This is a genomic window from Rhodococcus sp. KRD197, from assembly GCF_017168235.1.
GTDB lineage: Bacteria > Actinomycetota > Actinomycetes > Mycobacteriales > Mycobacteriaceae > Rhodococcoides.
On the sequence record NZ_JABFAO010000006.1, the window covers coordinates 1 to 115343 of the forward strand.

At 63.8% G+C, this 115343-nt stretch carries 105 protein-coding genes and 1 tRNA gene (1 of these 106 running past the window's edge); 62 read left to right on the top strand and 44 right to left on the bottom strand.

The window, feature by feature from the left end; genetic code table 11:
• The 3 genes from J1M86_RS12400 to J1M86_RS12410 all read right to left on the bottom strand — a co-directional run.
• Positions 1 to 749 (bottom strand): DUF222 domain-containing protein (locus tag J1M86_RS12400; protein WP_307786623.1); only part of this gene is annotated, 749 nt, incomplete at its 3' end.
• A gap of 93 nt (positions 750 to 842) precedes the next feature.
• Positions 843 to 1244 (bottom strand): hypothetical protein, encoded by a 402-nt coding sequence (locus J1M86_RS12405; protein ID WP_075837314.1) that lies wholly within the window; start codon positions 1242 to 1244, stop codon positions 843 to 845.
• Complete coding sequence (locus J1M86_RS12410; RefSeq protein ID WP_206510113.1) at positions 1241 to 2362, bottom strand: AI-2E family transporter; 1122 nt, start codon at positions 2360 to 2362, stop codon at positions 1241 to 1243. The genes J1M86_RS12405 and J1M86_RS12410 overlap by 4 nt, the downstream gene beginning before the upstream one ends.
• Positions 2363 to 2570: 208 nt before the next feature.
• Here J1M86_RS12410 and J1M86_RS12415 point away from each other — a divergent pair, with 208 nt between their 5' ends.
• Positions 2571 to 3545 carry a DUF389 domain-containing protein gene (locus J1M86_RS12415; protein WP_075837312.1) on the top strand — a complete coding sequence of 325 codons (975 nt, stop codon included), beginning with the start codon at positions 2571 to 2573 and terminating at the stop codon, positions 3543 to 3545.
• A gap of 28 nt (positions 3546 to 3573) precedes the next feature.
• Here J1M86_RS12415 and J1M86_RS12420 read toward each other — a convergent pair whose 3' ends face one another.
• Together J1M86_RS12420 and J1M86_RS12425 are read right to left on the bottom strand one after the other, a co-directional pair.
• Complete coding sequence (locus J1M86_RS12420) at positions 3574 to 3882, bottom strand: SHOCT domain-containing protein (protein WP_075837311.1); 309 nt, start codon at positions 3880 to 3882, stop codon at positions 3574 to 3576.
• 12 nt (positions 3883 to 3894) lie between these two features.
• The gene (locus J1M86_RS12425) at positions 3895 to 4326 is read right to left on the bottom strand and encodes a DUF6325 family protein (RefSeq protein WP_075837310.1); all 432 of its coding nucleotides are present in this window, start codon (positions 4324 to 4326) and stop codon (positions 3895 to 3897) included.
• 86 nt (positions 4327 to 4412) lie between these two features.
• Between J1M86_RS12425 and J1M86_RS12430 the strand changes: the two genes are divergently transcribed.
• Positions 4413 to 5075, top strand: a complete 663-nt coding sequence (locus tag J1M86_RS12430) for a GAP family protein (RefSeq protein ID WP_075837309.1) — start codon at positions 4413 to 4415, stop codon at positions 5073 to 5075.
• A 183-nt stretch (positions 5076 to 5258) separates the two neighbouring features.
• Complete coding sequence (locus J1M86_RS12435) at positions 5259 to 7625, top strand: arylsulfatase (RefSeq protein ID WP_075837308.1); 2367 nt, start codon at positions 5259 to 5261, stop codon at positions 7623 to 7625.
• 24 nt (positions 7626 to 7649) lie between these two features.
• Here J1M86_RS12435 and J1M86_RS12440 read toward each other — a convergent pair whose 3' ends face one another.
• From J1M86_RS12440 to J1M86_RS12460, 5 genes are all read right to left on the bottom strand, one after another.
• Positions 7650 to 8942 (bottom strand): sodium:proton antiporter, encoded by a 1293-nt coding sequence (locus J1M86_RS12440; protein ID WP_206510114.1) that lies wholly within the window; start codon positions 8940 to 8942, stop codon positions 7650 to 7652.
• A gap of 493 nt (positions 8943 to 9435) precedes the next feature.
• Positions 9436 to 9508, bottom strand: a tRNA-Arg gene (locus J1M86_RS12445).
• Positions 9509 to 9542: 34 nt separating this feature from the next.
• A complete protein-coding gene (locus tag J1M86_RS12450) occupies positions 9543 to 12005 on the bottom strand; it encodes an FtsX-like permease family protein (protein WP_206510115.1) in 2463 nt (820 codons plus the stop codon).
• A complete protein-coding gene (locus tag J1M86_RS12455; RefSeq protein WP_206510239.1) occupies positions 12002 to 12700 on the bottom strand; it encodes an ABC transporter ATP-binding protein in 699 nt (232 codons plus the stop codon). Before J1M86_RS12455 ends, J1M86_RS12450 begins: the two co-directional genes overlap by 4 nt.
• 208 nt (positions 12701 to 12908) lie before the next feature.
• A complete protein-coding gene (locus tag J1M86_RS12460; RefSeq protein ID WP_075837306.1) occupies positions 12909 to 14138 on the bottom strand; it encodes a CdaR family transcriptional regulator in 1230 nt (409 codons plus the stop codon).
• Positions 14139 to 14467: 329 nt separating this feature from the next.
• On the opposite strand from J1M86_RS12460, the gene J1M86_RS12465 reads away from it, so the two are divergent.
• Both J1M86_RS12465 and J1M86_RS12470 read left to right on the top strand, forming a co-directional pair.
• Positions 14468 to 15373 carry an acyl-ACP desaturase gene (locus tag J1M86_RS12465; RefSeq protein WP_075837305.1) on the top strand — a complete coding sequence of 302 codons (906 nt, stop codon included), beginning with the start codon at positions 14468 to 14470 and terminating at the stop codon, positions 15371 to 15373.
• A 205-nt stretch (positions 15374 to 15578) separates the two neighbouring features.
• A complete protein-coding gene (locus tag J1M86_RS12470; protein ID WP_206510116.1) occupies positions 15579 to 16451 on the top strand; it encodes a universal stress protein in 873 nt (290 codons plus the stop codon).
• Here the strand turns inward: J1M86_RS12470 and J1M86_RS12475 are convergent.
• The 3 genes from J1M86_RS12475 to J1M86_RS12485 form a co-directional block, all read right to left on the bottom strand.
• The gene (locus tag J1M86_RS12475) at positions 16448 to 16774 is read right to left on the bottom strand and encodes a cupin domain-containing protein (RefSeq protein WP_075837304.1); all 327 of its coding nucleotides are present in this window, start codon (positions 16772 to 16774) and stop codon (positions 16448 to 16450) included. The two genes, J1M86_RS12470 and J1M86_RS12475, sit on opposite strands and share 4 nt — an antisense overlap.
• Positions 16775 to 16835: 61 nt before the next feature.
• The gene (locus J1M86_RS12480; protein ID WP_206510117.1) at positions 16836 to 17342 is read right to left on the bottom strand and encodes a dihydrofolate reductase; all 507 of its coding nucleotides are present in this window, start codon (positions 17340 to 17342) and stop codon (positions 16836 to 16838) included.
• Entirely contained in the window at positions 17339 to 18136 is a 798-nt protein-coding gene (locus J1M86_RS12485) for a thymidylate synthase (protein WP_075837302.1), read from the bottom strand. The genes J1M86_RS12480 and J1M86_RS12485 overlap by 4 nt, the downstream gene beginning before the upstream one ends.
• Positions 18137 to 18194: 58 nt before the next feature.
• Between J1M86_RS12485 and J1M86_RS12490 the strand changes: the two genes are divergently transcribed.
• Positions 18195 to 19061 carry an Fpg/Nei family DNA glycosylase gene (locus J1M86_RS12490; RefSeq protein WP_206510118.1) on the top strand — a complete coding sequence of 289 codons (867 nt, stop codon included), beginning with the start codon at positions 18195 to 18197 and terminating at the stop codon, positions 19059 to 19061.
• On the opposite strand, the gene J1M86_RS12495 is transcribed toward J1M86_RS12490, so the two are convergent.
• Positions 19054 to 20598, bottom strand: coding sequence for a carboxylesterase/lipase family protein (locus J1M86_RS12495; protein WP_206510119.1), 1545 nt, complete (start codon positions 20596 to 20598; stop codon positions 19054 to 19056). The two genes, J1M86_RS12490 and J1M86_RS12495, sit on opposite strands and share 8 nt — an antisense overlap.
• 128 nt (positions 20599 to 20726) lie before the next feature.
• Here J1M86_RS12495 and J1M86_RS12500 point away from each other — a divergent pair, with 128 nt between their 5' ends.
• From J1M86_RS12500 to J1M86_RS12510, 3 genes are read left to right on the top strand one after another with little or no spacing between them, the layout of a single operon-like run.
• The gene (locus J1M86_RS12500; RefSeq protein WP_206510120.1) at positions 20727 to 21917 is read left to right on the top strand and encodes a CaiB/BaiF CoA-transferase family protein; all 1191 of its coding nucleotides are present in this window, start codon (positions 20727 to 20729) and stop codon (positions 21915 to 21917) included.
• On the top strand, positions 21914 to 22840 hold the full coding sequence (locus J1M86_RS12505) for a hydroxymethylglutaryl-CoA lyase (protein WP_206510121.1): 927 nt from the start codon (positions 21914 to 21916) through the stop codon (positions 22838 to 22840). The genes J1M86_RS12500 and J1M86_RS12505 overlap by 4 nt, the downstream gene beginning before the upstream one ends.
• A complete protein-coding gene (locus J1M86_RS12510; protein ID WP_307786624.1) occupies positions 22837 to 23802 on the top strand; it encodes a D-glycerate dehydrogenase in 966 nt (321 codons plus the stop codon). Before J1M86_RS12505 ends, J1M86_RS12510 begins: the two co-directional genes overlap by 4 nt.
• A gap of 5 nt (positions 23803 to 23807) precedes the next feature.
• Here the strand turns inward: J1M86_RS12510 and J1M86_RS12515 are convergent, their stop codons facing one another.
• A complete protein-coding gene (locus J1M86_RS12515) occupies positions 23808 to 25244 on the bottom strand; it encodes an NAD(P)/FAD-dependent oxidoreductase (protein ID WP_206510123.1) in 1437 nt (478 codons plus the stop codon).
• Between the two features lie 29 nt (positions 25245 to 25273).
• Between J1M86_RS12515 and J1M86_RS12520 the strand changes: the two genes are divergently transcribed.
• On the top strand, positions 25274 to 26032 hold the full coding sequence (locus J1M86_RS12520) for an SDR family oxidoreductase (protein ID WP_206510124.1): 759 nt from the start codon (positions 25274 to 25276) through the stop codon (positions 26030 to 26032).
• 8 nt (positions 26033 to 26040) lie between these two features.
• Here the strand turns inward: J1M86_RS12520 and J1M86_RS12525 are convergent, their stop codons facing one another.
• Both J1M86_RS12525 and J1M86_RS12530 read right to left on the bottom strand, forming a co-directional pair.
• A complete protein-coding gene (locus J1M86_RS12525; protein WP_206510125.1) occupies positions 26041 to 27276 on the bottom strand; it encodes a hypothetical protein in 1236 nt (411 codons plus the stop codon).
• On the bottom strand, positions 27273 to 28037 hold the full coding sequence (locus J1M86_RS12530; RefSeq protein WP_206510126.1) for a crotonase/enoyl-CoA hydratase family protein: 765 nt from the start codon (positions 28035 to 28037) through the stop codon (positions 27273 to 27275). Before J1M86_RS12530 ends, J1M86_RS12525 begins: the two co-directional genes overlap by 4 nt.
• A gap of 60 nt (positions 28038 to 28097) precedes the next feature.
• On the opposite strand from J1M86_RS12530, the gene J1M86_RS12535 reads away from it, so the two are divergent.
• Both J1M86_RS12535 and J1M86_RS12540 read left to right on the top strand, forming a co-directional pair.
• The gene (locus tag J1M86_RS12535) at positions 28098 to 28703 is read left to right on the top strand and encodes a TetR/AcrR family transcriptional regulator (protein ID WP_206510127.1); all 606 of its coding nucleotides are present in this window, start codon (positions 28098 to 28100) and stop codon (positions 28701 to 28703) included.
• Complete coding sequence (locus tag J1M86_RS12540) at positions 28693 to 30324, top strand: acyl-CoA dehydrogenase family protein (protein WP_206510128.1); 1632 nt, start codon at positions 28693 to 28695, stop codon at positions 30322 to 30324. Before J1M86_RS12535 ends, J1M86_RS12540 begins: the two co-directional genes overlap by 11 nt.
• Here J1M86_RS12540 and J1M86_RS12545 read toward each other — a convergent pair.
• The 3 genes from J1M86_RS12545 to pgi all read right to left on the bottom strand — a co-directional run bounded on the left by J1M86_RS12545 (position 30321) and on the right by pgi (position 34203).
• Positions 30321 to 31268 carry a type IV toxin-antitoxin system AbiEi family antitoxin domain-containing protein gene (locus J1M86_RS12545; RefSeq protein ID WP_206510129.1) on the bottom strand — a complete coding sequence of 316 codons (948 nt, stop codon included), beginning with the start codon at positions 31266 to 31268 and terminating at the stop codon, positions 30321 to 30323. The genes J1M86_RS12540 and J1M86_RS12545 overlap by 4 nt on opposite strands.
• A 172-nt stretch (positions 31269 to 31440) precedes the next feature.
• A complete protein-coding gene (locus J1M86_RS12550; protein WP_206510130.1) occupies positions 31441 to 32409 on the bottom strand; it encodes a type IV toxin-antitoxin system AbiEi family antitoxin domain-containing protein in 969 nt (322 codons plus the stop codon).
• Between the two features lie 144 nt (positions 32410 to 32553).
• Positions 32554 to 34203: a glucose-6-phosphate isomerase gene (pgi, locus tag J1M86_RS12555; protein ID WP_206510131.1), complete on the bottom strand. Its 1650-nt coding sequence runs from the start codon at positions 34201 to 34203 to the stop codon at positions 32554 to 32556.
• An 81-nt stretch (positions 34204 to 34284) separates the two neighbouring features.
• On the opposite strand from pgi, the gene J1M86_RS12560 reads away from it, so the two are divergent.
• A complete protein-coding gene (locus J1M86_RS12560) occupies positions 34285 to 35736 on the top strand; it encodes an NAD-dependent succinate-semialdehyde dehydrogenase (RefSeq protein WP_206510132.1) in 1452 nt (483 codons plus the stop codon).
• Positions 35737 to 35799: 63 nt separating this feature from the next.
• Here J1M86_RS12560 and J1M86_RS12565 read toward each other — a convergent pair whose 3' ends face one another.
• Positions 35800 to 36090 carry a chorismate mutase gene (locus J1M86_RS12565; protein WP_075837383.1) on the bottom strand — a complete coding sequence of 97 codons (291 nt, stop codon included), beginning with the start codon at positions 36088 to 36090 and terminating at the stop codon, positions 35800 to 35802.
• A gap of 371 nt (positions 36091 to 36461) precedes the next feature.
• Between J1M86_RS12565 and J1M86_RS12570 the strand changes: the two genes are divergently transcribed.
• Positions 36462 to 38951: a UvrD-helicase domain-containing protein gene (locus tag J1M86_RS12570; protein ID WP_206510133.1), complete on the top strand. Its 2490-nt coding sequence runs from the start codon at positions 36462 to 36464 to the stop codon at positions 38949 to 38951.
• Positions 38952 to 39010: 59 nt separating this feature from the next.
• Here J1M86_RS12570 and J1M86_RS12575 read toward each other — a convergent pair whose 3' ends face one another.
• Positions 39011 to 40066, bottom strand: coding sequence for a M23 family metallopeptidase (locus J1M86_RS12575; protein WP_206510134.1), 1056 nt, complete (start codon positions 40064 to 40066; stop codon positions 39011 to 39013).
• Positions 40067 to 40313: 247 nt separating this feature from the next.
• On the opposite strand from J1M86_RS12575, the gene J1M86_RS12580 reads away from it, so the two are divergent.
• The 3 genes from J1M86_RS12580 (at position 40314) to sucD (ending at position 44350) form a co-directional block, all read left to right on the top strand.
• Entirely contained in the window at positions 40314 to 42119 is a 1806-nt protein-coding gene (locus J1M86_RS12580) for a hypothetical protein (RefSeq protein WP_307786625.1), read from the top strand.
• Between the two features lie 147 nt (positions 42120 to 42266).
• On the top strand, positions 42267 to 43430 hold the full coding sequence (gene sucC, locus J1M86_RS12585) for an ADP-forming succinate--CoA ligase subunit beta (RefSeq protein ID WP_075837290.1): 1164 nt from the start codon (positions 42267 to 42269) through the stop codon (positions 43428 to 43430).
• A gap of 8 nt (positions 43431 to 43438) precedes the next feature.
• Positions 43439 to 44350, top strand: a complete 912-nt coding sequence (gene sucD / locus J1M86_RS12590; protein ID WP_206510135.1) for a succinate--CoA ligase subunit alpha — start codon at positions 43439 to 43441, stop codon at positions 44348 to 44350.
• Between the two features lie 70 nt (positions 44351 to 44420).
• Here sucD and J1M86_RS12595 read toward each other — a convergent pair whose 3' ends face one another.
• Positions 44421 to 44990, bottom strand: coding sequence for a hypothetical protein (locus J1M86_RS12595; protein WP_206510136.1), 570 nt, complete (start codon positions 44988 to 44990; stop codon positions 44421 to 44423).
• Here J1M86_RS12595 and J1M86_RS12600 point away from each other — a divergent pair.
• A complete protein-coding gene (locus tag J1M86_RS12600; protein WP_206510137.1) occupies positions 44977 to 45348 on the top strand; it encodes a hypothetical protein in 372 nt (123 codons plus the stop codon). The two genes, J1M86_RS12595 and J1M86_RS12600, sit on opposite strands and share 14 nt — an antisense overlap.
• A gap of 84 nt (positions 45349 to 45432) precedes the next feature.
• Here the strand turns inward: J1M86_RS12600 and J1M86_RS12605 are convergent, their stop codons facing one another.
• Positions 45433 to 46440 carry a hypothetical protein gene (locus J1M86_RS12605; RefSeq protein WP_206510138.1) on the bottom strand — a complete coding sequence of 336 codons (1008 nt, stop codon included), beginning with the start codon at positions 46438 to 46440 and terminating at the stop codon, positions 45433 to 45435.
• A 7-nt stretch (positions 46441 to 46447) separates the two neighbouring features.
• Positions 46448 to 46966, bottom strand: coding sequence for a hypothetical protein (locus tag J1M86_RS12610; protein WP_206510139.1), 519 nt, complete (start codon positions 46964 to 46966; stop codon positions 46448 to 46450).
• Positions 46967 to 47231: 265 nt separating this feature from the next.
• On the opposite strand from J1M86_RS12610, the gene J1M86_RS12615 reads away from it, so the two are divergent.
• The 7 genes from J1M86_RS12615 to J1M86_RS12645 all read left to right on the top strand — a co-directional run bounded on the left by J1M86_RS12615 (position 47232) and on the right by J1M86_RS12645 (position 56640).
• Positions 47232 to 48443, top strand: a complete 1212-nt coding sequence (locus J1M86_RS12615; RefSeq protein ID WP_206510140.1) for a DUF5336 domain-containing protein — start codon at positions 47232 to 47234, stop codon at positions 48441 to 48443.
• A gap of 57 nt (positions 48444 to 48500) precedes the next feature.
• The gene (locus J1M86_RS12620; RefSeq protein ID WP_241260025.1) at positions 48501 to 49964 is read left to right on the top strand and encodes a DUF6350 family protein; all 1464 of its coding nucleotides are present in this window, start codon (positions 48501 to 48503) and stop codon (positions 49962 to 49964) included.
• Positions 49965 to 50022: 58 nt separating this feature from the next.
• Entirely contained in the window at positions 50023 to 50646 is a 624-nt protein-coding gene (purN, locus tag J1M86_RS12625) for a phosphoribosylglycinamide formyltransferase (RefSeq protein ID WP_075837379.1), read from the top strand.
• On the top strand, positions 50643 to 52193 hold the full coding sequence (gene purH / locus J1M86_RS12630; protein ID WP_206510141.1) for a bifunctional phosphoribosylaminoimidazolecarboxamide formyltransferase/IMP cyclohydrolase: 1551 nt from the start codon (positions 50643 to 50645) through the stop codon (positions 52191 to 52193). The genes purN and purH overlap by 4 nt, the downstream gene beginning before the upstream one ends.
• Positions 52194 to 52532: 339 nt before the next feature.
• Entirely contained in the window at positions 52533 to 53210 is a 678-nt protein-coding gene (locus tag J1M86_RS12635) for a DUF559 domain-containing protein (protein WP_307786626.1), read from the top strand.
• Positions 53211 to 53308: 98 nt separating this feature from the next.
• A complete protein-coding gene (locus J1M86_RS12640) occupies positions 53309 to 54694 on the top strand; it encodes a sigma 54-interacting transcriptional regulator (protein ID WP_206510143.1) in 1386 nt (461 codons plus the stop codon).
• Entirely contained in the window at positions 54694 to 56640 is a 1947-nt protein-coding gene (locus tag J1M86_RS12645; protein WP_206510144.1) for a VWA domain-containing protein, read from the top strand. The genes J1M86_RS12640 and J1M86_RS12645 overlap by 1 nt, the downstream gene beginning before the upstream one ends.
• Here the strand turns inward: J1M86_RS12645 and J1M86_RS12650 are convergent.
• The gene (locus J1M86_RS12650; RefSeq protein WP_075837283.1) at positions 56637 to 57206 is read right to left on the bottom strand and encodes a DUF1707 domain-containing protein; all 570 of its coding nucleotides are present in this window, start codon (positions 57204 to 57206) and stop codon (positions 56637 to 56639) included. The genes J1M86_RS12645 and J1M86_RS12650 overlap by 4 nt on opposite strands.
• A 13-nt stretch (positions 57207 to 57219) precedes the next feature.
• Complete coding sequence (locus tag J1M86_RS12655) at positions 57220 to 57693, bottom strand: hypothetical protein (RefSeq protein ID WP_206510145.1); 474 nt, start codon at positions 57691 to 57693, stop codon at positions 57220 to 57222.
• A 274-nt stretch (positions 57694 to 57967) separates the two neighbouring features.
• Between J1M86_RS12655 and J1M86_RS12660 the strand changes: the two genes are divergently transcribed.
• The 9 genes from J1M86_RS12660 (at position 57968) to J1M86_RS12700 (ending at position 68715) form a co-directional block, all read left to right on the top strand.
• A complete protein-coding gene (locus tag J1M86_RS12660) occupies positions 57968 to 59272 on the top strand; it encodes an NtaA/DmoA family FMN-dependent monooxygenase (protein ID WP_206510146.1) in 1305 nt (434 codons plus the stop codon).
• Positions 59273 to 59306: 34 nt separating this feature from the next.
• Positions 59307 to 60539, top strand: coding sequence for an MFS transporter (locus J1M86_RS12665; protein ID WP_206510147.1), 1233 nt, complete (start codon positions 59307 to 59309; stop codon positions 60537 to 60539).
• A gap of 78 nt (positions 60540 to 60617) precedes the next feature.
• The gene (locus tag J1M86_RS12670; protein WP_075837376.1) at positions 60618 to 61922 is read left to right on the top strand and encodes an NtaA/DmoA family FMN-dependent monooxygenase; all 1305 of its coding nucleotides are present in this window, start codon (positions 60618 to 60620) and stop codon (positions 61920 to 61922) included.
• A 23-nt stretch (positions 61923 to 61945) separates the two neighbouring features.
• Entirely contained in the window at positions 61946 to 63253 is a 1308-nt protein-coding gene (locus J1M86_RS12675; protein WP_206510148.1) for an NtaA/DmoA family FMN-dependent monooxygenase, read from the top strand.
• A gap of 108 nt (positions 63254 to 63361) precedes the next feature.
• Complete coding sequence (locus tag J1M86_RS12680; protein WP_075837279.1) at positions 63362 to 64258, top strand: ABC transporter ATP-binding protein; 897 nt, start codon at positions 63362 to 63364, stop codon at positions 64256 to 64258.
• Positions 64255 to 65043, top strand: a complete 789-nt coding sequence (locus J1M86_RS12685) for an ABC transporter ATP-binding protein (RefSeq protein ID WP_206510149.1) — start codon at positions 64255 to 64257, stop codon at positions 65041 to 65043. The genes J1M86_RS12680 and J1M86_RS12685 overlap by 4 nt, the downstream gene beginning before the upstream one ends.
• Positions 65040 to 66086 carry an ABC transporter permease gene (locus J1M86_RS12690; protein WP_230557562.1) on the top strand — a complete coding sequence of 349 codons (1047 nt, stop codon included), beginning with the start codon at positions 65040 to 65042 and terminating at the stop codon, positions 66084 to 66086. The genes J1M86_RS12685 and J1M86_RS12690 overlap by 4 nt, the downstream gene beginning before the upstream one ends.
• Before the next feature lies 1 nt (position 66087).
• Positions 66088 to 66993, top strand: a complete 906-nt coding sequence (locus J1M86_RS12695) for an ABC transporter permease (RefSeq protein WP_206510150.1) — start codon at positions 66088 to 66090, stop codon at positions 66991 to 66993.
• Positions 66994 to 67059: 66 nt separating this feature from the next.
• The gene (locus J1M86_RS12700; RefSeq protein WP_206510151.1) at positions 67060 to 68715 is read left to right on the top strand and encodes an ABC transporter substrate-binding protein; all 1656 of its coding nucleotides are present in this window, start codon (positions 67060 to 67062) and stop codon (positions 68713 to 68715) included.
• 74 nt (positions 68716 to 68789) lie between these two features.
• Here J1M86_RS12700 and J1M86_RS12705 read toward each other — a convergent pair whose 3' ends face one another.
• The 6 genes from J1M86_RS12705 to rpmB form a co-directional block, all read right to left on the bottom strand.
• Positions 68790 to 69533 carry a GntR family transcriptional regulator gene (locus J1M86_RS12705; RefSeq protein ID WP_206510152.1) on the bottom strand — a complete coding sequence of 248 codons (744 nt, stop codon included), beginning with the start codon at positions 69531 to 69533 and terminating at the stop codon, positions 68790 to 68792.
• Positions 69534 to 69729: 196 nt separating this feature from the next.
• Complete coding sequence (locus J1M86_RS12710; RefSeq protein ID WP_206510153.1) at positions 69730 to 70653, bottom strand: AEC family transporter; 924 nt, start codon at positions 70651 to 70653, stop codon at positions 69730 to 69732.
• Positions 70654 to 70763: 110 nt separating this feature from the next.
• Positions 70764 to 71018: a 30S ribosomal protein S18 gene (rpsR, locus tag J1M86_RS12715; protein WP_008719028.1), complete on the bottom strand. Its 255-nt coding sequence runs from the start codon at positions 71016 to 71018 to the stop codon at positions 70764 to 70766.
• 15 nt (positions 71019 to 71033) lie between these two features.
• Positions 71034 to 71339, bottom strand: coding sequence for a 30S ribosomal protein S14 (gene rpsN / locus J1M86_RS12720; protein ID WP_075837274.1), 306 nt, complete (start codon positions 71337 to 71339; stop codon positions 71034 to 71036).
• A complete protein-coding gene (rpmG, locus tag J1M86_RS12725) occupies positions 71340 to 71510 on the bottom strand; it encodes a 50S ribosomal protein L33 (RefSeq protein ID WP_187346656.1) in 171 nt (56 codons plus the stop codon).
• Positions 71507 to 71743 (bottom strand): 50S ribosomal protein L28, encoded by a 237-nt coding sequence (gene rpmB / locus J1M86_RS12730; protein WP_075837272.1) that lies wholly within the window; start codon positions 71741 to 71743, stop codon positions 71507 to 71509. Before rpmB ends, rpmG begins: the two co-directional genes overlap by 4 nt.
• 166 nt (positions 71744 to 71909) lie before the next feature.
• Between rpmB and J1M86_RS12735 the strand changes: the two genes are divergently transcribed.
• From J1M86_RS12735 to J1M86_RS12760, 6 genes are all read left to right on the top strand, one after another.
• Positions 71910 to 73112 carry a GTP-binding protein gene (locus tag J1M86_RS12735; RefSeq protein WP_241260026.1) on the top strand — a complete coding sequence of 401 codons (1203 nt, stop codon included), beginning with the start codon at positions 71910 to 71912 and terminating at the stop codon, positions 73110 to 73112.
• Complete coding sequence (locus tag J1M86_RS12740) at positions 73109 to 73369, top strand: type B 50S ribosomal protein L31 (protein ID WP_075837271.1); 261 nt, start codon at positions 73109 to 73111, stop codon at positions 73367 to 73369. The genes J1M86_RS12735 and J1M86_RS12740 overlap by 4 nt, the downstream gene beginning before the upstream one ends.
• A gap of 4 nt (positions 73370 to 73373) precedes the next feature.
• Positions 73374 to 73541: a 50S ribosomal protein L32 gene (gene rpmF / locus J1M86_RS12745; RefSeq protein ID WP_075837270.1), complete on the top strand. Its 168-nt coding sequence runs from the start codon at positions 73374 to 73376 to the stop codon at positions 73539 to 73541.
• 85 nt (positions 73542 to 73626) lie between these two features.
• Positions 73627 to 74691 (top strand): VIT1/CCC1 family protein, encoded by a 1065-nt coding sequence (locus tag J1M86_RS12750; protein ID WP_075837269.1) that lies wholly within the window; start codon positions 73627 to 73629, stop codon positions 74689 to 74691.
• A gap of 45 nt (positions 74692 to 74736) precedes the next feature.
• Positions 74737 to 75876: a lipase family protein gene (locus J1M86_RS12755; protein ID WP_206510154.1), complete on the top strand. Its 1140-nt coding sequence runs from the start codon at positions 74737 to 74739 to the stop codon at positions 75874 to 75876.
• 34 nt (positions 75877 to 75910) lie between these two features.
• Positions 75911 to 77092 (top strand): RtcB family protein, encoded by a 1182-nt coding sequence (locus tag J1M86_RS12760; protein WP_206510155.1) that lies wholly within the window; start codon positions 75911 to 75913, stop codon positions 77090 to 77092.
• Between the two features lie 11 nt (positions 77093 to 77103).
• Here the strand turns inward: J1M86_RS12760 and J1M86_RS12765 are convergent, their stop codons facing one another.
• Positions 77104 to 78120 (bottom strand): magnesium and cobalt transport protein CorA, encoded by a 1017-nt coding sequence (locus tag J1M86_RS12765; protein WP_075837267.1) that lies wholly within the window; start codon positions 78118 to 78120, stop codon positions 77104 to 77106.
• A 78-nt stretch (positions 78121 to 78198) separates the two neighbouring features.
• On the opposite strand from J1M86_RS12765, the gene J1M86_RS12770 reads away from it, so the two are divergent.
• The 8 genes from J1M86_RS12770 to J1M86_RS12805 all read left to right on the top strand — a co-directional run bounded on the left by J1M86_RS12770 (position 78199) and on the right by J1M86_RS12805 (position 93492).
• The gene (locus tag J1M86_RS12770; protein WP_206510156.1) at positions 78199 to 78633 is read left to right on the top strand and encodes a VOC family protein; all 435 of its coding nucleotides are present in this window, start codon (positions 78199 to 78201) and stop codon (positions 78631 to 78633) included.
• A 123-nt stretch (positions 78634 to 78756) separates the two neighbouring features.
• A complete protein-coding gene (locus J1M86_RS12775) occupies positions 78757 to 79689 on the top strand; it encodes a LysR family transcriptional regulator (protein WP_206510157.1) in 933 nt (310 codons plus the stop codon).
• A gap of 81 nt (positions 79690 to 79770) precedes the next feature.
• Positions 79771 to 81459, top strand: coding sequence for a long-chain fatty acid--CoA ligase (locus J1M86_RS12780; protein ID WP_206510158.1), 1689 nt, complete (start codon positions 79771 to 79773; stop codon positions 81457 to 81459).
• 153 nt (positions 81460 to 81612) lie between these two features.
• Positions 81613 to 82848: an NAD(P)/FAD-dependent oxidoreductase gene (locus J1M86_RS12785; RefSeq protein ID WP_206510159.1), complete on the top strand. Its 1236-nt coding sequence runs from the start codon at positions 81613 to 81615 to the stop codon at positions 82846 to 82848.
• A complete protein-coding gene (locus tag J1M86_RS12790) occupies positions 82845 to 83450 on the top strand; it encodes an SGNH/GDSL hydrolase family protein (protein ID WP_075837264.1) in 606 nt (201 codons plus the stop codon). Before J1M86_RS12785 ends, J1M86_RS12790 begins: the two co-directional genes overlap by 4 nt.
• A 45-nt stretch (positions 83451 to 83495) precedes the next feature.
• Complete coding sequence (locus J1M86_RS12795; RefSeq protein WP_307786627.1) at positions 83496 to 89954, top strand: SDR family NAD(P)-dependent oxidoreductase; 6459 nt, start codon at positions 83496 to 83498, stop codon at positions 89952 to 89954.
• A complete protein-coding gene (locus tag J1M86_RS12800) occupies positions 89951 to 91945 on the top strand; it encodes a beta-ketoacyl synthase (protein WP_206510160.1) in 1995 nt (664 codons plus the stop codon). Before J1M86_RS12795 ends, J1M86_RS12800 begins: the two co-directional genes overlap by 4 nt.
• Positions 91942 to 93492 carry a PfaD family polyunsaturated fatty acid/polyketide biosynthesis protein gene (locus tag J1M86_RS12805; RefSeq protein ID WP_206510161.1) on the top strand — a complete coding sequence of 517 codons (1551 nt, stop codon included), beginning with the start codon at positions 91942 to 91944 and terminating at the stop codon, positions 93490 to 93492. The genes J1M86_RS12800 and J1M86_RS12805 overlap by 4 nt, the downstream gene beginning before the upstream one ends.
• A 186-nt stretch (positions 93493 to 93678) precedes the next feature.
• On the opposite strand, the gene J1M86_RS12810 is transcribed toward J1M86_RS12805, so the two are convergent.
• Genes J1M86_RS12810 through J1M86_RS12830 form a run of 5 tightly spaced genes read right to left on the bottom strand, consistent with a single transcriptional unit; the run spans position 93679 to position 98999 of the window.
• Positions 93679 to 94533 (bottom strand): carbohydrate ABC transporter permease, encoded by an 855-nt coding sequence (locus J1M86_RS12810; RefSeq protein ID WP_206510162.1) that lies wholly within the window; start codon positions 94531 to 94533, stop codon positions 93679 to 93681.
• Positions 94523 to 95437, bottom strand: coding sequence for a carbohydrate ABC transporter permease (locus J1M86_RS12815; RefSeq protein WP_206510163.1), 915 nt, complete (start codon positions 95435 to 95437; stop codon positions 94523 to 94525). Before J1M86_RS12815 ends, J1M86_RS12810 begins: the two co-directional genes overlap by 11 nt.
• Positions 95438 to 95491: 54 nt before the next feature.
• Positions 95492 to 96361, bottom strand: a complete 870-nt coding sequence (locus J1M86_RS12820) for a metallophosphoesterase (protein ID WP_206510164.1) — start codon at positions 96359 to 96361, stop codon at positions 95492 to 95494.
• A 42-nt stretch (positions 96362 to 96403) separates the two neighbouring features.
• Positions 96404 to 97777, bottom strand: coding sequence for an ABC transporter substrate-binding protein (locus J1M86_RS12825; protein ID WP_307786628.1), 1374 nt, complete (start codon positions 97775 to 97777; stop codon positions 96404 to 96406).
• Positions 97778 to 97823: 46 nt separating this feature from the next.
• Positions 97824 to 98999, bottom strand: coding sequence for an ABC transporter ATP-binding protein (locus tag J1M86_RS12830; protein ID WP_206510166.1), 1176 nt, complete (start codon positions 98997 to 98999; stop codon positions 97824 to 97826).
• 351 nt (positions 99000 to 99350) lie between these two features.
• Here J1M86_RS12830 and J1M86_RS12835 point away from each other — a divergent pair, with 351 nt between their 5' ends.
• Positions 99351 to 100700, top strand: a complete 1350-nt coding sequence (locus J1M86_RS12835; protein ID WP_206510167.1) for an MFS transporter — start codon at positions 99351 to 99353, stop codon at positions 100698 to 100700.
• Here the strand turns inward: J1M86_RS12835 and J1M86_RS12840 are convergent.
• Genes J1M86_RS12840 through J1M86_RS12850 form a run of 3 tightly spaced genes read right to left on the bottom strand, consistent with a single transcriptional unit; the run spans position 100688 to position 103387 of the window.
• Entirely contained in the window at positions 100688 to 101584 is an 897-nt protein-coding gene (locus tag J1M86_RS12840; RefSeq protein WP_075837372.1) for an alpha/beta fold hydrolase, read from the bottom strand. The two genes, J1M86_RS12835 and J1M86_RS12840, sit on opposite strands and share 13 nt — an antisense overlap.
• Before the next feature lie 5 nt (positions 101585 to 101589).
• On the bottom strand, positions 101590 to 102126 hold the full coding sequence (locus tag J1M86_RS12845) for a YiiD C-terminal domain-containing protein (RefSeq protein WP_206510168.1): 537 nt from the start codon (positions 102124 to 102126) through the stop codon (positions 101590 to 101592).
• Positions 102127 to 102157: 31 nt separating this feature from the next.
• A complete protein-coding gene (locus tag J1M86_RS12850; protein ID WP_206510169.1) occupies positions 102158 to 103387 on the bottom strand; it encodes an acyl-CoA dehydrogenase family protein in 1230 nt (409 codons plus the stop codon).
• Positions 103388 to 103552: 165 nt separating this feature from the next.
• Here J1M86_RS12850 and J1M86_RS12855 point away from each other — a divergent pair, with 165 nt between their 5' ends.
• The 10 genes from J1M86_RS12855 (at position 103553) to J1M86_RS12895 (ending at position 111944) form a co-directional block, all read left to right on the top strand.
• Positions 103553 to 104494 (top strand): PDR/VanB family oxidoreductase, encoded by a 942-nt coding sequence (locus tag J1M86_RS12855; RefSeq protein ID WP_206510170.1) that lies wholly within the window; start codon positions 103553 to 103555, stop codon positions 104492 to 104494.
• A 109-nt stretch (positions 104495 to 104603) separates the two neighbouring features.
• A complete protein-coding gene (locus tag J1M86_RS12860; RefSeq protein WP_206510171.1) occupies positions 104604 to 104870 on the top strand; it encodes a biotin carboxylase N-terminal domain-containing protein in 267 nt (88 codons plus the stop codon).
• A 69-nt stretch (positions 104871 to 104939) separates the two neighbouring features.
• Positions 104940 to 105557, top strand: a complete 618-nt coding sequence (locus J1M86_RS12865) for a trimeric intracellular cation channel family protein (protein WP_206510172.1) — start codon at positions 104940 to 104942, stop codon at positions 105555 to 105557.
• Positions 105558 to 105613: 56 nt separating this feature from the next.
• Positions 105614 to 106300 carry a response regulator transcription factor gene (locus J1M86_RS12870; RefSeq protein ID WP_075837254.1) on the top strand — a complete coding sequence of 229 codons (687 nt, stop codon included), beginning with the start codon at positions 105614 to 105616 and terminating at the stop codon, positions 106298 to 106300.
• Positions 106300 to 107733, top strand: a complete 1434-nt coding sequence (locus J1M86_RS12875; protein WP_206510173.1) for a HAMP domain-containing sensor histidine kinase — start codon at positions 106300 to 106302, stop codon at positions 107731 to 107733. The genes J1M86_RS12870 and J1M86_RS12875 overlap by 1 nt, the downstream gene beginning before the upstream one ends.
• Positions 107734 to 107877: 144 nt before the next feature.
• Positions 107878 to 109284 (top strand): S1C family serine protease, encoded by a 1407-nt coding sequence (locus tag J1M86_RS12880; protein WP_206510174.1) that lies wholly within the window; start codon positions 107878 to 107880, stop codon positions 109282 to 109284.
• A gap of 89 nt (positions 109285 to 109373) precedes the next feature.
• Positions 109374 to 109874, top strand: coding sequence for a molybdenum cofactor biosynthesis protein B (locus J1M86_RS12885; protein ID WP_187346655.1), 501 nt, complete (start codon positions 109374 to 109376; stop codon positions 109872 to 109874).
• A 4-nt stretch (positions 109875 to 109878) separates the two neighbouring features.
• Entirely contained in the window at positions 109879 to 110058 is a 180-nt protein-coding gene (locus tag J1M86_RS26365; RefSeq protein ID WP_230558340.1) for a hypothetical protein, read from the top strand.
• 551 nt (positions 110059 to 110609) lie between these two features.
• Complete coding sequence (locus J1M86_RS12890) at positions 110610 to 111359, top strand: MspA family porin (RefSeq protein ID WP_206510175.1); 750 nt, start codon at positions 110610 to 110612, stop codon at positions 111357 to 111359.
• A 165-nt stretch (positions 111360 to 111524) separates the two neighbouring features.
• Entirely contained in the window at positions 111525 to 111944 is a 420-nt protein-coding gene (locus J1M86_RS12895) for a hypothetical protein (RefSeq protein ID WP_206510176.1), read from the top strand.
• 114 nt (positions 111945 to 112058) lie between these two features.
• On the opposite strand, the gene mscL is transcribed toward J1M86_RS12895, so the two are convergent.
• Positions 112059 to 112535, bottom strand: a complete 477-nt coding sequence (gene mscL, locus J1M86_RS12900) for a large conductance mechanosensitive channel protein MscL (protein ID WP_075837250.1) — start codon at positions 112533 to 112535, stop codon at positions 112059 to 112061.
• A gap of 251 nt (positions 112536 to 112786) precedes the next feature.
• Between mscL and J1M86_RS12905 the strand changes: the two genes are divergently transcribed.
• The 3 genes from J1M86_RS12905 (at position 112787) to J1M86_RS12915 (ending at position 114937) form a co-directional block, all read left to right on the top strand.
• Positions 112787 to 113473, top strand: coding sequence for an MspA family porin (locus J1M86_RS12905; RefSeq protein ID WP_206510177.1), 687 nt, complete (start codon positions 112787 to 112789; stop codon positions 113471 to 113473).
• Positions 113474 to 113542: 69 nt separating this feature from the next.
• Entirely contained in the window at positions 113543 to 114268 is a 726-nt protein-coding gene (locus J1M86_RS12910) for an MspA family porin (RefSeq protein WP_206510178.1), read from the top strand.
• A 135-nt stretch (positions 114269 to 114403) separates the two neighbouring features.
• Positions 114404 to 114937, top strand: coding sequence for a hypothetical protein (locus J1M86_RS12915; protein ID WP_230558337.1), 534 nt, complete (start codon positions 114404 to 114406; stop codon positions 114935 to 114937).
• Between the two features lie 17 nt (positions 114938 to 114954).
• On the opposite strand, the gene J1M86_RS12920 is transcribed toward J1M86_RS12915, so the two are convergent.
• Positions 114955 to 115343, bottom strand: the 3' portion of a protein-coding gene (locus J1M86_RS12920; protein ID WP_075837369.1) for an SAF domain-containing protein. The gene runs 286 nt beyond the window's last position; 389 of the gene's 675 nt are visible here — the last part of the coding sequence; its start codon lies beyond the right edge, outside the window; its stop codon occupies positions 114955 to 114957.

Sequence of the window (115343 nt, forward strand, 5' to 3'; positions counted from 1 at the left end):
GATCTAACCTTAGGAGTCGATCTTCTCTCCAGGGCCATACAGTGATCACCCACCAGCGGCTCGGTGATCAGCTTTCTCCGACTAACTTCGCTACTCTCGGAGACTCGCCGATCAAGTCCCATTAGGGTCGTGAAGGAGCACATGGAATCGGGTGCCGGCCTGGTGCTGGTGCGTCGGTTCGAGTACGCCTTGGCTCGGCGTTTGACCTGTGAGGCAGCGTCGAGTTGGTTGGCGAGCGACCGGGCGCGGCCCTCGATTTTCCTGTCACCGGCGCCGGCGAGTGTGGCGGGATCGGCACACAGGCGCTCGTCGATGGTGCCTCGATCCTCGGCCGTCAGACATGCCGTTTCACGGACGAGAATCATGGCGCGCCATTCGTTGAGGTCCCCGGCGCGCAGCCGGGCCATCGTGTGTGGCATCTCGTGAACGAGTGCCCGCGCGAGACCGAGATGTGTGCCACCTCGGTGGGGAGATTCGCGTCGTGCAAGCCCGATCTGCGAGGCAATGCCTCTGCGCCACTGAGGCTTCGGCTTGCCGCGCTCTTTTCGCTCGTTGCTGATCGTTATCGCAACAGCGTCCGTGACCACGGCCTGAGCTGCGACGCACGCGCACTTCGCCGTTTCGAGCGCCGAAATGATGTCGATGCCGGTGGCCGCGTCGACATCGAACTGAGCCCGTTGCACACGCGCGACGAAGACAAGCACGTCCTGTGCCGTCAAAGCGATGTCCGATGCCAGATTCGTAACCACAAGCCCCCCATGTGAGTCGAACGTATGTTCGAGTATAGGGCAGCGTAAGCGTTCGAACAAGCCTTTTCTGCGCGCGTACGAGCCGTCGATGGATCAGGCTCGATTGGGATGCCAGGACGAGATGGCCCAGATGACGATGACGTTCAAGACGATGAGGATGATCGACCACCACGGGTAGTACGGCAGCGATAGGAAGTTCGCGATGAGCGAGAGGGCCGCCAGTGACAATGCGACGACTCGGGCCCAGGTCGCGGTCATCATCATGCCGATCGCGACTGCTACTGCGAGCACGCCGAGGACGATATAGATCCAACCCCATGTGGTGAGGTCCAACTTGTAGATGTAGTCACCCGGCGTCACGAATATTTCGTCTTTGGAGACGCCGGCGATACCGCGCAGGATGCTCAGCATGCCTGCCACAAGTAGCAGGATCGCTGCGAACATGGTGATGCCTGCGGCAAAGCCCTGGCGGACTGGATGCGACGTGGTTGTCATGGTGTGTCCTTTTCGTCGGTGTCGGTATCTGACTGGGATGGGTCTTTCTCGGGAAGTGGGCCGCCGATCAGCACATCGACCCAACGTGTCGATGGGTCGATATCCAACAGCAGGGCCTTGACGAACAGGGTCAGCGGAATAGCGAGAATGGCACCGAGGCCGCCGAGGACCCAAGTCCAGAAGACCAGCGACAAGAAGGTGATGGTGACGCTCAATCCGACTGCGTCACCGACGATTTTCGGTTGGATGATCGACTGGATGACGAAGTTGATCACGCTGTAGACGACGATCACCCACACCATCAGCATCGGTCCGCTGTCGAGCAGCGCCATCAGCGCGGGCGGGATCACGCCGATGACGAAGCCGATATTGGGGATGTAGTTGGTGACGAACGCCAGTAACGCCCACAACACCGGCAGCGGAACGCCCATCAGCCACAGCGCGCCGCCGTCGATAACTGCGACGATCGCACCGAACACCGTGGAGACCACCAGGTACTTGCGGGTGCCATGGGCGAAATTGGCCAGCGCCTGGACGGCGGCGGGGCGGTGTGACGCGACCACGGCCAGTCGCTCACGGATACTCATCCCGTCGACCGCCATGAACAGCAGGAGGACGACGACGAAGGCGAGGTTGGAGAACAAATCGACGACTCCGCCGAGTAGCGTCTCGAGCAGTCCGACGGCTCTGCTGACGTCGATGCCCTGCAGTGCCCTGTTGATCTGGTCGATGCTGACGCCCGAGTATGCGAGCCAGCCGCGCGCGTGGTCGAGCAGTTCCTCGAGCTGGTCGGAGTAGACCGGTAGCTGTGAAGCCAGTTGCGCAACCGACAGGGCCAGCGCGCCGACGAGTGCCACGAGGATGAGCATTACCGCGCTGAAGGCAGCGAGCATGCCCAGCCAACCTGGCCAGCCGCGTTTGCGCGCCCAATCCTGGATCGGCTGCACGGTCACGGTCAGTATCAAGGCCAGGAAAGTCGGCCCGATGACACTGGAAAATAGAGTGATGCCGGCAACGGTGACAACCACGGCGGCGAGCGACAACAGCACGACAAGGCCGCGGGGAATCGCCCAATCTTGCCCGACTGGCCCTGCTGTTGCTGGGCTCGGTGCCCGCATCGCTGCTCCTTGGTCGAGGGATTGCCCCGTGCGAGTTGACGATAAGGACTACCGGCGACCGACCGGATCCCCCGATACGGGTGAACTCGAGCGGCAAGTCTGTTGGGACTCATCCCATTGGGATGATGCGCAAGGACAGTGATGTCGCCGACGATGATCGACAGGATGTCGGACGGATGGTGGATAGGCGAGGTTCGAAAGGATCGCGATGCTGGAACATCTGGTGCCGACCGATCAGCGTCGAACGTTGGACGAGCTGACCGACAAACTCGATCTGTCGGTCGGCCAGGTCACCGCGAAGCGGTCGGCGTTCTGGATCATGTTGGTGCTGTCCGGTGTCATCGCAATCTCCGGTGTCATCGGTGATTCCTCTGCCACGGTGATCGGCGCAATGATCGTGGCGCCGTTGTCGACGCCGATCCTCGGCGTCGCGCTGGGCGTGGTGACCGGCCGTTCCTCGCTGATAGGCCGCAGTCTGTTGCTGGTGACGGGCGGCGTTGTGGTGGTCGTCGTGCTGGGGTTCCTTTTTGCGCAACTGCTGCCGAATCCGGGCAACGTCTTGTCCAATGCACAGGTCCTCGGTCGCACGTCGCCGACGCTGATGGACCTGACCGCCGCGCTGGCCACCGGCCTGGTCGCGGCAGTTGCGGTCACCCGACGTGACGTCGGTGACGTGCTCCCCGGCGTCGCGATCGCGATCTCGCTGGTGCCGCCGCTGGGAGTGGTCGGCGTCTGCCTCGGCTCAGAGGTTCCCTCTCTCGCGTTCGGCGCATTCGTCCTGTTCGCTTCGAACGTGCTCGCCATGATCATCATGGTGACGACGGTGTTGCTCATCGCTGGCTACGCGAGCGACGCTGACGCCTCGACTGCTCGGCGCGGCCGCGCCTACCTCGTGCTCGGCGCGGCGATGGTGCTCGTCGTGGTGCCGTTGGTGATCAACTCGCTCTCGAGCCTGTGGGCCGGGCAGATCGCCGATGCGGCCCGCGACTGGCTCCGCGACGAGCCGGGTGCACAGGTCGTCGACGTCACCTTGCACGGCGATACCGCTACGGTCGCTGTGCTCGGGCCCGACCCACTACCCTCAGTGCAGCAATTGCAAAGCAGCGTCGACGATCTCATGCCGTGGAACCCGAACATCGTCATCGTCCACACCGTCGGAGCCCGACTGCAACAGGAGCGATGACCACCGCGGGTGATCCCGTTCGACCACCTCAGCCGAGTAGCTTGGCCTTCGCAGCGGCGAACTCCGCGTCCGACAGCGCTCCCGACTGATGTAATTCGCTCAGCTTCGTCAATTCGGCGACTACATCGTTGCCACCGGAGGGCTGCTGAGGAGGTGGGGGAGGGGGAGTGTAGACAGGCGCCTGCTGTTCAGCTTGGGGCTGCTGTTCGGCCGCCTTTCTGCGCGCACGGTTGTTGACGGCATTGGAGGTGGCGGTCGCCGTTCCCGCGACGACCGCGGTCCGTGCCACAGTGCCCAGCAATCCCGGTCGCCCGCCACGGCCCATCCGTAGTGGCATGTCGTTTCCTCTCTAGGTTTTGCTCGCTGCGGCCACAGCGGCCTCGACGGCGTCGCGCGGCACCCGAACATGCAGGGTCACTACACCTTTCGCTTCACGCACCGCCGCGGCCAACTTGTTGGCCCAGCTCTGTTCGAAGACCAGCACCACCGTCGTTGTCTCCGGTTCCATCGATGCTCTGACCATGTCGAGGTCGGTGTCGCTGACCAGGTCGATGTCTGCGGCGGTGAGTCCGGTCAGACCCACCGTCTCGAGGTCGTCGTCGATCTCACGTTCGGTGATCGCCCCGGATGTGTCCATCGACAGCACTATCAGGTCGAGTAGCGTCACTCGGCCGTCGCTGACCACCTCGGTGAGCGCGTCGGTGATCGCCGCGTCGATCGAGTTGCCGGGAAAGGTGAGTACGAGGAATTCGACCGGTCCCAGAACTGGTGTTGATCCCATGGGTGACATGGTGCGCCGAACCCGGGCCGCGCGCTTCACCCGTACGAGGTGAATCGCGACCTCCGGGCGGCGCCTAGCCTCGTGGAATGCGCTCTGTCATCGGCGACCTGCTTCCGCTGGCTATCGGTGTGGCACTGTCGCCGGTCCCGATCATCGCCGCGATTCTGATGATCATGTCCAAGAATGCCGGCGGTGCGGCGAAAGGGTTCGTGGTCGGGTGGGTCGCGGGAATTCTGATCGTCACCACAGTGGTGACCCTTCTCGCGGGCTCACTGAGCGATTCTGGCGACGAAGACCCCGCGGCGTCGTCGACGTCGTGGGTCAAGATCGTGCTCGGTCTCGCGCTGGTGGCGCTGGCCGGGCGGCAGTGGCGGGCGCGCTCGGACACCTCGGCTCCGGGCTGGATGCAGGCGATCGACACTCTCACCGTGGTCAAGGCGACCGGGCTCGGCGCACTGCTGTCGGGGGTGAATCCGAAGAACCTTCTGCTGTGTGCGTCGGCCGGAGTCGTGATCGGTGCCGGGGGTCTGAGCACGGGTGGTTCGGTCACCGCGATTCTCGTGTTCACCCTGCTGGCCTCGACGACGGTTCTCGCGGTGGTGATCGGCTACCTGGTCGCCGCCGACCGGCTACGGCCAGTGCTGACCAGCCTGCGGGATTGGTTGCAGGCCAACACCCATGCGGTGATGGCGATCGTGCTGGTGGTGATGGGTTCCGTAGTAGTCGGCAGGGGAATCGGGGGTCTGTAGTCGAAATGAGTCCGTCGAGTTCACCCGCATCGGGTGATCCGTTATACGCGGGCGGGGCCCTATGTTCGATCGAGCCGTCGTATACGCGGGCTGTCCACGGTGTCCGCTGCTGAGTCTCAGGTACCACCACATCGCGGTCGGGTTGGACCCACGGACCCGACTGGGAAGCACTAGGAGTCGACCATGGCAGAGAAGTCGAGCGTTGAACGAGGAAGCCTCCCGATACCCGATCGCCAATACCTGGGTTTGGTGACCTACGACGCCAAGGATCCCGACACGACCTTTCCGCCTATCGAGCCGCTGTTGCCGCCGGAAGGTGCACCGAATGTGCTGGTGATCCTGCTTGACGATGTTGGCTATGGCGCCAGCAGCGCCTTCGGCGGGCCCGTGGCGACACCGACCGCCGAACGGCTGCAGGGCGGTGGGCTTACTTACAACCGCTTCCACACGACAGCGCTGTGTGCCCCGACCCGCGCGGCCCTGCTCAGCGGCCGTAACCATCATTCGGTCGGTATGGGGATGATCACCGAGACGGCGACGGCTGCACCTGGTTCGTCGGGGCTGCGACCGAACACCAAGGCCGCGCTACCGATGACGTTGAAGCTCAACGGGTACGCGACCGCCCAGTTCGGCAAATGCCACGAGGTGCCTCCATGGCAGACGTCACCGGTAGGGCCCTTCGACTCGTGGCCGACCGGCGGCGGCGGTTTCGAGTACTTCTACGGCTTCATCGGCGGCGAGAACAACCAGTACTATCCCGCCCTCTACGAGGGAATCGCTCCGGTGGAAGCCGATAGGACGCCGGAAGAGGGCTACCACCTCACCGAGGATCTCGCCGATCGCGCCATCGACTGGGTGCGCACCCAGAAAGCGCTGGCCCCGGAGAAGCCGTTCTTCGTCTACTTCGCTCCCGGTGCCACTCACGCGCCACACCACGTACCTCCCGAGTGGGCCGACAAGTATGCGGGCAAGTTCGCCGATGGCTGGGATGCCCAGCGCGAAGCGATCATTGCCCGGCAGAAGGAACTTGGGGTGGTGCCGGCTGATGCCGAGTTGACGCTCCGACCAGATGTGATTCCGTCGTGGGATGAGATGAGCGACGAGCTCAAACCTGTACTGGAACGGCAGATGGAGGTCTACGCTGGATTTCTCGAGCACACCGACTTCCACGTCGGACGTCTCATTGATGCAGTGGAATCCATTGGTGCACTCGATAACACGTTGATCTACTACATCATCGGCGACAACGGCGCTTCGGCGGAAGGCACCGTCAACGGCGCCTTCAACGAAATGGCCAACTTCAACGGGCTCGCTGCCATCGAGACGCCGGAGTTCATGGCAGAAGTCAAGAACAAGCTCGGCGGCATCGACGCCTACAACCACTATTCGGTGGGTTGGGCATGGGCTATGTGCACACCCTTCCAGTGGACCAAACAGGTGGCTTCACACTGGGGTGGCACCCGCAACGGCACCATCGTGCACTGGCCCGAGGGCATCAGTAGCAAAGGCGAGATCCGCTCTCAGTTCACCCATGTGATCGACGTGGCACCCACGATTCTCGAAGCCGCCGGTATTCCGGCGCCGACGTTCGTCATGGGTGTTCAGCAATCGCCGATCGAGGGCACGAGTATGACCTACACGTTCGACTCCGCCGACGCTCCTGAACGGCATGACCTGCAGTACTTCGAGATGGCAGGCAATCGGGGCATCTACTTTCGGGGTTGGAGCGCAGTTACCCGGCACAGCACGCCATGGCTGCCCAACGAAGTGCTCCCGGCCCTCGACGATGATGTATGGGAGCTCTACGACGGGCACACCGATTGGACCCAGGCGAGGGATCTGGCAGCCGAATTCCCGGACAAACTCGCTGTCCTACAGCGATTATGGCTGATCGAGGCCGTCAAATTCAATGTTCTGCCGATCGATGACCGCCGGTTCGAACGGTTGAACCCGACCATCGCCGGACGCCCGCAGCTGATCAAGGGCACCAAACAAGTGCTGTTTCCCGGGATGAAGCGGCTCAGCGAGCACAGCGTCATCGATATCAAGAACAGGTCCTTCAGCGTGACCGCCTCGATCGACGTACCTCACGAACACACCACCAATGGCGTGATCATCGCCCAGGGCGGCCGATTCGGTGGCTGGGCACTGTATTTCAAAGACGGATACGCGGCATTCGTCTACAACCTTCTCGGCATGACCGAGTTCACCACCACCGCAACCGAAGCTATCCCTGCGGGCAGCCACCAGGTTCGCGCTGAGTTCGCCTATGACGGAGGTGGGCTGGCCAAGGGTGGCGACGTGACTCTGTTCTATGACGGTGATCCGGTCGGTGCAGGCCGGATCGAACAGACTCAACCGCTGATCTTCTCGGCCGACGAGACAACCGATATCGGCGAGGACTACGGCCTGCCCGTCAGTGCCGCCTACAGCGGCATCAGCAAATTCACCGGTCGTATCGACGTGGTCCAAATCGACGTCGGCGATGACGATCACTCCCATCTCATCGACCCCGCGGAGGTTGCCAGGGTCGCGATTTCGCGGCAGTAGCCCGATCGATGTCGCCCGATACCGCTATCCCTTTCGACGCTCGGCGTGCAGTTCGATCCTTCTTCGCGAGTGCGGCGCCACCTCCAAGTTTTCGGGTGCGCCCTCGGGAAGGGTTGCCGCCCAACGGCCGTACCGGGCGGCCAGTGGCGAGGCGCTGAATCCGTGCGCCACGATGGACAGCAGCACTGTCACCGAGGCGACGTCCATCAGGTGATCGGTGACCGCGGTCGAGCCCAGTTCCTCGAGTGCGACGAGCGCGAAGATCACGGTGGCCAGCCCGCGCGGGCCGAACCACCCGACGAACAACACCGTCGGTAGTCTCGAGCCTCGGCCGGCCATTGCCACGGCGACGGGAACCATCCGGACCACGGTCAACGCCCCGAGCGCGATCACGAATGTGCGGAAAGTAGCGTCGGCGAGTGCCGGTCTCACCAGTGCGGCGCCGAAAGCGATCCACACCAGGTAGGACGCGAGAAGCCCGGTGGTTTCGGTGAACTCGGTCTGTGCGCGCAATTCGGCGTTCGCGATGTAGCCGAAGATCATACCGCCGACGAAGGCTGCGACGAATCCGTTCCCCTCGATCGCGACGGCCGCGAAATAGCAGAGCAGCGCCAGCGCGAAGACGGCGACCTGTTCGGAAAGTCGTGATGTCCAATCGTGGCTGCGGCACCACCGCACCACCGCGCCGCCGCCGCCACCGACGGCGACCGCGACCGCGAGGGCGATCGACAGAGACCGAATGGAGTCGATCACCCAGTTCTGATCTCCCAGCTGTCCCGCTTCGGAGGCAACAACCACAATGAGCACGGTCACCACAGGGGTGGACAGACCGTCGTTGAGGCCGCTTTCCACATTCAGTAACCGGCGCACCCGGGACGGTACCCGGGTGTCGGTGAAGACGGTGGCACCCAGCGCAGCGTCCGTCGGGGCGAGCAGTGCCGCGATCAATGCGGCTGCCGCCCAGCCGTGTTCGGGAAACATCCAGTACGCGAGCAGGGTCCCCGAGGCAATGGTGAGCGGCATCCCGATCAGAAGCAGACGCAAGGCGGGGCCGCGATCGACGCCGACTTGTCGCATATGCAGGTGTGAGGCGTCGGAGAAGAGCACCAAGACCAGGGTGACCTCCGCGATGGGGAGCAGCCAGTGGACGTCCGGGGTCAGCGGGACGAGTCCGAAACCGGTGTCGCCGGCGAGCACACCGACCGCCACGAACACCATCGGCGCGGTGACGTTCGACCGAGCCAACCGGGTTGCCGTGATCGAGTAGACGAGCACCGCGCCCAGCACCAACAGGAGGATCGCCGTCTGATCGTCCATCGCTCCTCGTCTCGGCGGCGCCGTCGCCATTCGCCCTCATACGCACCGTAGACGGCGCGGACTTGCCAGTCCTCATCCGTTACGGGCGACCACTCGGCTACGTCGCGCAACAGTACGGCCTGAGTTCTCCGAAGTTGTCGATTTCGGATCTGGATTCGGTGGGCGCCGGATTCCATGATCCGGGGCATTGCTGTTGCTACGGGCGTAGCTTGGCAGCATGGACGACGCGGAGGGTTCGACACCGGAAGCTGCGAACGACCCTAGGACGCGCTGGCGAAGGCTACCGGATCCCGTGCTGCCGGACTCGGCGATGCAAGACACAGGCGCGCCCTCGTCCTCGTGGGATCGTGAACCGCAATTCGATCCCATTACCGGGTTGATGCGCAATTTCGATTGAGTGCGTCAGACGTTGCCCTTCAGCCAGCGCAGCACGTAGAACTCTACGAATGGCACGGTGATCTTCCCGAAACCAGCCCATTCGCTGGTCAGAGCGTGCCCTCGGCAGGATTCGAACCTGCGACCTACCCTTTAGGAGAGGGTTGCTCTATCCCCTGAGCTACGAAGGCGAGTTGTGCACGTGCGAGTGTACCGGCTGTGCTTTCAGTCGGCGGCAATCGCGTCGACGATGGTCGAACGTGCAGCGTGGAGCGCTGGTGCGGCGGATCCGACGAGTGCGAGGGCGAGGGCGACCAGTCCGTAGAGCAGGATCGACGGACTGGGGTCGAATGCAATGGCGATCCCGGTGCTTGCTCCGAGGATGAGCGTGCTGAGGTATTGCAGGGCTGCGCCGATGACGAGGCCCAGTATCCCGCCGACGATGCCGACGGCGATGGCCTCGCTGAGGATGGTTCGGCTCAGGGTTCCGCGCCTGGCCCCCATGGCGCGCAGCACGCCGAGTTCTCGCCGACGTTCGAGGACCGACAACGTCAAGGTGTTCAGCAGTGCGACGGCGGCGACGAGTGAGACGATCCACTGCAGGGCCACAGCCAGCGACCCGGCCTGCGCGATCGACCCGCTCGCACCGTCCAGAGCTTGCTGCCCCGAGCGCACGTACACCTCCGGCGGAAGCGTGTCGTCGAGTTCGGACTGCACGGCGGCAGCGTCGCCGTCGGTGGCTAGTTCGAGGTAGGTGGCACCGGGCCGGTCGTACCACTGCTGCATCGATTCGAGCGAGATGGCCATGGTGCCGCCGGCTGCATTGAGGTAGTCGACCACCTGCAGCACCTCGACGCGTTTCGTCCCCGTCGGGGTGGGTAGATCGATGAAGCTGCCTACCGACAAGCCCAGGGCGGCACCGAGATTGCGGGAGACCGCGATGCCGTCACCGCGGAGCACGGCAGCTTTCACATTGTCGTCGAGGACGGCGAGAGTCACCGCATTGCTACCTTCGGCGACGCCCTGGATCGCGACGAGCTCATCGCCGAGCGTCGTGTAGGCCCACTGCCCCTCGACCACACCGGACACCCCGGGTGTACGTCGAACCTGTTCCAGCACTTCCGGACTCAGGGTTGCCCCGGCGGGGACGGCGTTGCTGGAGGTCAACGAAACGTAGATGTCGGTGCGGCCCAGTGAGGACAGAGAATCGGTCGCCGAGGCCGTGAGGTTGTCCAGCGCACCGGACACCCCGACGCTGACTCCGACGGCCACCACGATCGTCATCACCGTCGCCCAAATTCTTCCGGGCGCACGCTCGATGGTTGCGGTGGCGAGTCGTCCGGCCCCGCCCCAACGTTTCGGCAGCACAGCGACGGAGTCGACGATCATCGAGGTCCCGCCGATGCACAACGCGACCACTCCCAGCAGGAACAGTGCACCCGCCGCGAGGCTCGCCTGGCCCTCGATGGTCGCCGCGAGTACGACGGCACCGACGATCGCCACGATTCCGACGAGCGTCGCTGGCACCGTCAGAGCACGTTTGGGCCGGGCGTTCGTCTCCGAGCCGCCGACCGCCAGGGCTTCGACGGGGGAGATGCGGTACACCTGTACGGCCGCGAGTGCGGAGGCCGCGACGCATGCCAGTACGCACAGAACGATGGCCGTCGGGATGGCATAGGAAGGCAGCACGTACTCGATGCGAGCGTCGAAAGATTCGAGCAGAAAGGGCGGGAGGCTGTCGATCGCGATGCGCCCCATGGCAATGCCGAGCGGCGCCCCGATGGCCCCACCGATCAGTCCGACGAGTGCAGCCTCGGCCAGCAGATCGCGGACGATTGTTCCGCGTCGACCACCGATGGACCGCAGCACCGAAATGATCGGCCTGCGTTTGGCAATGGCCATGTTCATCACGTTGAACACCAGGAACCCGGCGACGACGAACGCGATGAGCGAGACCATCAGCGTGGCGTTGCGGGTGAGGCTGACGGCGACGTCGGCACGGTCGGCCCGGAAATCGGGATTCATGACGGCGACCCGTCCGGCCACGGCTGCAGTGACCGCATCCTTCGCGTCGCCGACGACGAAGATCGAATCGAGCTGTCCCGCTCTGTCGGTGATCGCCTGTGCCAGCGGCAGCGGGGCGACGATGAAGTTGCCGCCACCGATGCGTTCCGCTCCCGGGCCGCTCACCACCCCGGCGACGGTGACCGTGCGGTTCCCGGCGTCCAGCTCGGCTCCCTCGGTGAGCCCGGTCGCGGGACCGGCGAGCACGGTGTCGGGTTGCGCGAGGTCGGTGACGGACCCCGAGATGGCGCCCTGCAGATCGGAATCGAGCGCAGTGATGGAGGCGTCGACGCCGAGAACGGTGAGTCTTCCGAGATCGGTGATGATGTCGCTGCGCAGTAGCGGACCAGCGGCGTCGACCCCGGGCACGCCACGGACGATGTCGAGTTCGGTTGCCGCGAAACCACTGTCGGTGACGCCGACGATCTCGATGTCGGCATTGCCGGCAATGGTCACCGCGAGTCGCTCGACCGATCCGGTGAGTGAACCGTACGTACCGAGCACCGCGACCAGCAGGGCCGCCGCCACGGCCACCACTGCGGACGAGACGAGCGAGCGTACCCAGTGAGCCCGCAGATCCCGCAACCCGAGAACGCGAAAGCGACTGAGCGCGGTGCGTATCAACTCTGCGACCCGGACAGCACGTCGGTGTCTATGCGGCCATCCTGCATGCTGACGATTCGATCGGTGCTGCGGGCGGCGTCGAGGTCGTGCGTCGCCATGACGACGGCGCGTTGGTCCCCGGCTGCGTGCGCGATATCGGCGAGGATGTCGAGGACGGTGTGCGAGGTCTTGGAGTCGAGGTTGCCGGTCGGCTCGTCGGCGATGAGCAGTGCCGGGTCCATGATCAGCGCTCGCGCGATCGCGATGCGCTGAATCTGTCCGCCGGACAGCTGCGCGGGCCGGTGCTCAGAACGGTGCGCGAGGCCGACCATGTCGAGCAGGCGCATCGCGTCGGACTTGGCTTTGGACATCGGGGTTCCGTCGAGCAGTTTGGGAACGGCGACATTCTCCCAGGCGGACATCGTCGGCAGCAGATTGAAGAATTGGAACACGAAGCCGACTTCGTGACGGCGGAAGTCGGACTGTTCGTTGTCGGTCAGGTGGGTGATGTCCACACCGTTGAACTCGATGGTCCCCGAATCCGGTACGTCGAGCGCGCCGAGCATGTGCAGCAGCGTGCTCTTGCCCGCCCCGGACGGTGCGACGAGCGAGACGAACTGACCTCCCGAGATGGTGAGGTCCACGCCGTCGAGTGCTCGAACCGGCTGATCACCGGTGTGGTACTCCTTGACGACACCAGTCAGATTCAACGACAGAGCTGCCATGGAATGTGGCTCCAGTTCATAGAGAGAACCGCCCACACAGAATGTGGGCGGTTCTCGTAGCGACAGTGTCCGCCAGTGCGCCTCTCGGCAAGTGGCCGCTCGCAGCGGCAGATGTGTTGGTACCCGGGGCATGGATCGAACACTGTCGATAGGTGTAACCGCCTGCCCCGGCGATTGTATTCCCTACCCGTGTATCCCCTTATGCCACGCCCTGCGCCTCGAGCCTCCGTGCCACGAGCGCGGCCTGGAGATGCCGGATGCCCGACGGTCTCGTCGGATCGAAGCCGGTGAGCTGGGCGATGCGCTTGAGGCGGTAGTCGACGGTGTTGGTGTGCAGGTGCAGCTGCCTGGCCGAACGCTGACGGTTGAGGTCGTGGGAGATGTGGATTTCGAGTGTTTCCAACAGCTCGGGCGAGGCGTCGAGCGGCTCGAGAATCTGACGAAGGTGACGGCGGCCAGGCCCCGGACGCGTCAGCTGATACTCGAGTACGAGGTCGTCCATGCGGTAGAGCCCGGCCGGGCGGTGCAGCTGATGCGCCAGCGAGAGTAGCTCGTGGACCTGGTCCGCAGTGGTGGGAATGTCCGCGATGTCGGCCTGCTCGGCGGTGACGGTCAGCGGGACCTCGGCGGCGGTGGTGAGGCGGTGCACGAGCGCCTCGATCCACTCCTCGTCGTGGACGCCTGGGATGAGCACGGTGCCACCCTCGGTGCTGAGCATCGACAGCGGTGAACGGCCGCAGACCGTCGCAAGTTCGGCCTGCACGCGACGAAGCTTGCGGCGGGCCGCGACAGTGCTCTGAATCGCTGGGTCGTTCTCGTCAGGGTGCGAGGGCACCGACAGCGCCAGCACCAGATAGCTGTCCGAGAGCTCGATTCCGGATTGCCGCGCGACCGACACTGCGTTGTGTCCGCTGAGGAGCGCGGAGACCAAAGTGTGTGCCGCAGTGTGATGCTCGCTTGCCACGGCTTGGAGTTCTTCGACGTAGCTCTTCGATGCTGCGATCGAGACCTTCTCCGACAACAGCACGAACATCCGGGCGGCTTCGATCAGGTCGTTGGTGTCGCCTGCGCCGGCCCGCTTCGACACGAGATTCCAGCCGATCTGGATGCCCTCGTGGTAGACGGTGAGCACCGATTCGAGGGGGACTCCCTCGCGTGCCCACTGGCTGGCCTTGGCGCGCAGCTCGGCCAGGTCGCTCTCGTTCGGAGCGCGACGCTCGTCCAGCATCTGGACGGCGATGCTGATGCACTTGACGGTGAACTCGGTGACGTCGCCGTGCAGCTGCTCGCCGGGTAGAGATCCACACGGAGTGTTGGCAGCGAAATGGCCCACCAGCAACCGTGCCACGGCGCGAAAGTCGCGAAGTGGAGCGGACGCAGGCTGGCCAGCAACCATGATTCCGAGGCTCGCGGTGTTGTGAACGCTCACAGATCAGCCCTTCGTGTAAGAACTTCGGCTCCGGCGAGGAAACAAGTTACTGATGCGTATTGTTGCGGATCCTCGTACATCTGCGAGGAAAACCGAGCGAAAATACCAGTTTAAAATACTTCAAGTTTGTTTCACGCCCTCTAACGAACTCGATCATAGGGTGTTATCAACGCGTTATCCAGGTTTTGGCGCAATCAGATTGTGAAGCCTCTCAATCAGAGCCATCGGCAGGTTGCGACATTGCCTAAACATCTCCCGTTTGTTCTCGTTGCTCTCCTCGGGCGCCTACCTTTCAGAACAGCACACGATCAAACGATGGGGGTGAGACGGTGAACAGCTCGACAAGGCTCGCTCTGCTTCATGAACTCGAACCCGCTATCGAGTCTCTGCTCGCTCGTCACCGAAGCTCCATGCAACCGTGGGCGCCGTCCGATTTTCTCGATTCGGAGCTGCACCGGGGTCAACGTCGACCGGCACTGTCGGAAACCGCGAAGGCCGCACTCGTCACCACGCTGCTCACCCACAACAACACCGCGCGATCGCTCCATGCCATCCGTACTCCGTCTCGTGGCTCGTGGTGGGGCTGGTCGGAGCAGTGGACCGCCGAGAAAGAGCTGCACGCCGACGCGATTCAGCAATACCTCGTGGCCAGTGCAAGTGTGGATCCCGTTGCCCTCGACCGCGCTCGATTCCAGTGCATGACAATAGGTATCGAATCCCCTATGGAGGGTGATCACCTACTGCGCTCCATCGCCCACGCCACCATCGACGTCATGGCGACGATGGCCAGCCACCGCAACACCGCGGTCGAATGCGCCGATCCTGTTGCAGAAGCGCTGCTCGGCCGCATCCTCGCAGACCAGGAGCGGCACGTCTCGTTCTACCGCGATATCGCAGCTGCTGCACTCGAGATCGCTCCCGCCCGGACCGTCAAGGCCATCACCGAGGTCGTCATGAACTTCCGGATGCCCGGCACCGGCCTCGCCGGCTTCGAGCGAAGCGCGATGCTGATCGCGCGCGACGGAATCTACGATCTTCGGTGCCATCTCGACGAGGTCCTACTACCGGCGCTGCGTCAGTGGCGGATTTTCGAGCGCACCGACCTCGGCGTCGGCGAAGCGAGCCGATCGGTGCTGGCTGACTTCCTCGATGACCTCGAGAACCAGGCCACCGCCGCCGAGCAACTCCGGCTACGCGCCCGTGCGCGCGAAGCCGAAACACTTCGAGCGTCCTGACGACGCTCGAACACAATCCCCCGGGGGGTCTGTGGGAAAGTTTCCTTCTCTCCGGTTTCCTCAACGGAACCGGAGAGAAGGAACTTGCACTGTTCATCTCCGGATACAGCCGCCTTGCTCATGCGGCACCCGGCCCGCCACGCTCTCGTCTATCCTGGGCGTAACCCACGGTCGGAGGCACGAAACGTGACGAAGTTCAGCATCGATGTCTGACAACACGATTTCTGAGAACACCATCGTCGTCGGGATCGACGGCTCGGAGTCGGCCGATCGCGCCGTCGTCTGGGCCGCGCAGACTGCCGCCAGTCGATCTCGCCCGTTGCGCATCGTCACCGTCGTCGAACTGCCGACGCACCTGAAAGACGATCAGATCGCAGAATCCAGAGCGATCGCCGGTTCACGCCTGGCTGCCGCCGAAACGCTTGCCCGCGAAGTGGTGACCGAACCGCCGATTTCCGTCACCACCGACGCGCTCGAAGGCAACGCCATCGACGTACTCATCGCCGAGTCAGCGAATGCCGCCATGATCGTGGTGGGTGAGAGTGGCTTGGGAGACACGGTTTCCGGCATGCTGGGTTCGGTCGCCAACGCGCTGTGCGCGCATGCGAACTCGCCGGTGGCTGTGGTCCGAGGCCGCAGCATCGACGGTCGCCCGCCCATGCTGGGGCCCGTCGTCGTCGGGATCGACGGCTCCGAGGCCAATCAGCCTGCCGTCGCTACGGCCTTCGAGGAGGCTTCGCAACGCGGCAATCCACTCGTCGCGGTGCACGTGTGGTCGGACGTGTCGCTGACCCAGCTACCGGCGGTGCCGGATCGATGGGAGGACATCGCCTCGGCGGAGGAGGCAGTGCTCGCTGAATGCCTCGCCGGCTGGCAGGAGAAGTACCCCGATGTCGAGGTGCGACGCGTTCTCGCGCAGGACCGCCCGGTGCGCGTCATCGCGCAGCTGTCCGAGCAGGCCTCGCTGATCGTCGTCGGCAACCGCGGGCGGGGCGGGTTCAAAGGGATGCTGCTCGGTTCGACGAGTTACGCCCTCGTCCACACGGCAGACTGCCCCGTGCTCGTGGTGCGGCGCTAGACCGAGACCGTCAGCAGAAACGCGACGTCCTCGACTGCTTCGACGCTGTGTCGGGCGTCCGGTATGACCAGCAGGTCACCCGCGGAGCCCTTCCAGGACTTCTCGCCACTGATGAGCTTGAGCTGCCCGCTGATGACGAGGACGGTCGACTCGCCGTTCAGGTCGTGCTCGGCCAGGCTGTTGCCCTCGGCCAACGCGACGACGGTCTGGCGGAGGTGACGTTGATGCCCCCCGTAAACGGTCTGTGAGCTTCGGCCACTGGACGCGCCCACGGCAAGCTTGAGCTGTTGTCGGGCAAGGGCGGTGAGTGACTTCTTGTCCATGTGATCAGTATGACTTACCGGGCCGTCCGCGCAGCGCAGTCTTACCGAAAGTTCGTGTACATCAACTAGGTTGGTAAGCCTTGCCGTACACGGTGAAGCGGTAGCGCGTACCGTCCTTGCGGCTGCTCTGCCACTCGCCGGTCGACGCGTGCCAGCCGTCGGGAATCTCCGGGGCAAGCGTGTCGCCGTCGACCACGATGTCGATCTCGCTCACGTGCAGCTCGGTGGCCAACGGCATTGCTGCGCGGTAGATTTCACCGCCACCCATCACCCAGGCAGTATCACCGTCGACCAGCTCGAGGGCCTCCTCGATACCGGCCGCGGCGATGGCGCCCGCTGCCTGCCAATTCGGGTCCCGCGTCACGACGATGTTGAACCGACCGGGCAGCGGCCGAAACCTAGCCGGCAGCGAGTCCCACGTCCTGCGACCCATGATGACCGGGTGGTCGGCAGTGATGCTCTTGAAATGCGCCATGTCCTCGGGGACGTGCCACGGGATGGCGTTGCCGTCACCGATCACTCCGCCCGAAGCCTGCGCCCAGATCAACGCGATGCGGGTGGGGCTCATACTGCGACCGGGGCCTTGATCGCCGGGTGGTGTCGGTAGTCGACGATCTCGATGTCCTCGAACTCGTAGTCGAAGATCGAATCTCGACGACCCAACTTCAACTCGGGATACGGATACGGTTCCCGGCTGAGCTGCTCGCTCACCTGCTCACGGTGATTGTCGTAGATGTGGCAATCCCCGCCGGTCCAGATGAAATCTCCGACACCCAGACCGGTCTGCGCGGCGACCATATGCGTGAGCAGTGCGTAGCTCGCGATGTTGAACGGCACCCCGAGGAACAGGTCTGCGCTGCGCTGATACAGCTGGCAGGACAGTTTCCCGTCGGCGACGTAGAACTGGAAGAACGCATGGCAGGGCGGCAGCGCCATCTGCGGAATCTCACCGACGTTCCACGACGAGACGATCATTCGTCGGGAATCGGGGTTGGTGCGGATGGTATCGATGACCTGCGAGATCTGATCGATGTGCTCGCCGGAGGGTGTCGGCCACGACCGCCACTGGACGCCGTACACGGGTCCGAGTTCACCGTCGGGCGCCGCCCACTCGTCCCAGATACTGACGCCGCGCTCCTGCAGCCACTTCGCGTTCGATTCGCCCCGGAGAAACCACAGCAACTCGTAGACGATGGACTTGAGATGCACCTTCTTGGTGGTGATCAGCGGAAAGCCGTCGGCGAGGTCGAAGCGCATCTGGTGGCCGAAGATGCTGGTCGTTCCCGTGCCAGTACGGTCCGATTTCGCGGTACCGGTGTCGAGAACGTGACGGAGCAGGTCCTCGTACGGGGTTGAAACCATCCGACGAGTCTATGCGTTGGTCTCGGTTTACGGCGCACAGAGGCCGCATAATGGGCTTATGCCCGAGCTACCCGAGGTCGAAGCGCTCGCGGGGTTCCTGCGTGAGCACGCCGTCGGCGCTGTGATCGGCCGGATCGACATCGCTGCACTGAGCGTGCTCAAGACTTTCGACCCGCCGTTGACCGAGCTGCAGGGCCGCGACGTCACCGGGGCCGCGCGTTTCGGCAAGCATTTGGCGCTGCAGGCCGGTGAGCTGTGGCTCGTCACGCATCTCTCGCGCGCAGGATGGTTGCGTTGGGTCGACGCGCCGTCGCCCACGCCACCGAAACCGGGCAAGGGCCCGCTGGCGCTCCGCATTCATTTCTTCACGCCGGAGGGGCTCACGCCGGCCGTCGACCTCACCGAAGCCGGCACCAAGAAGCGCCTCGCGGTGTGGGTGGTGCGTGATCCGCAGCAGGTGCCGAGCATCGCGAAGCTCGGGCCCGACGCGCTCGCCGTCACCGAGCCGGAGTTCGCGGAGATACTCGGCGGCACCAGCGCCCGGCTCAAGACATCACTGGTCGATCAGTCCCTCATCGCCGGCATCGGCAATGCATACTCGGACGAGATTCTGCATGTGGCGAAGTTGTCGCCGTTCGCGGCGTCGAACAAACTCGATGCCGCTACCGTCGCGGTCCTCTACCGGGCGATGCGCGATGTACTCGCGGGCGCCGTCTCCCGTTCCGAGGGGCAAGACGCCGCGCGCCTGAAAGGGGAGAAGCGTTCGGGGATGCGCGTGCACGCCAGGACGGGGCTGCCCTGCCCGGTGTGCGGTGACCCGGTTCGCGAGGTGTCCTACGCCGAACGCTCCTTTCAGTACTGCGCGACATGTCAGACGGGCGGCAAGATCCTCGCCGACCGCCGCATGTCGCGTCTGCTCAGGTAGTGGAGGGCTCGGTCTTCTGGCTTGCGTAGCCGCGGTAGCCCTCCCACGCTTGACGACGGTCGCGCCTGGGGTCGCGCTGGACCCGGGTCCGCGCGTCGAAGATCATCGTCGAGCGTGTCGCTTCGTCGTATGTCGGCCAGTGGTCCGTCGGCGCGCCCGTGCGTGCGAAGTGCAGCCAGTTCGATTGCACCTGCTCGGTGACGTGGGCAAACGCTGCGCGTCCACCGGGGACGGTCATGAGCTTGCCGAATGCCGTCTCGTTGATCCCGAAGACCGCGAAGAGCTCGAAACCGTGGGTTGCGTGCAGGCCGAGCCACTTCATCACCCGGGGTGCGAAGTCGAACCGGTAGCTGAATGTCGGGGCCCGACGCGAGTGCGCCTCGGCGAGTTCGAGTGAGGGCTTCCAGAAGGTGAAGTCGCCGCCGACGTCGATGGCTGCCGACTCTCCCGGATAGCCGGGGTACGCCTCGACCACGCGGTCTTTCGCGTCCGGGTCCGTCAGCGAGAACATCTTGTCGATCCGCTCGGGATTGGTGGGCAGGGCATCGAGAATCTTGGGGAACAGCGTGCCCTCGCGGCTGTTGGTGCCGATGATCAGGGGAACTTGATGAGCAGAGCCGGCATGGCAGGCATCGAGCGGGTTCTCCGGCAGGAAGTCCCCGTCGATGACGGGACCGAAGGGGTGCAGTCCCGGCGTCCGGTTCAACACGGTGAACGCAAGCTTGGTGCCGGCGCGGCCGAGGCTGGTGACGTCGGCCGAATCGAGAGCCTGCGCGGCATTGTCGCCATTGCCGAGAAATCCGACGAACTCGCGCGCCCATTCCGTGGCCCGCTCCTTGGTGGCGACGAGCCCGGGGGCAGAGCTTTCCGCAATGGCGCGGTGGAAGAGGCCCTGCGCCGCGGGGGTTACCAGCAGTGTGGTGACGGCGTTGCCGCCGGCGGATTCGCCGAAGATCGTCACGTTCTCGGGATCGCCACCGAACTGGGCGATGTTGCGCTGCACCCACTCGAGCGCGGCCACCTGGTCACGCAGCCCGAGATTGGCGTCGAACTGCCTGGCCTCGGTGGAGAACTGCGACAGGTCGAGGTAGCCGAGCACGCCGAGGCGGTAGTTCAAGGAGACGTAGACGATGCCCTCGCTGTCCTCTAGCGACCGTCGCACCAGCGAACCGCCGCCGTACAGCGGCGTCGCGGAGGTGCCGAGGGTGTAGGCGCCGCCGTGGATGAACACCATGACCGGGCGAGGAGCCCCGCTCGGGCGGCTCGGCGCGAGCACGTTGAGGGTCAGGCAGTCCTCGCTCGACGGCTGATACTTGCCGGGCGAGAGCATCGTGCCCTTCTTGTGTTGAACGGAGGCGTTGCCCCACTCGGTAGCGTCGCGGACCCCCTGCCAGGGTTCGACGGGAGCCGGCGCGCGCAGGCGCAGCGGACCGACAGGTGGGGCGGCGTACGGGATTCCTCGCCACGTGAGCAGATCCCCGACGGGCTTGCCTTGGACGACGCCGTCCGATGTGGTCACCCTGGTGTTGGCAGACATGAAATCGAGTGTACAAACTGCTACTTACCGATGGGTAGCTTTCGGTCCGTATTGCTCTCCCGGTGAAGCTGACTCGGCCTAAGTGGGGTGTGAACTAGGTTGTGAGGTGGCCACCGAAAGGAACCCTCATGTCCGGCAATGCACTACCTCTCGACGGCGTGCGAGTGCTCGAACTCGGGAACTACATCGCCGCGCCGACGGCCGCACGCATGCTCGCCGACTTCGGTGCCGAGGTCATCAAGGTCGAACGGCCCGGCACCGGCGACGAACTACGCAACTGGCGCCTCTACTCCGGAACCACCTCGATGCTGTATCGAACGATCAACCGGAACAAGAAGTCGATCGTGCTGGACCTGCGCACCGAACAGGGCCGTGCAGACGTCGTCGAACTTGCCGCCAAATGCGACATCGTGCTCGAGAACTTCCGTCCCGGCACGCTCGAGAAGTGGGGCCTCTCGCCCGAGGTGCTCAGCGAGAAGAACCCCGATCTCATCATCACCAGGATCTCCGCGTTCGGGCAGACCGGCCCCATGTCGCAGCGGCCGGGGTTTGCGGCGGTGGCCGAGGCCTACGGCGGGTTCCGCAATCTCGTCGGCGACCCGGATCGGCCGCCAGTGCGTGTCGGGGTATCCATCGGTGACTCCATCGCCGGCCTGTACGCGGCATTCGGATGCGTCATGGCGCTGTTCCAGCGCCAGGCGTCGACGTCGACGCTTTCCCTCACCCAACGATCCATCGACGTCGCACTCAACGAGTCGATCCTGTCGATGATGGAGTCGCTCATCCCGGATTACCTCGCTTACGGCGTCGAACGGGAGCGGGTCGGGGGACGCATGGAAGGGATCGCGCCCTCGAACGCCTACCCGTGCAACGACGGTTATTCGATCATCATCGCCGGCAACAACGACGCGATCTTCCAGCGGTACATGGAGACGATCGGCCGCCCCGATCTCGGCGGAGATCCGGAACTGGCCTCCAACGCCGGGCGATGGAGCAGGCGCGAGGAACTCGACGCCGCGATCTCGGCCTGGACCGCGCTGCACAGCCGCGACGAGGCGCTGCGCATTCTCGAGAAAGCCGAAGTGCCGTCGGGGCCCATCTACACCGCGGCGGATGTCGTCGCCGATGAACAGTACAAGGCGCGCAACATGATTCAGACGTTCCCCGTGGATATCGGTGAAGCGGAACCAGCGGACGTGGGTTTCGTCGGTGTGGTTCCGGTGATCGGCGGGCAGTCGGTGCCCATCCGCTCGGTCGGCCCGGATCTCGGTGAACACACGGCGGAAGTCCTGCGGGACCTGTTGGGAAGGGGCGAGTGATGTACAGATACGAACCACAGGCCCGGTTGCGTGATGTGACGCTGCGTGACGGACTCCAGCTGACCGGCAAACTGCTCGGGACCGAGCGCAAGCTCGAGATCATCAGGAAACTGCTGTCACTCGGAGTGCCCGAGCTCGAAATCGGTTCCATGGCAAGGCCGGACAAGGTGCCGCCGATGGCGAACACGCTCGAGGTCATCGCCGAACTCACCGAGGACGAACTCGCCAGCAGCTGGGTCTGGGTGGCCACACCCCGCCACGTCGAAAAAGCCGCAGCGGCGGGGGCGCGCAACTTTCAGTATTGCTTCTCGGCCTCGGACGCCCACAACGAGGCCAACATCGGCCGCACCACCGAGGCTTCGCTGGCCGCGATGCCCGATGCCACCGACATCGCGAGGTCGGTGGGCGGGCAGATCGAGCTCTGCATCGCGACCTCGTTCACCTGCCCCTTCTCCGGCTCGGTTCCCGCGGATCGGATCATCGCCATCGCCCAGGACGACCGCACCGAGGGCGCAACCGACATCGTCATCGCCGACACCCTCGGCCAGGCAGTACCCGCGCAGGTGGCCGCGCTCGTGTCGAGGGTCGCCGCCGAAACACCGAAGCGGCGCATCGTCTTCCACGGTCACGACACCTGGGGGCTCGGCGTCGCCAACACGCTCGCCGCCATTTCTGCCGGTGCGAGCATGGTCGACGGATCGCTCGGTGGGCTCGGCGGGTGCCCCTTCGCTCCCGGCGCCAGCGGCAACACCGCGAGCGAGGACATTCTGTTCGCCACCCGCCCGGATTGGTTCGTGCCCGATACGCTCGCGAGCATGGTCGAACTATCGGAGAAACTCCTCGCAGAGCTCGGCGAGCCCATGCGGTCCAAGACGGTCCAAGGTGCGCGCTCGGGTGCGGCCGCATTCGAGTGGGTCACGTGAAAATACTGGTCACGACGCCGATTCCTGCTCCCGGGATGGACATTCTGGCCGCGGCGGGGGAGGTGGAGGTTCTTGCTGTCGATCACGCCGGACTGAAGGAACGATGTGCATCGGGGGAGTACTCCGTCGTCGTATCGCAGTTACGTGACCGGTTCGACGCCGAGCTGCTCGAATCCGCTCGGATCACAGGCATTTCCAACTACGCCGTCGGCTACGACAACATCGACGTCGCGGCTGCCGCTGCCCGAGGCATCACCGTCGCCAATACCCCTGGTGTGCTGACCGATTCGACTGCCGATATCGCTCTGTTGCTCATCCTGTCGACGGCCAGGCGTGCGATCGAGGCCGATCATTTTGTGCGCTCGGGAGCATTCGTGGGGTGGGAACCGGAGTTGATGCTCGGCACCGACGTATCGGGTCGCGTGCTCGGTCTCGCTGGTTTCGGCCGGATTGCTCGTGCGACGGCTCGGCGCGCACTCGGATTCGGCATGACCGTCAAGTTCTGCCCTCGACCGCCGGGAGACCGCGAGGTCGACGACGCGGAACTCGGCGAGTTCGCCGGCCGCGTCGCGCACGTGTCCTGGGACGAGCTGGTGGCGACGAGCGACTTTCTGTCGCTGCATGTTCCGCTGACCGAGTCCACGTACCACCTCGTCGACGCAGACACTTTTCGGGCGATGAAGAACTCGGCGATCCTGATCAACACAGCCCGCGGCCCGATCGTCGACGAAGCCGAACTGGTCACGGCGCTACGCGAACGCGTCATCGCCGGTGCCGGACTGGACGTCTACGAGAGAGAGCCTGTCCTGGCTCCGGGATTGGCGGGCTTGCCCAACACGGTGTTGCTGCCGCACGTCGGCAGTGCGACGGTGTCGGTGCGCTCGGAGATGGCGCGACTGTGCGCGGAGAACGCCGCGGCCATGGCGTCGGGACTGCGGCCGCTGCATCCGGTCGATCCGTGATTTCGTTATGCCCGTCGAGATTCCAGTAACCGAAGCCAGACTTCGCTGACTGTGGGGTACGACGGCACGGCATGCCACAGGTCATCGAGCGTGACCTTGCCGACGACGGCGATCGTCGCCGCGTGCACGAGTTCGTCCACGCCGGGTCCGACGAAAGTGGCGCCGAGGACGGTGTCCTCAGCGCGGTCGATCACCAACTGCGCCCGACCGGTGAAGTTGTCCTGCTGCAACGAGGACCCGGCGACCGCGATGTCCGCGGCGAGGATGTCCACGTCGAGGCCACCGTCCCTCGCCTGCTTCTCGGTCAGCCCGACGGATGCGACCTGTAGCGGAGTGAAGACCACTTGCGGTACCTGACCGTGATCGGCGCTCGCGGTGAACCGCTTGCCACTCAACGGTTTTCTTTCCGCGCGTGCGGCGATGACATCGCCGGCGACGCGCGCCTGGTACTTGCCCATGTGGGTGAGTGGGGATCGGCCGTTGATGTCGCCCGCCGCGTACAACCATGAGGTGCCGGGCACCTGCAGGTGGTCGTCGGTCACGACGTACCCGCCGTCCTCGAGACCGATCGCCCCGAGCCCCAGGTTTTCGCTTGCTGGGGTGCGGCCTGCCGCCACGAGGATTTCGTCGACGGTGATTTTCCGTTCCCCGACGGTCAGCTCTGCCTCGCCGCCGTGAATGCGGCCGTATCCGGTGTTCCGGGCGTCGGGGCGCGAGACTTGGCGCAGGTCGGCGTCGAACAGAATCCTTGCACCGCGCTCGGTCAGCGCGGTGCCGACGAGCTCGCTCGCGAACGGCTCGGAGGCGGCGAGCAGCCGCGAGCCACGCACGATCATCGTCACCTCGGCGCCGAAGGCCAGCAGCCAGCTGGCTGCCTCGCACGCGACGACGCCACCACCGACGACGGCCACCCGACCGGGAATCTCATGAATGTTGGTGGCGTCGCGGGACGTCCACGGAAGTGCCGCGCGCAGACCCGGCGTGTTCGGAACCGAGGCGGTGGTTCCGGTGGCGAGAACCACCGCATGGCGCGCCGTCAACGTGCGGCCGTCGACATCGACTGTCCTCTCGCCACTGATCCGCCCATGTCCGCGGATCACCGAGATGCCCGCCGTTCTCGCCCAGTCGACCTGTGAGGAATCGTCGAGGGCATGCGTGAACGATTCCCGACGCGCCAGCACGGCGTCGACATCGAGGCCGTGCTGGCCCACGATCTCCTTCACGCCGGGCATGTTTCTCGCGGTCTCGAGAACCTCGCTCGGGCGAAGAAGCGCCTTGCTGGGCATGCACGCCCAGTAGGAACACTCGCCGCCGACGAGTTCGTGCTCGACGATCACGGCGGTGCGGTCACTTCCGGCGATGGCGTAGCTCGCGGCATTCTCGCCGACGGGCCCGCCGCCGATGACGATGACGTCGAATTCCTCGGCAGCTGGATCTGTCATGACTCCAGCGTGACATAGGGTTGTCGGCCATGGGGAAGACGCGAAACAGAATTCTGATCTCCGGCGCAAGTTCCGGTCTGGGGGAGGAGATGGCCAGACGGTTCGCCGCGCAGGGCAAGGATCTCGCGCTGTGCGCGCGGCGCCTCGACCGGCTCGAATCGTTGCGGGAGGAATTGCTGGCAGCCCACCCGGGAATCTCCGTGGCGATCGGCGCGCTCGACGTCACCGATCACGACGCCGTGGTGCGGGTGTTCGGGGAGCTGAAGGACGAACTCGGCGGTCTCGATCGTGTTGTGGTCAACGCCGGACTCGGTAAGGGCGCGAAGATCGGTAGTGGCCGCGCCGACGCCAACCTCGCCACCGCTCGCACCAATTTCATCGGTGCACTGTCCCAGGCCGAAGCGGCCCTCGAGATCTTCCGCGGCCAGAATTACGGGCACCTGGTGCTCGTGTCTTCGATCAGTGCCGACCGCGGGCTACCCGGCCCCAAAGCCGTTTACTCCGCCAGCAAGGCCGGCGTCGCCGCGCTGGGGGAAGCCCTGGCGTCGGAGCTGTCCGGGACCGACATCGTAGTGACGACCCTGCTGCCCGGCTATATCGCAACCGACATGTCCTCGAAGGCCGGGGACGCCAGTGCGCTCACCGCAGACCTCGACGAGGGCGTCACGGCCATGATCACCGCCATCGAGAAGGAACCGCGTCGCGCAGCGCTACCGGGCCTGAAGTGGCAGGGCATCGACCTCGCGCTCCGATTCCTTCCCCATCAGATCACCGACCGCATGGTGTGAGCGGTGCGCTAGCGCCAGGATCGAGCGCCGAGCTCCCTGCGGGCTAGCACCGCGTGCGTGCAATCGCGCAGCACCTCGGAGGAGGCGATCAGGTGGTCGTCGGTACCGACGAGTGAGAGCGTGGACCTGCCGTCCATGCTCGAGATGTACGCCGACAGCGCGGTCACTGTGCGTGCCCTGTCGGAGTGGGGGTGGATCGCTCTGGTCGCCAGAGCGGACGCCGGATGATCGCCGATGCGGCGGATGCTGTTCGGGAGCGGGCCGATATTGGAGCACAGGACACGGGCGGTGCCTGGCGACAGTGTCATCGACGCGGCGATGGCCTCGGGTAGGAGCTGCACCATTTCGGCAGGGAATCCGCTGGGCGCGCCTGCGGGACGTGCGAAGGCGGACTTGCAGGCGCTCTTGATCTCGGCGGGTGAATCGGATTGGGACACTTCGATGGTCGCCATGCCGATACCGTTTGCTCCCGGCGCGCTGGAACGAAACGGCACGTTGACGCTGATCGGGTGGGGCTCGCCGAGTTCGGCGGCGATATCGGCGACGAGTGCGATGAACTCCGGGTTCGAGATGTGCGCATCGATCTCGAAGACCGCTGTACTGATGCGAACGTCGTGCGGTTCGGGTCGGCCTGCGGCGTGCAGGTAGTGCTTCATCTCGCGCCTCGACCGACGGCTGAACGCGAGCCCGGCAGTTGCGCGCAGCGAGGACGCCGCAACACGGGCGGTCAACGACACGGCGTCGCCGAGATCGGATCGCTTTCGCGCTGAAATACGCGGTGGCGCGGCGCCCTCGAAGGCCCGGCCGGCCGCGGCTATCAACCCGCCTGCGTCGGCGAGGGCGTGCGAACACACGAGCGATACGACGGTTCCGCCGGTGTCCACCGGTGCCGCGGAAAGGCGCCAGCCTGGTCCGAACTCGGGATCGATATCGATCTCGCCCTGGCTGTCGGCCCAGTCGAGCAGCCCGGCTTCGGTCAGCGGCCTTTCCTCCAATGCGAGCGGGAGGGCCGCGCTCGAGGTGGTCCACCGTCTACGTGCGCAGGGGATGCGGGGTGTCACGACGCGTCGGCCGAGCCTGCCGTGAGCAAGGTTGGCGTGTACCGCCGACAATTCCACGCGTTCGATGAGGTCGTCGCTGCGCCAGATGCCCTGGAGCACGATCGGGACTCCGAAACCCCGATGCGTACGCAGGAACATCTCGTCGATGACCGACAGTCGGTCGTTTTCCACTGCTCCGCTCACGGAGCCGGCGAACCGTGTCGGCCGGCGCCGGAGGCGAATCGCTGTGCGCCGTCGAGTGCATCGGCGGCAATCGAGATCGCGCCGTGGCGAAACTCGTTGGTGATGGCCGCTTCCTCATCCAAGCCGTCCTGTTCCATGAGGGACAATCGGTCCTCGCGCAGGCAGGTCTGTGGGAGCAACGCAAGCTGAGCAGCGAGTGCCTCGGCCTCCGAGCGTGCTCGACCGACCGGAACCACCCGGTTCGCGAGGCCGATGGCCAAGGCTTCCTCGGCCTCGACCGGTCGGCCCGTCAGGATCAGGTCCATTGCGCGGGAGGCGCCGATCAGCCGTGGTAGTCGAACGGTGCCACCGTCGATCAGTGGGACGCCCCAGCGTCGGCAGAATACACCGAACATGCTGTCCGACTCGATGATTCGCAGATCGCACCAGAGCGCCAGTTCGAGCCCACCCGCGACGGCGTGGCCGGAAATCGCGGCGATCACCGGTTTCGACAATCGCATTCGCGTTGGACCCATCGGGCCGTCGCCGTGCTCGGTCGCATGGTTGGAGCGTTCGGTGCCGAGTGCTTTGAGATCGGCCCCGGAGCAGAACGTGCCGCCTTCACCCCACAGCACCGCAACCGCCGCGTCCTCGTCGGCGTCGAATTCCTCGAACGCCGCGACGAGTTGGGCGGCGGTGGGGCCGTCGACGGCGTTTCTCGACTCGGGTCGTGACAACACGACGGTGGTTACTGCTCCGGTGCGTTCGATCCTGACCGACATACCTGAACGGTACTCGAGGGGGGTTGCGTGAAGCAATGAATCGGTGCTTCACTTCTTGCCATGCCGTACCGCCGCACCTCTGCAGTGCAAGCGCGACTCGACGCCGACCGCGAACGAGTGTTCACCTCGGCGATCGAGGTGCTCTCGCAACGCGGCTACCGCGGCCTGTCCATCGCTACGGTGGCCGCGGCCGCCGGCGTCTCCGCAGGCAGCGTCTACACACACTTCGCGAGCAAGTCCGACCTGGTCGTCGTCATCTTCCGCGAGGTGTGCGGCCGCGAGGTCCGGGCGGTCGCCGACGCCGGGAGCTTCGGTGATGTCGTCGAACGCGTCACCGCCATCGTGGAGACCTTCGCCGGAAGAGCCATGAAGAATCGCACACTGGCCTACGCCCTGCTTGCCGAACCCGTGGACCCGGCCGTCGACGTGGAACGGCTCGTGTTTCGTCGCGCGTTCACCGACGCCATCGCCGGCGCGATCTCGGCGGGTATCGCCTCGGGCGATATACCCGAACAGAACGTCCATGTCACCGCCGCCGGCCTCGTCGGGGCGGTCGGTGAAGTCCTCGTCGGCCCGCTCGGTCCGGAGCGAACCCCGGGAGCCGACGTCGTTCCCGATCTCGTCGCCTTCGCCCTTCGCTCGTTAGGAGTCCGTCATGACCGCTAGCTTTGTGCCCACCCACATCGTGTCCAATCAGGTGCCCGACCTCGTGCCCTACGACACCTCCGAGGATGCGTCGTTGATGGAAGGCCTCCGGCGCGAGGGCGCGGAGTGGGCCGAGGCGGATGTGCGCCGGCTCGGCGTCCGCGCAGGTAGCGTCGAGGCTCAGAACTGGGGGCGCCTTGCCAACGAGTACCCGCCGGTTCTGCGTACTCACGATCGATACGGCAACCGCATCGACGAGGTCGAGTTCCACCCACACTGGCACGACCTGATGTCCGTCGCCGTCGAGAACGGCCTGCACGCGACCCCCTGGCAGTCCGATCGCCCGGGCGAGCACGTCGCCCGCGCCGCGAAGTTCTACGCCTGGGGTCAGGTCGAGGCGGGCCACATGTGCCCGATCTCGATGACGTACGCGGCGGTACCTGCGCTGCGCCACAACTCGGCACTGGCGCAGATGTACGAACCTCTGTTGGCCTCGACCCAGTACGATTTCGGTCTGCGTGTACCGAGCAGCAAACGCGGGCTCATCGCAGGGATGTCGATGACCGAGAAGCAGGGTGGCTCGGACGTGCGGGCGAACACGACGACAGCCACTCCCTCCGCCGACGGCAGCTACTCCATCGTCGGGCACAAGTGGTTCACCTCCGCGCCGATGTCCGATATGTTCCTCACGTTGGCGCAGGCGCCCGGCGGCCTCTCCTGCTTCCTGCTGCCCCGCGTGCTACCTGACGGCACCCGCAATCTCATTGTGCTGCAGCGCCTCAAGGACAAGCTGGGCAACAAGTCCAATGCATCCGGTGAGCTCGAATACCAGGGCGCGACAGGATGGCTCGTCGGCGAGGAGGGACGCGGCGTCCCGACGATCATCGAGATGGTCAACATGACACGCCTCGACTGCGTCATCGGATCCGCCGCCGGGATCAGGAACGCAACCGTGCGCGCTGTCCATCATGCGAGGCACCGGTCGGCGTTCGGCGCAACCCTGGTCGATCAACCGCTGATGCGGAACGTGCTCTCGGACTTGATCATCGAATCGGAGGCCGCAACGACGGTCATGATGCGGCTGGCGGGCGCCACCGACAAGGCCGCTCGAGGCGACGCTCAGGAGACCGAGCTGCGGCGCATTGCGTTGGCCGTGACCAAGTACTGGGTGTGCAAACGCGCGCCGTCGCACGCGGCCGAGGCTCTCGAATGCCTGGGCGGCAACGGATATGCCGAGGAATCCGGCATGCCGCGCCTCTACCGTGAGTCGCCCCTGATGTCGATCTGGGAAGGCTCCGGCAACGTCGCCGCGCTCGACTCGCTGCGCGCGCTGGTGAAGCAACCGGACAGTGTCGAGGCGTACTTCACCGAGGTCGGGCATGCCGCCGGCGCCGATTCACGACTCGACGACGCCGTGTCCCGGTTGGGCAAAGAGCTCGCCGACCGCTCCGACATCGAATACCGCGCCCGACGCGTCGTCGAACTGATGGCGCTCGTGCTGCAGGGTTCGCTGCTCGTGCGGCACGGGGACCCGGCCGTCGCCGACGCCTTCTGCGCGAGCAGGCTCGGCGAGGATTGGGGCGGAGCCTTCGGGACCCTACCGACCGGCGTGGACACAGCGGCGGTGCTGGCCCGAACCTAACCGCGAGCCGCGCTGAACGTCCCCGCCGGAGCGCGCTTGGCGGAAGCGAGCAGGAAAGCTCGGGCGATTCGATCGGTCAACGCACGCGGCGAGGACAAGTCCCGCCAGTTCCACCGCACGACTGTCCAGTCGAGCTCCTGCATGCGATTGTGGCGTCGTCGATCATCGAGGTTCGGCAACACCGGTTCGGCGCCGAACTCACCGCCGCCCTCGAACTCACCGATCACCCCGTGGTCGGGGTAGAGGAACGACGCGCGGCCGATGAGTACGCCATCGTCGTCGTACACCCACTGCCCGACGAGCGGCGGCGGCAACGGCAGAGCATGCAGGTGCAGACGGCTCCGCGACTCACCGGCGCTGTCACTTCCATCGGACATGAGCCCCACCGCCCGCCGAGCTTTCGCGATGCCCGTTCGCGTCCTGGCTCCGGACAGCAATTCGCCGAGCTCGTCCCGATGGGTGAGACCGAGGCGGAGCGCGCAGTCGCCGAGGCACACCGCCGGCACCATGGGCAGCGACCTGGCCAGATCCACCACCGTCCGAGCCGGAGTGGTCACCGGCAAACCGGCCACCTCCATCAGCTCCGTTGGCGGAATCGGTGCCACCCGCAGAATGCGTTGCCTACCCCGTTTACCCGCGTAGGTGCGCGCGACTGTGAACGTGGCCTTGTCCAACGGAAGCTCCCACAGTTGCATACCGTGCAGAACCGCGGCGGAGACATGGCTGAAGACGACACTTCTGCTCGACTCGGCATGAATCGCCCGCGCGAGCACGAGGTGACGAGCACCCGAATCGAGCGTCCGGTACACCTCGGTGCGAACGAAGTACCCCCGCCTGACTGTGTACAACTCGCCATCCGCCCGCGCCCGCCGCAGGTCATCGTCGGTGAAACCGGACGCCAACGCTTCCGACCGAGAGAACATACTGGGCAGTTCGAAGTCCATACTTCCTTGGACGTACCGGAGGGCCGATCGGATCCCTCTTCGGTGTGGCGGAGTCCCAGGTTGCGTCCTTGGCTGCCCCCGGGCTGCTCCCCGGGCTGCTCCCCGGCTGCCCCGGGCTGCGGATTTAACCTCCTATTGTGCGTATTCGGGCGTGCCAGCGCACAACAGGAGGTTAAATCCGCGAACGGTGCGGCGTGCCCTGGGGAAGTGGATCGCCCCGGAAGAACCCGTCCGGCTGCGGGGCACGCGCTCCACGGGCCAGCGCGCGTCGCACGCGGTCCTGCAGAGCTGATGGATCGGCGAGATCGGCCCACCCCCATCGAACGACGATCCATCCCGCATCACGTAACCGATCCTCGCGATACTTTTCGGCCACGAGGTTCTTGCGGACGGCCGCTCCACTCTCGCCGTACTTTCCGGAGCCGTCGAACTCTCCGATGACACCGAGTTCTGCGAACAGGAAGTCCACCCGACCCAGAAACGTTCCGTCGGCGTCGAACACGGATTGGTTGAGCAACGGTACCGGCAAGTTCTGATCCTGCAGTATCAATCGGCTGCGGGATTCGCCGACGCTGTCACTACGGTTCGTCATCGCCTCGACGGCTCGAACCGCTCCGGGTGTACCTGTTCGATACTTGGCAGCGGCCACCGCTTCGGACAGGGCTTTCGCGGTGACCAGCCCGCGTCGCAAGGCCGAGTCGCCCGTGCACACCGCCTGCGTGTGGGTAGCGGTGCGGGCGATATCGACCACGGTCCTCGCAGGCGTGGTCAATGTCAGACCGTCATGCGTGGTGAAATCCGCGGGCGCCAGCCTGGTGCCGTGAACCGTTCGTCGACGAGTGGTCCTGGTCGTGATGGGTCGGCCGGTGGTGAGGTGCACTCGTGCCAGCGGCAGTCCCCACACGTCCATGCCCCAAGCGATGGCTGCGGATACGTGGCTGAGCACGGTGCCGTCGGACATGGCGCGGGCCAACAACAGGTGTTGCTGCGGCGAGTCCAGCGAATGGAAGTAGCGAGCAGTCACGTACGCGCCCGGTCGGACAGCGATCAATTCACCGGAGAGTCGAGCGCGCCGTAACGAACTGTCGGTGAAACCGAGCGTCAACGCTTCGGCGCGGAAGAACAAACCGTCGATGTCCATACCCGATTCGACGCACCGGGAGTCTCTGCGGATCCCTACGCCCGCGAATTCAACCTCCTGTTGTGCGCCTTGGAGCCCTTGGGGCGAACAATAGGAGGTTAAATCGCGTCCGGACCGCATCCGGACGCGTCGCGGGCGGCTCGGCTACTTTGCGCGCCCGCGCTGGTCGCGGTACCAGCGCACGAGTGCGTCCGTGGACGAATCGCTCTGTGCGGCGGGTGCTTCGATATCGGTGAGCACCGGGGTGAGCGTGAGCGCCTGGGTCTTTCCGAGTTCGACGCCCCACTGGTCGAACGGGTCGACACCCCAGATGGCGCCCTCGACGAACACCTGGTGCTCGTACAGCGCGATGAGCTGGCCGACAACCGAGGGTGTCAGCTTCGGCGCGAGGATGGAGGTCGACGGACGGTTGCCCGGCATGACCTTGTGCGGGACGACGTCGGCGGGGGTGCCCTCTGCGGCGATTTCCTGCGCGGTCTTGCCGAATGCGAGGACCTGGGTCTGTGCGAAGTAGTTGCTCATCAGCAGGTCGTGCATGCTGCCGGTGCCGTCGCGGGTGGGGAGATCGTCGGTGGGTTCGGCGAAACCGATGAAGTCGGCGGGGACGAGACGTGTTCCCTGGTGCAGCAATTGGTAGAAGGCGTGCTGACCGTTGGTGCCGGGTTCGCCCCAGAAGATTTCGCCGGTCGAGGTGGTGACCGGGGATCCGTCGGCCTTGACGGACTTGCCGTTCGATTCCATGGTGAGCTGCTGCAGGTACGCCGGGAATCGCGACAGATCGTTCGAGTAGGGCAGTACCGCACGAGTTTCCGCGCCGAAGAAGTTGTTGTACCAGAGCCCGATCATCCCGAGCAGCACCGGTGCGTTCTCCTCGAGCGGCGTCGTGCGGAAGTGCTCGTCGATGGAATGGAACCCGCCGAGGAATTCTCCGAACGCCTCCTTGCCGATCACCGCCATGACGGCCAGGCCGATCGCGGAGTCCACCGAGTAGCGTCCGCCGACCCAGTCCCAGAACCCGAACATGTTGGCGGTGTCGATGCCGAAATCTGAGACCCGTTCGGCGTTGGTGGACACGGCGACGAAATGCTTGGCGACGGCATCCTCGCCCAGGGCGTCGACCAGCCAGCGTCGGGCCGCGGTGGCGTTGGTCAGTGTCTCGAGTGTGCTGAACGTCTTCGAGGCGATGACGAAGAGTGTGGTTTCCGGGACCAGGCCGTCGAGCGCGGCAACCAGATCGGCCGGATCGACGTTGGAGACGAACCGCGCTTCCATATCGGCCGAGGCGTAGTGGCGCAGGGCCTTGTAGACCATGACCGGGCCGAGATCGCTGCCGCCGATACCGATGTTGACGACGGTACGAATCTTCTCACCGGTCGCTCCCAGCCAATCACCGGAACGGACGCGGTCGGTGAATTCGCCCATGCGAGTGAGGACTTCGTGTACGTCGCCGACGATGTTCTGACCGTCGACTTCGAGTGTCGCATCGGCAGGCAGTCGCAGGGCGGTGTGCAGAACAGCACGGTCCTCGGAGGTGTTGATGTGCTCACCGGAGAACATGGCGTCGCGTCGGCCTTCGACGTCGGCGGCGCGTGCGAGGTCGATCAGCAGCGCCACCGTCTCGCTGTCGACGATGTGCTTGCTGTAGTCGATGTGCAGGTCGCCGGCTGCGAGGGTGAAGCTGCTTCCGCGGTCGGAATCCTCGGCGAAGAGATCGCGAAGACTGCGCTCGCTCATCGTGGTGTGATGTGCTTTCAGCTGCTGCCAGGCTTCGCTGCCCGTGATGTCACCGCTCATGATGATCAACCCTAATGTGCGCACCGCGCTCGTGCGCGTCTAACCGTTTGGCGGATCGGGCGCAGGGGCACACTGAGAGGCATGGAGCTCAACGCACTCATCGAATCGATTCCAGCGAAATTGTGGATCGGCGGCCACGCAGTCGACGCCGAGAACGGCGCCACCTTTGCGGTCAACGATCCGGCCACAGGTAAGCCGATAGCGCAGGTCGCCGACGCGAGCCCGGGGGATGCGAAGAAGGCGATGGACGCCGCCGCCGGTGCGCAGAAATCATGGGCGAGGACCCCCGCCCGGGAGCGCAGCGAAATCCTTCGTGCCGCGTTCGAAAAGATCACCGAACGCGCCGAGGACATCGCAGCCCTGATGACGGCCGAGATGGGCAAGGCTCTCGCCGAGTCGAAGGCCGAAGTCAAGTACGGCGCAGAATTCTTCCGTTGGTTCGCCGAGGAAGCGGTCCGCATCGAGGGCCGCTACACCCCGGCGCCTGCAGGCAACGGAAGAATCCTGGTCGGCAAAGTGCCCGTCGGGCCCGTGCTGGCGATCACCCCCTGGAACTTCCCGCTGGCGATGGGAACGCGAAAGATCGGACCGGCTCTCGCGGCCGGCTGCACCATCATCGTCAAGCCTGCGAGCGAAACGCCGTTGACCATGCTCTTCCTGGCGCAGCTTCTCTCGGAGGTCGGCCTGCCGGAGGGCGTGCTCTCGGTGCTGACCACATCCAAGTCGAGTGCGGTCAGCGCGCCGATCCTGGAGGATCCCCGGTTGCGCAAGCTCACCTTCACTGGATCCACCGGTGTGGGCCGCAAGCTCATCGAGCAGTCCGCTGGTGGACTGCTCCGCACCTCGATGGAGCTCGGGGGTAATGCGCCGTTCATCGTGTTCGACGACGCCGATATCGACGCAGCAGTCGACGGCGCCATGCTCGCGAAGATGCGCAACGGCGGCGAGGCATGCACGGCCGCGAACCGCTTCCATGTCGCCAACAGCGTCAAGGAGGAGTTCACCAGCAAGCTCGTCGCGAGAATGCAGGAGATGAAGCTCGGACCCGGAATCGATCCCGATACCAAGCTCGGACCACTGATCAACGCGGATCAGTTGGATACGGTCCAAGAACTGGTCGACGACGCCGTGCAGGCCGGCGCGAAGGTGGCGCTCGGCGGGAGGCCGGCCGGGGGCGACGGCTACTTCTATCCGGCCACGGTGCTGACGGATGTGCCCTCGAACGCACGGATCTTGAAAGAAGAAGTGTTCGGTCCCGTCGCCCCGATCGTCGGGTTCGACACCGAAGAGGAGGGCATCGACGCCGCCAACGACACCGAGTTCGGGCTGGCCTCGTACATCTACACGAAGGGCCTCGACCGGGCGCTACGGGTGGCGGATGCGCTGAACAGCGGGATCGTGGGGGTGAACCGCGGAGTTGTCTCGGACGCGGCGGCACCGTTCGGCGGCGTGAAGGCCTCCGGGTTCGGTCGTGAAGGTGGGACGGAAGGAATCGACGAGTATCTCGAAACCAAGTACATCGCCCTGACCTGACGAGCCCTGACCTGACGAGCTTTGGTTGTGCGTGTCACGGACACGCACAACCAGGTTCGTCTTCTAGCGTCCGAGCCGTCCGCGACCCAGACGGAGGAGCAACATGGCGAGGGTGTGGCCCTCCTGGCCGAGGCTGCTGAAGCGGTCGAGAACCTTCATCTCACGACTGTGAACCATGCGTGGCCCGCCCGAAGCCATGCGGGTGCGGCCGATGAGCTGGGAGATCTCGGTGCGACGCTGGATGGCGGCGAGAATCTCGGCGTCCAGACGGTCGATCTCCTGACGGAGTTCATCGATTTCTGCCTCGGACGAGGGCAACGCGCTGTCGGACTCGATCTTGGTCGTGGATGCCATTTTCTCTCCTAGTGTCACAGTGTGGATCGTTGCCGTCTCCGGCACCGTTACGTCCGGCGTGTATTCGTCGAACGCTTCCCGACCGGATGTGAGAGTGTGCACTCGGTCACATTCTTATCCTGTTTGCGGGTTTCGCGCAGAACGACGGGGTTCAAGATCAGCTGTCGACGTTCCCGCCTTCCTCGGTCGAAGGGGTGTCGGGGTGCTGATCGCCTGGATACAGGCGGCGTCGGCACACGGCTTTTTCGATCACTGATCCAGTGTGCCACCCGGATCACCTCCTGGAAAGTCGGTCGAGGAGCACAACATCGGCCGCGAGCGTTCGCTTCTGGTGCATCGGTGTCAGTGCGCGCCGGTAACCTGAACAAGCGATGAACATGAACCTCACTGCTGTACCCACGCCTGGAAAGTCCGATGCCGACGCGCTGCTGGAGGGTCTCAACCCGCAGCAGCGTGAGGCTGTTGTGCACACCGGATCGCCGCTGCTCATCGTGGCGGGCGCGGGGTCGGGCAAGACGGCGGTTCTGACGCGTCGCATCGCGTATCTGCTGGCCGCTCGAGGAGTGACGCCCGGCCAGATTCTCGCCATCACCTTCACCAACAAGGCGGCCGCCGAGATGCGCGAGCGCGTGGTCGGCCTGGTCGGCCCGCGCGCCAACAGCATGTGGGTCTCGACGTTCCACTCGAGCTGCGTGCGCATTCTGCGTAGTCAGGCGACACTGCTGCCGGGGCTCAACTCGAACTTCTCGATCTACGACGCAGACGATTCACGTCGGCTGTTGACGATGATCTCCAAGGATCTGCAGATCGACACCAAGAAGTTCACGGCGCGGTTGTTGGCGACACACATCTCGAACCTCAAGAACGAACTCGTCGGACCCCAGGATGCAGCGTCCGATGCAGAGAAGGAGACCGTGGAGCTGCCCAAGCTCATCGCACGCGTCTACGGCATCTATCAGCAGCGCCTGCGCGGCGCCAACGCGATGGACTTCGACGACCTGATCGGCGAGACGGTCGGGCTGCTGCAGGCGTTCCCACAGGTGGCCGAGTACTACCGTCGGCGGTTCCGGCACGTGCTGGTCGACGAGTACCAGGACACGAACCACGCGCAGTACATGCTGGTTCGCGAGCTGGTCGGAACAGCCGATTCCGACGGCGCTCTGGAGGGGACCGTCGCACCGGGTGAGCTGTGCGTGGTCGGTGACGCCGATCAGTCCATCTACGCGTTCCGCGGCGCGACCATCCGCAACATCGAGGAATTCGAGCGCGACTACCCCGACGCCCGCACCATTCTGCTCGAGCAGAACTACCGTTCGACGCAGAACATCCTCTCGGCGGCCAACTCCGTCATCTCCAGAAACACCGGCAGACGCGACAAGCGACTGTGGACCGATTCCGGCGAGGGCGAACTCATCGTGGGGTACGTCGCGGACAACGAGCACGACGAAGCCTCGTTCGTCGCCTCGGAGATCGACCGTCTCGTCGACAACCACGACGTGCGGTACGACGAGGTGGCGGTCTTCTACCGCACCAACAACTCCTCCCGTGCACTCGAGGAGATCTTCATCAGGCTCGGCCTCCCGTACAAGGTTGTAGGCGGGGTGCGCTTCTACGAGCGCAAAGAGGTGCGCGACATGGTCGCGTATCTGCGGGTGCTGTCCAACGAGGACGACACCGTCAGCATGCGACGCATCCTGAACACCCCGCGGCGCGGTATCGGCGACCGCGCGGAGGCGTGTGTCGCGGTGCATGCCGAACAGCGCGACATCAGCTTCTCCAGAGCGCTGCGCGACGCCGCGGACGGCAAGGTGGCGCTGCTCAACTCGCGGGCCCAGAAGCTGATCGGTCAGTTTCTCGAGCTGCTCGACGAACTCCGCAGCATCCTCAACTCCACCGACGACGACGGCAACGACATCACCGATATCGGCGATGTCGTCGAAGCTGTCCTCGACCGCACTGGATACCGCGCCGAGCTCGAAGCCAGCAGTGACCCACAGGACGGTGCACGCCTGGACAACCTGAACGAGCTCGTCAGCGTCGCCCGCGAGTTCACGTCCGAGGCGAGAAATCTGGCCGCCGTCGAGGCCGAGTTGGAAGCCGAGAACGGCGCCATCGATGACGGTCTGCTCGATGACGGGGAGGCGGACCCCGCCGAGGGCACCCCCGAACCTGGTTCGCTCGCGGCATTCCTGGAGCGGGTCTCGCTCGTCGCCGACACCGATCAGATCCCCGACTCAGGCACTGGCGTCGTGACCCTGATGACCTTGCACACGGCCAAGGGGCTCGAATTCCCGGTGGTCTTCGTGACCGGTTGGGAGGATGGGCAGTTCCCGCACATGCGTGCGCTCGGCGATCCGCACGAGCTGTCCGAGGAGCGCAGACTCGCCTACGTCGGCATCACGCGTGCACGCCACCGCCTGTATGTCACCCGAGCGATCATGCGGTCCGCGTGGGGGCAGCCCATCAACAACCCCGAATCCCGCTTCCTGCAGGAGATTCCACAATCATTGATCAACTGGAAGCGTGAGGATCCCGGCGTCGGTGGACGCTCGATCGGCGGTGGCCACCATAGGGCCGGTGCCGGATTCGGCGGGGGAGGCTTCGGTGGTGGCGGTTTCGGCGGGGGTGGTGGCTTCGGCGACCGTCGCGGTCAGTCGACGCCCAGTTTCGGTTCGGCGCGCGCACGCAACAACACCCTGGTGCTGGCTGTGGGCGACCGTGTCAACCACGACAAATACGGCCTCGGGACGGTGCTCGAGTCCACCGGCTCAGGTACTTCGGCGATGGTGCTCGTGGATTTCGGTACGTCGGGTCGCGTGAAGATGATGCTTATCGGCGGCGTGCCGATGACCAAGCTCTGACGGGACTTGCAGTCGCCGGCTGTGGCAGGTGAGACCGGGCGAGTGAGCCTGAGAAGGAATCAGGAGAGTTCGGGTCCGAGGCCGATGCCTCGGGACGCCAGCCACGGCAGGGGGTCGACCTTGCTGTCGCCGGGCAAGTGCACCTCGAAGTGGAGGTGCGGGCCGGTGGAGAAACCGCGGTTGCCCATGGTGGCGATCTGATCGCCGGCCATGACCTGCTGTCCCACCGTGACGAGGGTGGTGTCGATGTGACCGTAGACAGTGATTGTGCCGTCCGCATGCTCGATGCGAACCCACATGCCGAAACCTGCGGCAGGACCGGAGTCGATGACGGTGCCGTCGGCGACCGCGAGGATCGGAGTGCCGATGGCGTTGGCGATATCGACACCTGCGTGCAGAACGCCCCACCGCTGACCGAAGTTCGAGGTGTAGGTTCCCATGGCCGGCAGCACGAACAGCGGACGACGAGCGGCCTCCTCGCGGGCGGCACGCTCCTCGCTGAAGCGCTGTCCCTTCGCGAGAAGGTCGTTGAACTGACTCAGGTCGATCGGGTTCGCGACGTTGAGAATCTGAGGTGCGGAAGAAGCCGTGACATCCGTCGAGGTGTCTTCGGCGGTCTGTGCGGCCTGCGGAACGGTCGTGGCGAGGATGCCTGGTGCGGCAGGTGCGGCGCCGGCAGCGAGTGCGACTTCCTCGGAGCTGGTCGCCGTGGAAGGGCTGTGATCGATGACCGCTTGCCCTGCAGCAACGACGGCTCCGGCAGCTACCGCGAGGACTGCTGCGCGGCCCTTGAGTGCGGTGGGCGGCGTCGGAATGCGGTGTGCGCCGCCGCGTCGGGTAACGGGAACGGCGTCGGTGGAGATAACCTCGGTGACGGCCTCTTGGCCCGGTGTGTGTAGTTCGCTGTGGTGGTAGCTCTCGGCGGAACCGTAGTTGCTCGCGAAGTAGTCGTAACCACCCGTGCTGGGGTCGGCAGAACCGATTTCAGTGGAGTTGAGGGCCGTGTTGTCAGGCTCCCAGCCGGTCTGCGTCGAGAACACCGTTGGTGCACTCTCGGTCACCGCTGCCGGTGCTACGAACCGGCTGGAGGTGAACGATGCGCGGTGTTGCGACAAGACCTGCAACCTCCGATTCCGTGATCTGCTCGTGACTTAAGACTCGGCAGACGGTAACGAAACGATTGCAAGGCGCGCAAGTTAATCGGCCAACAACTGACCGTTTGTGACATGGCTCACAACGTGAGCAGGGGTTTTGTAGAGAAGTTCACTGTTTCGACGCTCATCGTTTCTACCCACGTCCCTGTTATCGAAACTCGGCGCGGGATGCCCGGACAAGTACTCATCGGACGATAACGTCGACCCCGTGGCACCCACATTCCGGACCGACAGAGCTGTGCCCCGTGCAATCGAGCCGGTAACCAGCGAGGACGTCAATGCTCGCCGCGCCGGGCTGTGGGCCGCGGGACTGACGGCGGCCGCAGCGCTGTGCGGACTCGCAGCCATCGCCTCGAACACGGTTCGATCGGCTACTGAAGAGTCACCGGGTCCAGGTGTCACCGCCGCGGCCGCCGTATCGCTGGCCCCGCTCGTCGCTGTGGCACTGCTGGCACTCGCGGCAGCCCTGTCCCGCCCGGCCCTCGCCGGCGCGCTCACAGCCGGCTACGGCGCAGTGGCTCTCGGTCTCACCGTCCTCGATGTCGGACTTCTCCGCTCGCCCATCGATGCCAACCGACTCGAACTGTTCCGGCCGAACACCGCCGAGGTCCTCGACCCTGCAGCGGGCGCCTACCTGTTCATCGCCTCGCATGTCTTCGCGGTCGTGGGTGGACTGTTCGGTCTCAGGGCGATCGATCGCGCGTCCTTCGGCGAAAACTACGGCCACTCGGCGCAGGCAGAGCTCGTCGGTCGGGCTGCCGCAATCAGGATTGGCGGCACCCTTTCTGTGCTCGCAGCGGCCGCCGCGCTGCTCACCGCCGGGGCGATGTTCGCGCCCGCGTACGTCTCCACCGACTCGATCGTGCTGGTTCCGGCGGTGGTGCAGTCTGCGCTGACAACCTCGATCGGTTCCGGCTTGATCGCCCTCGCTGTCCTCGTGGTGGTCGCCGCCGCGTTGGCATCGATCTCACCGACGGTGACCTCGGGAGCGATCGCGGGCGCCGGACTCGCCGTACTCGGCGTCTTCGCCACCCGGGTCATCGCAGGCTCGGCCTCCGGGCCCGAGATCGAGGTATCCGCCGGTTCGTGGCTGGGCACAGTCGCGGCGAGCGTGCTGGTGTTGGTCGCCGCCCTCGCGCTTCCCTCCGCGATGCGCCGCGACCTTCGGGGCGCTGCCGTGCGGGAGAGGCGTCGGGCATCCCTGCCCTCAGGGCGATCGATCCACCTGCATATCGCCGCGGGCATCGGCGGAGCCGTTGCGGGTGTGCTCCTGTGCGCCGGCGCCCTGCTCCCCGTCCTGGACGTCCCGGCCGGACTGCCTGATCCCACCATTCTGGCCGCCCGGGTCGCCCTCGTCGCCGGTTTCGTGCTCGTCCTCGCGTGCGTCCCGATGTTCTTCTCGTTGTTCGCCGCAGCGACCCGCCCGCTGCTCGGAGTCGTGGCCGTCGCCGGGGTCATGGCGGGGGCAGGCGTCCTGCAGGCGGTGCTGATGGCAACCGAGATCGACGGCATTGCCGTCGGAAGCGGCGGAGTCGCGACAGGGCTCGGGGTGATCGCAGCCGTCGTGTGCGGTGCGCTCGTGCTGCTGGCCGGTAGCGCCGAACGCGAGGACGTCGACACCTCCGAGATCCGAACCGACAGCAAAATCGGATCGGTGGCACTGCTCGGCGGAACGATGTCGGCCATCGGCCTGGGTCTACCGCTCTACAGCGGTGTCGATGCATCGGCCGCGTCCTTCGTCGACTTTCCGTGGGGTTGGGACGCGTGGGGCCAGGCAGTGTTGGCAGTGACCGTGGTCGCGGCGAGCGCCGTTTCAGCTCGGTCGCGTCCCGCCAGAAGTACCGCCCTGCTCGTGGGGTGCGTGGTCGCGATGATCGTGTATCTGCTCGGGTGGCCGCTCACTCAGGGGCGCGTGAGCGACCCCGTCGTCGGCGCGGGTGCCGTCGTCGGTGTCATCGGGGTGGTGGTTCTTGCTGTGGCCGCACTTCTTTCGGCCCGACGCGCCCAGAAGTGAGGCGTGGGACACATCCTGCTGACCGGTGAGATAGACCACATAGCTCGCATGCGCCCGGTAAGGCTGCGAGGCACCTGGATAAAGTCGACCATCAGACCCGCCCACACCCAAAGGAGCGGGCGTCAACGTAGACGAGACGGTGAGCTGATGGATCTCTTCGAATACCAGGCGAAGGAATTGTTCGCCAAGCATGGCGTACCCACCTCCGCGGGTCGTGTCACGGACACGGTCGCCGGAGCAACACAGATTGCCGAAGAAATCGGCAAGCCAGTAATGGTCAAAGCACAGGTCAAGGTCGGCGGACGCGGCAAGGCCGGCGGAGTCAAGTACTCCAAGGACGTCGCAGCAGCCACCGAGAACGCAGAAGCAATTCTCGGACTCGACATCAAAGGCCACGTCGTCAAGAAGCTTCTCGTCGCAGAAGCCTCCGACATCGCCGAGGAGTACTACATCTCCTTCCTGCTCGACCGCACCAACCGCACCTACCTCGCGATGTGTTCGGTCGAGGGTGGCGTCGAAATCGAGGTGACGGCGGAGGAGAACCCCGACGCACTCGCACGTATCCCGGTCGACGCCGTCAAGGGCGTCGACCTTGCTTTTGCCCGTGAGATCGCCGAAAAGGGCAAGCTTCCGGCCGAGGTGCTCGACGCCGCTGCGGTGACCATCCAGAAGCTGTGGGAGGTCTTCATCAACGAGGACGCCCTTCTGGTCGAGGTCAACCCGCTGGTTCGCACCCCGGACGATCAGATCCTCGCCCTCGACGGCAAGGTGACGCTCGACGCCAACGCAGACTTCCGTCAGCCCGGGCACGCCGAGTTCGAGGACAAGGATGCAGCTGATCCCCTCGAGGCCAAGGCCAAGGAGAACGACCTCAACTACGTCAAGCTCGACGGGCAGGTCGGCATCATCGGCAACGGTGCCGGGCTGGTCATGTCGACGCTCGACGTCGTCGCCTACGCCGGTGAGGCGCACGGTGGCGTCAAGCCCGCCAACTTCCTCGACATCGGCGGCGGCGCGTCTGCCGAGGTCATGGCCGCAGGCCTCGACGTCATCCTCAACGACTCGCAGGTCAAGAGCGTGTTCGTCAACGTCTTCGGCGGCATCACCTCGTGCGACGCAGTTGCGAACGGCATCGTCGGCGCACTGAAGAAGCTGGGCGACGAAGCCAACAAGCCGCTCGTGGTTCGTCTCGACGGCAACAAGGTCGAAGAAGGACGCAAGATTCTCGCCGACGCCGCGCACCCGCTGGTGACGCTCGCCGGAACCATGGATGAGGGCGCCGACAAGGCCGCCGAGCTGGCAGCGAAGTAGAGGAAACCATGTCAATCTTTCTGAACAAGGACAACAAGGTCATCGTCCAGGGCATCACCGGCGGCGAAGGCACCAAGCACACCGCACTGATGCTCAAGGCCGGCACCCAGGTCGTCGGTGGCGTCAACGCACGCAAGGCCGGCACCACGGTCAAGCATGTCGACGCCGACGGTAACGACATCGAACTCCCGGTCTTCGCGTCCGTCGCCGAGGCCATGGAGAAGACCGGAGCGGACGTCTCCATCGCGTTCGTCCCGCCGGCATTCTCCAAGGACGCCATCGTCGAGGCCATCGACGCCGAGATCCCGCTGCTCGTCGTCATCACCGAGGGCATCCCCGTGCAGGACTCCGCGTACGCGTGGGCCTACAACGTGGAGAAGGGCAAGAAGACCCGCATCATCGGCCCGAACTGCCCCGGAATCATCACTCCCGGTGAAGCTCTCGTCGGCATCACCCCCGCCAACATCTCCGGCACCGGCCCCATCGGCCTGGTCTCCAAGAGTGGCACGCTGACCTACCAGATGATGTTCGAGCTTCGTGACTTCGGCTTCTCGACGGCCATCGGCATCGGCGGCGACCCCGTCATCGGCACCACGCACATCGATGCCATCGAGGCATTCGAGAACGACCCCGACACCAAGATCATCGTCATGATCGGTGAAATCGGCGGCGACGCGGAAGAGCGCGCAGCCGACTACATCAAGGCCAACGTGACCAAGCCGGTCGTCGGTTACGTCGCAGGCTTCACCGCTCCTGAGGGCAAGACCATGGGCCACGCCGGTGCCATCGTCTCCGGCTCGCTCGGTACCGCTCAGGCGAAGAAGGACGCGCTCGAGGCTGCAGGCGTCAAGGTCGGCAAGACGCCGTCCGAGACCGCTTCTCTCGCACGCGAGATTCTCGAATCGCTTTCTGTGAAGTAAGTATTCGATACGCGAAAGGGCCCGTCACGGTTGTGGCGGGCCTTTTTCGTGTGCTCAGCAGGTCGTGTGGCTAAAAGATGGAGTGCGTCAGCGTCGCGGTGTAGGTGTCGGAGACCACGTCGGTGGCGGGGATTCCGATGGACACCGTGGCGGTCCAACCCGTCAGGCACAGTGCGCCTCCGCGCTTGGCCTGCTTGGCTTGCGTGGTCAGAGCCACGTTGGTCGAGGGCGAACTGCCGGCAAGTCCTGCCGTACAGGCAGAGGACGGTGCCAGGTAGCTTGCCGAAGTCGGAGTCAACACTTGCCCGGTGTTGACCCCACGGAGGTCCGAGAGACTGACCGACGAGGTCCAACCAGCGACACCCACGCCCAGCACGGTCATGCTCATGTTCCCGGTCCACGTCGTGCCCGGCGTGACGGTAGACGGTCCGATCAGGGACGAGGGCACCACGATATCGAGCAGGTTGGACATTGCTGCCTCAGCTCGGGGTTCATCGGTGGTCGACGTGGTCGGCGCCTCCTTCGCGATGGTCGTGGTGGGCACCGTGTCGGTGGTTTCTGCAACGGCAGAGGTCGTCTCGGTCGCGTCGAGACCCTCTGCGTCGACCGCGATCGTCTCGACCGGTGTGGTCGTCTCCACGGCTGTGGTCGTCTCCACTGATGAAGTCGTCTCGGCCGGTGTGGTCGTGGTCGACACGGCCTCTGTAGTCTCCGCAGCCTCCGCGAGTTCCGTTGTCCCCGTTGTCTCCGTTGTCCCCGTTGTCTCCGCGGGCTCCGTTGCTTCCGTGGTGACAACGGGCGACGTACTTGCCGGCGGCGCGGGTGGCGCCGCGAGCGTCGGTTCGATGCTCGCGGACTCCTCCGTCGTTGCGGTCGCGGGCGGACACGGCATCGGGGCGACAGCCGACTCGGTGGTCGTGACGGGGGCAGGGACAGGCGGTGTCGTCGTGGTGGGAACTACGACGACGCAGCCCGAATCCGGCGCAGGTTGTGCGTAGGCAACAGGCTCCCCCGCGGCAACCGACAATCCCGCCGCGACGAGGCCGATCGCGAGTGCGGGGACGAGCCACATACGACGCATGTCATGGCGCCTTTCGGTGTCGAAGAGCGAGCCAGCCACCGGCAATAGCCGCAACGACGAGAACCGCCGCGAGGATCCACACCCAGGATGGAATGCCATCGGTCTCGTTCGAGGTCGCCGCTCGAGAACCTTGCTCGGGGAAAGAAAGCTCCACGGTCGTCGACTTGTTCACCAAACCGCTGCTGATGGAGATGGATGCTTGCCATGGACCGGCTGGGATGGCCGGATCGAGGGCGAACGTGACATTTCCCGTTCCTCCGGGCGCGATGGAGCCGCCCGAGCCCTGGACCGGCTCCGTCGAGATTCCACCGGGGCCGTCCGTAAGTGTGAGTGTGCCGCTGGGATCGAGTGCACGCCCGCCGGTATTGGTGATCGAGGTGGTGACCTGCGGTGTCCCGTCCTCGCTGCGCGCCGCCGTTACCCCGTCGATGGCGAGATCGGCCGGGGGACCGTTACCAGGCCCGACCGACAGGTAGGTGCGGATCCCGACTCGACTGACGTTCTGTATGCCCGTCTCGGTCGGCGCATCCGCGGTTTGGGCCCAGACGACGGCGTATTGCTCTCCCTCCGGCGCGTCCTCGGGTACTGCGATCGTGACAACGGCCTCCTCGGCCGTATTCGGGGGCAATACGACGTCGGTGGGGGCGACCGACATCCAGGTGGTGAGTTCGTTGACGGCTCGGCCGTCCCCGATCTGGAATCCGTCCGCTCCCTCGCCGATCGACGCGGCCGCGGGATAGAGCGTGATGGTCTGTTCTCGGTCGCTCCCGTTGCTGACCTCGATGCGTCTGGTGATGGTGGTCCCAGGCGGAAGGTTGTCGACGATGTACGCCATCGCGCGCGGATCGTCTTGAAGCGACACAGGTGCTTCGAGCAGCCGAATCCCGACGCTGCCGACCGCTTCCGGATCGTTGTTCTCTTGTGCGGCTGCCGGAGCCTGAGCGACGATCACCGATGCAATCGTCAGCAATGTCAGGACCCCGGCGGCCAACCCCCGATGTAGTGGCATGTACGAATCAGGCCACCGAATGGGTGACGGTGCCCGTGTACAGGCCGGCCACGACACCAACCGGAGGGAGTGTGACGGCCAGGTTGCCGGTCCAGGTAGCGGTGTTCGCGCCCAGGACGAGCGTTGCAGTCTGGACAGGCGTGGGGAGGGCGATGATCACTGGGAGCGGAGTTCGCGTCACGAGCGCGGTACCGGTCACGTCGGCGACGGTGCCCTGGTACGTCACGTTGGTTGGCAGGATCGATACAGGGTCGGGTGCAGGCTTGTTGAATGGGGAGCTGGCGGCCGTTGCGATCCAACCGAGGACGCCCAGACGCTGGTCGGAGACGACAACATCACTGATTCCGCCTGTTGCCTGGAGTCCGGAGACGGTCAGCGAGGCGGTGAGGGGCGCGGTGATGGTGAGGGCGCCACCGGTGACTGTGAAGGTCACGGTTGTGTCTGCGGCGTTCGATACACCGGGTGCGATGACGGCGACTGCAAGTGCGCTGGCAGCTGCGGCGGAGGCGAAAACTGATCTACGCATGTGACGTCCTAGGAAAGTGCGAGGGGGCTCGCGAAAATGTTACGTACATCACATTAATCGCTGGCGACTGGACATCGTTACGTTTTCCTTGACATTTCTTCGTGATGTGTCACGAGATCTCCGGATGAGTCCGGGGCGGCGGGTCCAATTGCACGCCCGAGCAGGTCACGCACCGCATCGCCGATCGGTCGAACGAACGGTGCTGGCGGGTCCGTAGACTGGCGTGGTCCGCCGACCCGATCTCATCTTTGCCGAGGAGTGTGTCATGACCTATCCGCCCGAGGGCCCCCGATCGTCTGGGCCCGGCTACAGCGGTTATGGCAGCTACGGCCCCGCGGGCCAATCGTTCGGTACGCCCGCGCAAGGGTCGCAGTCGCCGTACGCGCAAGGGCCGCAAGCGCCTTACGCTCAGGGGCAGTCTCCTCAGTACGGTCAAGGCCCACAGTCGCAGCCACAACCGCAGCCCGGTCAGCCTTCGCAGCCGAGTCCGTCGTTCAGCCAGTACAACCCGCCGCTGAAAACGGATGGAGCGTCGTCATTGCCGCGCATTCTGTCCTCGGTGGTGCTCGCGCTCGGTGTCGTGCTCCTGCTCGTCGGTCTTGCCGGCCAGTACGAGGCATTCGGTGAGACATCCAACTTCTATCTGATCAGCAGCGGCGACCCCACGTCGATCGCGTTGATGTTCGCCGCCGGACTCACCGCGGGCGTCGGATTGCTGCCCAAGCAGCCGAAGACCATCGGAATCGCGGCAGCTCTGGCTCTCAGCGGATGGTTGGTACTGCTCCTCCAATCGTTCAACACCGGCGATGCAGGACCTGCCGGAATGACTGTAGGAATCGGCGCCGGTGCCGTCGCGGCACTCGTGCTCGGATTCGTGCAGTCCGCCGTCGCCGTGGCGGCAACGCTGCTGCACTCCGGTGTGATCAAGGCGCCGCAGCCCAAGCCCGTGTCCTACGGCCAGCAGAGCAACGCTCCCGGCTACGGTCAGCCGCCCGCAGGCAGCTACGGCCAGGCCTCGCAGCAGCAGTACCAGGGTCCTTCGCCTCAGGGGCAGCAGAGTCCGGGACAGTCGGGTTATGGCGGGTACGGTCAGCAGCCGGGTTACGGCGGTTCGGGATCGGGCTACGTGCCGCCGGCCTACACGGGAGCTCAGCCGCCGCAGAGTCAGAACCCCACCGGCGGCCTGGGCTATCCGGTCGGCGCGCCCAAGCCGGACTCGTCGGGTGGATTCACCCCACCGGCCGGCCAGGACTCGCCGTACAGCCAGTACCCGTACAACCACACACCCGTCGGATCCGGTGCCTACGGTGCCTCCCAGCACGCACCGACGGAAAGCGTGCCGACGGATTCTGTGTCCTCGGACAATGCGCCGACGAGCGAGACCGACGGTGCACCAGGAAGCGGGGAGACATCCCCCAACGACAGCGCCCCGACTCGCGCGTTCGACCCGTCGGCGGCCGATGAGAACAAGAAGTGACGCTCGCTCGGCGCGCCTGATCGAAGCGATCGGACGTTGGTGCAACGCTCGTAGCCGATGAGCGCCGTACTGAACCAAGAGAGGCAGCGCGCCGGACGTACACCTCGTTCGCCGCAGCGTCCGCCGACGTTGTCACCTGCCCAGTCGAAGACATTGATCCGGGTCGCATTTCGCACCCCGGGTGTGCTCATCGCGATCTGCACGACTGTCGTCCTGGTGACACTGGTATCGGCCAACAGTGATCTGACCGGAACGTTCGGCGCGATCGCCGGATTGTGGTTCGCGGTACACCACGTGCCGCTCTCCATTGCCGGCACATCACTCGGCGTCCTGCCGCTCCTGCCCACCCTCGTTCTGGCCGTCGTCGTCGCCCGCGGCGTGGCTCGGACGGTGACCGAGGCACCCACCCGTCGGGAATGCGGGCTCGTCTTCGGTGCCGCTGTACTCGGTCCGCTCTTCGTGACGGCACTCGCGCTCGCCGTCGCGGCAGACGCCTCGGCTGTCATCGGTTTGGACAGTCCGCACGCACTTCTCGCCTTCGCCTGGGTGGGTGGGGTGCACGCAGTATCTGCGGCGATCGGCGTGGCTGTCGGCACGTGGAATTCCGAAGCGATGGTTGCGAGAAGTCCTCAGTGGTCGCGCCGAGTCGTGACGCCGACGGTTCGTGCCGGCTCGGTCCTCGTCGCGGGCAGCGGAGCCATCGTCGCCGCGTCGATGGTTGCATCGTGGTCCACGATGGACGCGCTCCTCGACTCCGGTGATGGATTCGTCGGTGTGCTTGGCTTGACGGTCCTGTCGATTCTGTATCTGCCGAATGTGATGGTGGGTGCCCTCGCGGTGAGCGTCGGATCCTCCGCCCACGTAGGCGAGGTCGCGGTCAGTATGTTCCGCAGTGTGGGAGGGCCGGTGCCGCCGCTCCCGGTCCTCGCTGTTCTGCCGGAAGGCGCCGCGCACTCCCTGTGGCTGCTGATGTTGATCGTTCCGCTGACGGCGGGAGTGTTCCTCGGCCGTGACTGCGCCCGCCGCGCTGTCGATGTGAACCACGCGCTGTCGTCGGTGTGGCTCGGGGCGGCCGTGATCGGCGTTTCCGCACTTGTCCTCGGTTTCGTGGCAGGCGGAAACCTCGGCACGTTCGGCACGATCGAAGTGACGGTGTGGTCGTTCGGTCTGCTGGTGTTCGCGTGGGTGGCGGTCGTCGGATCCGTAGCCGCGGGCGTTACTGCTTGGCGCGCTGGAACGAGGAGCGAGGACCAGGCGGAACCGGAGAGTGCGTCGGTGCCGGTCGAAACAACTGCGATTGCCGCGATCGCGCAGCCCGCCGAACTCGAAGGCGGCCCTGCCGAAGAAGCTGCAGTCGAGGCGGAAGTGGTGGAGGCGGCACCGGTGGAGGTGGATGCCGCAGTAGAGGCTGAGGTTGTGGCCCCGGAACCGGACGGAGACGATCAGCCGATCGACGCGGAGATCGTGGACGTCGAGAAGACAGAGGACCTCCCCGACAGGCCGCCGAGCGAGAGCGACTAGTCTTTACACGGCCCGGCGACGGCGGGCGTTTCCCTCGACGTTTTTCAGGAGTAGTGCGCTGACTGCCTCGCGTGAGCACCCAGCACGAGTCGTCGTCCTCGCATCGGGGACCGGCTCGTTGTTGCAGTCGCTGATCGCGGCGGCAGCGGAGAACTCCTACCCCGCTCGCATCGTGGCCGTCGGTGTGGATCGTGACTGTGACGCAGCCCGGCACGCACATACCGCCGATATCCCACACTTTCGAATCGCACTCCGCGACTACGCCGACCGTGACGCATGGGATGCCGCGCTCACCGATGCCGTTGCGTCGCACACCCCCGATTTCGTTGTCACGGCCGGCTTCATGAAGATTCTTGGCACGCGGTTCCTCGACGCGTTCGCCGGCCGCATCGTCAACACCCATCCTGCGTTGCTGCCGTCGTTTCCCGGTGCCCATGCGGTGCACGACGCGCTCGCGTACGGCGTCAAACTGACGGGATCGACAGTTCACCTGGTCGACGAGGGCGTCGATACTGGCCCGATCCTGGCGCAGGAAGCTGTGCCGGTGCTCGACGACGACGACCGCGAGTCGTTGCACGAGCGAATCAAAATTGTGGAACGCAGATTGCTGGTCGATGTGATCGCTGCAGTTGCCGCACGAGGTGTTGTCTCCGATGGACGAAAGGCCCAGATTCAACCATGACCGAACGTAAAGCAGTGCGCCGCGCGCTGGTCAGTGTCTACGACAAGACCGGATTGATCGAGCTGGCGACCGGCTTGCACAACGCAGGCGTGGCCCTGGTGTCCACCGGATCGACCGCTTCGAAGATCGCCGACGCGGGCATTCCCGTCACCAAGGTCGAGGATCTCACCGGATTCCCCGAAACTCTCGACGGCCGGGTCAAGACGCTGCATCCGCGGGTGCACGCCGGTGTCCTCGCCGATACCCGTAGGCCCGAGCATCTCCAGCAGCTCGAAGAACTGGGCGTGGAGGCGTTCGAGCTGGTGGTCGTCAACCTGTATCCGTTCACCGACACCGTCGCCAGCGGCGCCACCCCGGACGAATGCGTCGAGCAGATCGACATCGGCGGCCCGTCGATGGTGCGCGCGGCTGCCAAGAATCACCCATCCGTCGCAGTCGTCGTCGATCCGGCGCGCTACGAGGACGTGCTCACCGCCGTTGCGGGGGGCGGTTTCACGCTGGCCGAGCGCACATCGCTGGCGGCGCAGGCGTTCCAGCACACAGCTGCATACGATGTTGCTGTCGCATCGTGGATGAGCAGCGTGCTCGTCGACTCCGATGAGCAGTTCCCCGAATGGGTCGGCGGAACCTGGGATCGGTCCGCGGTGCTTCGGTACGGCGAGAACCCGCATCAGGCCGCAGCGCTGTATGTCAGTCCCACCGGCGGTGGTATCGCGCAGGCTGAGCAGCTCCACGGCAAAGAGATGTCGTACAACAACTTCACCGACGCCGACGCTGCCTGGCGGGCCGCGTTCGATCACGAGGCGCCGACCGTCGCGATCATCAAGCACGCCAACCCATGTGGCATCGCCGTGGGAGACGATATCGCGGAGGCGCACCGCAAGGCTCACGCCTGCGACCCGGTCAGCGCGTACGGCGGCGTCATCGCAGCCAATCGTGAGGTGACCGTCGAAATGGCGGAGCAGGTTGCCGAGATCTTCACCGAGGTGATCATCGCCCCGTCGTACGGAGACGGAGCTCTCGGAGTCCTGCAGCGCAAGAAGAACGTTCGAGTGTTGCTCGCGACGCCGCCCGCGCTCGGTGGGGTCGAGCTCAAGCCGGTCTCGGGTGGCGCACTGCTGCAGCAACGAGACGCCATCGACGCCGAAGGCGACAACCCTGCGAACTGGACTCTCGCTGCTGGTGACGCCGCCGACGAGCAGACCTTGAAGGATCTCGAATTCGCCTGGCGGGCAGGACGAGCCGTCAAATCCAACGCCATTCTGTTGGCGAAGGACGGTGCGTCGGTCGGTGTCGGCATGGGCCAGGTCAACCGCGTCGATGCCGCTCACTTGGCTGTGCAGCGCGCGGGCGATCGCGTCGAGGGATCCGTTGCTTCCTCGGATGCCTTCTTCCCCTTCCCGGATGGGCTGCAGGTTCTGATCAGTGCCGGCGTCAAAGCCGTCGTGCAACCGGGCGGATCCGTCCGCGACAACGAGGTCATCGCGGCAGCTCAGGACGCCGGTGTCACGCTCTACCTGACCGGTTCGCGGCACTTCGCCCACTGACTCCCTCCTGCTGAGATCGCACTTGTGCGGTCGCTTACAGCATTTTCATCTGCACAAGTGCGAATTGGGCAACTGTGGATAGTTCGAGCGACTATCCACAGTTGCCGTTCTGTGACCTGGCGTGGGGTCCGGCCCTGACATCGTCGGTTCGTGCACGGCGACTATCCCTTCAGGGGTTCACAGGCGGTTCGGAGCGGGCAGCTGACCCGACACCAACTTGCCCACGATTTTCGTCGCATCCATCGCGACGTCTACGTGAGAAATGCGGTCGTCGTAGACGCGGTCCTCAGGGCGCACGCTGCACATGTTTTCGCCGGTAGCGCGGTAGTTTCGTGCGGAATGTCGGCTGCTGCGTTGCACGGTTCCAAGTGGATCGCCCCGGATGCACCGGCAGAGTTGATTTGGCCGGAACGCAGACGTCAGCTCAGCGGGCTTCGAATCAGGTATGACAGGGTCGGCGCGTCCGAGATCGAGCGAATCGGGGGACTCTCTGTCACCAGTGTGCCGCGGACGATGTTCGATCTCGCCCGCCAGCTTCCGCGTAGCCGCGCGATCGAGGTGCTCGACGCTTTGGCGAACGCAACGGGAGTCCAGGTCGAATCCGCGCAGATGTTGGTCGACCGATACCCAGGGATGCGTGGGATCGTAGCGGTGCCGGGCATTCTGAGTTTGGTCGACGGCGGAGCGGAATCGCCGCAGGAAACGAGAACTCGACTACTGCTCATCGATGCAGGGCTTCCGCGACCGTCAACGCAGATCCGAGTGTCGGACGAAAGCGGACGAGTCTTCGCGCGGTGTGATTTGGGTTGGCCGCAATGGAAAGTCGTCGTCGAGTACGACGGCATTCAACATTGGACGTCCGAAAAGCAGCGGACCTGGGACATTGAGCGCTACGACAGGCTCGAGCGGGCAGGCTGGCTGGTGATTCGGGTCAACTCCGAGCAGCTCCGGATGCGTCCGCACGAGATTGTCGCCCGGGTACTGGCGAAGTTGCGCTCCGCGGGCGCACCGGTCTGACGAGTTCGCACTTGTGCAGACCTGTGCCGCACAGATGTCTGCACAAGTGCGAACTCGCCAGGGGTGCACAAATGTGCGAACGCTCGTAGCTTGGGTAGGTGACCTCTACTCAACCTGGCATCACCACAGTCGGCGAGTTGCGCGCGTCCGGACACGTGCAGCGTTCCGTCAAGGACGAACTCCGGGAAAATCTGCTCGACGCTCTACGCGAGGGCAGGAGTGCGTGGCCGGGGATCCTCGGCTTCGACAAGACTGTTCTCCCACAATTCGAACGCGCGATTCTCGCTGGTCACGACGTTGTTCTGCTCGGCGAACGCGGCCAGGGCAAGACGCGATTGCTGCGCACACTGAACCTGCTGCTCGACGAGTGGTCTCCGGTCATCGCCGGTTCCGAGCTCGGCGAGCACCCATACGAACCCATCATCCCGGCGAGCATCCGCAAGGCCGAGGAACTGAAAGACGACCTGCCGATCACCTGGCGTCACCGCAGCGAGCGGTACGCGGAGAAGTTGGCGACACCGGATACGTCGGTGGCGGACCTCGTCGGCGATGTCGATCCCGTCAAGGTCGCCGAGGGACGCAGTCTGGGCGACCCGGAGACCATTCACTTCGGGCTCGTGCCCCGCAGTCACCGCGGTATCGTCGCGATCAACGAGCTGCCCGACCTGGCCGAGCGCATCCAGGTGTCGCTGCTCAACGTCATGGAGGAGCGGGACATTCAGGTTCGCGGCTACACGCTGCGCCTGCCACTCGATGTCGTCCTCGTCGCCAGCGCGAATCCCGAGGACTACACCAACCGTGGTCGCATCATCACTCCGCTCAAGGACCGCTTCGGTGCTGAGATCCGCACGCACTACCCGCATGTGCTCGACGACGAGATCTCGGTCATCGAGCAGGAAGCGAACCTGCAGGCAAACGTGCCGTCGTACCTGCTCGAGGTTCTGGCGCGGTTCACACGGTTGCTTCGGGATTCGCCGTCGGTGGATCAGCGTTCGGGTGTGTCCGCTCGCTTCGCGATCGCCGCTGCCGAGACGATCGCCGCTGCGGCGACCCATCGCGCCGCGGTTCTCGGTGAGGGGGATGCGGTAGCTCGGCCCGTGGATCTGGGCACCATCATCGAGGTCCTGCGCGGCAAGGTGGAGTTCGAGTCCGGCGAGGAAGACCGCGAGGTGGAGGTTCTCGAACACCTGTTGCGCCGCGCGACCGCCGACACCGTGCGCGAGCGACTCGGAGGCATCGATCTGGCCCCGCTGGTGACGGCGGTCGAGGAGGGCAAGCCCGTGGTGACGGGTGACCGCGTCACTGCGAAGGCGTTGCTCGACGAGCTCCCCGACCTGGAGGTCCTCGGTGAGATCGCCTCACGTCTGGATGCGTCCTCCGACGGTGAGCGGGCGTCGGCGATCGAACTTGCGTTGGAGGGGCTGTACCTGGCCCGTCGGATAGCCAAGGACCCCGATGACGACGGTCAGACGGTGTACAGCTGATGTCGGCCAGCAGATACGGGCGTTATCACGGTGGGCCTGATCCGCTGGCTCCACCGATCGATTTGCGGGAAGCGCTCGAATCCATCGGCAACGACGTGCTCGAGGGGGCGTCGCCGCGTCGTGCGATGCAGGAGATGCTTCGGCGCGGCACCCGAAACATGAGGGGGCTCGACGATCTGGCGGCCCAGGCTGCCAGGCGTCGCCGAGAGCTGTTGAAGAAGAACAACCTCGACGGCACGCTGCAGGAAGTGCGTGAGCTTCTCGACAAGGCAGTGCTCTCCGAACGCAAGGCGCTCGCCAGAGCCCTCGACGACGACGCGCGGTTCCAGGAGATGCAGATCGGTGACCTGTCGCCGTCGACTGCTCAGGCCGTCCAGGAGCTTGCGGACTACGACTGGCGGTCCTCGGAAGGGCGCGAGAACTACGAGAAGATCAAGGATCTGCTCGGACGCGAGATGCTCGATCAGCGGTTCGCGGGGATGAAGAAGGCGCTCGAAGGGGCGACGGATGAGGATCGTCAGGCCATCAGCGAGATGCTGAAAGACCTCAACGAGCTTCTTGCCAAGCACAATCGGGGCGAGGACTCCGAGGATGACTTCGCGGAGTTCATGCGCAAGCACGGGCAACATTTCCCGGAGAATCCACAGAATGTGGACGAGCTGCTCGACTCCCTGGCCGAGCGTGCGGCGGCGGCGCAACGGCTCCGCAACAGTCTGAGCCCGGAGCAACGCGCCGAGCTCGACGCGTTGGCGCAACAGGCTTTCGGCGACTCGAACCTTCTGCAGCAGCTCGATCAACTCGACCAGAACCTGCAGCAGGCCAGGCCCGGTGAGGATTGGGACGGTTCGCAGAACTTCCGCGGTGAGAACGGCATGGGGCTCGGCGACGGAACCGGTGCGCTGCAGGACATCGCCGACTTGGAGAACCTGGGCAATCAGCTTTCGCAGCAGTACAACGGGGCTGCGCTCGACGATATCGACGCCGACGCATTACTGAAGCAGCTCGGCCCGGAAGCCGCGGCAGATGCGCGGATGCTCGCGGAACTCGAAAAAGCGCTGCAGGAGCAAGGTTTCATGGACCGCGGCGCCGACGGGCAGTGGCGGTTGTCACCGAAGGCGATGCGACAACTCGGCCAGTCCGCGTTGAAGGACGTTGCCGGCAAGCTTTCCCGACGCGGCGGCGAGCGTGATACGCGCAAGGCCGGTGCGATGGGGGAGCCGACGGGGGCCTCGCGTGCCTGGGAGTTCGGCGATACCGAACCGTGGGATGTCACTCGTACCGTCAACAATGCGGTACTTCGTACGGCCGCCGCGGGTGAGACGTTTCCCGTCCAGTTGCAGGTGACCGATGTCGAGATCAGTGAGACCGAAACTCGCACTCAGGCGGCGGTGGCGTTGCTGGTCGACACGTCGTTCTCGATGGTGATGGACGGGCGCTGGGTGCCGATGAAGCGGACGGCGCTTGCGCTGAACCACTTGGTGAGCACCAGGTTTCGGGGCGACGACCTGCAGTTGATCGGCTTCGGCCGTCACGCCCGGAAGCTGACGGCCTCGGAGCTGGCGGGTCTCGATGGCGCGTACGACCAGGGCACCAATCTGCATCACGCATTGCTGTTGGCTGCGCGGCATCTGCGGCGGCATCCGAATTCGCAGCCGGTGGTGCTGATCGTCACCGACGGGGAGCCGACGGCGCATCTGGAACCGAATGGGCAAGCCTACTTCGACTATCCGCCGTCGGCGCGCACGCTCGGACTGACGGTCCGTGAGTTGGACACCATCGCCAAGCTCGGCGCGCAGGTGACCATTTTCAGGCTGGGCGACGATCCGGGTCTCGCCCGTGTGGTCGACCGAATGGCCGAGCGTGTCGGGGGACGTGTCATTGCGCCGGATCTCGACGGGCTCGGGGCCGCCGTGGTGAGCGACTACTTGAAGCGCCGCAAAAGCTAGGGTTTGGCTTTGATTCCGACGCCGCCCCAGAATGCGAAGCCGGTGATGATGACGTGTGGAGCGTGCGGGGCGCCCGTCTGGCTGAGGTGGTCGAATCCGCCCATGATTCCCATGCCGCGGACTTCGACGCCGATGTTCGGTGGGACGATGATGTCGATTCCGCCCATGATGGCGACGCAATTGATCGTTACCTCGCGGGCCGAGAAGCGTGCTCGACGTAGATCGAGTTCGCCGCCGCCCCAGAATGCGAACGCGTCGATCCTCGGTGCGACGGTCCACTCGCCCTTGCGCTCGAAACCGCTCATGATCGCGATGGCTCGGTCCGTACCGGGTCCGCTGGCCGTGTACTGGGACGTTTCGGGCGGAGTCAATGCAAGATCCGCGGTCAGTACATCGAGCTCGCCGTAGGTCTTCGCGCGGTACGCCGCCGCGGTGCGTTCGTCGTATTCGGTGATGGTGAGCTGGCCATCGGCCAGGGCGTTGTCGAGCAACTTCGCGACGAGGTTGCGGTCTGCGTCGGCGGCTCGAACACTGGCGCGTTGCGGTTCGGGTAGCTGTTCGCTCACCCCAGTAAGGCTACTAGGGATTACCCCACGCTGCGTTGACGATCGTGCGATCTCCGAGCGGCGATTTCAGTGTCATCTGCATCGTTCCGTAGACAGCCACCATGATGCAGGCCTTGTCGGCGGCCTCGGGAAGGGTGCCGGTGTGCAGCGCGATGATCACCTCGGAGTCGGTCTCGGTGACGTGGGCCTCGGCGCCATAGCACTCGGGCGTGCCGGTGACGAAGTGGATGGCGATGGTGTTGGGGGAGATGTGGCTCCAGGATTCGAACGGTGTCGGCATGGCGCGTACCAGGTCGGAGGTCGAGACGAACATCGTGCCGACGTCGCCGACCGGTACTTCGACTGGGGCGGGGGGTGCGCTGGAGGTCTGCACTGTGTCGACATCGGAGTTCGCGGTGTCGGTGCTCTCGCCGCCGTCCTCGGCCGTCCCGCTGGTGCAGCCGACGAGCAGGACGCAGAGCATCAGTCCCGCAGCGAAAAACCTCATTGCTCCAAAGTAGCGCCAAGAGCTGAGGAGAACCTTTGGGTCGGCGTTGAGGAGGTCGCTCCGGCGACTCGCGGTCGAGACAGTGCAGCTCGAGGCATCGTCGGGGCCTCGTCGTAGCGAGAAGAAGGTGCGCAATGGATGCGTCAACCGTCGGACATCGTTTGGACTCGAGTTGCGACTGAACTGTGGTCTGCGGCCGATCGAGGCCGTCCTCGAGAATCGACAGGAGCGCGATGATTCATCTCGGTTGGTCCCTCAGTTCCGGCGGAACGCGATGACCGCGGCACCCTTCAGGTTGGGATGGTTCGGAAACCTGACTGCACCGAACTGGCGCAGCGGGTGGTCCGAGGACGCCACGACGTGGACGGACGCACGGTTCTACGTCGATATGGTCCGCGCGATGGAGCGCGCCGGGTTCGACTTCATGATGCTCGAAGATTCCCTGATGGTGCCCGACATCTATGCGGGAACCGCCGAACTCGAGCTCAAACATGCCGTGTACGCGCCCAAGCTGGATCCGGTGCCGGTGGTCTCCATGCTTGCCTACGCTACCGAGCACATCGGAATAGTCGCGACCGCGTCGACGACGTTCTATCCGCCGTACTTGCTGGCCCGCGCCTTCGCGACCCTAGACCATGTGACGCGCGGTCGCGTGGGCTGGAACGTGGTCACCTCGAGTGAGGATCGTGCGGCTCAGAATTTCGGGATGGACGAGATTCCGGAGCACGATCGCCGGTACGACGTTGCCGCAGAGTTTCTCGAGGTGACTACCAAGCTTTGGGAGTCGTGGACCGAAAAAGCAATAGTGGCGGACCCGGTGAGCGGTTACTACGCCGACCATACTCAGGTGAATCCCATTCATCACCGCGGTGAGTTCTTCGATGTTCGTGGACCGCTCAACACTCCGCGCGGCCCCCAAGGTAAGCCGGTCATCTGTCAGGCGGGGTCCTCCCCGAAAGGACGAGATTTCGCCGCACGCAATGCCGACATGCTGCTGACGATTCCGAACGGGCTCGAGGAGATGAAGAACTACCGAGACGATATTCGTGAGCGCGCTGCAGAGGCTGGCCGTGATCCGGACGAGGTGAAGGTGTTCTTCGTGGTGGCACCGATAGTTGGGCGGACCGATGCCGAGGCGCAGGCCAAGTACGAAGAGTTCCTGGCGGATGGACAGCACAACTTCGAGTTTCAGATGTGCAATTTCGCGGCAACCATGGAAATAGACTTCTCGGTACTGGACCCCGATCTACCGATTCCCGAGGACGTCACCACGAACGGGCATCAGGGGCAGTTCGCGATCTGGAAAAAGGTGTTCGGTGATCGATCGATTCGAGACGCAGCCTCCGCGATGCGTATCGCGAGTCTGGAACTGATCGGCAGTCCTACGACGATTGCGGACAAGATGGACGAGGCCATGGAGTACGTCGGTGGCGACGGCTTCATGTTTCTCTCTCAGCCCCCCAGCAGGTCTTACATCTCGGATATCACCGAAGGTCTTTGTCCGGAGCTTCGTCGCCGCGGCCTGATTCGAACAGGATTCGGACACAGGACCTTTCGTGACAACCTGCGCTCCTTCTAAGGATCGACGCGTAGATTTCGCCTCACGGTTGCTCATGCCGGCCTCGGCCTTTGCGTTCTTCGTGGTCATACTCGGGTCCAACGCACCGACTCCGTTGCTTCCCGGCTATCGGGCCGAACTCGGAATGTCACCGCTGAACGTGGCCTTCGCCTTCAGCGCATACTTCGTCGGTCTCGTCGCAGTCCTGGCGTTGCTGGCCAGAACTCGACTGACACGCTTCGCCCGAATGCTGCTTCCGTTCGCGGTCGGGCTTGGTGCCAGTGCAGATCTGATGTTCCTCGCGATCGACGACGACCCGACTCTGTTGTACGTCGGCCGGGTCGTCACCGGTGCGGCCGTCGCTCTCGCGACCGGACCAGCCGCTGCGTTGATGCTGGTAGGAGGTGGTGAGCGGGGCCGCGCCATGATCGCCTCGGTGTCGATTCTGGGTGGGTGCCTCGGATTGATTCTCTCGGTTTGCGTCGTCGCATGGGCACCGATGCCGGGGCGGACGATCTACTACGTGCACCTTGGCCTGTGCCTTGCTGCATCAGCGGCGTTGATGGTGGCACTCGTGCGGCGGCGTTCTGCGCTTCGGCTTGCGCTGCGGGTTCCGCAAACGGACGTGGACTCCGGTCCGCGTCGACGTTGGTCGACCACTGTGACCGCGTATGCGGGCGGAGCCAGCGGTTGGATTGCAGGAGCACTCGCGGTAGGAACCCTTCCGGTGGCGCTCGTCGAGGCTGCTCGCGTCGAGTCGTTGTCGGTGGCAGCACTGTCCGGCATCGTCTGTTTGGTTGCCGCGGCAGTGACTCAGTTGACCTTGAACAGTCGAGGTGTCGTGGTTCCGTTGTGGATTGGACTGTCGATTCTGACGGCCGGGGCGATTGTCGTTGCCGCAGGGATTGCCTACGGCAACCTGTGGGTTGTTCTTGCTGGATGCCTGCTGTCCGGTCTGGGCCAGGCGCCATCGTTCGCGACCGGCTTGCGTGTGCTCTCACGCGGCCTCGGTGCGGTGGCACAGGGGCGGACCGCATCAGCATACTCCTGTGTGTGTTACTCCGTTGCAGGAGTTTTCGCGTTGGGAGCCGGCGCGACCGCCTCGTTCTGGGGCATTCGAAACGGCACGATCGCGATTGTGGGCTTCTACGGCCTCTCGTGCGGAGTCCTGGCGATGCTCGCCGCGGCGGACATGCGGATCGGGCAGCGCGTTTCTGCAGTTCAAGCAAGGCTTGCTTCAGCTGCGAACCCGCTTAATCAACCCGGTACGCCGGTGTCTCGGATGTGACACGCGGTACCGATTTCATTGCATTCGTACACAGGCACGGCCGGTTGGTCGGCGCTCGACATGTTTGGAGGCTCGTTCATGGGTGCACAACCGTTCAGGCTCGGTTGGTTCGGAAATCTCACCACTCCCGAGTGGCGTACCGGTTGGTCCGAGGACGCACTGACGTGGACCGATGCTCGGTACTACGTCGACATGGTGCAGGACATGGAGCGCGCCGGATTCGATTTCATGATGTTGGAGGATTCGCTCATGGTGTCCGATATTTACGCGGGCACAGCGGAACTCGAACTCAAGCACGCGATCTACGCGCCGAAGCTCGACCCTGTTCCGGTGGTGTCGATGTTGGCATACGCGACCGAGCACATCGGCATCGTTGCCACTGCCTCGACGACGTTCTACCCGCCTTATCTCTTGGCGCGGGCTTTCTCGACTCTCGACCACGTAACTCGCGGCCGGGTGGGGTGGAACATCGTCACCTCCAGTGAGGACCGTGCTGCTCAGAACTTCGGTATGGACAAACTTCCGTTGCACGACAAGCGATACGACATCGCCGAAGAGTTCGTCGAGGTTGTCACGGCACTATGGAATTCCTGGGAAGAGAAAGCGATTCTCGCCGACCCGGTGTCGGGTTACTACGCAGATCACACCAAGGTCGCACCGATTCACCATAAGGGCGAGTACTTTTCGGTTCGTGGTCCGCTCAATACGCCGCGTAGTCCGCAACACAAGCCGGTTATCTGTCAGGCAGGAGCATCCCCCAGAGGGCGGGCATTCGCGGCCAAGAATGCCGATATGCTGCTCTGCATTCCAAATGGTCTCGATGGGATGAAGGCCTACCGCGACGACATTCGCGCGCGAGCGGAGTCGTTCGGTCGAAATCCGGATGACGTCAAAGTGTTCTTCGTGGTGCAACCAGTCATCGGAAAGACCATGGCGGAGGCAGAGGCGAAGAAGGCTGCGTTCCTGGCCGACAAGCAGCGGAACTTCGAGGCGCAGATGGTCCACTTCGCAGCCATCATGGAAATCGACTTCTCGGTTCTCGATCCGGATCTGCCGATCCCCGACGACGTGAGCACCAATGGTCATCAAGGCACGTTCGAGGGCTGGAAGGAAGCTTTCGGCGGACGGTCCATCAAGGATGCGGCCTCGGCTATGCGGGTGCACAGCATGGAGCTCGTCGGTACGCCCGACAGCATCGCCGAGCAGATGGACGAGGCGATGGACTATGTCGGCGGTGACGGTTTCATGTTCCTGTCTCAGCCCACCTCGCGCGAGTACATCCGTGAGATCACCGAGGGACTCTGCCCAGCGCTACGTCGAAGAGGACTGTTGCGCAACGGATATTCACACCCGCATTTTCGCGACAACCTTCGCTCGTTCTGACTGAATCTACAAAGGAGACAACAGTGTTCAGACTCGGATGGTTTCTGGGAAACGGTTTCGGTATGCAGCCGTGGTATGGCGATTGGGCTGGGCGGTCCATGACGGACTGGACTCAACCGGGCTTGTATGTCGATCTGACCACCTCGCTCGAGCGTGCTGGGTTCGACCTGCTGTTCATCGAGGACACGTCCATGGTCGAGGACACCTACGGCGGATCGATGGAGACGACACTGAAGTACGGACTCATGGCACCGAAGAACGATCCGGTTCCACTCGTGCCACTGCTGACATCGGCCTCCGAGCACATCGGTGTGGTGGCGACGATGTCGACCATTCAGTACCCGCCTTTCCTGGCGGCGCGATCGATGGCCACGCTCGACCATCTGACACGCGGCCGTGTCGGCGTCAACGTCGTGACATCGGTGACGCATCGGGTCGCCCAGAATTTCGGGTACGACAAGCATTTCGATCATGCTGAGCGTTACGCGATGGCCGAGGAATGGATGGAACTGGTCAGCCTTCTGTGGGAGTCCTGGGAACCGGACGCGCTGGTACACGATCAACAGACTCCTCGGTATGCCGACCACACCAAGGTGCACACAGTCGACTTCGAGGGAAAGTACTTTCGTTGCCGAGGCCCGCTGAACACCATTCCCGGTCCCCAGCGCAGACCGGTGGTGGCACAGGCCGGAAACTCGACACCGGGCCGTGAACTCGCAGCCAAGCATGCCGACACCATGTTGGCGCTGGCGAAGTCCCCGGATCAGATGAAGGCGCTCCGCAAGGATATGGATCAACGTCTGCTGGCCCACGGCCGGAAGCCTCAGGACTTGAAGATCCTGTTCATGACGGTGCCCTACCTGGCCGATACCCAGGCGGAGGCGCAAGCGCGCTTCGATCGGTTCGACCAGTCGAAATCGGATCCGCGAAACATCGAGAAGCGGTTGTGGTACCTCTCGTACGTCTCCGGCGGAGTGGTCGACTACTCGAAATTCGACCTGGACGGACCTGTGCCGCAGGAACTAGGCAATGGGGAGACCACTACAGCCAAGGCATGGCTGGAAGGATCCGCGGAGATCACTCTCCGGGACCTCGTCGAGGGGCCGAGCAATTACGGAATGGACTTCATCGGCACCGCCGACAGTGTGGCCTCGCAGATGCAGGACGCGATGGAGGAAGCGGGTGGTGATGGGTTCCTGATGTACCCCGATGTCACACGCCGTTCCATTGCCGAGGTGTGCGACGGGTTGGCCCCCGAGTTGCGTAGGCGTGGGCTCATTCGGGACGGATACGCTCACAAAACGTTCCGTGAGAATTTGATGGACTTCTGAACCGGACGAATCCGGCGTAATCGGCCGGTTACATGCATTCCGGTTATAGAAACACTGCTTCGTTAGGTTTTGTGTACGCCAATTTCGCATCGAAGGAATCGAGTTCGGATGTCCATACTCACAAGGGAACGCGTGGCGGTCGAGTCCGGTGACGAGGCGCACGGAGCATCTGCCCTGCTCGAAGTGGCCGACCTCACCGTTGTGTACCCGACGCCCACTGGCCTGTTCACTGCCGTCGAGAGTTTCTCGCTGACCATGGACCCCGGTGAGAGGGTTGCCATCGTCGGCGAATCCGGTTCGGGAAAAACGAACTCCGCTATGGCAATTGCCGGTTTTCTCGATCCAGCAGCGCAGGTGAGTGTCGAGAGAATGACATTCGGCACAACCGATTTGAATTCCAGACCGAAGTCGGTTCTCCCTGTTCGAATTCCAGGGATCGCTGTGGTCTTCCAGGACGCAATGACCTCATTGGACCCGGTGTGGAAGATCGGCAGTCAAATGCGCTCGGTAATACGCAACAATGCGAAGTTGTCGAGAAGGGCAGCCGACGCCGAGGCTGCAGTGTGGTTGAACAAGGTCGGTCTGCACGACACAGATCGCGTGTTGCGGTCGCGGCCGTACGAACTGTCCGGTGGCATGCGTCAGCGCGTGATGATCGCGCTGGCACTGTGCGCGAAGCCGGCGCTGTTGATCGCCGACGAACCGACCAGTGCGCTCGATGCGACACTCTCACGGGAGCTGATGCAGCTGATGGTCTCGCTGGCAGAGGAATTCGATACCGCGATGCTGGTGGTGAGCCACGACATCGCACTGTGCAGTGAGTTCACGCACCGAACCGTGGTGATGAAGTCCGGACGGGTGGTCGAGGAACTGCCCTCGGCGACGATTGCCGAGGCTGCGCAAGATCCCTACACCCAGGGTCTACTGGCGTGCATCCCGACGCTCGATTCGGCTCTGCTCGAACGTCTCCCCACCATGAACACCTATGTGGGAGTGAGAACATGAACGACGAAGCAACCATTCAGTTCACCGATGTACGAAAAGTATTCGCCGGCAGGTCTGGTGCCGAACACGTTGCAGTGGAGGATGTGTCGTTACTGGTCGATTCGACGAGCCGGCTCGGCATCGTCGGTGAATCCGGATCCGGCAAGTCGACACTGGTGCGGATGCTGATGGGACTCGAGTCCGCCAGCTCTGGATCGGTGACGTACCGGGGACGTGAGATGGCGTCGTTGAAGAGGGGCGATCTGCGGGAGTTTCGCCGCAATGTGCAACTCGTCGCCCAGGATACGTCCTCGTCCTTCGATCCACGTCGAACCTTGAGAGATGGCATTCGTCGGCCACTGCTCGAGCTGCTGGAGATGTCCACAAGAGACGCCGATGAGAAGGTGAACGAGATGCTGGCCTCGCTCAGCATCGATCCGATGCTGGCAGATCGGAAGCCCCATCAGGTATCCGGCGGTCAGCGGCAACGCTTTTCGATAGCACGTGCGCTGGTGGTCGGCCCCAAGCTCATCGTCTGCGACGAAGCGGTTTCTGCATTGGACGTATCGGTGCAGGGCGCAGTGCTCAACCTCCTCAAGGAGCACTGCGAGAAGAGCGATGCCGGTTTGGTGTTCGTATCGCACGGATTGCCGGCGACGGCGTTCATCTGCGATGAGCTGATCGTCATGTACCAGGGCCGAATAGTCGAACAGGGTTCGGTGCAGCAGGTCATATTCGCCAGTGAGCATCCCTACACGCGACGCCTGGTCGGCGCTTATCGGACGACGTCGGGGGCGGCGGCGTGAGGACATTGGTGCGCAACAACGGCTGGTGGATGCGCAGGCTGGCGTTCCTGCCAGTGCACGTCTTCTTGTTCGCGATAGCGGTCTTCTTCGTGGTCCGCATGATCCCCGGGGACCCGGTACGCACAATTTCCGGCGGCCAGACCATGACGCCGGAACAGTACGATGCTGCGCGCGAATCACTGGGTCTGACAGGGAGCGTGTTCTCCCAGCTGACCACGTTCCTGGGCAACATTCTCACGCTCGACTTCGGCAACTCGATCATCAACGGAGCCGGAGTGCTCGACGAGATGACGCGGCGCCTACCCGAGACACTGGAGCTGGCGTTGATGGCGATGGTTGTGTCATCGGTGCTGACGCTGGCATTGGGATACTTCGTGGTCACCAAACCTCGCAACCCGTTCTCGCGGGTTGTGGCGGCGTACGCCAGAGCCGCGGGCGCAGTCCCCGATTTCTGTCTCGGGGTAGCCGGAATCTTCCTCTTCTACTCGGTACTGCAGTGGTCACCGGCGCCGATCGGACGCTACGACTCGCTACTGAATGCACCTCCGAGAGTGACTGGCCTACCGTTCGTGGACGCGCTGCTTTCCAGCGACCTGATCCTGATGCAGTCGATGGTCGCTCATCTGTGGCTACCGGTCGCGGTTCTCGTGATCGCGTACGCGCCGATGTTGTTGAAGCTGTTCATCAGATCTCTCGAACAATCGAAGGACGCGCAAGCGACGAAGTTCCGAATAGCGTCGGGTGCTTCGAACACAATGGTGCTGCTCAGCATCGCCCGACGGGCGCTCCCGTCGACGGTGGCAATGTTCGGCACGATCTTCGGATTCATGCTCGGCGGAGCGGTGATCGTGGAGCAGTTGTTTGCGATGCCGGGTATGGGTGAGTACGCAGTACAGGCGGTGACTCGATCGGATTTCGTGGCACTGCAGGGATTTCTGATCATCGTCGCCGCTGTTTCACTGGTGGTGTTCTTCTTCGTCGACATCGTGAACATGCTGCTCGATCCGAGACGGCGTCCCGGCGTGCAAGCGGAAGGTAGCTGACATGACGCTCTCCCTGGATCCGGCGTCATCCGAGCCGAGTGGGCACCCCAAGGCAGTCGAGCTCGGTCCCGATGCAACGCCACCGGTGCAGCGCCGCACCTTGTCGAGATCGATGTTGCTCGGTCTGTTGCCCGCGGCGTTGATTCTGGTAATCGCGCTCCTCGGACCGTTCTTCGTGCCCTACAGCACCAGGGATGTCGTCGCGCTGCCAGACATTGCGCCCAGCGCAGCGCACTGGTTCGGCACCGACTCCGCTGGTCTCGACGTGTTCTCGCGGACAGTCGCCGCTGCCAGGAACAACCTGATGATCGGATTGCTCACGACGGTGGCGGCCACCGGTATGGGAATCGTCCTCGGATTGACGATCGGGATGAACGAATCGAGGCGAGGACCCGTCGGGCTCGTCGCTCGGGCGTCCTCGCGTGCTTTGGATCTCGTCCAGGCCGTACCTGCAATTGTCATCGGACTGGTGTTGATTGCGTTTTTCGGATCGTCGGTCCTGTCGATCACAGTTGCCCTGACCGTTGTGTTGTTGCCGAATCAGGCCAGATTGGTCCGTACCGAGGTGCTTCGAGTACGGGGAGAGGCATTTCTCGATGCGGCCAGGATCTCCGGTGAGCGAGAATGGGCGCTGATCACCCGCCACGTACTGCCCAATTCCAGTTGGCCCGCTCTCGAGAACGCATCGTTGGTGTTCGGTTCGGCAATCGTTCTGACCGCTGGCCTCGGGTTCCTCGGAGTCGGTCTTCAACCACCCACACCGGAGTGGGGAACGATGATCTCGACAGGTGCGTCCTCGGCGGCAGCCGGACGCTGGTGGTCCGCGCTGTTCCCCGCGGTCGCCATTGCGGTGACCGTGTTCGCTGTCAGCGCTGTCGGTCGGCAGTTGTTCGACCGTGAAAGCTGAACCGACGCAACTGTATTCGATCAATCTCAGCATTCGCTACCCATCTCAGCCTAGGAGAGTCCCTTCATGATGCCCAATTCACCTCGAAGTCCGATCTGGAAGAGGTCGCGGCTACGGCTCGCCGGTGTGGCTCTTGCCGCTTCGCTGGCGGTAACCGGTTGTTCGTCGGCGTCCAACAACACCGCCGACGGAGGCGACACCGGAGAAACCCTGAGCATCGTTTCCCCCGACACCGGAATCACCTGGTCTCTCGACAACGGGTTCGGAGGGTACGAGCAGGCCAACAACCTGCATGCGACTCTCGTCCGCAAACCGTACGTCGACAGCGCACAGGAAGGGGCGCAGCAGCAGGATCTGTACACGTACGAGCCCTACCTCGCCGAGGACTACGAGGTCAGCGAGGACGGTCTGACCTATACCTTCACGCTGAAAGAAGCAGTCAGCGCGGCCGGCAACACCCTGAGCGCCGACGATGTGATTTGGTCGTTCGAGCGCAAGTTCAACACCGCGACGTCCGTGGTTCCCGGAGTCATGGCGCCTTCGATCACCGACCCTGTCGAGCAGATAAAGAAGATAGACGATCGGACGGTGTCTTTCACCATCCCGCAAGCCGGTCTGGGTGCAACGTTTCTTGCGCTGATGTCGGATCTGTGCGGACAGATCTTCGACAGCACGTTGCTCCAGGAACACGTCACCCCGGAGGATCCCTACGCCGTTACGTGGACCACCGAGAATCCCAACTATGGATTCGGGCCGTACGAGGTCACCTCGTATACGCCCGGTGTGCAGGTGGTGATGCAGGCGCGTGAGGACTGGATTCTGGGGAAGGCGCCGATCGAGACCGTCAACGTTCAGATCGTTGCCGACCCGGGGACGAGGGCCAATGCGGTACGCAATGGCGATGCCCAGCTGGCGGAATCCATCACCCCGGCGGATTCCGCTGCACTCCAGGATGATCCGAACGTCTTCATCCCCGAGGTGGACAACCCCAACACGTTCTTGATGATGCCCCTGGTGACCAACAAGGCGCCGTTCGACAACCCACTCGTCCGGCAGGCGATGTCGTACGCGACACCGTACGAACAGATCATCGAAAGCGTCTATCGCGGGCTCGCAATTCGTCAGGGATCGGGATTCCTGTTGCAGGATGCGCCTGGTTACACCAACGAGGGGCAACCTGACTACACGTACGATCCGGCTCGCTCACGAGAGTTGCTGGCGGAAGCAGGATTTCCGGACGGAGTTTCGTTCGCGTTGGCTGTCAGCGCGGCCGATCCGGATACCAGGGAAGCAGCGCTTCAGATTCAAACCGCTGCTCGTGAGGGCGGATTCGATGTGCAGATCGAGCAGATGCCCGCTTCGCAGTTCGCGGACCAGCGCAGCAATCACACCTCTCAGGCATTCCTCCTGCGAGACTATGCGATCACGCTGACGCCTCCGTACGAGCTACTGGTCTACACAGCGCAGGATTCCAGCAACAACTTCGCCGACTGGGAGTTCGAGCCGTTCTACGACGCATTGGCGGCTGGAAATGCGTTGCCGGACGCCTTGTCCGACGAAGCGGGCCAGGCGTGGAACGTCGCGGAGACGATCTACCTGGAACAGTCTCCGATCGTCTTCATCGCGCAGGTTCAACCCAGTGTTGCATTGGCGAGCAACTTGTCCGGATTCGCGCAGAGATCGGACAACTGGATCGACTACTCGAACTTCTCTTTCGAGTAGCACGTCCGGACGGCGTCATAGGGGGCAGTGCGTGGAAAACCCAGCTGAGTCGGGTTTTCCACGCACTGGCCGTTTCACGGGGATGAATAGAACGAGACCATGTCGGCTCGGTAGTGGGCGTAGCCGAACTCGTGTACGTAACCGTGTGCATCCATGAGTACTTGGTCTCGCACGAGCAGTATGGCGTTGGTGGGGACGTTCAACATGCGCGCGGTCCGCTCGTCTGCGGGTACGGCGTCGATCCAGCAGTCCATCTTGCCGAACGGCGCGTCGTACTCGGCTTCGAACACTTCCGAGATGGACGCCGCTGCTTCCAGGTGTACTGGTGCAAGAGCATTCGGATCGATTTGAAACGCTGTCAGCGTACCTATCGGCGTGCCGTCGACGCGCATGATGAATTCGAGCATCCTGACGCGCTCTAGCTCGGTCTCGAGCCGCTCCCGGATCAGCCCTGTGGTGGGGATCGTGTGCTCGTTGATGCGTTCGTACTCGATCGGGGTGGACGAACCGGTAGCGATGACGTCGTGCATGCGAAGTTGAACAGGCCGACTTCGCACGACGGTGCCCATTTTTCGCTGCCTGCTGACCAATCCCTCGTCCGCGAGCATCTGCAGCGCCGTGCGAATCGACGACCGTGTCGAGTCGAGGTTGGTGATCAAATGCTCCTCGCTGAGCATGTCACCGGTCTGAAGTACTCCGCTCTTGATGGATGAGCGGAGCAGCTGATGCACAATTCGTGTCGACTTCTGGCGACTGCCCGCTGAGCCGCCCACAGATCTGGGATGACGTGTTGTAGCGGTCGCTGTCGGTTGATGCATGTCGAGCTCCTCGAGCTGCATTAGCGCGGCGTGTTCTCGGTTGGGCGGCGTTGCCAATTGCAATTGCAACACTGCAGTGTTACCGGCGCGTCACGCGCATGATGCCATTGCTTCGGTCGTCAGGAGCTCGAGCAGCTGCCGCTTTCCCATCGAATCAACGGAGCTGCGCAATGAAGTCTTAACACACCGACCGGTTTCAGGCGAGCAACAGTGACACCGCTGCGATCACCGGGACCGAGACGAGGGTGGTGACGAATGCGGTGTCACGGGCGAGTACGACTCCTCGGTTGTAGCGGCTGGCGAAGACGAACACGTTCTGCGCCGTCGGGAGCGCGGAGATCACGGTGATGGCGAACAACTGCTGCCCTTCCAGACCCATTGCGAGAGCCATGGAGAATCCGAGCAGCGGTTGCAGCACCATCTTGAGGGTCGAGGCGAGTGCGACGTCGCGGCGTGGGCTGACACCTCTCTGCAGCACCCGCGTGCCGTACAGCGAGAGTCCGAACGCGAGCAACGCGCCGGGGACGGCAGCGCCTCCGACGAGTTCGAAGGGCTGCATCAGTGCGTCGGGCAGGGTGAGTCCGCTGATGGACAGTGCCAGCCCCGCTGCCCCGGCGAGCACGATCGGGTTGGTGAACGGGGTGACGACGATATTGCGGATCGATGCTTTCTTGCCCTGGGTCGACAGGTCCAGAATGGTCAGGGCGATAGGCGAGTAAATCATGATCTGGAACAGCAGCAGGGGTGCGACGAAGGTGGCGTCGCCGAGAACGTAGACGGCGATGGGGATGCCGAGGTTGGCGGCGTTGACGTAGGACGCGGCGAGTCCGCCGATGGTCGCCTCGGGCACAGCTCGATCGAGCAGGAGCTTGGCGATGAGGAAGTGGATCGCGCCGACCATCAGTGCTGTCGTGCCTGCGATGACGAGTATCGGGGACAGGATGACCGAGAGGTCGGAGGTGCCGAGGGTGACGAACAGCAGGGCAGGCGTCGCGACGAAGAAGACGAGGCGGCTCAGGACGAACTGGCCGTGCTCGCCGAGGACCTCGAAGCGGGCGAGCAGGTAACCGAGGGCGATGACGACGAAGATGACCGTGAAGCCTTCGAGAACACCGGTCATGAAGCCTCAGGTTCTCGATTCTTCGGGTGGACGACAGCGACCGACTTACTCTAGTCCGCACCCAAAAAGGCCACGCATTCGATATGCGTGGCCTTCTTGGTTGGAGAGTTCTAGCGGCTGGTGAACGGCAAGAGTGCCATTTCCCGAGCGTTCTTCACGGCAACGGCGACCTGGCGCTGCTGCTGCGGGGTGAGTCCGGTGACGCGGCGGCTGCGGATCTTGCCGCGGTCGGAAATGAACTGACGAAGAAGGTTGATGTCCTTGTAGTCCACCGTGGTGACCTTGGCGGCGTTCAACGGGTTCTTCTTCGGCCGACGACCGGCCTCGGCGCGAACCTTCTTCGACGGTGCTCTCTTTACTGCCATCTTCGTTCCTGTTCCTTACCAGCTCGACTTGTGGACGCCTGGGAGCTCGCCCCGGTGAGCCATCTCGCGCATTTTCACGCGAGAGAGTCCGAATTTCCGGAGGTGGCCACGCGGACGTCCATCCGCGGCGTCTCGATTGCGCAATCGTACCGGACTGGCGTCGCGCGGTAGACGCTGCAGTGCCGCCTGCGCCGCCGCGCGCTCGGAATCGGGCGTCGAGGGCTTGCGGATGGTCTCTTTCAGCTCGCTCCGGCGCTCGGCCCAGCGTGCGACGACGAGTTTGCGCTGCTCGTTCTTCGCGATCTTCGACTTCTTGGCCATTTACCGCTCTTCTCGGAAATCTACGTGCTTGCGCACGACGGGGTCGTACTTCTTCATGACCAGACGGTCTGGGTCGTTGCGACGGTTCTTCCTGGTCACGTACGTGTACCCGGTGCCGGCGGTCGACTTGAGTTTGATGATCGGGCGAACGTCGGTGCTCTTGCCCATCAGAGCTTCTCCCCTCTGGCGACCAGCTTGGCGACGATGGCGTCGATGCCGTCGCGGTCGATGGTCTTGATTCCTTTTGCGGACAGCGTCAACGTGACGCGGCGTCCGAGGCTGGGCACGAAGTACGTCTTCTTCTGGATGTTCGGATCCCAGCGTCGGCTGGTCCTGACGTGGGAGTGCGAGACGGACTTACCGAATCCCGGCTTTCTCCCCGTCACCTGGCAGTGCGCGGACATGCGGGCTCCTCTCTTGCTGACATGACAATCGTTTTCGACAAAGCGCTGTTTCGAATGTAGCGTGCTTTCGGAAGGAATGACAATCGTTGTCGAAAGAAGGGTGCTCGTGAATCTCCCCGTGGACGGCCGCACGCCGCTCGTACTCGTGTCCGGCTAGTCGGGCGCCATGGATGCGGTGGTCGACTCGCTTCGAACCCCGGGCACGGTGTCCCTGCGGCACGATCTCGGCCAGGTGTACGAGGGTGTAGTCCGCAGAACCCTCCACATGGCAGAGGAGGCCCCGCGGGAAACGATCCTCGAACTCGCGCACGGCTGTGTCTCGTGCACACTGCGCGAGGACCTGCTTCCCCTCCTGCGCAAGCTCGCGGCCCGCAGTTCGGTCCAGCGGATCGTGATCGCGATGGATCCGGCGCTCGAACCGGAGGCGCTGTGCTGGGCGATCGAGAACGTGGTCGTCGCCGGAGTCGTCGGCCAGGTCGACGGTTCCGCCTCGCGCGACGTCCGCATCGAGGCCGTCGTCGACTGCCTCGACGCGGCGACCTGGCTCGCAGATGCGACCGGTGACGACGCGCTCGCCGACCGGGGGATCGTGGCCAGCGGTGACGACGATCGAACCGTCGCCCAGTTGGTGGTGGGGCAGGTCGACTACGCCGACGCCCTCGTCGTAACGGCAGGTCCGGACGTCGAAAGCTGGGAGCGGGCCAAACTCGCTGCCGTGCTCACCCGCCTCGCGCCCGGAGCCCCGACAGCTTGGGCGTCGCCGACCGACCGGGTCGACGCCGAGGCGCTGATCGCCGCGATCCCGTTCGACGCCCGACGCGGAGAGATCACCGACGCGCACTCCCCGCTGCTACGCGGCCAGCCACCGCTGACCTCGGACTGTGGCGTGAGCATCGTCGAATTCACCGCCGTCCGGCCGTTCCATCCAGAGCGACTGCACGAGGCCATCGATGTACTACTCGACGGCGTCGTGACCACGCGTGGACGCGTATGGGTGGCGACGCAGCCCGACGAAGCGCTGTGGATCGAATCGGCCGGTGGCGGACTGCGGGTGGCGAGCGCCGGAAAGTGGCTGGCCGCAATGGCACCCGAGGAACAGGACGGCGTCGACACCGCGCGCCGCGCGATGGCGGCCCTGCGTTGGGACGACGAGTTCGGCGACCGCGACACCTCCCTCGTCATCCTCGTCCACGCCGCCGACCCGTCCGAGATCGACCGCACGCTGCAGTGGGCGCTGGTATCCGACGACGAAATGCGCGACCGCGATGCCTGGGCGAACTGGACCGACCCGTTCGGTCAATGGCACGAAGATCCCTGCGAGACAACGGAATCTCCGTACTCCGACGTGAAAAGAGAGGCAACAGAATGAAGGCAGGAATCCATCCCGACTACCACCCGGTGGTCTTCCAGGACGCGGGCACCGGAACCAAGTTCCTCACCCGGTCCACCATCACCGCGACCCGCGAGATCGAATGGGAGGACGGCAATACCTACCCGCTCGTGATCGTCGACGTCACCAGCGAATCGCATCCGTTCTGGACCGGCGCCAGCCGCATCATGGATACGCAGGGACGCGTGGAAAAGTTCGAGAAGCGCTACGGGCGTCGCGCCCGGAAGGAATCGTAGAGTCATGGCTGTTCCGAAGCGGAAGATGTCGCGTTCCAATACCCGTAGCCGTCGGGCGCAGTGGAAAGCCGTTGCACCGGATCTGGTGACCGTCAGAGTCGGCGGGCAGGAGTTCCGCGTGCCGCGCCGACTGGTCAAGGCCGTGCAGACGGGCGCGTACGACCCCAGCTGAGCGGCTCCCCCGCATGTGCGTGGAAGTACATAGCCCGCTATGTACTTCCACGCACATAGGGGAGGCGCGACGGTAGGTTGAGTCGATGAGCGAAACGGCCCCGTCGGCCTCGGACGTCAAACGCTGGCGGCGCTACCTCGCCGACGAACGAGCCGAGGCCGCGGTCTATCGCGATCTGGCCGGTCGTCGCAGGGGAGAAGAGCGAGACATCCTGCTGGCCCTCGCCGACGCGGAGGGCCGCCACGAAGAACATTGGCGACGGCTGCTCGGCGATCGGGTGGGCATGCCGCTCAAGGGCAGTCTTCGGACTCGAATGCTCGGTGTGCTCGCCCGGCGATTCGGTTCGGTGTTCGTCTTGGCACTCGCGCAGCGCGCAGAATCCCGCTCACCGTATTCGGTGGATGCAGGCGCCACCGAGGCGATGATCGCCGACGAGCAAATCCATGCCGAGGTGGTACGTGGCCTCGCCACCCGCGGCCGGATCAGGCTCTCCGGCAACTTTCGCGCCGCGATCTTCGGCGCCAACGACGGCCTCGTGAGCAACCTGGCGCTGGTGCTCGGCATCAGCGCCAGCGGCGTCTCCAACCAGGTCGTGTTGATCACCGGTCTTGCCGGTCTGCTCGCCGGGGCGTTGTCGATGGGGGCCGGTGAATACGTATCGGTGCGATCGCAACGCGAGCTGCTCGACGCCTCATCACCGGCAGGTTCGGCTCGGGAGGCACTTCAACACCTCGACGTCGACGCGAACGAGCTGGCGCTGGTGTATCGGGCTCGCGGCATGTCCGCGCGCGATGCCGAGGAGAGAGCCTCCGAGGTGCTCGAGCACCTCACCTCCGACGACGCAATGGACGCAGAGGTGGGCGCGCACGATTCGGTCGGCACCGGGATCGGCGCAGCGACAGCGAGCTTCTGCTTCTTCGCCTCCGGTGCCATCATTCCTGTGCTGCCGTATCTCGCAGGCATGGAGGGTCTTGCTGCACTCGTCGTCGCCGCGGTGCTCGTCGGTATCGCCCTGATCGGAACGGGCACGGTGGTGGGGCTGCTCAGCGGCGGCCCGCCGATCAAACGTGCCTTGCGTCAGCTGGCGATCGGTTACGGTGCTGCCGGCGCGACATATTTGTTGGGCGTGATTTTCGGCGCCAGCGTCTGAAAAACCCATACCCGCCTGTCCTTACGCTGCGTTACTGTGTCGAGCATGTCGATTGGTCACCGCTCGCTCGTTCTCGCGCTCCTGCTGTGTGCATCGGTTCTGGGCGCGCCGGTTGCTGCAGCAGACGAGGTGGACACCACGCCGGGGACGGTCGTCGCCGTCGAGGAACTCGCGCCCCAACTGTGGCTGCCCGGCACCGCCGAGGCCAAGCGGATCACGTACTGGACCATCGGTTCCGACGGTCGACCTGCGTTGAGCACCGGGGCCTATTTCGTTCCCGAAGGTACAGCGCCCGAGGGCGGTTGGCCGGTGATCGGGTGGGCCCACGGGACCTCCGGTTTGGACGACCACTGCGCGCCCTCGCTCATCGGACCCACGTATCCCGAGCGGGATCGTCAGTACCTCGCTGGGTGGCTCGGCCAGGGCTACGCCATCGCGGCCTCGGACTACGTCGGGCTCGGCACGCCGGGACTGATGCCCTACCTCGACGGAAAGACCACCGCGCACAGCGTCGTCGACTCGGTCAAAGCATCACGCGCCATCGATGATTCGCTGTCCAACAAGTGGGTTGTCGTCGGGCAGTCGCAGGGCGGTGGAGCAGCCATCACCACTGCGCGGTACGCGACGGAATTCGGCGGGCCTGAGCTCGACTACCGGGGCGCCGTCGGTACCGGGGTGCCGGCGAACATCGAATTGGCTCTGCTGCCGTTGGGGCCAGGCGTGCTACCAGTCGCCGGAAGTGAGGCCCTGACGACCTATCTGCTCTACATCTTGGCCGGGCTCCGATACGCGCACCCCGAGATCGATCTGAATTCGTACCTCACCGAGCAAGGACGACAACTCGTCGACCGCGCGGAAACGGTGTGTGTGGTCGAGGGCGAGAAGGAATTCGCAGGAACGATTTCCGGCGACCTGTTCACCAGACCGCTGAACCAGATTCCGAACTTCTACGGTCTGGTGAACGACTACATGGGCGTGCCCACCTCGGGGTACGACCGACCGGTGTTCATCGGCCAAGGTCTGACAGATGTGGATGTGCCCGCGCCCTCGGCGCTTTCGCTGGTCGCCCAGATGAAGCTGAACGGGCAAGACGTGACGCTGCATACCTATCCGACGGACCACAGCGGCGCGCTGCTGCAATCGCAGGCGGATTCGATTCCGTTCGTGCAACGACTGTTCCAATAGCGCCTCCTCGCGGAGGGGGCTGAAGGGAAATCTCATGCCCCCGACAAAGGTGGGCCCGCGGCTGCTCAATTGGGCATCTCATCTCGACGACCAGGCACTCGCGCAGGCGCGGCAGACCGCGTCCATGCCGTTCGTGCATCCCCACGTGGCATTGATGCCCGACGCGCACAGCGGTAAGGGCAGCGCCGTCGGTACGGTCATTCCGACGCGCGGTGCTGTGATCCCGGCTGCCGTGGGCGTGGACATCGGCTGCGGAATGATCGGTGTGCACACCGGTTTCACGAAGTCCGACGTGCAGGGCCGAGACCTGACCGACCTGCGGCTCGCGCTCGAGCAGAGCATTCCGCTCTCGCCCGGAAACTACAACAGCGGCGTCGAGGAATGGAGCTTCACCGCTGCCAAGTTGGCCGAGCTGGAGGAGTTGGCGAACAACGACGAAGTCGACCTTCGGCATTCGCCTCAGTGGCGTGAGCAGCTCGGTTCGCTGGGCGGTGGGAACCACTTCATCGAACTCTGCCTCGACGAGACCGATCAAGTGTGGTTGTTCTTGCACAGCGGCAGCCGCGGTGTGGGGAACAAGATCGCCCAGCGGCACATCGCCGTCGCACAGCGGTTGTGCGCGCAGTGGTGGATCGACCTACCGAACAAGGATCTCGCCTACTTGCCCGAGGGCATCGTCGAATTCGACCGGTACATCAAGGATCTGGCGTGGGCGCAGAGGTTTGCGTTCTTGAACAGGGCCGAGATGATGGACCGCTTCGGTGCGGTGTTCGCGCAGTGGATTGGCGACGAGGATCATCGCGAGCTGGAGCGGGTCAACTGCCACCACAACTACACCGTGCGGGAACGCCACGGGAAGAAGGACGTCTGGCTGACGCGCAAGGGCGCCGTCGACGCCCATGACGGCGTGCGGGCGATCATCCCGGGTTCGATGGGGACGCGGTCGTACGTCGTCACGGGAAAGGGCAGTGCAGCTGGATTGTGCTCGGCTCCGCACGGGGCCGGTCGGCGCTTCTCGCGGACCGAGGCGCGAAAGCGGTACACGGTGGAGGATCTGCGAAACCGCATGGTCGGCATCGAATTTCGCGACGGCGAAGAGTTCGTCGACGAGATCCCCGATGCCTACAAGAGCATCGATGTCGTCATGGCCGACGCGGTGGACCTCGTGACGATCGACCACGAGCTGCGGCAGATCCTCAACCTCAAGGGCACCTGACAGTCGACGGGTCAGAGCCACTTCTGATGCTTGAATACGATGTAGAGCACACTGGAACAGATCGCCATCACGAGCAGTGCCATCGGGTAGCCGAGGTACCATCGCAGCTCGGGCATGTGCCGGAAGTTCATCCCATAGATCCCGGCGACCAGGGACGGGGCGAACAGGATGCCGCCCCAGGACGAGATTCGCTTGACCTGCTCGTTCTGGTCGATGCTGACCTGCGTCAACGCGCGCATTTCCTCATTTTGCTGCTGCGCCACCAATGTCGCATTCACCGAGAGCGCATTCTGCAGGTTCGCGCGCAACGCCTCGACTCGTTCCGCGATGTGGATGCAGTGGTCGAGAACGTCGCGGAGGTTGCGCTGCAGCGCAAGTTCGACTTCGTGCTTGTCCTCGCCGCGCCTCAACGATTCGATCATCTGCACGAGCGGTCCGGTGGAGCGCTGGAACTCCATCACTTCCCGCGCGAGTGTATAGATGCGGCGTGAGACAGCGGGGTCGAGCGAGAACAATTGATCTTCGATCTCGTCGATGTCGTTCTGCAACCCGTCGACGACGGGCTCATACTCCTTGACCACTTGGTCGAGAATGGCGTACAGAACGGAGTGGGTGCCGAGTTCCAGAATCTCGGGCGCAGCCTCGAGTCGGTCTCGTACCCCGCTGAGCTCGGGTTCTTCGGTGTGACGAATAGTGATGACGAAGTCCGGTCCGAGGAAGACGTGCAGTTCGCTGAACTCCACCTTCTCGGTCTTGTCGACATATCGCGCGGGGCGGAGGACGATGAAAAGCTGGTCGCCGTAACGTTCCAGTTTCGGCCGCTGGTGGGCCGCGATCGCATCCTCGACATCGAGGCGGTGCAGCGCGAACTGTGCAGCAACGGAGTTGAGTTCGTCGACCGAGGGTCGGTAGAGACCGATCCAGGCCATGCCGTGGCGATCGCGGAGCACCTCGAAAGTGTGCTCGAGGTCCTGTGGGTCATCGGTACGTTTTCCGTCGACGTAGACGGCATTGTCGACGAGCGGCATACGCACCCACCTCTACTCTCCGAAGTCTTCGACTATGAAAGCCTGCCAGACCGGCTCCTTCGCCGTCATGATGGGTGGGTGGACCAACGCATTCATTTCCTGACGCTGGCAACCCCGGACCTCGACGCGGCCCGCGCCTTCTATCGAGACGGGCTGGGCTGGACGACGCTCCTCGACGTGCCAGGCGAGATAATCTTCTTCCAGTCGGCGCCCGGACAGGTCCTCGGATTGTTCGATGCGCAGAAGTTCACCGAGGATCTCGGACGCAATGGCGGCCCGGCGATGGTGAGCGGGCTGACTCTCTCACACAATGTCGATGGCCTGGAAGAGGTGCGGGCCGTGTTCGACGCCGCGATCACGGCCGGGGCGACGGTGATCAAGGAACCCCAGCGTGCTGCGTTCGGCGGGTATCACGGTCACTTCGCCGACCCGAACGGTCTCGTCTGGGAAATTTGCCACAACCCGGGCTGGAGCATCGACGGTGACGGCAAGGTCGTGCTGAGTGAGGTGTGAGCAGGTTTCGAACTTCTCGGCGACTTAGCTGACACCGGACCAGCAGAGGGCAGTCTCGTTCTGTTCACACCCTGTTTTCTCCCGGCGGTACTGTGGCACACAGGAACTATTGGGGAGATCACCATGGAGTTCAGGCACCTTACGGCATTCATAACGATCGCAGAGGAACTGCACTTCGGCCGAGCGGCCGCTCGGCTTCATTTGACTCAACCGTCCCTGAGTGCCCAGCTTCAGAAACTGGAAAAGTCCCTCGGTGTGTTGTTGGTTGCTCGCAGCTCGCACGAAGTCAAACTGACGTCTGCGGGTAAGGAGTTCGAATCGCAGGCACGTTTGATAGTGCAGCAACTGGAGAAGGCTGCACAGATTGCAAAATCGGCCGCGGCAGGCAGATCCGGAACGCTCAGTGTCGGGTACAACTTCCCTGCCAGTAGACATGTACTGCCGTACGCGTTGGCGAAGATGAGCAACGAGCACCCGGATGTCGTCGTCTCTCTGTGGGAGAAGCGTACCGGCCCGCAGGTATCCGCACTGTCCACCGGTGAGCTCGATATCGCACTTGTCTACGGACATCCGCATACTTCCGAGTTCCGTCACCGACGCCTTCTGCATCGAGTTCCGCTGGTCGCAGTGGTTGGCAAAGGGCATCCGTGGGCTGGACGGCCGGGTGTGCCGTTCGCGGAACTGGCCAACCAGTCCTGCGTGCTGTTCGAGCGAGAGCAGTGCCCGGCGATGTACGACTCGATCCTCGCTGCGGCGGCGGACAACAAGATCGCGCTGAAGATTGCACAGACTGCTGACGATCCTGGCGCGACGGCGCACATGGTGTCGGTGAAACCGTTGGTGGGGTTCGCCTCGCTTCCTCGCGCCACATCGGCAGGAATGGGAGCCGTCGGAGCCAACTCGGTGCCTGTGAAGCTGCTCGACCCCGTCCCTGTGATCGATCTTTACGTCGTGTGGCGTGCGGCAGAGATCAATCCGGCTGTTGCCTCATTTCTCGAATGTCTCGAACCGTGCAACGAAATGAATCCGATGGTCGACACAAAAGCTGTCGGATGATTGTTTGAATAGGAATTTCGACTGGCACGCAAGAAGGTTCGTCATTGCCGTAATCGACGGAACCGTCTTGAATCTATTTACATGAATACACAGTCATTCGAAGGTCCCGGCGTCGATTTGAACGAGAATTCGAGCCTTGCGTCAGTTGTTTTCGAAAAGGCGGAGCGGACGCCCGACAGGCCGTCGCTACGCGCTGCAAACGCACTGAGCTCGTCGACCTGCAATGACCTCGCTGAGCGCGTGCGCTCGCTCGCGTCGGCGCTCCTCGATAGTGGAGTGTCCGCAGGGGAACGGGTAGCCATCCTCGGGCGAACGAGTCTCGAGTGGGTCGTGCTCGATCTGGCGGTGCTGTCGGTTGGCGCCGTCGTGGTTCCGGTGTATCCCACTTCCTCTGCGCAACAGATCCAGCACATCGTCTCGGACTCGGGTGCCACACGCTTCGCAGCCGAGTCCGACGCGGACGCGGGCAGGCTGATGGACGCAGGCGCCGACGTCGTGTGGTCCTTCGACACCGTCGGACAGTGGTCTCAGAGCGGGGGGCGCCACGATCCAGCCACTCGGATGGCCGCAGTCCGCAGCCGGGACCTCGCGATGATCGTCTACACCAGCGGGACCACGGGGGCTGCCAAAGGCTGCATGATCAGCCATCGCAACATGTACGCCGCATCGGCGAACACTGTTCTGCGAACCGGCGCCATGTTCGGCGGTGATGCGGAGGAGCAGGCGGTCACGGCATTGGGACTTCCCTTGGCGCATGTGTTCGGCCAGACCATCATGTTCGCAACCCTGATCGGTGGCACTCACACATGGTTGATACCTGGGATTCCCGACATGGTTCCGTCTCTGCCGGCTATCCGGCCGACGTTCCTGGCTCTGGTCCCGTACGCCCTCGAGAAGATTCGGAAGGCGGCCCGCCCTCATCTCGCTCCGGGCGCGGAGCAGGCTGCGGTTTCTGACGGGCTCGCGCTCCTGCATGCGCGTGTGCAAGCCGCAACCGCCGAGCCGCCGCGACCGGTACTCGGTCTGCTCGGCGACCGACTGACTTCGGTGATCTCCGGAGGGGCTTCCCTCGACGATTCGACCGCAGGTTTCTACGCCGGTTTCGGCGTCGATGTTCTCAATTGCTATGGAATGACAGAATCAGCGACGGCGGTCACGGTGAACGAACCGACGACCAATCGGCTCGGTACCGTCGGGCGCCCCATTCCCGGAACGACGGTTGCGATCGCTTCCGACGGAGAGATATTGGTCCGTGGCGCGAACGTGACGATCGGGTACTGGGGCAGCGCAGCGGATCGCTCACCGGTCGACGCCGAAGGGTGGCTGCACACCGGAGATATCGGAGTACTCGACGACGGATACCTTCGCGTCACGGGACGCAAGAAGGAGATACTCGTCACATCGGGCGGAAAGAATGTCTCGCCGACGCCGCTCGAAGATCGAATTCGTCTGCATCCCCTGGTCGGCAACGCAATAGTCGTGGGAGAGGGTCGCCCCTTCGTGTCCGCGCTGATCACTCTGGACCCGTCCGCGGCCGGGCTGGACAACGCGTACCTGGAGTCCGAGCTGCAGAACGCAGTCGACGATGCGAACTCGCTCGTCTCTCGCGCCGAGTCAATTCGTGAATTCCGAATTCTTCCCCGCGACTTCACCGTAGACAATGGATTGCTCACTCCATCCCTCAAACTCAAACGCGCTGCGATCGGCGAGGAGTTCCGCGTCGAGATCGAAAGCATCTATGAAATGTCATCACCGGGAACGCTGGGTTAACAATCTGCGGAACTCCGGCGGGGGTAATAGCGGACACCGATCGACTGATGCCGAATCCTTCTTCGCACGGAGGTTTGTTGCTCTGGACGAAACACTGGATTCCGCAAGCCCGAATATCGACTCGTGAATCCGATGTAGAGGAGTGGATCGTAGATGTACGACGTCATCGTTGTGGGTGCCAGGGTGGCAGGATCGCCAGCGGCAATGTTGTTGGCACGAAAAGGGTATCGGGTTCTCGCTGTCGACCGTGCAGCCTTCCCGAGTGATGTGATCTCGACCCACTATGTGCACCAGGCCGGACTCTCGCGTCTGAAGGACTGGGGGTTGTTGGACAAGGTGATTGCCAGTGGCTGCCCTCCGATCCGCCACTTGAACTTCTCGTACACCGACATTGCGCTCGATGGTATGGCCGATCCGATCGACGGAATCGACGCTGTGTATTGCCCTCGGCGTACGGTTTTGGACTCGATCCTCGTCGACGCGGCCCGCGAAGCAGGCGTCGAAGTCATCGAGAACTTCACCGTCGACGAGCTCGTCATGAGCAACGGCGCAGTGGCGGGTATTCGCGGACGCGAGGGTAACGGACCGGAACTGGAATTCCGTAGCTCGATCGTGATCGGCGCGGATGGTGCCAACTCCATCGTCGCGAAGAAGGTAGGCGCGGACGTCTATCGCACCTCTCCCGGAGGCTGCTTCATCTACTACTCGTACTACTCGGGTATCGACTGGGGAATGCACCACCGCACAGGATTCGGCGAGCAGCAGTTCGCATCGTGGCCCACCAACGATGGGCTGAGCCTGGTCGCTGTCATGCGCAAGCGTGACAGGTTCAGTGAATTCCGCGGCGACCCCGATGCCGGTGTCCAGGAAATCGTCGATGCCATCGATCCCAAGTACGGTGAAGAGCTGCGCGATCGCGCTGTTCGAGAAGAGCCGTTCCGTCCGATGCTGTACCCGGACAACTACTACCGACGTTCGTACGGCCCGGGCTGGGCATTGGTTGGAGATGCCGGCTACCACAAGGATCCGTTCACCGGATGGGGTATCACCGACGCGTTCAAGTACGCGGAGCTGTTGTCCGAGCGCGTACACGAGGGTCTGAGCGGTACGCGTCCGATGATCGACGCGCTCGAGGACTATCAGAACACTCGCGACGAGCAGAGCGCTGGCACATACGAATTGACCACCAGCATCTCCGAGCTCTCGCTCACGCCGTACTACGATTCGGTCTTCCGCGCGGCAAGCAAGAGCCCTGAGTACACCAAGAAGTTCTTCGGTTTGATCGCCGGCGGAATCCCGGGCGAGGTCTTCTTTGCGCCCGACAATCTCGCTGAACTGTACGCCGCAGTGAATCTGCCGCTGGGCGACCGACACCTCACATCGGCATGAGCCTCGCGAGCCTGACTGTTGTCGGTGACAGCTTCGTCGAAGGCCGGGGAGATCCGATCGACGGCGGGGGCTACCGAGGTTGGGTTCCGCGATTCGCCGGTCAAATGGGCATGCGTGGCCGAGGAATTCGCAACTTCGGAACCCATGGGGCCACGACGTCCGACGTGCTCGAGACGCAGATTCCGGATGCTGTTGCAGGACGGTCGCCGCTGTACGGCGTCGTCGTCGGAGTCAACGACCTTGTCAGCGACTACGAGCGACGCCGGTTCGAGGACAATCTGCATGCGATCTTCGGCGAGTTGCGTACGGGGGGAGCGACGGTGTTCACAGCCACCTACCCGGATATCCCGGCGCGTCTACCAGTGCCCGAGCGATTCAAGGCATTGCTCCGTGAGCGATTCACCGAAGCGAACGTGGCACTCGCCGAGGTAACCCGCAGCACGGGAACCCTCCTGCTCGACATCGCTGCATCGCCGCAGTGGTCGCACGCCGATATGTGGACCTCGGATGGTTTGCATCCCAGTCCGACCGGTCACCGTGAGTTCGCGCTCTCGGCGGCGGAGCTGGTCTCCAACAGCACAGCAACCACCCTCGCAGCCTGAGCTGCACAGTCACGTCACTTCGCACAAGAACCCGAGAGGACCATCGTGACCGCCGAATCCACCACCGGATCCGACATCTTCGAAGACCGCCGACTCGCTCGCAATCCGATCGCGATCGTCGGCATGTCCGGATTGTTCCCGAAAGCTACGAGCCACCGGGAGTATTGGCAGAACATCGTCGATGGTGTCGATTGCACCGAGGAAGTGCCGGAATCACGGTGGAGCCTCGACGACTACTACGACGCCGACAAGACGGCCCCGGACAAGACCTACTCCCGTCGGGGTGCGTTCTTGCCGGACGTCGATTTCGATCCGCTCGAGTTCGGGTTGCCGCCCAATCAGCTCGAAGTGACCTCGACCATGCAAACGCTCAGTCTGGGTGTCGCACGTGATCTGTTGTCCGACGCCGGTGCGACGGGGTCGTCGTGGTACGACCCCTCGCGCACCGGCGTCGTCATCGGCACGACGGGGCCGGTGCCCTTGATGCATCCGCTTGCTGCGCGACTTTCGACTCCGATCCTGAAAGAAGCGGCACGCAGCTGCGGTCTGTCGATCGAGGACGCCAACGCCATCGCCGACAAGTTCACAGCAGCATTCGCTCCCTGGGAGGAGAACTCTTTCCCGGGTCTGCTCGCCAACGTCGTCGCGGGACGCATCGCCAACCGATTCGGGCTTTCCGGAATCAACTGCACGGTCGACGCCGCATGTGCTGCCTCGCTCGCGGCGTTGCGCACGGCTGTTGCGGAACTGCTGGACGGGCGTGCGGACACGATGATCACCGGCGGCGTCGACACCGAGAACTCGATCTTCATCTACATGTGTTTCAGCAAGGTCGGCGCGTTGTCGCCGAGCGGACAGATCAGCCCCTTCTCAGCGGCGGCCGATGGCACGCTGCTCGGTGAGGGCATCAGCATGGTTGCGCTACGCCGACTTTCCGATGCAAAGCGCGACGGCAACCGCATCTACGCCGTCATCAAGGGTCTCGGTTCATCGAGCGACGGCCGGTCCAAGAGCATCTACGCGCCCCGTGCCGAGGGCCAGCGAATCGCGCTCGACCGCGCCTATGCCGATGCCGAATGCTCGCCTGCTTCAGTAGAACTGTTCGAAGCGCATGCCACCGGGACCGCGGTCGGAGACCGCACGGAGATCGAAGCGCTCAGTGGTCTGCTGCGCGATGCCGGCGACGAGACCAGTTATGCCGGCGTCGGCAGCGTGAAGTCGCAGATCGGCCACACAAAGGGTGCGGCCGGTACCGCGAGCCTCATGAAGCTTGCTCTCGGGCTGTATCACAAGGTGCTGCCGGGAACGATCAACGTCGATGCCCCGAATCCCGGAATCGGGTCCGATTCCGCGCTCTATGTGAACACTGCTACCCGTCCGTGGATTCGTGATCCCCAACGACCAGTGCGCCGTGCTGCGGTGTCGGCGATGGGATTCGGTGGCACGAATTTCCACGTCGTCCTCGAAGAAGACGAAGCGCCCCGTACGGATTTGCGACCGATGCATTGCACTCCCAAGGTTCACGTGTGGCACGCCGCTGACATCGATTCGCTGATCGAGGCTGTTCGTTCCGAGGAATCGATCGGCGGCGGCGAGATCGACAACGCCCATGCGCGGCTCGGGTTCGTCGCAGTCGACGACGAAAACGAGGCCTACCTGCGCGAGGTTGCCGTGGAGCAGCTGACCCGTAACCCCGACGCCGAACAGTGGAGTCATCCAGAGGGCGTGTTCTTCCGTTCAGCGGCGATGTCGACGATCAAGGTCGGAGCTCTATTCGCCGGTCAGGGAAGTCAGTACGTCGATATGGGTATCGAAGCCGTACTCAACACGCCTTCGGTAGCCGAGGCGTTCGATCTCGCGAACGTCGCCTTCACGGGCTCCGCTCAGCGATTGGGCAGAGTTGTTTTCCCACCACCGGTGTTCGACGACGCTCTGCGTACCGAGCACGAGGCGACGCTGCGTCAGACCGAGTTCGCGCAGCCGGCAATCGGTGCGCTATCGGTCGGTCAGTATCGGTTCCTGCAAGAACTCGGGTTCACCGCAGATGCGCTCGCTGGGCACAGTTTCGGTGAGCTGACTGCTCTCTGGGCGTCGGGTGCACTCGCGACAGCCGACTACTTCACTCTCGCCCGTGCTCGCGGCACGGCGATGGCACCGAGGTCCGCCGGGGACAGCGGGACGATGCTCGCAGTTGCTGCTCACCGCGCCGATGTCGACGCCATGATCGAAGACCTCGATGACGTATGGATCTGCAACCACAATGCGCCGGACCAGGTGGTGGTCGGCGGCGGTCGCTCGGCGATCGACGATGTCGTCTCGCGTGCAGCAGAGCGCGGATTCGCCACTCGTGAACTCCCGGTGTCCGCAGCGTTTCACACCCCGTACGTCGCACACGCGGTAGAAGCGTTCGCACCGGCCGTCGAATCGATCGGAGTAGGGACACCCTCTGCTCCCATCTACGCGAACACACCCGGTCGCGAGTATGGCTCGAATCCGGCCGAGAACAACGCCACCCTGGTGGAACAGCTGATGAAGCCGGTCGAATTCGTGGCAGCCCTCGAAGCCATGCGCGCCGACGGGTGCAACGTGTTCGTCGAGTTCGGACCGAAGAAGGTACTCACCTCGCTGGTGAACCGGACCCTGGGCGACGATGTTGTCGCGATTGCCACGGACACCGGCCCCCTCGGGAACAGTGACCTCTCGCTCAAACGAGCTGTCACGCAACTCATCGTGCTCGGTCTCTCACTGTCCGACGTCAACCGATACACCTCGACGGCTCCGCTGGTACGCGCGGGAAGCGGCATGACGATCTCGCTCTCGGCGCCTGAGTACGTGCCCGATAGCCGCCGGAAGTCCTACGCGGACGCCTTGGCCGTCGGATACCGGGTTTCCGCAGTTGTTCCCGCCGAATCGGTCGGAAGCGTCACTCCGACAACTACACGGGTCCCTTCCGTCGCTGTTCCGTCCACGCCAGCCCCGCCGCCAATTCGATACTCGGAGACGACCGTGCCTCAGCATGATTCCCATAGTCCACTGAACAACAGTCAACTCAACAACAGTCAACTGAACGATGGCCGAATCGAAGATCGGTCCACTGGCGAGCTGTCCGCCCTTGCGGCACACCTCGGCACGCACGATCGCTACCTCGATGGTCAGCTCGACCTGGCCCAGCACCTCGCGGAGGCGTTGAGCGCCGACCACATCGACGCCAGCATGCTCCGCGCGATCGAGGCGGTCAAGGACCACGGAGTGGCAATCAGTCACAGTCATACCCGAGCGACAGAGGTGCTCGGCCGCATCGCAGAGTTGGAAATCGGGGGCGGCGTCGGCGAAACGAATCCTGTACGACGCTCGGTCGTCGGGGTTGAAGCACCGACGGCTGCGCGCTCGATCCCCGCGACTCCGGTACAGGCAGCGATCGCGCCCGCCACACAGGAGCCACATGTGGCACCGGCTGTCGAGATAGCTCCGACACCGGAACCCGTCGTCGCCCCGATTCCGACGGTTGTGTCGGTGTCCGAGGAAGCGGCCGGTGTCACCGCCGCACAACTGCGTCGCGCACTGCAGGACGTCGTCGCGGACAAGACGGGCTACCCCGTGGAGATGGTGGATCCATCGATGGACCTCGAGGCTGATCTCGGGGTCGATTCGATCAAGCGCGTGCAGGTGCTCGGTGCGGTGCAGGAGCGGTTCCCGTCGCTGCCGAGTCTCGGGCCCGAGCAGCTGGGTACGTTGCGCACGCTCGACCAGATCGTCGACCTACTAGCGCAGTCGTCGTCCGGATCCGTCGCCGAGACCGAACAGTCGGAGTCCGACAGTCCGCCGGACACACCTACCGGGACATCAGCTGAATTACTCCTCGCAGCACTTCTGGAGGTCGTTGCGGACAAGACGGGCTACCCCGTGGAGATGGTGGATCCATCGATGGATCTCGAGGCTGATCTCGGGGTCGATTCGATCAAGCGCGTGCAGGTGCTCGGTGCGGTGCAGGAGCGGTTCCCGTCGCTGCCGAGTCTCGGGCCCGAGCAGCTGGGTACGTTGCGCACGCTCGACCAGATCGTCGAAGCACTCGGTGTGGGGAGTGATGTCCACCCAAAAGCTGAAGCCGCGGCTCAGGCGCCGCGGCATACCGTCGAACTCGTTGCACTCCCGGCCGTGGACCTCGTGGGTGGGCTGTTCCCGACCGGCTCGACCGCAGTCGTCGTCGACCTCGCGGGCGGCGATGCCGATGCCGATCAGGTGTCGCGTCGGCTCGCCGATCGTGGATGGACCGTCAGCCGTCTTTCCCTTGCCGGCAGCGCAGATGAGATCGAGACGACTCTGAAGTCTGCGTTCGAGAACGAGGTGACGCTGGCCTTGGTCATTGCGGGTGCTACCACCGAGTGGTCGGCGGCGAGTGACCGGTTGACCGCTGCCTTGCTCGCTGCCAAGCACTGCTCTCCCAGTCTGGAACGCTCCGACGCGGTTCGGTCGGCGTTCGTGACGTTGACGCGGCTCGACGGTGCGTTCGGCTTCGCCGGGACCGTGGATCCGGTATCCGCCCTGATCGGCGGTGTCGGCGGTGTTGTGAAAACCCTTGCCGCTGAGCGGCCCGGTCTGTTCTGCCGGAGTCTCGATGTCCATCCCGCGGCGGACATCGATGCCGTGGTGGAAGCTTTGCTGACCGAAATCGCCGACTCCGCGACCGACACCTTGGAAGTGGCCGTCGGGGAACACGGTGACCGTTGGACGCTCGTTCCTAGCCTCCATGGCTCTTCGTCGAAGTCCAGCTCTGTCGACCCGACACTCCCGCTGGAAGACACCGAGTTGACCGAATCGGATGTGGTCCTCGTGACGGGAGGCGCACGTGGAATGACAGCGATCTGCGCTCGCGAGCTCGGACGGCAGACCGAATCACGATTCGTTCTCCTCGGGCGCACCGAACCCGATCCCGAACCGTCCTGGGCGGTTGGCGTCGACGACGTCGGCCTGCAGAAGGCGGCGCTCTCTGCGATGGCAGGCTCGAGGGCCACCCCGCGCGACATCGGACGTGCATGCGCGGCCGTCCGAGCCGGCCGCGAGATCGCCGAAACGCTGGGCGAACTCGGTGAACGAGCGCGGTACATCGCGGTCGACGTCACCGACGTCGACGCGGTCCGGGAGGCACTGAAGTCGCTTGCGTCCGAGATCACCGTCCTGGTTCACGGTGCCGGCGTACTCGCCGACTCGCCGATCGCAGCCAAGACAGTCGCGGACATCAATCGGGTCCTTGCCCCGAAGATCAACGGGCTCGGAGCCGTCCTGGAGGCCCTCGATTCGGAGAACGAGACCTCGCCGCTCCGCAAGATTCTGCTCTTCACCTCGGTCGCCGGTCTGTACGGCAACTCAGGGCAATCCGATTACGCCGCAGCCAACGAAGCACTCACCCGCTTCGCTGCCGCACATGTCACCTCCCGACCGGATCGCCACGTCACGGCGATCGATTGGGGCGCGTGGGACGGCGGGATGGTGACACCGGAGCTGCGCAAGCACTTCATCGAACGTGGTGTGTCTTTGCTGGATCCCGATGTCGGTGCGCGTGCATTCGTCGAGCAGTTCACACCGACTCAGCGCGATGACGTCGTGGTGCTGATCGGAGAGGCCGAGTCACTGAGCGACGGTCCGCAATCACTCGGGGAACCGTTCGTTGCTACCCGGACCCTCGGTGATCTGAGCGAAAACCCGCTGGTGCAGGCGCATCGGATCGGGGAGCATGCGGTGCTTCCTGCCACCTTCGGTCTCGGTGCCATGATCAACGTCGTCGAGCGCGCCTACCCGGGTCGGTATGTCATATCGGTACGGGACTTTCACGTGCACAAGGGAATCGTGTTCGACCACCCGATCGAATCGATCGATATCCGAGTCACTCCCGACGGCGAACAGGCAGTGCGAGTAGTCGTCACCAGCCGAGTGGACAGCGCGAAAGGTGACTCGAAGTCGCTGTCCCACTACGTGGCAACGATGGACCTCGGTCGATACCCCTCGGAGATGCCGCGGGTTCGTCCGCCTCGGTTCGGAGGCGGTGTACCCGCTGACGAGTTGTACCGTGATGCCCGCCAATTCCACGCTCCACTGCTACACGGAATGCGCCGGATTCTCGCGGGCTCGGACACCGAGCTGGTCATCGAATGCGAACTCGGCGGCGAGCCTTTCGCTCTCGGTGCCTATGCGGGAGCGCTGCACAACCCAGTGCTTGCCGACGTCATTCTCCAGGGGCCACCTGTACTTGGACATCGGCTGCTGAATTCGGCATGCCTTCCACTCGGTATCGGACGAATCGACTACTACGCACCGCTGCCGATGGGGTCGCCCTACGCTGTTGTCGTCGACAATCCGCGTGCCGGCGCGGTCGACGTGACGCTCGATGCCACCGCGATCGGCCCTGACGGCACCATTCTGCAGAAGTACGCAGACGTGTCTGTGGTCACGACACCCCAGTTGTCCGACATGTTCCGCGAATCAGTGAGGCATTGGATCAAATCATGAACGTTCAATTCACACGAGACAATGCGGCACTCGCATTCGACGGCGAGCCGTTCGACCCCCTCGGCGCCTCTGTGGTTTCAACGCCGCTGGCACCCGAGGCCACAGCGAGTGCGCCATCGCGCGTTCCGTCGTCGGGCGTCAGGGGAGCGGCGAGCACGGGAAGACTGAATCAGTTACACGAGCTGCGAATTGCGGTGACCGAGGCCCATCGCGCGCATCTCGATTCCCATACGAACGTCCAGTACGCGCTTCTGCGGGCGGCTCGCGTTGCGACCGCACCGGTGCGCCCGCCCTCGACAGGAGCGGTCGCAGCAGTTGAAGGTGCATTCAAGCCGCTGGCCCGCGCGGGTCGCCGGTCGCTGGATCGTGATGCACTGGAATCGTTGGCGCGGGGCGAAATCGCTGGTGTGTTCGGAGCGCGATACGACCAGGCAGGAGCCAACCCGAATGTTCGGATCGCAGCGGCGTCACCGCTTGCGTTGACGTCGGTCACCGACATCGATCTGCGCGGCGGTACATTGAACCGCGGACGGCTGCGCGCGCAGTTCGATGGTGACGCCACGTCAGCGGCAGTGCAGGCAGTCGAGACGTTCGTCCTGTTCGCCGGGTTGCATCTGTGTATGGCCGATGTGACTCTCACGGCAGCGGAACCGGCGCGTCTCGATTCCGGTTCTACCGAGCTCGACGTCGTGGTGACCCAAATCGAACTCGTGCCGCGCCCGCATGTCACAGCGGAAGTGATCGCAGGAGACGGGCGCAGCATCAGCGTCACTGTCACTGTCACCGAAAAACCAGGTTCCCCGGTCGGTCCGGGAATCGGCGGTGCGTTCGATTCCTGGACCGGACGAATCGGTCACGCCGGAGATCGAGTGCTGCTCAACGAGTTCCACATGGCACACCTTGCGCGCGGTGACCAGGGCACGGCACTCGGTCCTGAGTTCGCCGGTTTCACCGGGCGTCGGGCGACACGGCTGCCCACCGGTGGTTTGCTTCTGGTCGATCGCGTCACACGGTTCGACGGTGCCCGCGGAGTTCTGGATCGCACAGCCTCCTACGACACCGAATACGATTCGCCGGCCGATTCGTGGTACTACGCCGACAGTGCCAACTACTCGGTCCCGCATTTCGTGTACATGGAGACGTCTTTGCAGGCGGCGCTGCTCATGGGGCTGTACGTCGGCCCGACACTCATCGCGCCCGACGAGACGCTCAGCCTGCGCAACCTCGGCGGCACCGCCACCGTACTTCGCCAGGTGGACCTTCGCGACAAGACCATCGAGCAGTCGTCACGGTTGCTGTCCACGACGCTGCTTCCGGGCTCGTCTCTGCAGACGTTCGACTACACCCTGTCGGTGGACGGTGAACCGTTCTATCGCGGTGAGACCATGTTCGGCTACTTCAGCGATGAAGCGCTCGGCAATCAAACAGGGCTCGACGCTGGCAAGAACCGGCCGACTTGGCTGCAGACGCACAAGCCGAGCTCGGTCCGCACGATCGACATTGCCGCGCGAAGGAGCGCCCCGGGATCGCGGTTGTGTTCGCGCGGTACGTTGGCGCTGCTCGATCTGATCGAAGTCGTAGACGGTGGCGGTGATCACGATCAGGGATACCTGCACGCGCTCCGTCGTATCGATCCGGACGACTGGTTCTTCGCCCGACACTTCCACCTCGACCCGGTGATCCCCGGATCGCTCGGTGTCGAAACGGCGATTCAGGCCGTGCAGGAGTGGATGTTGAACTCCCGAATGGATTCGGGAATGGCCGATCCGCGCTTCCTGATTCCAGCCGATATCGAGCTGACGTGGAAGTATCGTGGCCAGTTCCTGCCCACCGACCGTCAGTGCGAGTTGGAAGTCCACATCAAGACGGTGGAGCGGCGGCCTGGTTCCGTGGTCGTCACCGTCGATGCATCCCTGTGGAAGCCCGGTCTACGGATCTACGAGTTGATCGACCTCGCCGTCGAACTGCGCGACGGGCAGGTTCTCGGATGACGCGCGCGCTGGCACGTGCAGTGAGCGACGTGCGTTCGATCCTGCTCGATCTCGATTCGCCATGCTGGATCGTTGCTGATGCGGACGGTATCGGTGCGACGTCGGACCCTGCGGCCGTTGTGGGCGCTCGCGTCCTCAGCGCTGTCGCACCACTGCCGCCGACACAATTGGGCGACAGCCTGTTTCGCAAGTTCCACGGGGTTCGCTACTGCTATGCCGCGGGCGCGATGGCCAATGGGATTGCGTCCCCGGACATGGTCATCGCGCTGGCGCGAGCCGGATACCTCGCGTCCTATGGCGCGGCAGGAGTGGTTCCAGCGCGGATCGATGCGGCGTTGACCACTATTCGTCAGGCGCTGGGCGATATCCCGTTCGCATGCAACCTCATCCACAGTCCGACGGAACCCGCGCTCGAGAAGGCTATCGTCGATGCATGCCTGCGGCACGGAGTCACCTGTATCGAAGCATCGGCGTTCATGAATCTCAGCCCAGAACTGGTTCGCTACCGAGTCGGTGGACTGACGCTCGGCAGTGATGGTCGAGTGCATCCACGGCACCGCGTGATCGCCAAAGTTTCGCGCGCCGAAGTGGCCGAGCTGTTCCTTCGCCCGGCGCCCGCGGCAATGGTTCGGGCGTTGGTCGAGGCGGGGGAGATCACCGCCGATCAAGCACGTTGGGCCGAGAGCATTCCGATGGCCGACGACATCACCGCCGAAGCCGATTCTGGAGGTCATACGGACCGCCGGCCCTTGACGGTGCTGTTGCCGGACTTGATCGCGCAGCGCGACAGAATGGCTCGTGAATGGCAGGGCCCCACCGAAGTGCGGATTGGTGCGGCGGGAGGTATCGGCACCCCGCAGGCGGTTGCCGCTGCGTTCGCTATGGGCGCTGCGTACGTGGTGACTGGGTCGATCAACCAGTCCTCGGTGGAGGCCGATCAGTCCGAGACCACGAAGGCGCTTCTGGCGTCGTCCGGAGTCGCCGATTGCACCATGGCCCCGTCATCGGACATGTTCGAACTCGGTGTTCAGGTGCAAGTTCTGCGTCGCGGAACGATGTTCGCAGCACGCGCCCATCGGTTGTACGAGGCCTATCGTGAGTACGACGGCATCGAGTCCATACCTCCCGAGCGTCGCTCGGATCTGGAGAGCTCCATCTTCGGGCGGTCGTTGGACGAGGTGTGGACAGGATGTGTCGACTACTTCACCGAACGTGATCCAGGTCAGCTAGCTGGTGCCGAGCGGGATCCCAAGCGCAAGATGGCGCTGATCTTTCGTTGGTACCTAGGGCTGTCGTCCGGGTGGAGCATTCGCGGAGAGTCCGACCGAACTGCCGACTATCAAATATGGTGCGGTCCGGCGATGGGCGCCTTCAACAGTTGGGTGGCGGGAACCTATCTCGCCGCCCCGACCAACCGCCACGTCGCGGACATCGCACACAATCTGATGTTCGGCGGTGCCTACGCCACGCGCGTGGCGGCGCTGCGTAGCTCTGGACTGCGCTTGCCGGCGCATGCCAGCCACTACATACCGGAGTTGCGACAGTAGGTGCCGTAGGCAGGCAAGGTGTGGGAGTCCGGGTGTGCTGCAAAGCCACCCGGACTTTCTGCATCCAAGATTCGACAGTGCGCGTGTAGGGCGCACGGCCGTGCAGATCAGGGCCCAAAGACCAGTTCGGGCAGGCTGAACACCGCTGAGCGATGAGCAGCCTGCCCGAACTCCGTGCTTGTGTGTCTACTTGAGGCCGGATCGTACGAACGCGTTGACGATGTGGCGTTGCAGCACGATGTAGAGCAGGAAGACCGGCAAGCATGCCATGCCGGCCACCGCCATCATCGGGCCCCAGTCATCGCCCTCTGTTCCCATGAAGCTTCGCAATCCCAGCTGGAGAACCGAGTTGCTGCGTTGCAGCACCACTGCGGGCCAGAAGTACTCGTTCCACGAGTTGATGAAAAGAAGGATGGACAACGCTGCCAGCGCCGGACGCAGATTCGGCACCACGACCGTCCACAGGATCGACCACGACGACCTTCCATCCATCCGCGCGGCCGCCAACAGTTCCTTGGGGAAGCTGGTCATGTGCTGGCGCAGCATCAACACGGCGAGAACCGAGGAGAGTGTCGGTACCACCACACCAGCGAGTGTGTTGATCAGTCCCAGTTGGTACAGCAGAACATAATTGGGCAGCATGGTGACCTGGAACGGCACCAGCCACGTTCCGACGAACGCGAGGTACAGGACCTTCTGAAACCGAAAGGTGTACATGGCGAACGCGTACGAGGCGAGCAGTGCAATGAGTAGCTGCGCTGTCGCAGAGGCGACCGCGACCCCGAGAGTGTTCAACAGAAGGCCGAGGATGTCCACCTTGGCGGCGGCATCGGTGTAGTTCTCGATCGACAGGGGCCACGGGAACGGTGACAGCGAGTGGATGTCCTCTGGCCTGCGCAGCGATGTCGCGAACAGCCAGTAGATCGGGACCGCGCAGAGGAAGGCGATCACGATCAGAACTGCATGTCCCCGAATGCGCTGTATCACCGTCCCGGTCTGCCGGACCTCCGTCCCGGTTTCCTCCTGGGCGTCAGTTGTCATGAAAGGTCACCCGTTCCGATAGCCAGACCAGCATGCCGGCCACTGCGCCGAATCCCACGAACAACACGATGCCCGCCGCGGCGCTCAGTCCAGCGTCGAAGCTGTTGAATCCGTAGTCCCAAAGCAGGTAGTAGATGTTCGTCGTGGATTGGGACGGTCCACCCTGGGTCAGCGTGTCGATCAAGGGGAACGTCCACTGCGCGCTGAGCAGCACGGTCATGAGGGTGAGAAAGACCAACGTGGGGGAGAGCAGCGGAAATGTGATCCAGCGATCGATCTGCCACCGCGACGCACCGTCCATCTGCGCCGCCTCGGAATAGTCGCTGTTCACACCAGCCATTCCGGCGGAGACCACGAGCACCGCGAATCCGAGGAAGTGCCATCCGGTGATGATGATGATCACCATGTGGGCCGTACTCGTGTCCTGGATCCAGTTGCGGTCCGAACCCAAGACACGGTTGACCATCCCGGCGCTCGGGTCGAGCAACCACTGCCACACCGCGGCCCCCGCGACAGGCGCGATGAGAAACGGCGCGAAGATGATGGCTTGATACAGCACCCGCGAACGGCCGAGCACACCACGGGTCGAGAAGGCGACCACGACCGGGAGAATTATCGAGAACGGCAACAGGGCGAGGATCAGAACAACTGTGCGCCAGATGGAGTCTCCGACGGCCGGTAGTTCGAGCAACCGGCGGTAGTTGTCCGCGCCCACTGCCGTCATCGGTGACGTGGGCAGCAGATTCCACGAGTATGTCGACAACTGGGCGGCCTGCACGAGTGGGCGATACGTCCACACGACGAGGAAGAATATGGCCGGCGCCAGGTACAGGTAGGGCTGAGCCGAACGAAGAAGACGTTCGAGAACCGGTTCCCGCAGCGTGAGAACAGGTTCTGCAGGCATTCCTACGGTCTCGGACGAAGGCTGGGGATGGTCCAGAGCCGTGACGAACACCGCTCACCCCGCCCGGAGTGACAGTGCGGCCAGCTTGTCGAGGACGTCCTGCATCGATTCGTCGTACACCGCAGGCGCCGGCGTGGCCTCTACTGCAGTGGCGACGACGGACGAGCCGAACATGTCTACACGGGTGAAACCGAATCCGACCACGCCGCGATGACGACCTACCGGCGGGACCGGATCGACTCGGTAGGACATCGCCGGCCCCACCCACACCGGAATGCCCGCGATCGAGCCCGAACAGGTGTGGTGGGAGTGTCCGCAGAGGACCATGCGTACGTCCGTCCCGAGCAGCACGGCCTCGAGGTGTTCGGAGTTCTGCAGCTTGAGCGAATCGACCGATGTCACCGGTGACGGGATCGGTGGATGGTGCAGGACCAGAAGCGTCCCGTTGGGCGCCGGTTCGGCCAGCACCTCGGTCAGCCACTTCAGCTGGCCTGGCTCGAGCCGCCCGTGGTGCTGTCCTGCAGTGGTGCTGTCCAAGACGACGATACGGACGCCCCGCAGGTGAACAACGGTGTCGATCGGCCGGTGCGGATCGACGGGAAGATCTGACGGCGACAGGTCGAGCAGCGCGTGTGCGAAGCTCTCCCTGTCGTCGTGATTGCCCATCGCGTAAACGACCTCGGCACCGAGTTCGTCTGCGGCAGGCAGGATTGCCTCGCGCAGTCGGCGGTAGGCGTCCGGATCGCCGTTGTCGGTAAGGTCACCGGATAAAACGAGCGCGTCGACGCGGTGCCCGGACGAAACCAGACGATCGAGCACTGTCTGCAGGTTGTCGAGCGTGTCGACGATACCGTGCACCTTTTCGCCTTCGCGACCGATGTGGGTGTCGGTGATGTGAACGACTGTGAAGTCTGGTCCGGGCATTTCGCGTCCTTTCGTGGGCGGGCGTCGGATTGGTCGGTCGGGCTACGAGGTCGGAAGAAGCTCTGTGCCCTGGTCCTGTGCTGCCTTCAGCGTGGAGCTGGGGTCCGCACCCTGGTAGACAATCGACTCGACGGCGTCCATCATTCCGTCGCGGATCTGCAGATAGTTGTTGCCAGGCATCGACACCCACGGCTCCATGTTCTCGAGCTGCTCGAGGTTCGGTTCGTTCAACGGGCTGCTCGCGGCCCAGTCCGCAAGGCCGTCAGGATCGTCGACGAGTCCGGTGCGCAGCGGGAGGTAGCCGATCCCCTGCGAGATCGTGATGTAGGACTCCTCGCTGGTGAGGAACTTTATCAACTCCCACGAGGCACGCTGCTTGGCTGGATCGGATGCGAAGGTGAACAGCGAGGCACCCGAATTGGTCGGGACGACCGGCTTGTCTCCGAACGACGGCATCGTGGTGGAGCGCAGATCCCAGTTGTCGGTGGCACCCTTGACGAACATTCCCTGAATTGCACTGGTCTCGAGGAGCATGCCCATGTCACCGCGGGCGAACGCCTCGTAGCCCTGCTTCTGGCTCAACACCGGTGTCGCCCCGTCGGCCACAAGCTGCTGGGCCATGGTTGTCGCTTCGACCGCTGCTTCGTCCGCGAACTCGAGCGTCTTCCGATCCTCGGAGATCACGCGCCCCCCGTTCGACCGGACCAGGCTCTGGTAGCACCAGTCCTTCGCGGACTTGGTGAGGCAATCGAGGTAGACGCCGCCCTTGCCGGTGCGCTCGGCGATCGCCTTCGCCGCGTCGGCGACCTGCTCCCACGTCTCGGGCGGGGAATCCGGGTCGAGGCCAGCCTGCTCGAAAAGAGTTGCATTGTAATAGAACACAGGTGTGGAGAACACGAACGGGATTCCGTATGTGGCCCCGTTCCAATCGGCGAGAACGCGCGCCTTGGGAGCGTATGCGTGCTCCGTTCCGTCGAAGTTCTTCTGTACTTCGTCTTTGCCGAAGAGGTCGTCGAGCGACTTGGCGCCGAGCTGGTTGATCGTGAAGTCCAAGTCGCTGAAGCCGAGCTGCGCAACGTCCGGGGGCGTACCCGCGACCGTCTGGTTCTGAATGCTCGATACCGTGTCCGTCGCCGGGTTCGGGCTGTTGCCCTGCGGCTTCTGCGCGATGACCTCGATATTCGGGTGCTGCTCGTGGAACTCGTCGATGAGCGTGTTGAACGTGTCGGTCCACGCACCGGCGAGGCCATAGTTGTAGCTCTCGAACACGATCGACACCGACTGATCATCGGCCAGTTCCGGCACCGCCGCGGAAGCAGACGTCTCCTCCGTGGTTGTGCTGCCGAGACCCCCACATGCGGTAAGGAGGAGTGCGCTCGTGATGAGGGCACTCACACCCAGAAAGGTTTTGCTCACTGTTTTGCTCCTGAGAGAGGTTGGACGGTAAGAGGGATGGACAGCTTCAAGCCGTGAACACAGGTGTGTTTGCATTCACGTGCAAGTCTTGGTCGAACTCGGTGACCTCGTCGTCGTGTTGCCAGACCAACCGACGGCGGGTATCTCGGTCGAACAGGTGAATGTCGGAAGGATCCAGCTCGAGATGGACCCGATCGCCGGCCTTGACACCACTGGGGCTGGTGACCTTCGCGCACAGGGTGTTCGGACCCACTGCGACGTGCACGAGCTCCTCGCCGCCCAGATACTCCACGGTCGCGACTGTGCCGGTAATGCCGGCAGCACCGTCACTCTCAGCGCAGTCGATCGCATTGGGACGAAGTCGAACACGCTCTGGTCGGACACCGAAGATTACTGCGCGGCGATCGACTACGCTCTGGTTCGCGATACCCAGGGCTGCCGAGAAGTCCGTCGCTTCCGCGTACAGCTCGTGACCGCGGTGCACCACGTCGGCGTCCATCAGGTTCATCGGCGGCGCACCCAGAAAGCCTGCGACGAACGTCGATCGAGGGGTGTCATAGAGTTCGGCGGGCGTACCCACCTGCTCGATACGACCGGCGTTCATCAGTGCTATGCGCGTAGCCATGGTCATGGCTTCGACCTGATCGTGGGTGACGTAGAGGAAGGTCGTGCCGAGCTTGCGATGCAACTCGATGAGTTCACTGCGGGTTGCGCTGCGCAGCTTCGCATCGAGATTCGACAGTGGTTCGTCCATGAGAAATGCGCCAGGTTCACGAACCATTGCTCTAGCCAACGCAACTCGCTGCCGTTGGCCTCCTGACAGCTCGGCGGGTCGGCGACCCAACAGTTCGGTAAGACCGAGCATCGTTGCGACCGAGGAGACGCTCTCCGCTATGGACTTTCGTGATTTCTTTTGAGTGCGGAGCGGGAACGCTATGTTCTTCGCAACCGTCAGGTGGGGGTAGAGCGCATAACTCTGGAAAACCATTGCGAGATTGCGCTGACGTGGAGGGGCTGACGTTATATCTGTTCGATCCAGCATAATTCGGCCGGTCGATGGCTGAGTCAACCCCGCCACCATGCGAAGAAGCGTAGATTTGCCGCACCCACTCGGTCCCAAGAGGACCATGAATTCGCCATCCGCGATATCGAGGGTGAGGTCGGCAATCGCATGCGTGTCCCCGAATTTCTTCGACACCGAAGTGATATTTATGCGACTCACCAGTTTATCTCCCAAGCCGTGCGTGTGATCAGTACGGAATATGACAACACCCGGTCATGTCGTCCAGGTGAACACCGATTCCCCGCATCACCGGAAGACACAATGCTCGGACGCTCTGATCTGCTTCGATAGGATTCGGCGTAGTTGCGATCGAGATCTTCCGGCCACGGCTGGTCGACTCTTTGCCGCCGCCATCTGCGAGTATAGAAATCTGCTATCAAGTGCCCTGAAAGCGTTTATCAGCTATTGAGCTGCGTAGCTTGAATCTACGATGTTCGAGTGACTTCGGATAGCACTACACGCGACGGAAGAACCCAATATTCAGATAGATCTCGACAGCGCACCCTCCTCATGGGAATCTGCGCGATCACATTCATCATCTACCTCGATACCAGTATCGCGCCAGTGGCAATTCCGACAATCACTGATCGCCTCGGCGGCGGCGATACTGCTGCCCAGTGGATTTTGGACTCGTACACCTTGGCGTTCGCTTGCTTGCTCTTGTCGGGTGGGTTGCTGGGCGCGCGGTTCGGTACGCGCAGAATTCTGTTGGGCGGGACCGCTGCATTCGGCCTCGCGTCGGTTGCGTGTGCCATCGCACCGACGATGAATGTGCTGATCGCTGGACGTGGACTGCAAGGTGCGTGCGCTGCGGTTGTAGTTCCGCTGTCCATCGCTGCGTTGACAGAGAATTTCCCCGACCCACGTGCCCGCGCCAAGGCCATAGGGATTTGGGGCGGAACGGCGGGAGTCGCGCTCGCCCTCGGGCCTCTGGTCGGTGGGGTGTTGGTGTCCTCTGCGGGATGGCAGTCACTGTTCTGGATAAACGCCCCGATTGCGCTGGGCGCCTGGATCGCGCTGCGCATGTCGCGTCGCGTCGAATCAGTCGCGCGCAGAGGCAAAGTCGACGTGATCGGACAAGTCTTCTTCGTTGCGGTCGGTGCCGGGGCGACGCTGGCTCTCGTAGAGGGGCCGCATCAGGGTTGGACGCACCCCTTCGGCCTGTTCGCTACGGCGGTGGCCGCCGCAGCGCTCATGCTTTTCGTCTGGTGGGAACGTCGCACCGAGACGCCGATGCTGCCCCCCGGGTTGTTGCGCATCCCCGAAGTGTTCGTTGCCTGCGCTGTCAATTTTTTCGGGCTTTTCGGCCTCTACGGCGTGCTGTTCATACTGACTCTGCATCTACAAGGCGCCTTGGGACTGAGTCCGATGGAGACAGGACTGCAGTTCCTTCCGCTCTTCGGTGCCATCGGGGCCGGCTCGCTCGGGGCATCGTATGTCGCCGGTCGCCTCGGAATCAGGGCGACGATGCTGGTGGGGCTCGGTTCGATCTGTGTCGGACTGCTCGGGCTGATGTCTATTCCGGCGGGGATGCCGTTCGCGGTGTACGGCGTAGCGCTCGCACTGCTCGGCATCGGAATCCCGTTGTCCGGTGGCGTGGTAGCCATCGCCGCGATGGTGAACGCAGTGCCGACGGAGTGGGTGGGCGCCGCATCTGGCGCAATGAACACGTTCAGACAGTTCGGCGCTGTGTTCGGGGTCGCCATCGCGGCCATCGCGTCACCTCGCGTGGGTAGCGAGGTGACGTCGATGTCCGCGACATTCGCAATCGCTGCGTTGGGAGCATTGGCAGGGGTCATCATGACCGTTGTAGCGCTTCGACCATCAAAGGCGAAGGAGCGTCGAGGTCAAGCGACGTAGTCGCCGGTCCGGATCCAGTCGGATGCGACCGCTGCGATTGCCCCGGAGTCCTTGATCCACTCGAAGTGGTCGCGATGGGTTACCGGAGAATCTCCGTCGATGTGCCAGCGTGTGACCGGTGACGAAGTCATCCTGGATTCGAGGAAGTCGACGTTCGACTTGGGCCCGAGGAGGTCCTCTTCCAGCGATATTGCGAAAACAGGTGTCGTCATCGCCGCAAGCAGGCGGTCGTAGTTGCGAGACGAGCCAGCTGGACGGTACCGGCTGGTCAGCGAATGTCGAGACCAATCGACCATGACGCGCCCTGCCATGGCTCCGGGGATGAGAACTCCCCCCGGCCAATGCCCTTTGAATCGTGCAACGAGTCCGATCCACTGAATGTCGCGTAGTGCCTCGAACCAGCGACGCATACCGAAAGCGCGCCAGTAGACCGTTCCGGTGCCGATCACAGTGACGCTATCGACAGCCCCAGGTTCGGCAGCTGAATAGAGCAGCGCGAGTTGCCCGCCGAGGCTGTGGCCGAACAGATGAATGTCGCTGTCTACGAATGTCTCTCGAATAACCGCAGTGATTGCCGGGAGGTCGGTCTCTATCATCTCGCGGTAGCCGAAGTTCGGCTGCTCGAGCAGTGGGGGCTTGCTCTCGCCCTGCCCGCGCAGATCGCACAGTGCCACCGAAAAACCCTGACCATGAAATGCTTTGGCAAGGTGCATGTAGTGCTTCGCCTTCATGACCATTGCAGGAAGAATCAACACGACCGGTGCCGACGGATCGACAGCCCGCAGAATTCGGACGGTGAAGCTGATGTCTCCCGAGACGGTGACAGGCAGCGCCTCGAGCGAGGAGTACTCCGACGGACGACGGGTTCCCGAGGTTGCAGACATCTTGCTCACCCCTGCCCGTCGGTGACGACGACGTCGCACACATAGTCGAACGTGAACTTGGCGACGGTTGTGTCCTCGTCGTTCAAGACCGTGACCTTGCCGGTGAGTTCGAATCGTTGGTTGGATGTGGCCCCGAGAATCGCCCTCAACTCGCGCTCGTCGACCGTCGCAATTGCTCGGATGTGCCCGCTGGCTGGCTTTCGGTAGGAGGCGGTCGCCCCGCGCACCACGAGACTGTCGATGAGGTGCAGGCCGGTGGCAGCTGCGCCGGCAACGGCAGCAGCTCCTGCGATGTCAGCTGCTGTGAACAGCGCCCCGGCGTGCACGGTGCCCATGTGGTTGACCACATGCGGAGCGTTGGGAATCTCGACGACGGCGCGGTCCGGGCTTATTTCGGTGATGGACGTACCGATATGAGCGCCGAACGGAACCAGCGTATCGGCGACGGATCGGAGTAGCTCGTAGTCGGGGGAATCGTAATCGATGGCGCCGAACGCGGCTGCGAACCTTCCGACCTTTCGGTCGGCAGTGGACAGGGACATGGTGTGCTCCTTTTCTTGTGTTGGCGCAACGTCAGCGGAACGGGCGCAATACTCGCCGTGCGATCGACCAGCGGAGGACCTCCGATGGCCCCTCGTAGATCCGAAATGCGCGTGCTTCCACCAGAAATCTCGCGACAAGGTGGTCTTCGCACACGCCGAGACCGCCGTGCAACTGCACTGATCGGTCGAGGATCCGCCACACTGCCTCGGATACGAAGGTCTTGGCAATCGATGCGCTGTGACGCGCATTCGAGGAGTCAGCCCCTTGAGTATCGATGATCTCGGCGGCCCAGCGAATGAGGCCCCTGGATGCTTCGATGTCGATCTCACTGTCGGCAACGTGTGCCTGCGCCATTCCGTGATCGGCGATCGGAACGCCGAACGATGATCGGCCGACGATGTGGCGTGCTGCCATTTCGTGTGCCCGCACGGCAAGACCCAGCCAGTTCATGCAGAACACCAGACGAGACGGCGCGAGCCGAACGCCGGCGTAGAGCATGCCCTTGCCCACCTCTCCGAGCACGGCATCGGCAGCAACCTCGCAGTCCGTGAAGGTGACTTCACAGTGACCCCCAGGGATGCTGTGGTCGAGAGTGGGCATGCGACGGCCGACCTGGAAGCCCGGGTTGTCGTGGTCGACCAGGAACATCGTTGGGCCAGCAGGTGTGGCAGCAACGACGATGATGAAATCTGCGCCGTCAGCTCCGGTGGTGAAGTGCTTGTCGCCTGTGATGACCCACCCGGAATCGGTTTGCCGCGCTGTGGTTTGGAGCATCGATGGGTCCGATCCGGTCCCAGGAGCCGGCTCTGTCATAGCGATCGCAGATCGAGTGTCGCCGGCCGAGAGTGGCGCGAGGTAGCGCTCTTTCTGTTCGGTCGTGCCGGCATCTCGCAGCAGGTGGATGTTCCCGTCGTCCGGTGCGGAACCGTTCACGGAGAGGGGGCCGAGGAGGCTTGCGCCTGCGGCCTCGAGGACGAGTGCCTGCGCCCGCATGTCGAGTCCGAGTCCACCGTATCGAGTTTCGGACAGGGGGCCGAAAACTCCCGCAGCCTTGGCTTTGCGCTGCAGGTCGAGTCGCAGGGCATCGTCCACGATCCGTCCGTCGACGATAACCTCCCGTTCAACCGGGATTACATGTTCGGCAATGAACGCCGAGGTCTTGGAGGCCAGGTGAGTGGCCGCGGGACGGTCGATGCTGGGTGCGGCTTCGGGTTCTGGGAGTTCGTTTCGGGGTATTGTTCCGCTCTCGAGAGTGCTCATGGCCCCGAGTCTCGTTGGGCCTGTCCTCGAGGGCTGCCGTGATAGCTGATGCCGATCGTTTGAATCGGATGAAGAGAGTCGCTGTGCGACATGCGCGGCGACCGCATCAGACTCGAGCTGCATCCACTACTTGCTGCTGTGAGCAATCGAAGGAGTTCGAGACCTATGTTGGAAGCCGGCCGATTCACTGTGATCGTCGTCGAACGAACGCTCGAGGCCACCGACGTAGTCTCGCTCGAGCTCGAGCTTCCTGAGGGAGGCGTTCTTCCCGAGTGGCACGCAGGAGCGCATATCGATGTCGGAGTCGGCGTCGATGAGGTTCGGCAGTACTCCCTGTGCGGATCGCCGGAGAGCAGGCAGCGGTGGCGAATCGGCGTACTGAACGAGCAAGGCGGCCGGGGTGGTTCGAGGTTCTTGCACGAGCACGCGCATCCCGGCGCTACGCTGTCGGTGTCGATGCCGCGCAACAACTTTCCGCTTGTCGAATCTGCACGGTATGCGTTCGTTGCCGGGGGTATTGGAATCACCCCACTGATCCCGATGATCGCAGCGGTGGAGCGGGCCGGTGCTGACTGGCGCTTGTTCTATGGCGGACGGTCCCGCGCGACAATGGGGTTCACCGAGGAACTGTCAGCGTACGGGGATCGCGTGGCCATTCTCCCGCAGGACGAAGTCGGACTTCTTCCACTGGCGGAGATCGTGACCGGAGTGGGTCCGCAGACGGAGATCTACTGCTGTGGACCGGAACCGCTACTTGCGGCGGTCGAGAGTATCGCCGAGGGCAGCTTGCATGTCGAACGATTCGCTCCCCGAGCGAACGCATTCGACGGGCCGGATGTCCCGTTCGACGTTCGGATCGCGAGCACTGGCAAAGTGATTCGCGTCGAGTCCGAACAGTCGTTGGCAGACGCGCTGGAGCGATCGGGTGTGTCGGTGTCGACGTCATGCCGAGAGGGCACCTGTTCCACTTGCGAGATCAAAGTTCTCGATGGCGTTCCGATTCATCGTGACTCCGTGCTCTCCGACGAGGAACGCGCTCGTGGGGAGTCGATGATGGTGTGCGTCTCTCGCGCCTCGGCGTCGTCCATTCTCTTGCTTGATCTTTGAGCTGTCCTCTTGCCTTGCGTTCGACTTTGCTGACCATTTCAGATCGGTCACACCCTGCGAGCGCCCGAAGCGTATCGACCGTAGAACTTATACCTATCGAGGAGCCACGGTGTTCAAGCGGATTGCAGTAGTCAACAGGGGTGAGGCGGCGGTTCGCCTGATCAGGGCTGTGAAGGAACTCAACGCCGAGTACGACTACGGTATCCGGACGGTGGCGTTGCATACCGATTCCGAGCGCGCATCCGAATTCGAAACCATCCACAACATCCAACGAGCCCAACAAGTCGGATCCGTCCACCACATCGTCCCCGCCGCCGAACTCAGACCACAAATCATCGCCGCAATCGAACGCGGCATAACCCGCGCACACCCATAGCGCACCCTCGACTAGCTCGAGCAGGTAGTCCACCGGTTTCTGGACCCGCTCTCGTGCGACCCTTACTCCGTGTTGGTCGATGTCCTGAACTATGTGGGTATTGCGGTGTTCGCTGCGTCGGGCGCCCTCATCGGTGTGCGCAAACGCCTCGACTTGTTCGGTGTGTGTGTTGTGGGCATCACGACGGGTATCGGCGGTGGCATCATCCGCGATGTCCTGCTCGGCATCCATCCGCCGACCTCGCTGGATCAGTGGCCGAACCTCGCGGTGGGGCTGGCAGCGTCGTTGATCGTGTTCGTGGCCCATCCCGCGATGAATCGGGTGTGGAAGGGCATGTTGCTCTTCGACGCCTTCGGGATGGGCCTGTTCGCGTCCACGGGTGCCTCGATCGCGCTGGCCGCCGGGGGGAGTTCGCTCTCCGCCTGCCTGATCGGTGCGACGACGGCGGTGGCGGGTGGCGTCATCCGCGACATCCTGGTCAACGAGGTGCCACTGCTGCTGCGCCGCGACCTGTACGCGATTCCGGCGCTGCTGGGGTCGTCGATCGTCGCGGTGGTCGAGGGCCTGGGTCTGCCCGAGAACGTGGGGTTGATCGTCGGGACCGTCGTAGCGACGGGACTGCGGCTACTCGCGCTGTGGAGGCGCTGGAATCTCCCCATCGCCAGACGCGTCCCGGACGAGGAATAGGGCGCTGAACCGACCCTTCTCAGACATATCTCAGTCCTTCAGGACAAACTGTGACAATGCGTATTCTGGTTGTCGACGACGATCGAGCGGTTCGCGACTCGCTCCGCAGGTCGCTCACCTTCAACGGCTACACCGTCGAGCTTGCGGTCGACGGGCTCGATGCCCTCGAGAAAGTGGCAGCCGCGCGTCCCGACGCCCTGGTGTTGGACGTGATGATGCCTCGTCTGGACGGCTTGGAGGTGTGCCGGAGGCTGCGCAGCACGGGCGACGACCTGCCCATTCTGGTGCTCACGGCGCGCGACTCGGTCTCCGAGCGGGTGGCGGGTCTGGACGCCGGTGCTGACGACTATCTGCCCAAGCCGTTCGCGCTGGAGGAGTTGCTCGCACGTCTGCGGGCTCTGCTTCGGCGGACGGCCATGGAGGCGGAGGGCGAGTCCGAGGCGCTCGAGTTCGCCGATCTGACGCTCGACCCGGTGACCCGCGAGGTGACTCGCGGTGAGCGTTCGATCAGTTTGACTCGCACCGAGTTCTCGCTGATGGAGATGCTGCTGATGAACCCGAGACGGGTTCTCACGCGCAGCCGGATCCTCGAGGAGGTCTGGGGCTACGACTTCCCGACGTCGGGCAACGCCCTCGAGGTCTATGTCGGCTACCTGCGGCGCAAGACTGAGGCGGAGGGGGAGTCGCGATTGATTCACACCGTCCGAGGCGTCGGATATGTCCTGCGTGAGACGCCTCCGTGATGGTCGATTCATCGGGGCGACGTCCGGCGGTGTCGGACGAATTGGTGATGCGTCCGCCGATGCCGCTCACGCGCACCGTGTCGCTGCGGTGGCGGGTGACGCTGCTGGCGGCGTCGGTGGTGGCCATCGCTGTCGCTGTGATGGCCATCGCCGCGTACGCGGTGGTCTCGCGGGCGTTGTACGGCGATGTCGATACGCAGTTGCGCACCCGGTCCGACGCACTCATCAACTCTCGGGTGGTCACATTCGACCCTCGCTACGTCGCCGGCGCCACCCTGTACAGCACCGATGTGTCCGTGGCGTTGATCTTCTCGGATCTGACCAAGTACGTTCCGCCCGGATCGCAGGTGCCCATCGGTAGTCCGGAGCTCGCGGTAGCCCGAGGCCTGTCGGATATGTCGTTGCGCACGGTCGACGATCAGCGCGTGCTGAGTCAGCGCACCCAGGATGGCAGTACCGTTGTTATCGCACAGCGCCTTTCGCCCACCGGGGCGGTGTTGGATCGGCTTGCGTGGGTGCTGTTGGTGGTCGGCGCTTTCGGGGTGGTGCTGGCTGCGGGTGCTGGTATGGCAGTCGGCCGCACCGGTTTACGGCCGATCGCACGTTTGACTGCCGCCGCCGAGCGAGTCGCGCGCACCGACGATCTCACTCCGATTCCGGTGACAGGTGACGACGAATTGGCGCGCCTGACCGAAAGCTTCAACACGATGCTGCGCGCACTGGCGGAATCACGGGAGCGGCAGGGCCGACTCGTCGCCGACGCCGGACATGAACTGCGGACACCGTTGACTTCACTGCGGACCAACATGGAACTGCTCATCGCATCGGGTCGGCCCGGGGCACCGGCGATCCCGGAGGAGGACATGGCCGAACTCCGTTCCGATGTCGTCGCGCAGATTCAGGAATTGTCCACGTTGGTGGGCGATCTGGTGGATCTTGCCCGCGAGGACGCCCCGGAAACGGTGTACGAGAGAGTGGATCTGGCCGAGGCTGTGGAGCGCAGCCTCGAACGAGCTCGGCGTCGTCGCAACGAGATCGACTTCGATGCGACGCTGGAGCCGTGGTTCGTCTACGGGGATCAGGCCGGCCTCTCTCGCGCGGTGCTCAACGTTTTGGACAACGCGGCCAAGTGGAGTCCCACCGGCGGCGAGGTTCGCGTGGTGATGCGCAGGCTCGGTGACGGGCTGATGGAACTCACCGTCGACGATGCCGGCCCTGGCATTCCCGAGGAGGATCGCGAGCTTGTGTTCGAGCGGTTCTATCGCTCGACGGTGTCACGTTCGATGCCGGGTTCGGGTCTCGGCCTGGCCATCGTTCGGCAGGTCGTGATCAAACACGGCGGCACCATCGGCGTCGAGGTGTCCGACCGCGGCGGCGCACTCATCCGTATCGTCCTGCCCGGCGAACCAGCGACAGGCATCGAAATTCCCTGAGCCGTAGCTGGTGCGGGCGCTGTGGACAGTCACGGGAAACTGATAGGTGCATCTCAGCGCCTTCTCAGTACCACCCGGCAAGGTAGTCGTCGAGAAGGCAGGCGACCTCGAAGGGCGAGGTTTTAGTGAAAGAAGCGACTGCAGATGACCGACGATCGTAACGACCCCGCGCAGAACAACCCCGCGCAGAACAACCCGACACAGCAGTTCCCCACCCAACCCGGTGCATTCGGGCAACGTCCGCAGGGGCCGTACGGCAATCCCGCGCACGGCCAGTATCCGTACCAGCAGGGCAATCCATACCAGCGGGGCGATGGGTACAACCAGCACGCAACTCCCCAGCAGCATGCGGCTCCCACACCACAGCATGGGTCCGCGACGACGAAGGCTCGACCGGGCCGCGCGACTCTCGTTGCCGGGGCCCTTGCGCTGGTCCTTGTCGGCGGCGGAATCGGTGGTGCCATCGGTGTTTACGCGGCCGGCGGCGGGAACGGTGCAGGAGGCGCGACCAACTCCCTGAACTCCACCATCACGGCCGCGCAGCCGGCAGCCAACATTCCTGACGGCTCCATCCAGGCCGTCGCGAACAAGGTGTTGCCGAGCGTCGTGCAGATCGAGGTCGTCGGAAATCAGGCCGAGGGTGAGGGATCCGGTGTGATTCTCTCCTCGGACGGTCTCATCCTGACCAACAACCATGTCGCAACCGGGGCCGGTGCCAACGGCAAGCTCACCGTCTCGTTCGCCGACGGCACCACCGCGGACGCGACGCTCGTCGGAGCCGACGCGGTCTCGGACATCGCCGTCATCAAGGCCGAGGGACGAACGGACCTGACGCCGATCGAACTCGGGTCCTCGTCCAATCTGCAGGTCGGTCAGCAGGTCGTTGCGATCGGTTCGCCTCTGGGCTTGGCCGGGACCGTCACCACGGGTATTGTGTCCTCGCTCAACCGTCCGGTATCGACCAGCGGTGAAGCCGGAAATCAGAACTCCGTGATCGATGCCATCCAGACCGATGCCGCGATCAATCCGGGCAATTCCGGTGGCGCGCTCGTCAATACCGATGGTCAACTGATCGGTATCAATACCGCCATCGCCTCGCTCGGTGGCAGTTCCTCCGGCGCGCAGAGTGGATCCATCGGGCTCGGCTTCGCCATTCCTGTCGATCAGGCCAAGCGCATCGCCGACGAGTTGGCGACCACCGGCCAGGCGACGCAGGCGATGATCGGTGTGCAGGTGCCCTCTCGGGATGACGCGAACGGCGCCACCGTCGTCGAGGTCACCGAGGGCGGGCCCGCGGAAGCTGCCGGAATTCCGCAGGGCGCGGTCATCACCAAGGTGGACGACCGGGTGATCGAGAGCGGTGACGCGTTGATCGCAGCGGTGCGCTCGCATGTGCCGGGCGATTCCGTCACCATCACTTACACCGTTGGCGGTAGGGAGCAGACGGTCGACGTCACCCTGGGAACGGCGGAGCCGCAGACCGGTGCGGTGCAGGCACCGTCCGAGTCGGGTTCGCAGCTGCAGATCCCCGGCTTCCCCGGAGGTCGCTGATGCTGACTTTCACTGATCGACTGGCTACCGTCGCCACGATTTACGCACAGCGTGAGGCTCAGCACGGCGTTACTACTACGGTTAGCGGTATGGAACATGAGGCAGCACTGGCTGGGCGTGCATTGGTAGTGATCGTCGACGATCGGACCGCGCACAGCAACGAGAAGGATTCGACAGGTCCGCTGGTGACAGAGCTGCTCACGGAGGCGGGGTTCTTGGTCGACGGCGTCGTCGCGGTCACCTCGGACGAGGTGGACGTGCGTAATGCTCTCAACACGGCTGTGATCGGCGGTGTCGACCTGGTGGTGTCCATCGGCGGGACCGGTGTGTCGCCTCGCGATGTCACCCCCGATGTGACGGCCGAGGTGCTCGATCGTGAGATTCCGGGCATCAGCGAGGCGCTTCGGTCTTCGGGACTCGCGGCCGGATCGTTGGATGCCGGGCTCTCCCGTGGTCTCGTCGGCGTCTCGGGGAGCACGCTGGTGGTCAACCTGCCGTCCTCCCGGTCGGCGATCCGTGACGGCATGGCGACGCTGACGCCGCTCGCCGGTCATGTCATCTCCGAGCTCTCCGGTCTCGACGAACAATAGAGCTATGTCCGAGGACTGTTCACCAGAATCAGACGACGCGAGCCGGGCCCGTGCGCAACGGGCCCGGCTCGCTCGTATTTTCGGCGATGTTCTGCCCGAGTCGACGGGTGACGATCGGCCGACCGAGAGCGACGGTCGGTCGGACGATTGGTTCGCGAGCGAGCGCCCACCCCATCATGCTTGATGTGATCCACCCCACATTTTTCTCGACATGGGGCCGAGTTGTTCGTGTTTCGTTTACGCACTGTTAGCCAATCCGGACGGACATCGCGTTGCCTTCGAGGGTCGATCTGCCGCCCATTCGGGTCATAACCTTCGGGGGTATCGCTACCCGTATACAAGGATCTGTGGAGAGTCCCCGCATTTCAGGGCGCATGTGCACCTCGGTGAGGTTTGTAACGAAATGAAAACGGCTGCGATAGCTGTGATCCGGGTTACCTGTCAGTATGGTGTGACTGGTGTTCACATGCATGAAACACATCACGATTCGGCCATGTACGACCGGCGATCGTAGGGATTGTCACGATCCTGCAACTCCTCTAATGTTGCCCTCAGCTTCCGGCACGAGAGCGTGGACCTTCACGCTCACTGCTCCTGTGTCGGGACTATCACGAACATGATCTGATGATCGGGTTCTGCTCGGGGATCCTCGGCAATGCTGCCGGTGTGACGCGAGGGTGAAAGCCACAAGCTTCCCGCGCAAATGCGCTGGGACTGAACATGATGAGGAATTAAATGACGGAGATCCAGAAGCCGCGGCGTAGCCGTGGACTGAAGTCCATGGGCGCCGCAGTTGTTGCCGGCGCTTCGGTTGTCGGCCTGGTGCTCGGTACGGGTACCGCGTCCGCAGCTGTAGACAGCACGAACTCGGTTGTGGATGCCAATGGCAACCTCATCACCGTGACGCTGTCCGACACGTTCCTCAACAGCGTTCCGCCGCTGGACGGCAACCCGCTCACTCGTGAGTGGTTCGCCAACGGCGTTGCAGGCTGGGAAGTTACCGGACCTGACGCCGACGACTTCGAGGGCACCGTCAAGATCGGCTACCAGGTCGGCTACCCGGCCAGCCTCGGTGGATCGCTCTCCATCGGTTGGGGAACCCCCAGCATCACTGCAGAAGCTGGCACCGGATTCTCGTTCGATCCCTTCAACCTTCCGGAGGGCGACATTGATCCCAGCCTTCCGATCGACGTTGGCATCGGAGCGGAGGCTCAGCTTATTCCTACCGCTGACTTCGAGGTCGCAATCGAGCCCGGCCCCGGCGTCGTGCAGTCGGAGAGCGCTTACGCGATCGTCGACGATTCCGCCGACATCACCGGCAGCGAGGGTGACGCAGAGGGCCCCAGCGGCACCATCCAGGTTGCAAACCTGCACGGCACCGCGACCGGCATCCTCGGCAACGTCCGCGTTCGCCCGTACGTCGCGGTCATCAGCTCCACCGGTGATGTTGCTGTCACCTACGGTGCACCGTGGACCTTCAACTGATCTCCATCAGTTGAGCTCGAGCTTCACCCAGTGCTGACGCGCTGACGCAATCGGGCCCGTCCGGAATATTCCGGGCGGGCCCGATTTGTGCGTCCCACCGACAGTTGACGATCCGAATTGCCGAGCCCCGCGGCTCCGGCCACGAGATAAGGCTGATTCAAGACGATGCGTTCCACTTTGATGTCCGCGGTGGCGATCACCGCGTTGATCGCGCTGACCGGGTGCAGCAGCGATTCCGACGGCGATGCCGCCAATGCTGACGCGTGCCAGCAATTCGGCGCCGCCCACGACCAACTGGCCGAGCTCACCGCAGCTGGACCTACGGACGGTGATGTCGAGCAGTGGACTGCAGACAAGGATGCCTCCATCGCCGAGATTCGATCGCTCGCAGGCACCGCCACCGATGATGTCCAGGTGCAGATTCAAGCGCTCGTCGATGCGCTCCCGGCCGACTCGCTCGAACTCACCGAAGCGGACAGCGAATCCGGCCAGGCGTTCGTCGACAACGCCGCCGCCGTAGCCTCGGCTTGCGAGAGCGACGGCACCACAATCACTCTGGCAGAATTCCCGCTACAGAGGTTCTAGACAAGTCGCGGTCGCGTCGTTCTCGGATCGATACCGCCGATCGCCCAAGACAGCGAAAAGCCCGTTTGCGCTGAGTATTCAGTGCAAACGGGCTTTTCGATGTTCGTCCGACTGTTACTTGCTGTGCTGCCCGCCGCCGGACTCGCCCAGGTCCGTGGGTGATTCACCGCTGCCACCGGTGTCGTCCGCCGGTGTCGAGAGCTTGCGTCCCACCTCGGTTCCACCCGCGAGAATGTCGCGGATCTGAACCAGAACGTCGACGTCGCTCAGCTCCTTTTCGGGCTGACTGACGAATCGCTTCTTGGCGGTGTTGACCGGAAGAATGAGGACGAAGTAGACGACTGCCGCGATGATGATGAAGTTGATGATCGCGGTGATGATCGCCCCGACGTTCACGAAAGTCTCGGGACTGGAGGTGATTTGAAAGCCCCAGCCGTACTCGTTCGATCCACCGAGGGCAGCGACCATCGGGTTGACGATGTTGGAGGTGAACGCGGTGACGATGGCGGTGAAAGCTGCGCCGACAACCACGGCGACGGCGAGATCGACGACGTTTCCTCGGAGGAGGAAGTCCTTGAAGCCTTTGAGCATGTGCCCTCCCGGGAGTCCGACGGATCTAGTGGTCGTGAGGAGAACGAGGCTAGCCGATTCGGTGCCCTTCGCAGAACCTCTCACACCCGGCTGCTCGCTGCAGTATGGCGCGTAACAGAAATTGACCGTTGCGAACGAAAGTTGTTACCCATTAATGGTGACGAAGAACAGATCGTCCCGTATTCTTCCCCAGGAATGAGTCTCGGTGTGTAAGTCGAGGCGGTCGGATTCACTGTTTTTTGAGGGGAACCATGAACGAGTCTCGCTTTCCCGGGCTGCCTCGCCTGTCCGGACTTCGCAGAATCGGTCGCATAGCTGCGCTCGGTGCAGCGGCATCGATGGCGGTAGGCCTGATGTCGGCCGGATCGGCCAACGCCGAAACCTTCGTCCCACTTGCTCCCGGTGAGAAGGTTGCGGGGCCGTACAAGATCGCGCACTTCGACGAATCTGCCAAGGTTGCACCGCAGATCGCGTTCAACGGACTCAACCGCAACGCCTGGGCCACCGGAACTGCGATGTCCGAGGTTCCCGAAGGCGCAGAAGGCACCCTGACAACCGGCTACCTCGTCGGCTGCCAGCTCGACATGGACGATTTGAGCTTCGGCCTGGACTTCGGTGCCGGTATCGAAGGTGGCAACACCAACATCATCACGCTGTTCCCCATTCCTTTCCTCATCGGCGGTGAAGGCGAGACCACCAACACCATCGGCGGCGGTGCCAGCTTCGAGGTACCACTGAAGGATCGCGAGGTTGCTGCAGTAGAAATCGCGTCCAAGGACGTCAGCGGACCGGTCACCGCGATTCAGTACCAGGATGTCGCTATCTCCGTTCAGAACTGCGGCGGATACGCACAGGCTCGCTCGTACACCACGCTCGAGCTCACCGGTGACTACCGCTACAAAGGCACCCTCTACGGCCAGCCCTTCAGCCTCGGCTGATCGCGCGTACGTCGACGATCTTCGCTGGACATTTTGACTTCGCAGGACCTTACGAGGGGAACAAAGACCGTGAAGAACAACAAGACTGCTGCGACACGCATCGCTGCACTCGGCGCAGCCGGCGCCATCGCACTCAGCTTCTGGTCCGCAGGCGCGGCGAGCGCAGACACCTTCGTCCCGCTCGCGGACAACGAGATCACCAAGACGCTGATCGACGGCACCGTCGTCACCGTCAAGGGATTCGGTCAGAGCGGCCTCATCTCGCCTTCGATGGGCGCAACGCCGACGCAGCGCAACGTGTGGGTCACCGGCAACTACACCGTCGAAACGTCCAACCCCGGTGGCGGTTCCATCGAGCCGGGCTTCTTGGTCGGCTGCCAGGTGGACTTCGCTGCCGGCATCAGCGGTGGCGTCGAAGGTTCGTTCGGCCAGGGCAACACGATCAGCGTCGACCCTGGTGACATATCCTCGCTCGAAATCACACGCACGCAGCCGAATACGTATGACATCGGCGCCGGCGTCAATCTGGATCTCGCGCCAGGTCAGCTCAACGACATCAAGCTCGTCGCCGACGAGACCGACGCCAAGATCGACGGCGTCACTGTCGCTACGGAGACCTCGAACGATTTCGACTTCTCGGGTAGCGGTGGCGGATTCACATACGCCGACGAGACGATCGGTGTCTCGGGTTGCGCCGGGTTCGCGGAAGCGCGCTCTTACGTCAACGTCACCATCGAAAACGATGCCGTGACGTCCACGGTGACCCTGTGGGGTCAGCCCTTCAGCATCGGCTGAGCAACGCACTAACCACCTCTGGCGGTGACGCGATCGACGGCGTCACCGCCAGAGGTGGTTACTTTGCGATTACACCAAGATTGTGAGTTGCTACAAAGTAGGTTCTTGTCGTCCAGGCACGTTACGATCAGTTTTATGGGCCGTCACAGAGCAGGGGATGCAGCGCCGTCCAGCGATTGGATCGAGCGCGTTCTCGGCAAGCGCCACCGACTCTCGCTATACCACGATCCCGAGGGTGCGCTTGCGAGCGAGTCGGCGTTGCTGCGGATGTACCCACACAAATCGGATGTGGAGGACTACGCCCACCGAGACGAGGCGTACCGAAACCTGGGGACCTCGGCGGCACTGCATGTAGTTCGCGATGTGTTCGCAGACTACGACTGCTATGTCCTGCGGCTCTCGGAGCAGCGGATCATCGAGCACCGTCCCATGCGATCGAATGATGCTCTGCACAGCGACGTGTTCATCGAAACGCACGAGATCGTCGACGGCGACGATGTCTTCAGCGTTCGTATCGTCTTCACTGACTCCATCGGCGCCCTGGTCTTCACCCATTTCGCCACGTTCGTCGGTCGAGTGGAGGCCCCCGCTGCCGCAAAGCCGGCCGAGGTTGTTCAGGGAGATTCCGGCACCCGTCAGCCCAACGAGGATGTAGCCGCAAGCAACTGACTCGCAGGCAACTGACTTCAGTGGAACGTCACCGTCAGGGCGCTCGTGAGTGATGCGGCCGCTACCGTCGTGGCGTCCTCAGGCGACATGGCTACGAGAACCACAGGGTCGGTGCCCCGTCGGCTGGAGTTCTCCGACGAAACCAGTATCACCACAGCCTTGCTCGCCAGCACCCGCGCGGCGCGGTCGTCATCTCCTTCGCCGACGGTCAGCACGTCGACTGTGTCGCCGGACCGCAACAGGTTCGTCACCCCGGCGTCGCTCAACCGCACCGGGACGATGCGCGCATCGGGCGCGTCGATCGCAGACTCCGCCAACCGGGACGACAACAGTCGAACGTCGGTGATGGGCTCGCCCGCGCGTACTGGACCCGCCACGGTGCGTGCGCCGATGTCGTCCAATGACT

Coding starts and splice junctions, on each gene's coding strand:
- J1M86_RS12405 (WP_075837314.1), bottom strand. CDS start 1,244: ATGACAACCACGTCGCATCCAGTCCGCCAGGGCTTTGCCGCAGGCATC.
- J1M86_RS12410 (WP_206510113.1), bottom strand. CDS start 2,362: ATGCGGGCACCGAGCCCAGCAACAGCAGGGCCAGTCGGGCAAGATTGG.
- J1M86_RS12415 (WP_075837312.1), top strand. CDS start 2,571: ATGCTGGAACATCTGGTGCCGACCGATCAGCGTCGAACGTTGGACGAG.
- J1M86_RS12420 (WP_075837311.1), bottom strand. CDS start 3,882: ATGCCACTACGGATGGGCCGTGGCGGGCGACCGGGATTGCTGGGCACT.
- J1M86_RS12425 (WP_075837310.1), bottom strand. CDS start 4,326: ATGGGATCAACACCAGTTCTGGGACCGGTCGAATTCCTCGTACTCACC.
- J1M86_RS12430 (WP_075837309.1), top strand. CDS start 4,413: ATGCGCTCTGTCATCGGCGACCTGCTTCCGCTGGCTATCGGTGTGGCA.
- J1M86_RS12435 (WP_075837308.1), top strand. CDS start 5,259: ATGGCAGAGAAGTCGAGCGTTGAACGAGGAAGCCTCCCGATACCCGAT.
- J1M86_RS12440 (WP_206510114.1), bottom strand. CDS start 8,942: ATGGACGATCAGACGGCGATCCTCCTGTTGGTGCTGGGCGCGGTGCTC.
- J1M86_RS12470 (WP_206510116.1), top strand. CDS start 15,579: ATGTCTGACAACACGATTTCTGAGAACACCATCGTCGTCGGGATCGAC.
- J1M86_RS12475 (WP_075837304.1), bottom strand. CDS start 16,774: ATGGACAAGAAGTCACTCACCGCCCTTGCCCGACAACAGCTCAAGCTT.
- J1M86_RS12480 (WP_206510117.1), bottom strand. CDS start 17,342: ATGAGCCCCACCCGCATCGCGTTGATCTGGGCGCAGGCTTCGGGCGGA.
- J1M86_RS12485 (WP_075837302.1), bottom strand. CDS start 18,136: ATGGTTTCAACCCCGTACGAGGACCTGCTCCGTCACGTTCTCGACACC.
- J1M86_RS12490 (WP_206510118.1), top strand. CDS start 18,195: ATGCCCGAGCTACCCGAGGTCGAAGCGCTCGCGGGGTTCCTGCGTGAG.
- J1M86_RS12495 (WP_206510119.1), bottom strand. CDS start 20,598: ATGTCTGCCAACACCAGGGTGACCACATCGGACGGCGTCGTCCAAGGC.
- J1M86_RS12500 (WP_206510120.1), top strand. CDS start 20,727: ATGTCCGGCAATGCACTACCTCTCGACGGCGTGCGAGTGCTCGAACTC.
- J1M86_RS12515 (WP_206510123.1), bottom strand. CDS start 25,244: ATGACAGATCCAGCTGCCGAGGAATTCGACGTCATCGTCATCGGCGGC.
- J1M86_RS12520 (WP_206510124.1), top strand. CDS start 25,274: ATGGGGAAGACGCGAAACAGAATTCTGATCTCCGGCGCAAGTTCCGGT.
- J1M86_RS12530 (WP_206510126.1), bottom strand. CDS start 28,037: ATGTCGGTCAGGATCGAACGCACCGGAGCAGTAACCACCGTCGTGTTG.
- J1M86_RS12535 (WP_206510127.1), top strand. CDS start 28,098: ATGCCGTACCGCCGCACCTCTGCAGTGCAAGCGCGACTCGACGCCGAC.
- J1M86_RS12540 (WP_206510128.1), top strand. CDS start 28,693: ATGACCGCTAGCTTTGTGCCCACCCACATCGTGTCCAATCAGGTGCCC.
- J1M86_RS12545 (WP_206510129.1), bottom strand. CDS start 31,268: ATGGACTTCGAACTGCCCAGTATGTTCTCTCGGTCGGAAGCGTTGGCG.
- J1M86_RS12550 (WP_206510130.1), bottom strand. CDS start 32,409: ATGGACATCGACGGTTTGTTCTTCCGCGCCGAAGCGTTGACGCTCGGT.
- pgi (WP_206510131.1), bottom strand. CDS start 34,203: ATGAGCGGTGACATCACGGGCAGCGAAGCCTGGCAGCAGCTGAAAGCA.
- J1M86_RS12560 (WP_206510132.1), top strand. CDS start 34,285: ATGGAGCTCAACGCACTCATCGAATCGATTCCAGCGAAATTGTGGATC.
- J1M86_RS12565 (WP_075837383.1), bottom strand. CDS start 36,090: ATGGCATCCACGACCAAGATCGAGTCCGACAGCGCGTTGCCCTCGTCC.
- J1M86_RS12570 (WP_206510133.1), top strand. CDS start 36,462: ATGAACATGAACCTCACTGCTGTACCCACGCCTGGAAAGTCCGATGCC.
- sucC (WP_075837290.1), top strand. CDS start 42,267: ATGGATCTCTTCGAATACCAGGCGAAGGAATTGTTCGCCAAGCATGGC.
- sucD (WP_206510135.1), top strand. CDS start 43,439: ATGTCAATCTTTCTGAACAAGGACAACAAGGTCATCGTCCAGGGCATC.
- J1M86_RS12605 (WP_206510138.1), bottom strand. CDS start 46,440: ATGCCACTACATCGGGGGTTGGCCGCCGGGGTCCTGACATTGCTGACG.
- J1M86_RS12610 (WP_206510139.1), bottom strand. CDS start 46,966: ATGCGTAGATCAGTTTTCGCCTCCGCCGCAGCTGCCAGCGCACTTGCA.
- J1M86_RS12615 (WP_206510140.1), top strand. CDS start 47,232: ATGACCTATCCGCCCGAGGGCCCCCGATCGTCTGGGCCCGGCTACAGC.
- J1M86_RS12620 (WP_241260025.1), top strand. CDS start 48,501: ATGAGCGCCGTACTGAACCAAGAGAGGCAGCGCGCCGGACGTACACCT.
- purH (WP_206510141.1), top strand. CDS start 50,643: ATGACCGAACGTAAAGCAGTGCGCCGCGCGCTGGTCAGTGTCTACGAC.
- J1M86_RS12635 (WP_307786626.1), top strand. CDS start 52,533: ATGTCGGCTGCTGCGTTGCACGGTTCCAAGTGGATCGCCCCGGATGCA.
- J1M86_RS12645 (WP_206510144.1), top strand. CDS start 54,694: ATGTCGGCCAGCAGATACGGGCGTTATCACGGTGGGCCTGATCCGCTG.
- J1M86_RS12655 (WP_206510145.1), bottom strand. CDS start 57,693: ATGAGGTTTTTCGCTGCGGGACTGATGCTCTGCGTCCTGCTCGTCGGC.
- J1M86_RS12660 (WP_206510146.1), top strand. CDS start 57,968: ATGACCGCGGCACCCTTCAGGTTGGGATGGTTCGGAAACCTGACTGCA.
- J1M86_RS12665 (WP_206510147.1), top strand. CDS start 59,307: ATGCCGGCCTCGGCCTTTGCGTTCTTCGTGGTCATACTCGGGTCCAAC.
- J1M86_RS12670 (WP_075837376.1), top strand. CDS start 60,618: ATGGGTGCACAACCGTTCAGGCTCGGTTGGTTCGGAAATCTCACCACT.
- J1M86_RS12680 (WP_075837279.1), top strand. CDS start 63,362: ATGTCCATACTCACAAGGGAACGCGTGGCGGTCGAGTCCGGTGACGAG.
- J1M86_RS12685 (WP_206510149.1), top strand. CDS start 64,255: ATGAACGACGAAGCAACCATTCAGTTCACCGATGTACGAAAAGTATTC.
- J1M86_RS12695 (WP_206510150.1), top strand. CDS start 66,088: ATGACGCTCTCCCTGGATCCGGCGTCATCCGAGCCGAGTGGGCACCCC.
- J1M86_RS12700 (WP_206510151.1), top strand. CDS start 67,060: ATGATGCCCAATTCACCTCGAAGTCCGATCTGGAAGAGGTCGCGGCTA.
- J1M86_RS12705 (WP_206510152.1), bottom strand. CDS start 69,533: ATGCATCAACCGACAGCGACCGCTACAACACGTCATCCCAGATCTGTG.
- J1M86_RS12710 (WP_206510153.1), bottom strand. CDS start 70,653: ATGACCGGTGTTCTCGAAGGCTTCACGGTCATCTTCGTCGTCATCGCC.
- rpsR (WP_008719028.1), bottom strand. CDS start 71,018: ATGGCAGTAAAGAGAGCACCGTCGAAGAAGGTTCGCGCCGAGGCCGGT.
- rpsN (WP_075837274.1), bottom strand. CDS start 71,339: ATGGCCAAGAAGTCGAAGATCGCGAAGAACGAGCAGCGCAAACTCGTC.
- rpmB (WP_075837272.1), bottom strand. CDS start 71,743: ATGTCCGCGCACTGCCAGGTGACGGGGAGAAAGCCGGGATTCGGTAAG.
- J1M86_RS12735 (WP_241260026.1), top strand. CDS start 71,910: ATGGATGCGGTGGTCGACTCGCTTCGAACCCCGGGCACGGTGTCCCTG.
- J1M86_RS12740 (WP_075837271.1), top strand. CDS start 73,109: ATGAAGGCAGGAATCCATCCCGACTACCACCCGGTGGTCTTCCAGGAC.
- rpmF (WP_075837270.1), top strand. CDS start 73,374: ATGGCTGTTCCGAAGCGGAAGATGTCGCGTTCCAATACCCGTAGCCGT.
- J1M86_RS12750 (WP_075837269.1), top strand. CDS start 73,627: ATGAGCGAAACGGCCCCGTCGGCCTCGGACGTCAAACGCTGGCGGCGC.
- J1M86_RS12755 (WP_206510154.1), top strand. CDS start 74,737: ATGTCGATTGGTCACCGCTCGCTCGTTCTCGCGCTCCTGCTGTGTGCA.
- J1M86_RS12760 (WP_206510155.1), top strand. CDS start 75,911: ATGCCCCCGACAAAGGTGGGCCCGCGGCTGCTCAATTGGGCATCTCAT.
- J1M86_RS12765 (WP_075837267.1), bottom strand. CDS start 78,120: ATGCCGCTCGTCGACAATGCCGTCTACGTCGACGGAAAACGTACCGAT.
- J1M86_RS12775 (WP_206510157.1), top strand. CDS start 78,757: ATGGAGTTCAGGCACCTTACGGCATTCATAACGATCGCAGAGGAACTG.
- J1M86_RS12780 (WP_206510158.1), top strand. CDS start 79,771: ATGAATACACAGTCATTCGAAGGTCCCGGCGTCGATTTGAACGAGAAT.
- J1M86_RS12785 (WP_206510159.1), top strand. CDS start 81,613: ATGTACGACGTCATCGTTGTGGGTGCCAGGGTGGCAGGATCGCCAGCG.
- J1M86_RS12790 (WP_075837264.1), top strand. CDS start 82,845: ATGAGCCTCGCGAGCCTGACTGTTGTCGGTGACAGCTTCGTCGAAGGC.
- J1M86_RS12800 (WP_206510160.1), top strand. CDS start 89,951: ATGAACGTTCAATTCACACGAGACAATGCGGCACTCGCATTCGACGGC.
- J1M86_RS12805 (WP_206510161.1), top strand. CDS start 91,942: ATGACGCGCGCGCTGGCACGTGCAGTGAGCGACGTGCGTTCGATCCTG.
- J1M86_RS12810 (WP_206510162.1), bottom strand. CDS start 94,533: ATGACAACTGACGCCCAGGAGGAAACCGGGACGGAGGTCCGGCAGACC.
- J1M86_RS12815 (WP_206510163.1), bottom strand. CDS start 95,437: ATGCCTGCAGAACCTGTTCTCACGCTGCGGGAACCGGTTCTCGAACGT.
- J1M86_RS12820 (WP_206510164.1), bottom strand. CDS start 96,361: ATGCCCGGACCAGACTTCACAGTCGTTCACATCACCGACACCCACATC.
- J1M86_RS12835 (WP_206510167.1), top strand. CDS start 99,351: ATGGGAATCTGCGCGATCACATTCATCATCTACCTCGATACCAGTATC.
- J1M86_RS12840 (WP_075837372.1), bottom strand. CDS start 101,584: ATGTCTGCAACCTCGGGAACCCGTCGTCCGTCGGAGTACTCCTCGCTC.
- J1M86_RS12845 (WP_206510168.1), bottom strand. CDS start 102,126: ATGTCCCTGTCCACTGCCGACCGAAAGGTCGGAAGGTTCGCAGCCGCG.
- J1M86_RS12850 (WP_206510169.1), bottom strand. CDS start 103,387: ATGAGCACTCTCGAGAGCGGAACAATACCCCGAAACGAACTCCCAGAA.
- J1M86_RS12855 (WP_206510170.1), top strand. CDS start 103,553: ATGTTGGAAGCCGGCCGATTCACTGTGATCGTCGTCGAACGAACGCTC.
- J1M86_RS12870 (WP_075837254.1), top strand. CDS start 105,614: ATGCGTATTCTGGTTGTCGACGACGATCGAGCGGTTCGCGACTCGCTC.
- J1M86_RS12875 (WP_206510173.1), top strand. CDS start 106,300: ATGGTCGATTCATCGGGGCGACGTCCGGCGGTGTCGGACGAATTGGTG.
- J1M86_RS12880 (WP_206510174.1), top strand. CDS start 107,878: ATGACCGACGATCGTAACGACCCCGCGCAGAACAACCCCGCGCAGAAC.
- J1M86_RS12885 (WP_187346655.1), top strand. CDS start 109,374: ATGGAACATGAGGCAGCACTGGCTGGGCGTGCATTGGTAGTGATCGTC.
- J1M86_RS26365 (WP_230558340.1), top strand. CDS start 109,879: ATGTCCGAGGACTGTTCACCAGAATCAGACGACGCGAGCCGGGCCCGT.
- J1M86_RS12890 (WP_206510175.1), top strand. CDS start 110,610: ATGACGGAGATCCAGAAGCCGCGGCGTAGCCGTGGACTGAAGTCCATG.
- J1M86_RS12895 (WP_206510176.1), top strand. CDS start 111,525: ATGCGTTCCACTTTGATGTCCGCGGTGGCGATCACCGCGTTGATCGCG.
- mscL (WP_075837250.1), bottom strand. CDS start 112,535: ATGCTCAAAGGCTTCAAGGACTTCCTCCTCCGAGGAAACGTCGTCGAT.
- J1M86_RS12905 (WP_206510177.1), top strand. CDS start 112,787: ATGAACGAGTCTCGCTTTCCCGGGCTGCCTCGCCTGTCCGGACTTCGC.
- J1M86_RS12915 (WP_230558337.1), top strand. CDS start 114,404: ATGGGCCGTCACAGAGCAGGGGATGCAGCGCCGTCCAGCGATTGGATC.